This window comes from Pseudomonas sp. H1_D05, assembly GCF_054682705.1.
In genome coordinates this window covers 3,779,406-3,891,344 of record NZ_CP162825.1, presented here as the reverse complement: position 1 = coordinate 3,891,344, position 111,939 = coordinate 3,779,406, and the positions used below count along the sequence as shown (strand labels likewise).

The window sequence follows — 111,939 nt, the reverse complement described above, 5'->3', positions numbered from 1 at the left end:
CATCCGCCTGCAAAGCACGCGCACGCTCCCGTATTTCTTCGGTCGCCTGAATACGCGCCTCCTTCAAAGCGCGCTCCAGCGTCTGCGAACGGCCGCCAAAAAAGTCGCGCATACCAGCGAACATGTCACGGATCACATTGACGCCCTGCACCGATTCGGCACTGACGATATCCAGGTAGGCCGCGATCTGCCGGCCTTCAATGGCGTGAGTGGTGGAAATGATCATGGAATGTCGTCCCTACAAGGATGAATAAATTCGCGATTGTAATAGCTCAAAGCAGACTTCACGCCGCTGCCAATAAAATCCAGACACCAGAAACCACAAAACCCCTGACTTCTTTCGAAATCAGGGGTTTTGTGTTTACTGAATATGGCGGTGAAGGAGAGATTCGAAACCGCCCGATTGCGATTTTCGCGACATCGCCCCCCAGTTTATAAGGGTTTCAGGGCGATAGTTAGCGCGCAAGCGGTCCCACGGCGGTCCCATGAGTTTGTGCGGCAGTCGAATAAGCCAAGGGCCATAGAGGGATATCCCTTTTTTCGGGTGCGGCATCGGAAAAAGGTAATTTCAGTAACTTAATCAACTGACCGGCCTGAGAGCCTTGATTTAACTGGCCTGCAAGGGATCGGCCCAAGGTAATTTTTAAGTAATGTAGAGGTAAGGTAATTACCTTTTAAGGAAGTAATTTTTCCATTTATTCACTCCTTACAAATCAATCACTTACGTTCAAATTACCTTTTTCATTACTTAAAATTACTTTCTGAAGTAATCCCGCAAAGCCAATGAATACGGGGCTTTCAGCGGTATACCGATATCCGAATTACCACATTACTTTTTTCCGACTCCGCTCCTGAAAATCAGCGCCTGACGGTGCCTCATGTCTGACGAACAAACGAGCCAGGAAAATGCATCGAGGTGCCCTACCTTCGCAGGGATTTGCAGGCGTTTTGTCTCATTCATTCAGTATCACAAAGCCCACGCGTGGCTGCGCTCAGCGGATCGCAGGGCTGCGGAAAAAAAGACCCATTTAGCCCGCAGGCGAGGTGGGGGGACGACGGCGCGCGCCAGGCGCGAGCAGGCCTCGCTGGCTTCTCTTGTGGCACGCCACCCCCCGAGACCCGAGCAGCTCGTCGCCTCCCGCTCGCGTCCTCACCCTCACTCAACTACTGTACAAAAAACCAGTATCCGTACAGTGATTGAACCTCATGAACTTCGACCAGACCAAGGCGCTCAGACTTCAGCAGTGGCGCTCGACTCTTGATGACCTCGACTTCCGAATGCAGAACCCGGAAGCACACCGTGAAACGCTCCACTCAATGACTTCGACACTGGCGGCAGAAGGCCTGATCGACCAGCTCCAACAGTTTGATATGAACGAACTGGCGGATGCCGCGTACTGGCACGCTGTAGAGGAGCTTGAATGCTCCCCTGATCGATATCGCGGATCGTCAAGTTATGACGTAGTGAGGATTGCCACTGGTGAATTATTTGGAACGATCAGCCGCACGATCTTTGACGAAGCAACTCATAAATCGCGCAGTCCTATCCATGCCTATGATGGCAAGGTGTACCCGCATGCGAATGGAGCAGAGTTTGCTCTGAACATCACTGGAGAGATCGGTAGAATTACTGGCCTCACGTTGACGATGCATGATGGACTGCAGTTCAGACTGGTCGAGACGGCGCGCACCATCAATGGAGCAACCTACAAGCCACTTAGAGATCCGGAAATTTTCCGATGGATGATAGACGTCGCTCAGGTCGCCCGAGAGATTCGCAACATTCACATGTTCGAAAGGCTGCGCCCATTCATTGAGTTGGCCCGATTTTGTATCTGTCCAACTTGCCTTGATCATTTCGCGAAATGCGAAGACTGTTTAACATGTTCTGGAAAGGGCTTTGTAACAAAGCTATAGTGCATCGGGAACGACAACTACGATAGAAACAAACCACTGATCTCGCTCAGGGGTAATCAAGGTCAAACATGAAAAACTTAAGAGATTATGACCCTATCTGGATGGGTGTCTTAACAGGCTTGGCAGCTTTGGTCTTGTGGTATTTCTCTAGTCTTGCAATCGACAAAGCAATTACTCCTTCTACAGATAAAATCTGGCCATTCTTTTCTGCCGGCCTTGGCGCTTTCTCTGGATCTTACTTTGCGTATTTATTTAGAAAGCACGAGGAAGAACAAGCGAAACTAAAAAAAGAAAAATCGCTTTAGATACTTGTCTCTTCACATCATTCAGACAATACAACGCCATGCTTCAAATTAAAAACTGCTTTGACGGTTTTGATACAGACCTTGAACAAGCGTTCACAATGCAGGCGTACAAATTCCCTGACTACAAGGATGTACGAATTGATTTTGACAGCCTGAATTTTTTAATTGATTTAGGTGAAGTCAAACACCTTCTCGATCTAACTACTGAACAGGAACGATTTGAACAAGCTGTTGCCAGCATGGAGATGAGAAATAACTTTCACGCCGAACACCTCCAACCGGCGCTTGAAAAACATGATATTGACGGAAAAGTACTGACACGAGAAAACATCAAAACTCTAATCGGACCACGCCTTTTTTATACTGCAATAAACAATGCCAAACAGACCCACGAAATGGTTTGTGAAAACCTGAACTCAAATCATCAACTCCATCTAACCACTTGGAATATCGCAAAAAAAATATTCCCTGAACACGCTTTTTTATTACCATCACCAATTTCCCCACCAACAATCGACAGCAAACGAGAGGACTGAATACTTAGAATTTAAATATACCGTCAAAAAAAGCCGCCCTAGAGGCGGCTTTATCAAAGATATTATAATTGCATCAACTCAAAACAAACCGCCTAGGGCGGCAGGTTCCCAGTTCATAATCACGAGTTCCCCACTGACCTCCGCCTTGCCCTGACGCTGATTTGTGCTGCTGTACCTGATATCCACAGTCTCGAAATGGAAGCCTTCAAACACCCGCCGAATGTCCGGATGATCGTTGATGCTGACCATCACCTTCCCTTTGCAGCGCCGCATGAAGTCGGCCATGCGCTCATAATTTTCAAAGGGGAAGTCAACGCCGTAACCAGCAGTCTGCCAATAGGGCGGATCCATGTAGTGAAAGGTGTGCGGTCGATCGTAACGCTCCGCGCATTCAAGCCAGGACAGGTTTTCAACGTAGGTTCCAGACAGGCGCTGCCAGGCGGCTGACAGGTTCTCCTCGATCCGCAGCAGATTGATGGCAGGCCCAGTCGTGGCAGTCCCGAAGGTCTGCCCGCTGACTTTGCCGGCGAAGGCATGGTGCTGCAGGTAAAAGAATCTGGCTGCCCTCTGGATATCAGTGAGAGTTTCCGGCCGGGTCATCTTTTGCCATTCGAAGACTTGACGTGAACTAAGCGCCCACTTGAACTGCCGCACAAATTCCTCCAAGTGGTTCTGTACAACTCGATACAGCGTCACCAGGTCGCCGTTAATGTCGTTGAGAACCTCAACGGGCGCCGCCTGTGGTCGCATGAAGTAAAGCGCGGCACCACCAGCAAAAACCTCGACATAGCATTCGTGCGGTGGGAAAAGTGGAATGAGGCGATCAGCCAAGCGGCGCTTGCCACCCATCCATGGAATTATCGGTGTGCTCATAAGTGATCCTTGTTTCGAAAATTGGATTCGCTTAGGCTTCGCACCCCCTGCGCAGTGGGGCGAGGCCTTGGTTGGAGCACTCGGGTTGTTCGAGTGTTTCAGCGACGACCCGGTGTTGACGCACCGGGTCGTCGCCTCGTTTACTGCGCGGGGGCTTTTACGCCTCCCCGCCTACCTCGTAGGGTTTGAATCTCATAATCTCTTCACCCAGCCAATCGTTCAGCTGAGTCATTCGCGTCTGGATTGGCTCGAGCTCATTAGCCGCGTAGATCTGGGCTGCTTCCCGAATCGATCCGAATCCGCCCGCGTTCTGCGGAACAATGCCCATCAACTGCGGCGGTATCCGCAGGCTAGCCAACACGTCATCCCGCGTCTGATTCTTGATCGAGTTGAATTCATCCTTCGCCGCAACCTCGCTCACGGGGATCAGCTGAATCCCGTCCTTCTTGCCGGTCGGCGAGTAAACAAACAAATTCCGGAAATTGCCTGGCCCCTTCGATTCCTTGAGTGCTTTGCGCAACGCATCAATGTCCGCCTCGGTCTGCGCCGCGTCTGTCATGTACAAGATGAACCCGGCGTGGCTCCCGTTCTCGTAGTACTTGCGCCGGAACAACGTCGCCGACTCATTCAACAGCGCCGACTGCAACGCGCTGATCCACTCCGGCAGCCCATAAATCTCCTGATGCAGATCCGCCTCACGCAGATGAAAAATGCTGTCCGGCTCAAACGCATGCTCATCCTTCCACCCTCGCACCTGATAAAACTGCCCATCCGGCCCAGGGCGCATGTACTTAGCCAACGGCGTCTCCAGCTTGCGAACCCCGCCCAACCGCGAACGTCGCCCCTCCAGATAACCATTGCCCAGACACAGGAAGTCCAGGGCGAACTGCTCAAACGAAGCTCGCGACAGCAGCGGATGCGGGATAAACGTCTTGCTCAACAGGTTGCGTTTGAACATCAAACCCGAGTGCAGATGCACACTCGCCCCCACCGACCTGGCCAACCCATCCAGCGACAACAGCGGCTCATACCACCGCCCGTTGAACCAGCACTCCAGATAGTCGAACACCTCCCGGCCACCCAACACCGGCGCCGGCTCGCCGAAGGAAAATACCTGCGTTCCAGCGCCGACAGCGGGAGTGGTCGCGGGCAACGTCTGGTTGGCCAATTTTTCGGTCATCAGTAAATCTCCATGCGCCCGGTGTTGGCAGTGGTCTGCCCCTCAAGCGGTTCGTGGTGCAATGCGTGAAAGAGCGCCCAGGCCAGGTCGGCGTGGCCGGTGTTGTCGTTGCGGCCGGCGGTGTAGGTGTACTGGCGTCCGCCGGCGGTGACGGTTTTGCGTATCGCCATCAGCGACTGGGCCATGTCGGTCCAGCCGGCATCGAATTCGAGTCGGCCCTTGTGGATCACGTCGTAGGCCTTGAGTACCAGCCGGGTTTTGACTTCGGGCGAGTAGCTGAAGGTGGTCACAGCCGGGAAGAACTGGCGCACCAGCTGGGCCACGCCGCTGCCCAGACCGGTCACGTCGATGCCTATGTAGGTCACCCAGTAGCGGTCGCAGACGCTCTTGATGAAAGCCGCCTGTGCGGCGAAATCCATGCCCCGGAACTGGTGGCGTTCGAGGATGCGGAACTTGCCCCCCGGTACCAGTGGCGGCGCGACCACAACCATCCCGGAACAGTCGCCCGTCTCAGCCGGGTCGTAGCCAATCCATACCTGTCGATCTCCGAACGGGCGCATGGCAAAAGGTTTGTAGTCCTCGGCCCACTCGACCCAGCTGTCCACCATGCACGACTGCAACAAGGTCAGCGGGAAGATGCTCGCGCCGTCGTCGACGAACTCGCACATCAGCAGGTTGGCGAACGCCTCGGGACTGTATTCGCGGCGCAGCTCTTCGATGTCGAACAGATCGCACCCGCCCCGCTCCGCGTCCAGAATCGTGACGATCTGCCGCCACAACCGATCCTCACAGAACCGGCCCTGCTGGAGCGCGCCGTGGGACACATCAACCTTCGTATGCTGCGCGGCGGGCTTGCCCTTGTTGAAGCGCTCTCCCGTCCAGAAGGTGTAGGCCTCATGGGCCATGCTCGATGGCGTGGAAAAGTAGGTCTTGCGCCACTTTTTGTGCATCGCCATGCCCGAAGCGACCTTGTTCAGCTCTTCAAACTTGAACGTCCAGAAGAACTCGTCGAAGTAGAAATTGCCGTGATAGCCCCGGGCGGTACGCGCGTTGGTGCCGAGGAAAAACAGCTCGGCGCCGTTGGGCAGAACGATGGGATCGCCAGTCAGCTCGACGCCGATCACCTCACGGCAGAACGCCTGAATGTAGCCCCGGAACAGATAGGCTTGGTTCTTCGAGGCCGACAAGAAAATCTGGTTGCGCCCGGTGTCCAGCGCATCAATGAACGCCTCACGGGCGAAGTAGTAAGTCGCGCCAATCTGCCGGCTCTTGAGGATGACGCGGGTGCGCTGATTACCAGCGCGGTACCAGTCCTTCTGATAGTCGAAACAGCCATCGATGAAGGCCTCGCGCAGCAGCTCGATCTGGTCTTCATCAATCTCGTTTTTGACCGCCTTCTTCTTCGGCTCGGCGTTGCGCTTGGCCAGGTTCGGGTTGAGGTCGGTTTCGGTACCGCCCCCCTGAAAGCGCTGGATCCGCGCTTGGCGCTCCAACTGCCGGTGCAGCAGGTCGATCTCTTTGAAGTCGCCGCCGCTCTTGTTGTCCTTCAGGATCAGTTGCACCAACCGCGCTTCCAGTGCCCCACCGATACGCTCAACGTTATCGGCGCGGTCCCACTCGTCTCGGGCCTTCCAGCTGTGTAGCGTTTTTTCCTTTTCGCCCGTAGCCTCAGCAATCTCGCAGATGCGCCAACCCATCCAGTAGAGAAACTTGGATTGGCGGCGTGGGTCGATAGGCAACAGTTCGGTCGTAGTCATGGCCGCGATGCTGCCGCCCGCGCCCGCGACTCAATAGCGCTTCCCCTTGTAGTCCCCGCCCCTACAGTCCCGCCTCGTTGCCGCAACTCGCGCGCGTCACGACCATGCCCCTCATCGCATCGCTTTAAGCGCCCAACGCATTGAGGATTCCCGGCATGAAGAAATTTCGCAGCAACTGGTTCCGCGTCGCCGTCGAGGGCGCTACCTCAGACAAGCGCACCATCAAACGCAGCTGGCTGGAACAGGCTGCGAAGAACTTCAACCCGTCCACCTATGGCGCCCGCATTTGGCTGGAGCATTACCGCAGCGTGCTGCCCGACAGTCCGTTCAAGGCCTACGGCGACGTGCTGGCAGTGAAGACCGAAGAAGTGGACATGAACGGCCAAAAGAAACTGGCGCTGTTCGCCCAGGTTGAGCCGACGCCTGAACTGATCGCCATGAACAAGGCGAAGCAGAAGATTTACACCTCCATCGAAATTGACGACAGCTTCTCCGATACGGGTGAGGCGTACATCGTCGGCCTGGCGGTGACCGACTCGCCTGCCAGCCTGGGTACCGACGTCCTCGCGTTCTCTGCTCAAAAACCCGAAGCCAATCCGTTCAAGGATCGCCATTACTCCGCGACCTCGATGTTCACCGAGGCTGTCGAAACCGAACTGACATTCGAAGAGATCGAGGAAAAGCCGAGCATCGGCGCCCAGCTTTTCAGCAAGGTGCAAAACCTGCTCAAAGGCAAACAGACCAAGGACGACAGCGAGTTTTCCCAGATCAGTGATGCCGTCGAAGCCGTCGCCGAACACGTCAAGGACCTGCCGGACCAACTGAGCGCCGAGAAGAAATTCTCCGTAGGCCTGAGTACCCGACTGGATCAATTGAGCAAGGACTTCACCGAGTTGAAGACCAAGCTCTCCACCACCCAAGACCACAACCAAAAGACGCGCCCTCCGATTACCGGCGGCGATAACTCGGTCGTGACCGACTGCTGACAGTCAGCCCCACCAAAGCCCCGAAAAACGAAGGACGACCACCATGCGTAACGACACACGAGTTCTGTTCAACGCTTACCTGCAACAGCTTGCTCAGCTACACGGCGTGAGCGACGTCACCACCAAATTCACCGCAGCACCAAGCGTTGCCCAGACGCTGGAAACCCGCATTCAGGAATCCAGCTCGTTCCTCAGCTCGATCAACATCTATGGCGTATCTGAACAGTCCGGCGAGAAGATCGGCATCGGTATCGACGGCACCATTGCCAGCACCACCGACACCACTGTGAAGGATCGCGAACCCCGTGACCCGAGCAGTCTGGACAATCGCGGGTATACCTGCACGCAAACCAACTTCGACACCGGCCTGCGTTACCAGAAGCTGGATCAGTGGGCGAAGTTCAAAGACTTCCAGGCGCGTATCCGCGACGCGATCATCAAAGCCCAGGCACTCAACCGGATCATGATCGGCTGGAACGGCACCAGCCGTGCCGCCACTTCGAACCCGGCCACCAACCCGCTGTTGCAGGACGTCAACATCGGTTGGTTGCAAAAAATGCGCACCGAAAACGAAGCCCGCGTTATGGCCGAGGTAGCGGCTGGCAGCGGCAAGATCGAAATCGGAGCCGGTAAGGACTTCGAGAATATCGATGCGCTGGTTGTCAGCATGGTCAACGAGTTCATTGACCCGTGGTATCAGGAAGACACCGATCTGGTGGTCATCTGCGGGCGTCAGCTGTTGGCAGACAAGTACTTCCCGATCATCAACAAAACGCAGGCACCGACTGAAATGCTGGCCGCCGACATCGTGACCAGCCAGAAACGTCTGGGCAATCTGCCGGCCGTGCGCGTACCGCACTTCCCGCCTAACGGCCTGCTGGTCACTCGCCTCGATAACCTGTCGATCTACTGGCAGGAAGGTACCCGACGCCGCACCGTCGTCGACAACGCCAAACGCGACCGCATCGAGAACTTCGAATCGGTAAACGAAAGCTATGTGATCGAAGACCTTGGCTGTGCGGCCATGGCCGAAAACATCACCTTGGCTTGAGGGCGAAGACCATGACCAACCCTTGCCGTCGTCATTTTCAACGCGTCACTGCCGCCAAGGAGGCGGCAGCCGTTGAACCTACTCAAACCATGGCCGGCGCCACGGCCTACGAACATCAGCTCAACCAACTGCTGCAAGACCGCCTGCGCCTGAAACAGGTGCAATCGAACCAAGGCAAGGCCGAACTCAAACGTCAGCTCCTGCCTGAGTACATCCCATATGTGCAGGGCGTGCTGGACGCTGGCCAAGGTGCACAAGACGAAGTACTGACCACCATCATGGTCTGGCGCTTCGATGCCGGCGACTTCACCGGTGGCCTCGACATCGCCCAATACGTGCTGCAACACAAGATGGTCATGCCCGACCGCTTCGCCCGCACGCTTGGGTGCCTGGTCGCCGAAGAAGTCGCGACCGCCGCGTTCAAGGCGCAGAAGGTCGGAGAGCCGTTCGACTTGGCCATCCTGCACCGCACTGCTGAACTGACCGACACCGAAGACATGCCCGACCAGGCACGCGCCAAGCTGTTCCTCGCCATGGGCCGCGCCACGTTGGAAGGCCTCACCGACGATCAACCCGGCCAACCGGGACAAGTTCAGGCCGGCATCGATTTGTTGAAGAAAGCCATCGACCTGCACGACGCCTGCGGTGGCAAAAAGGATCTGGAGCGGGCTGAACGCCTGCTCAACAAACTCGCTGCCGCTGGCAGCTAACCGAGCGTCCCCACGCACCCCGCCGGCTCGGGGCGGATCGGCCAGGCCGCTCCTCCTGAACGTGAAGCCCCGACCACCGGCGACCTACAACAGAGCGCAGATTCATGAGCGGATTCGTAGCGGGCGGCAGTACTAGTCCGGCCTCCAGCGGCCACATCAACACCGACCCCTTCTGGCCATCGATCGACCTCGACGACGTGCGCGGTACCTTACGCATTGACTCCAGCGTCACGCCGATCCGTCTGGAAACCGCGACCATCGCCGCCGCCATCAGCGTGAACCGCGAGTTCGCCGCATGGCGCCGCGCCAAGCAGGCCGAAGGCTACGACACTCTTGCGGACGTACCGGCCGAGCAGATCGAGGACAAGTCTGAACTCGTCCACCTCTACCAACGAGCGATCTATGCCGCGACCGGCGCGGAGATCTGCGAGCGCTACCGCTCCTACGACAGCACCAACAGCGGCAACCAAAACGCCGAAGAGCTGACACCGAGCATCGACGAACTGCGCCGCGACCAGCGCTGGGCCGTACGCGACTTCCTCGGCCTCGGCCGTACCACTGTGGAGCTGATCTGATGGCCGTCAGCATCCCCGCCCAACAAAACGACACCGTCGATGCCCTGTGCTGGCGTCACTACGGCCGCACCGCCGGTGTCACCGAAGCAGTACTCGAAGCCAACCCCGGCCTTGCCGACCACGGCCCGACCTTGCCGCAAGGCCTCCTGGTGCAAATGCCAGAAGCCCAAGCCGCCGCCCCGCAACGGCAGATGGTGAACCTATGGGACTGAACCGCCCGCACCGCGCCCTTGAACCCAACCACTCTGGATCATGGAATGAAACGCATGCCTGACCGTCCCGACACCTGGGCCTGGCTCGCCGCCTGGCTCGAACAGAACTGGCCCGCCATTTACTCCGGCCTGCTGGCCGTTGTCATTGCGAGCCTTCGAGTGATCTACGGCGGCGGCACCGTGCGCCGCATGGTGATCGAGGCTCCCCTTTGCGGCGCACTCGCTTTGTCCGCCAGTCACGGGCTGTCACTGCTGGGGATTCCAGCCTCGACTGCGCCGTTCTTCGGAGGCGTCATCGGGCTGCTCGGCGTCGAGGGCACGCGCGCGGCCGCCAAGAAGATTTTCAACCGCAAGGTAGAACAGCTATGACGCCCCTTCGCCACGGTGACCGCTCGCAAGCGGTGCGCAATCTGCAAAAGAGCCTCAACCAACACGGCGCCAAACTGAACGTCGATGGTGATTACGGCGACGCCACGGAACACGCCGTGCGCGCCTATCAACTCAAGGTTGGTTTGGTGGCTGATGGCGTTGCCGGCAGCAAAACACTGAGCGCGCTCACCGGCACCGACTGCCAGCAACTGCTGAAGAACGCCGACCTGGTCAAAGCCGCCGAACGTCTCGGCGTGCCGCTGGCCAGCGTCTACGCGGTCAATGAAGTTGAGTCGAAAGGCGCCGGCTTCCTCGACAACGGCAAACCGGTGATCCTGTTCGAACGGCACATCATGTATCGCCAACTGGCGAAGGTTCGGCACGAAGGCGATGATCTCGCCGCACTCAAACACCACGCTGATCAGTTGGCCGCAACCAACCCGGCCATCGTCAATCCGAAATCCGGCGGCTATGCCGGAGGCAGCGCTGAACACCAGCGCCTGGCGACCGCTCGCCTGATCGACGACACCGCCGCACTGGAATCCGCGTCATGGGGTGCGTTCCAGATCATGGGATTTCACTGGCAGCGCCTGGGGTACAACAGCGTGCAGGAATTTGTCGCCGCCATGAGCGCGGGAGAATCGCAGCAGTTCGACGCGTTCGTCCGTTTCATCGAGACCGATCCGGTGCTGCACAAGGCGCTGAAGGGCCGCAAATGGGCCGAGTTCGCCAAGCTCTACAACGGGCCGGACTATCAGCGAAACCTTTACGACATCAAACTTCAGCGCGCCTACGAACGGCACGACGACTGCGGTTGCGGGCAGGCGGTGGCGGCATGATCGACTTCGACGCGGTGCAGCGGCTGAACGTACAGGACGGTGATCTGCTGGTAGTGCCAGAGAACAGCGATCAGCAGGACATGGTGCAGTTGCGCGACGCGCTCCGCATCCAGAACCCTCAGCGCAAAGTCATCATCATTCGGGGACCGATCCAGCACATGGACATCGGCGACATGAATCAGCTTGGCTGGTACCGGGCGTGAGCATCCTGCGGCAGGCCTTGCTCGGCGTTGCATTGCTTGCAACGCTGGGGCTGCTGATCTGGAGTCAGGAGCTGCGCATCAGCGGGGCGAACAAAGACACGCAACTGGCCGAGCAAGACGCCAGCCGCGCTCAAGAACAAGCCGAACACAACCTCGCCAACGCCAACGCTTTGCGCGACACCCTGAAACAGGAACGCAACGCCCAGACCACCCTGCGTGCGCAACAGGATCAACTGCGCCAAGGCCTGGCGAAGCGCGAACTCACCATCGAGGCTCTGAAACGTGAAAACGCCGATCTACGCAATTGGGCTGCCCAGCTTTTGCCTGATGCTGCTCGCCGGCTGCGCGAGCGCCCCGCCTTCACCGGCGCCGACGCTTATCGTCAGTGGCTGTCCGGCCGTGGTGCCGTGCACGCTTCCGGCGACCAAGCCGCGCAGTAACGGTGATCAGCTCACCGACCAAGATCGCGTTGAGGCCGCGTGGGCAGACTGTGCGAGCCAGGTAGACATGGTTTACCAACACCAGCAGGCCCGACCATGAACAAGCCCGACAGCCTAAAAGCGCACCTGCTCGCCACCGTGGCCGAACTCAAGCACAACCCCGACCGACTGTTGATCTTCATCGACAACGGCAAGATCCGCTGCACCGCCGCGCAGACGCTGTCGTTCGAGTACAGCTTCGACCTGCAGGTCATCCTTACCGACTTCGCCGGCCATCCCGACAGCGTAATGCTGCCGCTGCTTGGTTGGTTGAGCGTTCACCAGTCCGAGCTGCTGGAGAATCTGAGCAAGGCCGCTGACGGCATCCAATTCGAGGCTGACATTCTCGACAACAGCAAAGTGGATATGAGCCTGACGCTGCCGCTGACGGAGCGTGTGGTTGTGGGCAAGGATGACCAAGGCAACACCACCATTCGACATCCCGGCGAGCCGCAACGGGCCGCGGATTTTCTTGATCCGAACTGGATACCTGGCGCGCAGGGTACTGGTAGTGAGTGGGTGCTGCCGAAATGACCACCCGATTGGAAACGCTGGAGGATTGGGCCGCCGGCCTACTGGGTCAACTGGAACCGGCATCGCGCAACAAATTGGCCCGCAGCATCGGCCAGGCCCTGCGTCGCAGCCAACAACTGCGAATCATCGCCCAGCGCAACCCGGACGGGAGCAAGTACGCGCCACGAAAGCAACGTAATCTGCGGGGCAAGCAAGGACGAGTGAAGCGAAAGGTGCAGATGTTTCAGAAGCTGCGCACGGCGAGCTTTTTGAAGGTCCAAGGCGATGGGAACACTATCAGCGTAGGATTCACGGGCAGAATCGCAAGAATCGCTAGGGTTCACCAATATGGATTGAAAGATCGAGCCGAACGGGGAGCGCCAGACGTAAGATATGAACAGCGGCAACTCCTAGGATTTACCGAAGCGGATCTTGATCTGATCCGCGACGGACTATTGGCACATCTGATTCATCATGAAGGTTAGAATTTTGTACCTGGAGGATGCAGCCGAAGTCGAGGAAACATACCTGTTTCTAGCCCATGACTGAAAACCTTGTTGAACGCCTCATAAAAATGCTCATCACCTTCGATAAAGCGAGTGTACTGGTGCAGTTCCGTGTATGACAAAGGGATACAGGCTACCCCTGTCGCCTTGTAAAGCTCCAACATGGGAGGAGTATACTCATCATAATCATCATCAAAAAGTTCTCTCACTACCACCAGCGCATATATTCGCTTACCCGTCAAATCCAACTCAATTTCATTTCCATCTATCAAAAACACAAACGGAACGGTCCTCTTCAAATAACCAATAGCCCCTCTTACTTGACCAAGCCCACCCTTCAGAGACTTATTGGTTGCATTTCGCTTCTTCTCAATGGTTTTATTTAACGTACTTTCAAGATTCTGATTATCTTTAGCCTGTATAAGAATCACGCTACGAGCAGTCACCACCAAGACATCGACCACTTCTTCTTTATCATTCACTCTCAGAGGGGCAAGATAGATTTCTTTAGATTTAAATGTACGCTGAAGCAAAGCGACAATTTCTTTTTCTTGAAACGGTCCCGGTTCACTACGCTCTAAAGGAGCCGAACTAAATCCCGCACTGCCATGATAGTCATGAGCATCAGGGCGCATATCGAAGTATATGATGTCATCAGGCATAAGGGATTCTGTAAATGTCACCTTGATGGCTGAGGCATCATCTGCTGGGCTGCTTAATCGAAACCACTCAGCCATACGATCAAGTATCAAGCTTTGATTCAAACCCTCAATAGAAGGAACAACAGCCCCTCTTAACATATCTTTGTGTCGCTTAGTTGAATGGAATGCGGTTCTATACGCCAGCATTTCCCTTCCAAGCTCATCGAAGAAATGAACATCAACTATTGGCGCTTGGAACAACAAAGAAAAATCCTTAGCCATCAGTTCCTTTATAAGCGCGCCACCTGACGTATAGGGGTGACGTTGATCATCAAAAAAAGCCGCTAGGAAGGCGAGCGATCGAACGCCTGGAATCTCGTATGGTATGAGATAGATAAGAAAGCCCTGTCTTACCTTTGCCGTTAAGATTGCTTCCTTAGAGGTTTTCACAATCAATTTCGGGATAGAGTCTCCCTTGATAGTTATTGGGAGCAAGCCGATAGATAATTCATGAACTTTACGCATCACGCTTGGATGCAGGATGGAAAGCATCAAATCACTCCTTGATACAACGATGTGTTCCATCACCTTAGCTTAGAAACGGGAACCTGTAGGTCGAGTCCTTACAGGGCTATATTGCTGAATTCATACGCGCGTGACGCCAACATCGGCGCCATGAACGACTTAGCCACCCTCGCCCGCCTGATCGAAAACCTCATCCGCCTCGGCACCATCGCTGCCGTCCAGATGAAGCCTCCCCGCGTGCAGGTCAAAACCGGATCACTCACCACCGGCTGGCTCCCATGGATCGCCGCGCGCGCGGGCGCCGACCGCGAATGGAACCCACCCACCGAAGGCGAGCAGGTCATCCTTTTCAGCCCATCCGGCCAACTCGGCAACGGCATCGTCCTGACCGGCCTGTTCAGCGACCACAACCCAGCCAACGGCGACCGCGAAGGCCTGCACCGCTGCACCTACCGTGACGGCACCGTCATCGAGTACGACAGCGTCGCTCACCACCTCAACGCCACACTGGCCGAAGGCGGCACCACCAACCTGATCAGCACCGGCGGCATCCACATCGTTGGCCCGATCACCCACGAAGGCGACTACACCCAAACCGGCAACCAGAACGTCACTGGTTTGGTCACCGTGTCCGATGATGTCATCGCGGCCGGCATCAGTCTGGTGAAGCACTTGCACGGCGGTGTCATGCCTGGCGGCGCGAAGACGGGGAAACCGGAATGAACCGAGAAACCGGCGCAGCCCTCGGCCTGGTCGAACACATCGCCCAGTCCATCACCGACATCCTCACCACCAGAATCGGCACCCGCGTCATGCGCCGCGAATACGGCAGCCTGCTCCCCGAGCTGGTCGATCAGCCGTTTAACGACTTCACCCGCTTGCAGGTCTACGCCGCCACCGTCATGGCGTTGATGCGCTGGGAAACACGCATCAGCCTTAGCCGTATCCAGTTCATCGGCGCAAACCTTCAGGGCCAAGCGGCGCTGGAGTTCGAAGGCACCATCGTCGACAACAATCAGCCGCTAAGCCTGAGCGTGCCTCTGCAACTGGGAGGCAGCGTATGAATACTTTCGTCGCCATCGACCTCGGCCAATTACCGGCGCCGCAGATCGTCGAACAGATCGATTACGAGCAGATCCTCGCCGAGCGCAAGGCCTACGCCGTGAGCCTTTGGCCGATCGAAGAACAACCCGAGATTGCCGCCCGGCTCAACATGGAGTCGGAGCCGCTGACCAAATTACTCGAGGAAAACGCCTACCGCGAAACCGTCTGGCGTCAGCGGGTCAACGAAGCTTCGGTTGCTAACATGCTGGCCCTGGCCAAAGGCACCGACCTCGAACAGCTCGCCGCCAACTTCAACGTGAAGCGCCTGGTCATTCAGGCTGCAAACCCAACAGCTGTGCCGCCCCTCCCCAAGCTAATGGAAAGCGACGACAGCCTTCGCGAGCGTGCGCAAATGGCATGGGAAGGCCTCAGCACCGCCGGCCCGCGCAACAGCTACATCTTCCATGCCCGGTCCGCTGACGGTCAGGTCGCCGACGCTACCGCCGAAAGCCCGGCCCCGGCCGAAGCCGTGGTCACCGTGCAATCCGTGCTGGGCGATGGCACCGCGTCGCCGGCACTGCTCGACAAGGTCAAGACGTACCTCAGCGACGACGACCGCCGCCCCGTCGCGGATCGCCTGACCGTCCAGGGTGCGGAGATCATCAATTACCAGATCAAAGCCAAGATTTACCCGCTGAGCAATGGCCCGGAAACCGAACTGGTCCTCGCAGCAGCCGAAGCCCAGTTGCTCCAGTTCGTGCATCAGCGCCGACGCCTCGCACTGGAGGTTTCCGAATCCATCGTGCACGCCGCGCTGCACGTCGAGGGCGTGCGCAAAGTCGTGCTGGAAGACTGGGAAGACATCGTCGCCACCAAGTACCAGGCGCCGTATTGCACGAGCGTGGAACTGACATTGGGGGTGGAGTAATGACCTATCAGTCACTGTTACCCGGCAACTCGACGCTACTGGAACGCCAAGCCGCGCAGGCCTTGGCAGAAATCCAGCGTGTGCCGATTCCGTTGCGCACGCTCTACAACCCTGACCAGTGCCCCCTGCCCTTACTGCCGTATCTGGCCTGGGCGTTTTCGGTCGATCACTGGGACAGCAAATGGTCAGAAGCCGCCAAGCGTGCCGCCTGCCGCGCCGCCTACTACGTCCATTCGCACAAGGGCACCATCGGCGCCCTGCGTCGTGTGGTCGAACCTCTGGGCTATCTGATCGAGGTCGCAGAATGGTGGCAGACCGTTCCACCTGGCACCCCCGGCACGTTCGCGTTGCGCATCGGCGTCCTCGACTCCGGCATCACCGAAGCGATGTACCAGGAACTTGTCTGGCTGATCGACGACGCCAAACCGCTTACCCGACATCTCACCGGCCTCGACATCGTCCTTGAAACCAAACTCGACGCCTTCGTTGGCTTCGCCGTTTACGACGGCGATGAAATCGACGTGTACCCCTGGAACACCCCGGATATCGACGTATCCGTCCAGGCTTACAGCGGCGTGAGTCTTTACACCCTCGACGAACTGGATGTGTACCCCCATGGTTGATCAGAACTCTATTTTCGGCGGCATGTTGACGACGCTGGGCGCCGCGAAGAAAACCAATTGCGACGCCCTCGGGATTCCGTGGGAGCCGCGTTACATGCTGATCGGCGATGCCAACGGCACCGACCCGGTACCCAGCCCGACGCAGACCAAGCTCATCAATCAGCGGTATCGCGCCCAACTCAATCAACTGCGCGTCTCCTCGACTGACGACAACGTCCTTATCGCAGAACTCGTCCTACCGCCCGACGTCGGTGGCTGGTGGATCCGCGAACTCGCACTTGAAGACAAGGATGGGATTTTTTCGGCCGTAGCCAATGTGGCACCCAGCTACAAACCGTTGCTCGGCCAAGGTTCTGGCCGCAATCAGGTGGTGCGGATGCACATCATCATCAGCGGCACCACAAATATTCAGTTGAAGATTGATCCGTCGGTGGTGCTCGCGACCCGGCAATACGTTGACGAATCGATCAAAAACACACTGCCGGAAGACAAGATCGCCGGCACCTTTGCACGGGTTAATGTCGACAAGCGTGGGATTGTTCTGTCAGGTGACAATCCCGATACGCTCGCAGAATTTGGCATCACTGACGTCTACACAATTACGCAAGTGGATGAATTACTCCCCCAGCAAGCGACCGAGACAAGGCAAGGGACGGCCAAACTGGCAACGCAAGGTCTGACTGACGCGGGCACCGATGACAAAACCATCGTGACCCCGAAGAAGCTGCGTTGGGGGTTTGCCAGTTTCTTTGCGAACAACGGCTATATCGTTCTCCCATCATGGTTGGGCGGGCTGATCCTCCAATGGGTTGGAACGACAAACCTTGGCTCACAGGGCGCAATCTCAACGTTTCCGCTGGCGTTCCCGACCGCGTGTTACGGCGTATGGCTGACTGGGGCGAACGGTTCGTCACCTGGCAGCATCTCGCTGGGCGCAAAAACACTCACGGGATTTGCAGCCTATTCCTCGATCCTGCCTTTCAGTTTCGGCGCGATTGCCCTTGGACGTTAAGGAGCCTCCATGAAAAGTTTTTACAGCCAGTCAACGGGATGCACCTACCTAGAGGGTTTGCATACAAACATGCCCGAGGATGCAGTACCGATTCCGGAGCAGAGAATGCTCTCCGTCATCGGCAACCCCGAACCGGGCAAGGTCCGCGTACACGATGAGTCGGGGTTACCCATCATGATTGATCCGTCTGCCGACTTGCTCGCCGACATCGAGCGCAATTGGCGTGATAGAGAGGTAGAGCGGATCTTGTGGCTTCGAGAGCGGCATCGCGATGAACAGGATCTGAGCCGACCGATGACGCTTACCTCGGATCAATTCAGCGAGTTGCTGAGCTACATCCAGACATTGCGTGATTGGCCGGCTCACCTGGACTTCCCGAATCAACAGGCTCGTCCGGTGGCACCGTCCTGGATCGCCGGACAAATTCAAGGGGCTGGCGCAAGTCTGTAAACCTCCTAGGTACAACCTCGTCCGCTCGCCCATCCGGCGCGCGCGCGGCAGCCTGTGCACTGTCATCCCATTTACTGCGCAGGCAAATCCATGGCCGATTATCTTCACGGCGTGCGGGTGCTCGAACTCAACGACGGCACCCGCCCCATTCGCACCATCCCCACCGCCGTCATCGGCATGGTCTGCACGGCCGACGATGCCGACGCTACCGTTTTCCCGCTCGATACCCCGGTACTAATTACCAACGTGCAAACCGCCGTCGGTAAAGCCGGCACCACCGGCACCCTCGCCGCCAGCCTGCAAGCCATCGCCGACCAGACCAAGCCCTACACCATCGTCGTGCGCGTCAAAGCAGGCGCCACCGAGGCGGAAACGGCCAGCGCGCTGATCGGCACCACCACCGCCGATGGCAAATACACCGGCATGAAAGCGTTGCTCGCCGCAAAGGCCAAAGTCGGCATGGTGCCGCGCATCCTCGGCGTGCCAGGTCTCGACAGCCAACCAGTAGCCACGGCGCTGGCAAGCATTGCCCAGCAGTTGCGCGCCTTCTCCTACGTCAGTGCCTGGGACTGCAAAACCAAGGAAGAAGCCGTCGCTTATCGCGAGAACTTCGGCGGCCGTGAAGTCATGGTGATCTGGCCGGATTTCCAGAACTGGGACACCGTCACCAGCGCCACGGTGAAAGCCTCGGCCGTTGCCCGTGCACTCGGCCTGCGCGCCAAGATCGATCAGGAAGTGGGCTGGCATAAAACCCTGTCCAACGTCGCGGTCAACGGTGTTACCGGGATCAGCGCCGACGTGTTCTGGGATCTGCAAAACCCGGCCACCGATGCCAATTACCTCAACGGCAACGAAGTCACCACCCTGATCAATGAGGGCGGCTTCCGCTTCTGGGGTAGCCGCACGTGCAGCGACGATCCGCTGTTTGCTTTCGAGAACTACACCCGCACCGCGCAGATCCTCGCCGACACCATGGCCGAAGCGCAGATGTGGGCCGTGGATAAGCCCATGCACCCGTCCCTGGTGCGCGACATGATCGAGAGCATCAAAGCCAAGTTCCGCGAAATGGTCGGCAGCGGCTACCTGATCGGCGGCGACTGCTGGTACCCGGAAGACATCAACGACAAGGACACGCTCAAGGCCGGCAAGCTCTACCTCGATTATGACTACACCCCCGTGCCGCCGCTGGAAGACCTGACCCTTCGCCAGCGCATCACCGACCGCTACCTGATCCAGTTCGCCAGCAAAGTGAACGCCTGAATCGGCGCTCCCCTGCGGGGGAGCCCGTACCCCGGAGACCAACGCCATGGCCATGCCTCGCAAACTCAAAAACATGAACCTGTTCAACGACGGCAACACCTACCAGGGCGTTGCCAAAAGCGTCACCCCACCGCCGCTCGGTCGCAAGATGGAGAGCTATCGCGGCGGCGGTATGAACGGGCCGGTCAAGGCCGATCTCGGTTTCTCCGATGACGGCATCCAGTTCGAATGGAAGACCGGCGGGCTGGATCTGATCGCGCTCAAGCAGTTCGGCAGCGTCAACGCGTCCGGTGTGCAACTGCGCTTCGCCGGCTCGTTCCAGCAAGACGACACCGGCGAAATCAGCGCCGTGGAAATTATCGTGCGGGGCCGTCACGAAACGATCGAGATGGGCGACGCGGCGCCAGGTGAAGACACCGAACACAGCATCACCACCACCTGCAGCTACTACAAGTTGATCGTCGACAACGAAGACATCATCGAAATCGACTTGCTCAACTTCATCGAGAAGGTCAACGGCGTGGACATGCTGGAGAAACAGCGTTCCGCCATCGGCCTTTGAACCACTCCCTAAATCCCTTACCTGGAGCACCACATGAACACCGAAGAAACCAATACCGAAGCCCTGCCGGCAGTCGATGACAATACCGTCATCCTCGATACCGCGATCCTGCGCGGCAAGAATCAAATCGACAGCCTCACCCTGCGCAAGCCGTGTTCCGGTGAGCTGCGCGGTGTGCACCTGGTGGATCTGCTGAACCTCGATGTCGCCGCCCTGCTCAAGGTACTGCCGCGCATCACCTCGCCGAGCATCACCGCCACCGAAGCCGCCGGCATGGACCCGGCCGACCTGCTCGCCTGCGGCAACAAGGTCGCGCATTTTTTGTTGCAGAAGTCGGTGAGGACGGACGCCTCCCTCGTTGCGTAGAGGACGCCATGGCCGATCTGGCCGTGGTTTTTCACTGGGCACCGGCTGATATGGATCAGCTCGGCCTGCAAGAACTGATGGACTGGCGCGAGCGCGCCGGGGTGCGGAGTTCCACCGATGGCGAATGATCTAAAACTTCAGGTACTGCTCAACGCGATTGACCGGGCGAGCGGCCCCCTGAAGGCCATCGACAAGGGCAGCATCGGCGCTGCCCGCGCACTCAAGGACGCGCGCGACCGTCTCAAGGAACTCAACGCTCAGCAGAAAGACGTCAGCGCCTGGCGCACCCAACGCGCCGCCGCTGAACAGACCGAAACCGCCCTCACCTCGGCCCGCGACAAAGTGCGCGCGCTCAGCCAGCAGTTTGCCGCCACGGGCGTTCCGACCAAGGCCTTGGCCAAGGATTTTCGCACCGCCGTGCGTGAGGCTCAGCGGCTCAAGGAACAGCACCAGCAGCAGTCCGAACAGTTGCAGACCCTGCGTTCGAAGCTGTACAGCGCAGGGATCAGCACCAAAGACCTCGGCACCCACGAACGCCAGCTGCGCGAGCAGATCGGCGCCACCAACACCACGATCAGCGAACAAGGGAAACGGCTGGTCGCGTTGAATGCCCAGCAAAAACGCATGGCCGCCGAGCGCGCCAAACTGGCGAAGACCCAAGGCCTCGCCAGCGACATGGCGGTCAACGGTGCCGCAGGGTTGGGTGTTGGCTACGCGGCCAGCCGCCCGATAGCCAAAGCCGTGGGTGCATTTGCACCGAACGAAGACTCAGCCACACAGCTGAAAGTGTCGATGATGGACAACACCGGCAAAGTCGCCGAGGACTTCCAGAAGATCACCGACCTCGCCACCAAACTCGGCGACCGCTTACCAGGCACCACCGCCGACTTTCAAGAAATGATGACCATGCTGCGGCGCCAAGGCCTCAGCGCGCAAAGCATCCTCGGCGGTACCGGCGAAGCGGCCGCCTACCTGGGCGTACAGTTGAAAATGCCGGTGGCCGAAGCCGCCGAGTTTGCCGCTAAGATGCAGGACGCCACGCGCACCACCGAGAAGGACATGATGGCGCTGATGGACACCATTCAGCGCGGGTTCTACTCCGGTGTCGATTCAACCAACATGCTGCAGGGCTTCAGCAAGATCGCCCCGGTGATGGACACCATCAAGAAATCCGGGATCGAGGCCGCGAATGAACTGGCCCCGCTGCTGATCATGATGGATCAGGCCGGTATGGAAGGCGGCGCCGCTGGTAACGCATTCCGCAAAATCTTTCAGGCCGGTCTCGACAAGGATAATGTCGGCAAAGCCAACAACATTGCCAAGGCGACTGGGAAGGACGTGTCTTTCAAGTTTACCGACGATAAAGGCAACTTCGCCGGCATTGAAAATCTCTACGCTCAGGTTGAAAAGCTGAAGGCGTTCAACGATGAAGACCGTGGGGCCATTATCAAAAAGCTGTTCGGGGACGACGCTGAGACGCTGACGACCCTTAACACAATGATGAACAAGGGGTTGACCGGGTACCACGAAGTTCAGCAAAAACTCCAGAGCCAAGCCGATCTGCGTACGCGGGTCAATGAACAGCTCAGTACATTGACCAACGTTATGGAAGCCGCCGAAGGCAGCTTCACAAACGCCATGGCCGAGTTCGGCGCCGCCGTCGCGCCGGAATTGAAAGAGCTGATCAACACCCTCGGTGAAGTCGCCAATAAAGTCGGCGCTTGGGCGCGGGAAAACCCAAAGCTCGCCGGTGGTCTGGTCAAAGTCGTGGCGCTGGTCGCGGGTCTGTCGTTCGTGTTCGGCGGCTTGGCCATCGGCATGGCCAGTCTGCTCGGCCCGTTTGCCGTGATCCGTTACGGCATGGCGATGTTCGGTATGCAGGGTGGTGGCACGTTGCGAGTCATGCAAAAGCTCGCCCCCACCATTACCGGTCTGGCCCGCAATGCCCTCCCCATGCTGGGCCAAGGCCTTCGCACGCTGGCCAGCACACTCAGCGGCGCACTGGTAACCGCCCTACGAACCGTCAGCATTGCCCTGTGGGGCCTCGCCACCAATCCGGTCGCCTTGGCCATCGCGGCCGTCGTCGCAGTTCTAGCGGGTGCGGCCTATCTGATCTACACCAACTGGGACGCGGTGAAGCTCTACTTCGGTAACGCCTGGACTGAGATCAAAGCCGGCTTCAGCGGCGGCATTGGCGGCATCCTCACCACGCTCGCCAACTTCAGCCCCATCGGCCTGATCTACCAAGCCTTTGCCGGCGTGCTGAGTTACCTGGGCGTAGATCTGCCGAGCCGCTTTACTGAGTTCGGCAACATGCTGGTCAACGGCTTGGTCAACGGATTGCTCGCAGGGTTGGGCCAGATCAAAAACGCCGTCAGCTCAGTGGCTGATTCGGCCATCAACATGTTCAAGGAAAAGCTCGGCATCCACAGCCCGTCCCGCGTGTTCACCGCGCTCGGCGGCTTTACCATGGCCGGGCTGACCCAAGGTTTGCAAGGTGGCCAGGATGGCCCGCTGGGCGCCATCACCGACATGGGCAAACAAGTCGTGTCGGCCGGGCAACGTGCGCTCGGCGCCGTGGCTGGCCCGCTCGGCGCCATCGGGCTGCCGCAGTTACCAACTGGCGCCGCCGTGTCCTCTTCAGTGTCGATCGACAATCGCGCGCCCATCAGCCCGGCGCCGGCCGCAGCCTACGACAGCCACGACACCTATGAAATCAACATCCACACCACGCCTGGCATGGACGAACGCGCCATCGCCCGCGCAGTGCGCGCCGAGCTGGCCCGCGTCTCCAGCGAAAAGAGCGCCCGCCAGCGCAGCAAACTGTCCGACCTCGGAGTAACCCGCCATGATGCTTGCCCTGGGCATGTTCGTTTTCAGCCTCTCCACCGCCGCCTACCAGGAACTGCAACGCCAGACCGAATGGCGCCACGCCAGCAGCAACCGCGTCGGAGCCGCGCCGGCCCGTCAGTTCGTCGGCCGTGGTGATGACTCCATCACCCTGCCCGGCATCATCCTGCCGGAACTTGCCGGCAGCGCCCTCAGCCTCGACGCCTTGCGCCTGATGGCCAACACCGGCAAGGCATGGCCCATGGTCGAAGGCAGCGGGAGAATATACGGGTTATGGATCATCGAAAGCCTGAGCGAAACCAAGACGATTTTCTTCCGCGACGGCACGCCGCGCCGCATCGAATTCACCCTCAGCCTCAAGCGCATCGATGATGACCGCATCGATCTGATCGGTGCCGGTACCAGCGCCGGCGTCAGCATCATGAGGGCGCTACTGTGATCGATGCCGCCCTCTCCCGCGTCACCGGCTTTCTGGACAAGACTATCGAACGTTACAAGCGCGAGGCCGCCTACCCGGTGCCAGCGTTCCGCATCAGTGTGGACGGCAATGACATCGCCCAACTGATCAGCCCGCGCCTGATGAGCCTCGACCTGACCGACAATCGCGGCATCGAGGCCGATCAACTGAGCATCACCCTAAGCGACCACGACGGGCTGCTCGCCATCCCACCCAAGGGCGCGGTGGTTCGGTTGTGGCTCGGCTGGAGTGATACCGGACTGGTCGACAAAGGCACCTACACCGTCGATGAAACCGAACACTCCGGCTCCCCCGACGTGCTGAGCATCCGCGCCCGATCCGCAGATCTGCGCAAAGGCCTGAAAACCAAACGCGAACGCAGCTGGAGCAACACCACGCTCGGAGACGTGTTGGGCGATATCGCCTTGGGCAACGGTCTGACCGCAACCATCGCCGGCGCTCTCGACGGCTTACCCATCCTGCAACTTGACCAGGCCAACGAATCCGACGCCAACCTGATCAGCCGCGTCGGTGAAGAGTTCGACGCCGTGGTCACCGTTAAAGCCGGTTGCCTGCTGTGCCTGCCCGCCGGCGGTGGAAAGACCGCCAGCGGCGCCGAGCTGCCCCACATCACGCTTACCCGCGCCGACGGCGACCAGCACCGCTACCTGCAAGCAGACCGAGATAGCTACGACGGCGTGCGCGCTTACTTCTACGATGTGAACAGCGCCAAGAAACAAGAAGCCATTGCCGGCGGCGGCGAGAACCTCAAAGATCTACGCCACACCTACAGCGACCGACAATCTGCCTTGCGCGCCGCGCGGGCCGAGTTCAACCGCCTGCAACGCGGCAGCGCCACGTTGAGCTACACCTTGGCGATGGGTCGCCCCGACCTGATTCCCGAACTGACCTACACGCTCGAAGGTGTGAAGCCGGAGATCGATGAAATCATTTGGTACGGCGGGAACGTGCAGCACACGCTCAGTGCGGACAACGGATACACCGTCAGCCTGGAGCTGGAGAGCAAGCTGCCGGAGGACACGGTTGAGGACTTGGCCGAAGAAAATAAGGGAGACTTCACTGGGATCATCGCATACTACCGCGACAAAAAAACAGGAAGGGAAAAGACTGTAACAGCGGGGAATCAGAGTAAGCCGCATCGATTGCGGTGGTTGTATGCAAGTGAAAAAACAGCCAAACGCGCCGTACAAAGAGAAAACGCGCGTCTAGCTGCTCAAAAAAATAAATAATTATTAACGTAACTATTGCGTACTCAGGACAATCTGTGGGCGAGTTCTACAATCTTACGATACCCCCTCAAAATCACTCTCTCCTCCTCATGACCCTGTGCTAAAACGCTCTCTCTCCAACCCTTCGCATTATTATACATATCGCGGTATTCGTCATGGCTAGCATGTATAAAGCGAGTATAAAAAACAGCTAGATCACCGACACTCTCGTGACCACTCGAAAATGTAAACGTTACTGGTGTCGCATGCTTATCCTCATAATCCTTTATGGCTTTCGCTGCGAGATCCGGATAGGCTAGAGACTGATACAAAGATTCATCTGTAGACTTTGAAAATATTAAGTATGCCGCCCAAAAATAATGAAACACGTGACCAGGTAAAAAGCTAGCCATACTATTTACTTGATGAGCAAACCTGAGCATCTCTCGCAGTTCGACGTTAAAATATTTCGTCAGACCAACCAATATAAGAGCATGAACAGGGTAGTTTTTTTCTTCCGTATAAACGGTATCACCTTTGGGTTCTATGGAACCGCTCGCACTATGGATGGAGCGAGACCAGCCTCCCACCTTCAACCCAATATTAATTAATGGATAATTGAAGCCAATCTGTTTTGCGATTTCAAAGGTATTGCTATTATCCAACCGAAATTCAGCATCAAAAAACCGACTCAAATATCGCTCAGAAAAAAACTTTTCCCCATAGACTGCACGAATAGAATGTGCAAGCTGCGTAGAATCGGACGCGACGATAAAGATGCAATCTTCCAATTCGAAGAAATGTTTGACTCGCTCCAACAACTCAATAGCATACGTTGGCCGACACCTATCAAGCTCATCAATGAATATGAATGCAGGCTTTTCTAGCTTATATTTCTTAGATGCATCCGTCAGCCTTTTTGAAACTGCCACCTTAAATTCATCAACATGAATTGCTGTTTTGGACTGCTCCTCTATCAAAGATTCAACCACGTCCTTAGTCGCATCAGCAGCATCATCTTTTGCATCTTCACCAAACAACTCGTCAAAATCAGCCCCGGTGAATTTTCTCACCAATCCTTTTGCTATTAAAGGCGCTGCTTTCTTTATCAGATCCGTTGAACCCTTAATAACTTTTCGCCCAGCATCTTCAACAGTGGAAGCCTTCCCGGTAGTCTGCTGTTCAATACACGTCACCAAAGCGACTAATGGCTCGGTAGAATAGTCTGTTTCCCATGCATTAAAGAAAACACATACATGCTTTTTACTTAACTCATCCTTCCAGCGCTTTAAAAAGAAAGATTTTCCAGCACCCCAAGGAGAATTAACATTTAAAACTTTTATTGTTGGATTCGCAAGAATGTATGACGTTAGAAACTTAGCGCTTTCTTCTCGCCCCATCAAATCATCATTCCACGCACTTTTTTCTTCAAGCATATAGAACTCCTTATTCCTTCGCTCAAAACACGCCATCAACTGTGGACAACTTAACTATCAGCACCGTCAAAAGCCTGAGATTTAGTTACCATAACCTCAGCGAATCTCAGAATATCTTTTTGATTTTGAATACTGAGCAATCTGAAAACACCAATCATCTTAGCTTCAAGATCAGTTAAAGCTCCTGAATCTTTTAGCTCCATGAAATCATCGAGGCAGATAAGACCATCACCTTTCACAAACATGCATCACTCCATTTCACACGTTCAGGTACCCGGCACCTGCATCGGTGCCGACCAAAGCACCCGGGGAGTGAGCGATTCTCAGCATGTTTCGGTGTGTCACCAGCCTACGAAAAGAAATCTTGTAAACAGTTTAAGACGCCGGGCACAGATCTATAGCCCGTTGCGAGATGCTGACGTAATCCATTTTCACAGACGGAACCCAGCGACTCGGTTTGGCAAGATCCCTGGCATCAGACCAACCACGTTCACTGGCGACTTTGAGCGCGCTGGCATTGAGCGCATAGAGAGTACCGTCAGATGTCTTCATCAATGCCTTGGGTGGGTTTAGCTCACACGAAAGCTCTGCGCTCTCAACAGTGAAAGGCCAGTCATCACCAAAGTCCTTGCTACTGACCATTTCTGTTCTGCTACCTGCACCGCAGCCGATCAAAGTCACAAACGTGCATATTCCGATTAGTGCCAACATCCCTTTAAGCATTTATTGCTCCTATTTTTTATTACTGAACGCGAGCATCAATCGCTTCACGGCCTCTTTGTCTTCGCTCAGAAGACCGCGAACGTTCATCACCATTTCCAACTCATCAATCGCGATGAGCTGATCCGAGACCGGGACTCGCCGGCCTGTCACAACGTAAAGCACATCGACACCAAGCTCTTCGACAGCAGCTAAGTACTTCGCATCCGGCGTACCGGTGCCTTTCTCATAATTTATTTGGGTGGTTTTACCGACACCGCCAGCAGCACCTAAATCAGTCTGGCTGAGGCCTAGACGCGACCTTTCTTCCTTCAGCCGTTCACCGATGGTCATATTTTTTGAACCTCAAGCGTTGACAGGTTCAATTTACTGAACCAATATCATCAAACCATTACGCGAAATCACACGAATTTGAACTATGCACGCCACCTACGCACCCGAGCAAGCCTGCCAGGCCGCTAGAACGCGGCTGGAACGCAAAGGCATGTCCGTAAAGGACTTTGCCCTTCAGAACGATCTGCACCCCTCAACCGTTTACGCGGTGTTGAACGGCCAGAAGAAGTGCCTGCGGGGCGAAGCCCACCGCGCCGCAGTACTCCTCGGTATCAAAGACCGCGTGATTGAAAACTAAGCCTGTTGGCTCAGGGAGGAAACCAGAAGATGAAACGCCCAGTTCTAGCCAACAGGAAAGACGTAGTCAGCGCAGTGATCGGTGCTTACCAGGGAGGCCGCATTTACGCCGCTGCCGACTTGGGAATGCCACTCAAAAAGTTCGACAACCAGGCCTATGAAAACGCAGGTAGCCGACCGCTGAGTGATGACCACATTCATCGCCTCGAACAGGTAGCAGGAACAACCTTCCTGCCGGACTACATCGCAGCCAAATACGGCGGCATGTTTGTCCCGCTGACCGCGTCGGCGGATCTGGACAACGTCGAGTTGTACAACCGGTCAGTCAAAGCCGCCGCCAAGCGCGGGATGGTTGATCAGATCATTGCCAAAGCACTCGACGACGGCGTCATTGAGTCCTGCGAAGCCCAAGCAATCATCAACGCTCTGGTGCACTACATGTCCGCCCGCTACGCCGAAGTGCTGGCCACCATTCAACTGCACGGTCGGGGGATCGCTGGGTGAGTACATACAAACTGGTTTGCCCGCACTGTCTCGGCCGCATGCGTATCCGCACCAGCGAAGGCACACACATTTTCCTGCGCGTGGCCTACCTGCAATGCACCAACGAGGCTTGCGGCTGGTCGGTACGTGCCGAGTTCGAAATGACTCACGAAATGAGTCCCAGCGGCATGGCCAACCCATCAGTGCGCTTGCCCATCGCCGACATCGCCCTGCGCCGCGCCGCGATGAAAACCGCCAACGATCAACCAGACCTGCTCGACCAAATGGAAATGGAGTGTGCGCAATGAACCACGATCAGTTGACCCACGACTACCGCAGCAGCATGCAATGTGCCGCGTTCGCTTACCTGCAACGGCACGAAGCGCAGTACCTGGTGGACTCGGACCTACTCTATGAAAACTGCGTTCGCCACTTGGCCACGTCGCTGGAGGTGCCTGTCTTCATGGCGGAGCGACTGGTGCACAACGCTTGGACTGAATTGCAGGTGATCAATCAGCGCAAGTGGATAGGCGTGGACTGGGGCAACAGTCCCAGCTGCACGGTCGTGCACCTGATCGACACCCGTGCCGATCTGCGCTACCCGGTACCGGCGAGACTGCTGCCGCAGACCCTGCTCGCCCAGCGCGATTCCGCGCACAAGCACCACCCTCTGTAACCCCTTTTTAAACACCCCGCCCTGCCCCGCTCCCCGTGGGTTTGGGTGAGCTTTGCCTGAAATCCGAGGTGGATCATGGAAATCGACATCGCCATCACCGCAAAACTGCCCCGCGCACAGGCCGAAGCCTTGCTCCGGGCACTGCGCGCCCAGTACTCGATGCAGTTCAACGAGTACTGGTATGACGATCGCTTTCGCATGATCCCCGAGGGTTTAAGGCACGGCTCGCTGCTCTCGGCCTTCCCGGTGATGGCCGCGCAAAAACGCCTGATTGGCGCCCTTAAACACAGTCTCGGCGAAGTGAAGTAAGCCCCGATGAACATGAAGCACGATCTGCGCGCCGACATCCTGCAACGCCTTGAATCCGACTACGGACTCAAGCACAAGGCCGGCAAATACATGCGCCAGGGCGAATGCCCGGCGTGCAAGAAAAAGGAGTTGTACGCCTTCCACGATGACCCATGGATGATCCGTTGCGGCCGGGGCAAGTGTGGCCAGACCTGGCACGTCAAAGAAATCTACGAAGACCTGTTCGAAGACTGGAGCAAGCGCGCTCCGGCCAGCGAGCAACACCCCAGCGCCACCGCCCGTGCCTATCTGGAATTTGCCCGTGGGTTTCGGCTCGATCTGATTCAGGGCTGGTTTACGCAGGAAACGTATTTCTCCGGCGAACTGAATGCCGGCAGCGCGACGGTGCGCTTTGCGTTGGAGAAAGGTGGCTACTGGGAACGCCTGATCGACCGGCCGCACCGTTTCGGCAAGATGAAGGCGCGCTTCAAACCCGGTGACAGCCCGCGTGGGTTTTGGTGGTGCCCGCCATGCGTTGAGCTGCTGGATGTCAAAGAAGTGTGGATTGTCGAGGGCATCTTTGACGCCATAGCCCTGGTACATAACGGCATTGCGGCGGTGTCGGCAATGTCGTCTGCCTTCTTCCCTGAAGAGTCTCTGAAAGAGCTGGCCCGGCAGCGCGGCGGTAAATTGCCCAAGCTTATTTGGGCACTGGACAACGAACCCGGCGCGCACAAATACACCAAACGTTGGGTGCGTCAGGCTCGCTCCTTGGGCTACGAGTGCGAAGCGGCGCAGATTCCGCAATCGGACAGCCGCAAGGTCGATTGGAACGACCTGCATCAGCGCTGGGCATTCATTGACGGCGAGAGCGAGCGTGCCGAGCAGATTGAAAAGGATCTGGCCACCGCTCGCTACCACGGCGCACTGCTGATCGCCGAAAGCGCGTCAGAGAAAGGCGTGCTGATGTACGAATGGCGCGAGCGCCATGAGTTTCACTTCGGCTTCGACAGCCGGCTCTACTGGTTCAAGATGGACCTGGAGAAATTCAACAAGGCCATGCAGGCGCTGGAGTCTTCCGAGCGTCACGAAGACCAGCTGCTAAACGACAAACAGCGGCGCGACAAGGCCCTGCGCCAATGCGGCGGCGTGGTGGAAATCGCCAACTGCTACCCGCAAGCGCTGTATTTCCAGCGCAACGAAGTCACCGACGAATCCTGGTACTACTTCCGCGTCGATTTCCCGCACGACAGTGGCAGCGTGAAGAACACCTTCACCGGTGGCCAGGTCGCGGCCGCCAGCGAATTCAAGAAACGCTTGCTCAGCATGGCCGCCGGCGCCGTGTTCACCGGCAGCGGGCAGCAACTCGACAAGATCATGAAGGATCAGCTGTTCGGCCTGAAGACCGTCGAGACCATCGACTTTATCGGCTACAGCAAATTGCACGGCTGCTACGTCTTTGGCGACCTCGCGGTACGCGGCGGCATCGTCAGCGTGGTGAACAAAGAGGACTTTTTCGAGTTCGGCAAGCTGCGGCTCAAGACGCTGCAGAAGTCCATCGCCATGCACATTCAGCGCGACAGCAAGCAGTACCGCACCGACTGGTTGCCGATGCTGTGGCTGTGCTTTGGCGCCAAGGGCGTCGTCGCCCTCGCGTTCTGGTTTGGCTCGTTGTTCGCGGAGCAGATCCGCGCGCAGTACAAGTCCTTCCCGTTCCTTGAGGTCACCGGTGAAGCCGGCGCCGGCAAGACCACGCTGCTGACTTTCCTGTGGAAACTGCTCGGCCGCGAGCATGAAGGTTTTGACCCGTCGAAATCGACCCGTGCCGGTCGACAGCGCGCCATGGGCCAAGTCTCCAACATGCCGGTCGTGCTGATCGAAGGCGACCGCAACGAGCCGGATAAAGCGCACGCCAAGGGCTTCGACTGGGACGAACTGAAAGACTTCTACGGCGGCGGCACGCTCGGCACCAAGGGCATGAAAACCAGCGGCAACGAGACCTACGAACCACCGTTTCGGGGCGCGATTGCGATCAGTCAGAACGCCGATGTCAGCGCGTCCGAAGCGATCCTGACCCGGATTATCAAATCCCACTTTGCGCGCCCGGAAGTCACCACCGAGAGCCGTGCCGCCGCTGACAACCTGAACCTGATCCCGGTTGAACAGTTGAGCCACTTCCTGCTGCTGGCCGTGCGTGCCGAAGCGCAAGTGATGGCCAAGTTTGCAGAACGCGTGCTGGTTCACGAACAGCAGCTGCGCAAGCTCAAAGAAATCCGCGTGGAGCGGATCATCAAGAACCACAGCCAGTTGATGGCTCTGGTCGATTGCCTGCGCCTGGTCTGCCCGCTCGATGACAACCATGTCGCCACAACGCATCAGGCGCTGATGGTCATGGCGCTGGAGCGGCAAGCCGCGATCAGTGCCGACCACCCACTGGTTGCCGAATTCTGGGAAGTCTACGAATACCTCGAAAGCCTGGGCGAAGGCCCGCAGGTCAACCACAGCACCGACCCGAAACTCATCGCCATCAACCTCAACGAGTTCGCCGAGAAGGCCAGCGAGCATCGGCAGAACCTCGCCGACCTCAAGACCTTGCGCGGGCTGCTGGTCAACAGCCGCAGCCACAAATGGTTGGAATCCAATAAGGCCGTGTACAGCGCCGTGCGCGCCTCACAAACGGCCGGCAACGCGATGTTCAACAAACCCACCACTGTGCGCTGCTGGATTTTTCAGAGCGCGTAAACCGCAACCAGCGCTGCAACGCTGGGCACATTCCAAAGGAGAGGCACCATGCAAGTTCAGATCATCACCGGCGACGCCGGCACGGGCAAGACGACGAAGCTGAGATCGATCGAGGCCCAGCAACAGGCTGAAGGCAAACAGGCCGGAATCATTCATGCGGATGCGTATTCGCATCACGGCCTGCTCGGAATCATGGAAGTCAGGCTAGAGCGCGGTGAGCGGACGCTGCTTGTCGATGACTGCTCGAGCAAACAGATCGATGAGGTTTTGCAGTGGCAGAGGGAGGCCGCTGGGAACGAGCAGCTGGAGGACTTGGCGATTCACCTGGTTCGCCGCGCCGGCTGAACAACGAGTTCATGCCGAAAAGAATTGGTGCCGAGGGGCTGCAACCCCTCGCCACCGACCACCCCAAAGGAGAAGCACCATGCAAGCACAAAACCCAAGCGGCAGCAGTACAGAGGCTACCACGAACGCCTTCAAAGTCGGCGATGACGTGACTTTCGTCGCTGCACGCAGCACCGGGCACAGCGTCAGTCTCAGCGTTCGCGAAGGGAAGATTGCAGAGATCGACAGCGCAACGGCGATCGTCAAGCTTCGCAATGGCCGCACCAGTGTGCAGCCGTTGAACAAGCTGACTCACCAGGGCGAGCGCAACGCCCTCACCCACGCATTGCTGGGGGACGCCTGATGCAGCCCTCAGCCAATTCTGTGGCACGCACCCGTCCGCCCATGGCGAGCCATCGGCTTGACCTTCCCAGTTGCTGCGACATTTGCGGCAAGGCCCGATCCACCCGCAAGCATCAGGCCTGTAGCCGGATCCGGCAGCAGTGCAAGGCCGCCGAGTGGGCCGAGCTGATGACGGCACGGGCGGAAGCGAAGAAGAACAAGCCACAGCGCTACGCGCGCTGATTTGAATGACGGGCGATGGGGAGCTGCAACTCCCCATCGCCCGAAGGAGAAGCACCATGCAGGCAACGGCTTTGTTGTTTTTATACCTGTGCACCGACGCATCCCGCCTCGACTGCCAGGCCATTCCTGTCCAGCAATGGGTCAGCGGGGACGCCTACGATCAATGCGCGAGAACCGCCCATACTCTGGAAAGCGCCCTGACCCCGGCCAATCGACCTCGGCATCGGTTTGTTTGCGAAACGCCGGACGCCGACAGCGCCAAGACTGAATCCGAAAATCAGCCTCACCTCACGCTTCAATCGTTTCGGCTGTGATCGGGGGACACGATGATGAGAAGAAAATCGTTTCCCTGGAATCTGGACCTCACCGGCGTCTGTGATCAATGTGGCAAATCCCGCGCCCACGGCAACCACCGTAAATGCAGCAAAGCACGGCAAGTGATTGCGTCACTGCGCAGAGCAGAGGAGGCCCGGTCCGGTATTCCTTCTCCACCTAGAAAAAGCGCCGGATTGTTCTGGTTACTTCGTCAGGACTGATCAGCAACACTCCAACCTACGGCAACACAGAAAGGCCCGATGTTGGGCCTTTCTGTGTTGCTCTGCTGATCAGTGGTTCAGTTCATCGTTTAGGGACGTGTATGGCACATGGCGTAGAGGCCCGTGGCAATTCGGTGCGGGTCTATTTTCGTTACAACGGCAAGCGGTACCGGGAGCTTTTGCCCGGTGGGAATACCGCAGCCAACCGGGAGCGGGCCGCACACCTGGTCAACATCATTGAATACGAGATCAAGGCCGGCACCTTCAATTACAGCCGGCACTTTCCTGATTCGGCCACCTTGGTCGAGAACACCTTCGGTCACTATCTCGACCTGTGGCTGAAGATCAAAAGCAACAGCGTTGCTGCGACGTCTTATCGGGGATATGCCAATAAGGCCGAGGTCCATGTGCGACCGCGCTGGGGCAAGGTGCAGATCGACCAGATCGATCATCTGGATTTGCAGGAGTGGGTGCAGGACACGCTGTCGAAACGCCTGAAGAACAAGACTATCCGGGACGTCATCAGTAACGTGCGCCAAGTCTTTCGGCTGTACCGCACTCGCAAAAAGGTGGCGCATGATCCGACCGAGGGTTTGTTTGTGCGATTACCCGACCCTGAAGCGCCGGACCCGTTCACCAGGGCGGAGATCAAGCAGATTCTTGAGACACCCACCAATCGGACGCAGGAGCTGCTGATGATTCAATTCATGATTTGGGCGGGGCCACGGGTATCGGAAACCATTGCGCTGGCCTGGGAGGACGTGGACCTGGAGCAAGGCACCGTGACCTTTCGCCGGTCCAAGGTGCGCGGCGCGTACCGCGTGACGAAAACCCGCCGATCAACGCGCCGAGTGCGCCTGCTGGCCCCGGCGTGGGACGCTCTGCGCAAGATCGATGCGTTGACCCGCAAACGCAAAGCGGAAACCGTGGAGGTGGTCGAGCGGGACAACAAGACGGTGCGAAAACACAAACTGCACTTTGTGTTCCTGAACACCAAGACTGGTCTGCCGCATGCCAATGACTTCGTGGTGCGTGATCGCTTCTTCAAGGCGCACTTACTCGCCGCCGGCGTTCGTTATCGCGGCCCCGGGCAGTGCCGGCATACCTACGCCAGTCAGTTGCTGACCACCGGGGTGGCGTCGATCGACTGGATCGCCGAACAGATGGGCCATACCAACGGCAACATGATCCGTCAGCACTACGGGACATGGATCAATGAGGATGGACCGGACGTGGTGGGGATGTTGCAAATGGCCTTGAAGCTGTCACCGGTTACAGCTCTACATTGAATCCGCTGAGGCCCACGCCTTCGGCAAAACGTCCCACGGCGGTCAAGCTGGCCCAGGTGCGCAGTGACTCACGTCGCGAGCGCACCGGCACCCAGCGTGCGCCGCTGCCGCCCAGGCGAATCGACAGGCCCCATTCTGGGCCACCGTTGATCTTGACCACCAGGCATTCGCGCACCGCGTGTTGTTCGACCAAGGCGCGCAACACGTCTTCGTGAATACCTTCGCCGATCACTGCTCGTGCTCCTGACGCCGCGCTGCGGCCGCAGCCTCGAAGGTCTTATACAAACCTTCGATACTCGCCGCGTTCAGCACCTTGACCGTCTCCAGGCCCAGCACAAAACCTTCGGCACGATCACTGGCGCGAAACAAATCGTCAGCCGTATGCGCCAGTTCAATTTGGTGCAGCAGTTTCAGGGTTTGCACCTCCACTGCGTTCGGCAGTTTCAGTGTCGCCAATGCATCCGTCATGCGTACTCCCACGTCCAGAGATCAACCAGATACAGAGGGAATGGTAGACCAGCCCTGGGGGGACCGGCTTCCACGACCACAAAAAAGGCCCCCACACCTGAGCCAGGTGTGGGGGCCGATTGAACATAGGCTGGAATTATCCGTAACGTGCCATCAATGGGGCTTAGATCATTTTTTCAAACGGCACTTTAGGCTTCGGCTCAGCCGGCTTGCCCAATACGTAGTAAGTGTGTTCAAACTCATCCTCCGGGCTAGTCTTGACGGCCACGGCCAACAATCGCCAGCCCTCCACCAGCAACTTGTTGGCTTCAGTAACGCCCTTCACTTCCTTCAATACCGCAGCTTCACTCATATGCATCGGTTTGACTCCTTGTGATGATTGCCCATGGGGGGAACAACGACCGACGCGTTCGACGGCCTTTCGTCATGTATCTAATTCAGTTGAGTCAACTTTATTTCGGTGCGCGGATAGATATTCAGATATAGCTTTCCTAGCCCTCTTCGCTTGACCTGGGTTGCGCCCAGTTAAAAGACGGCACAACAACGCAAAAATAACTCCAGTAATCCAAAACAGAAAACTGATTGCGACTAGCCACCAGGCGTAGACGGCATTGGATGACGATTCTGTTGCGGTCAACCAGATCACCGTTATCAGAAAGACTAATTGTGACACTGTCGAAAGACCGCCCCAGGCTGTGCGGACCAAACCGCAAAAATCTGACAACCGATTGGAGAGGCGATCATAACTATAATAATCGGCTGTCATTTCTATCAGTTTTGGCGTCAGTCTTTCCTCCATTAAATCTTCTTCGGCCACGCCCAGTTTAAAAGCGAAACCTTGGAGTTCCTGTTTTCCGCTTCTGTCGATTTCCCAAGAGGCGAGGAACAGTACGACCACACCAGAAGCAACAGTCGCGAGGACAGCGCCCACTATATGAACTATTGCAATGAACATCTCGGTTCTCTCTCGAGCTACTCGGTTGACAGAATTTGCTGGTAACGAGCTATTCGAACGATGACTGAATGCAGTCGTCCGTGGACTTCGCTATGCACTTATAGCTGTCAGCCATTCATGCCGCCAGAATCAGGAACGACTTCCTACAAACGCCGTAATCGAGTAATTGCATCTCCGATTGCTTTCGCATTTGTGTCCAAGGTCTCCATCGCCGTGACCGCGTTTTCTGCGACGGCCTCTGCACCATTCTCTGAAAGCCATTTCGTGACCTCCTCTACCGCCGCCGCCAGAGCATGCTGGTTGTGCAGTAGCAAGGTCAGTGCATCTGCAGTGGCAATGTCGGAGTCTGAGTTATGAGGCATGGAATTCGTCCTTGAAGTTGGATTCGCCAAAGCCTAGTTCATCACGTCGCTGGCGAAGGTCTCTTACTCATTCAAAGGCGTGCATTTTTGCGCACCGAAATAGCGCCTCAGTCCCATCTCAGTCCCATATGGCCTTTTTTCAGACGGCAAAAACCACAAACCCCCGACTTTCTCTAGGAAAATCAGGGGTTTGCGTTTACTGAATGTGGCGGTGAAGGAGAGATTCGAACTCTCGATACAGTTTCCTGTATACACACTTTCCAGGCGTGCTCCTTAAGCCACTCGGACACTTCACCGTATCTCTTCAAACATGTTCTGTCTGTCGAGGCGCGCTAATGTAGTCGAAAGCTTTTCCGATGGCAAACTTTTTTTCAGAATTTTCATGCGGTTAAGAGAAAAAGTCGTTTTGCCCGCTAGCAGGCCATGGCAAACCGGCCAATCTTCGGTGGGCGCGGCCCTTCTATATAGAAGCTGAACGCCTAGCCATGCAGGGTGGGTCGGGAAACGGTGACTGGCGGGTCAGTCATGGCGCTTTACCTGGCCTGCGGCGGTGGGTAACGTCTGCCCATCTTTCTTACAAGGAATAGCGTCATGAGTGAGTTGATTTCCTACCACCTCGAAGACGGTATCGCGACCCTGACCTTGAGCAACGGCAAGGTCAATGCCATTTCTCCGGACGTGATTGCGGCATTCAACGCGGCGCTGGATCAGGCGGTGACTGATCGTGCCATCGTGATCATCACCGGTCAGCCAGGGATTCTGTCCGGCGGCTATGACCTGAAAGTCATGACCGCCGGTCCTAAAGAAGCTGTGTCGCTGGTAACCGCGGGGTCGACCTTGGCCCGGCGCCTGCTCTCTCACCCGTTCCCGGTGATCGTCGCATGCCCAGGTCACGCGGTGGCGAAAGGCGCTTTCATTCTGTTGTCTGCTGATTACCGCATTGGTGTCGACGGCCCGTTCAGCATCGGTCTGAACGAAGTGCAGATCGGCATGACCATGCACCACGCGGGTATCGAACTGGCTCGCGATCGCCTGCGTCGCTCGGCGTTCCACCGCTCGGTGATCAACGGCGAGATGTTCGATCCAAAAAGCGCCGTGGATGCCGGTTTCCTCGACAAGGTGGTTGCCGCCGAAGAGCTGCAAGGTGCCGCCCTCGCCGCTGCGCGTCAGTTGAAGAAGATCAACATGCTCGCGCACAAGAACACCAAGTTGAAGGTGCGTAAAGCACTGCTGGAAGCTCTGGATAACGCGATCATCCAGGATCAAGAGCATCTGGGCTAAGCCCGGCTGCTGCGCAAAAGAAGCCCGACCGTCGTGTCGGGCTTTTTCTTGCACGCATGGTTTAAAAGTCCGCGACCGCTCTAGGACAGGTCTGACCCTCCATTCTGAAACATGCGCTTAAACATCGGCTATCTCCGCACTCTATAGCGGCAATTGCCGAAAACAGTGCACATCCGTACACTGCGCCACCTTTTGTCCCGGTGGGGCCTGAAAATGCTGTTCGTGTTTCGTATGTTATTGATGGGCCTGCACTTTATTCTCGCCGGCGTGCTCGGGGTGATTCTCGGGATCTGCCGCCCGTTCAATCCGGACAACAGCCGTCTGTGCGCCCGTCTCTACGCGCTGCCGGCGATGTGTATTTTGCGTTTAAGAGTGAAATCCGACGTCAGCGGTTTGCTGAACAAACCCGACAGCTGCGTGATCATCGCCAACCATCAGTCCAATTATGATCTGTTCGTGTTCGGCAACGTCGTGCCGCGCCGTACCGTGTGCATCGGCAAGAAGAGCCTCAAGTGGGTGCCACTGTTCGGGCAACTGTTCTGGCTGGCCGGCAATGTGTTGATCGACCGTGGCAATGCGCACAAGGCACGCCAGTCGATGCTGACCACCACCAATACCTTGCAGAACGAAGACACCTCGATCTGGGTGTTCCCGGAAGGCACACGCAACCTCGGCGAAGAATTGCTGCCCTTCAAGAAAGGTGCGTTCCAGATGGCAATTGCCGCTGGTGTACCGATCGTTCCGGTTTGCGTCAGCAGTTACATCAAGCACATGCGCCTGAATCGCTGGCGCAGCGGGAAAATCCTCATACGCTCGTTGCCGGCGATTCCTACAGCCGGATTGACCATGGACGACATGCCCATGCTCATCAATCAGTGTCGCGAGCAGATGCGCGAGTGCATTGAATCGATGGATCGGCAACTGCAAGCTGCCTGAAAAGACAACCCGCCCTGTGCGGGTTTTCTTTTGCCCGGTGAACTGTACAGATTTCACTGACTCTCAAGCAGCGACACGGCTAAGCTGAAGCCTTGAATTCCCTGCCACCTGCCAAGAAGAAGTGAATCACCACCATGGGTCGAGTTGTTGCTGCTGCGGTGTACAGCGCAGGCAAGAAAGTCACCAATATTACCCTCGACGAAGGCGCTGCCTGGGCTGCGAAAACCGGCCACTTCGTGTGGATCGGCCTGGAAGAGCCGGACGCTCAAGAGCTGTCCAACCTGCAACGTCAGTTCAACCTGCACGAACTGGCCATTGAAGACGCCCTGGAAAAACACAGTCGACCGAAGCTCGAAACCTTTGGCGACGCTTTGTTTATCGTCACCTACTCACCCATCCGCGAGAACGGCGTTCTGCAATTTATCGAGACGCATATCTTTGCGGGCAAGGGCTACATCATCACCGCGCGTAATGGCCACTCGGCGTCCTACGCCCATGTTCGCCAACGTTGTGAGGCGCGTCCGCTGTTGCTGGAGCACGGGGAAGATTTCGTACTTTATGCGTTGCTCGATTTTGTCATCGAGAACTATCAGCCAGTCGGCGAAGCGATCCATGCCGAGATCGATGAGCTGGAGCGCAACGTGTTGTGCAGCGCGTTGAATGAGCATGACATTCAGAAGCTGCATGGCTTGCGCCGCGATGTCGTACGCCTGCGTCGGTACGCGGCACCGATGGTGGAGATTGGCGAGGAACTGCAGAAGTTGAGTTTCCCGTTTATCGACAAGAACATGCGGCCGTACTTCCGTGATGTGCAGATTCACGTCACGCGGCAAATGGAAGACCTGACCACCTTGGCCGACATTGCCAGCCAGACCATCGAGATTGGTGTGTTGCTCGAGGCGTCACGACAAAGCGTGGTGCAACGCAAGTTTGCTGCCTGGGCGGCGATTCTGGCGTTTCCGACGGCGGTTGCGGGGATTTACGGGATGAATTTCCAGAACATGCCGGAGTTGAGCTGGCACTACGGCTATTTCGGTGTGCTGGGGTTTATTACGGTGGGGTGTGTGAGTTTGTGGGCAAGTTTCAAGAGGTCTGGGTGGTTGTAGAGCAGACAGAATTGTCTGGAACATTCGCGAGCAGGCTCACTCCCACATTGATCGGTGGCGCACCGGAAATCCAATGTGGGAGCGAGCCTGCTCGCGAAGCTTTTGTCCTTAGACAGTTTCTGGCTTATGCGCCACAAAACGCATCATCCATTCCGCGACTGTCGCACCATGGTGTTCCTGCTCGAGACTGGCCACACCTTTGCTGTAGATCTGTGAACCCAACGCTTCCTGACGCAGATCGAGCAGCGCCCGCGAGTAATCGTGAATGAACTCCGGGTGGCCCTGGAAGCACAACACCTGATCGTTGATGTGATAGGCCGCGAACGGGCAGAAATCGCTGGAAGCAATCACCGTGGCGTTTTCCGGCAGCGCTGTGACCTGGTCCTGATGGCTGATCAGCAGCGTCAGTTCCTCACGCACCGGGCTCATCCAAGGCGCCTTCGCCGCCAGTTTGTAGTTATGGGTGCCAACACCCCAACCTTGCGTGGCGCGCTCGCTCTTGCCACCGAGCAGCAGCGCCAGCAGTTGATGGCCGAAGCACACGCCGAGCAGTTTGTCGCCGCGCTCGTAACGAGTCAGCAGGTATTCCTTCAGGGTCTGGATCCACGGATCAGTACCAAACGAGTCAGCCTTGCTGCCGGTGACCAGGTATGCGTCGAAGGTTTGGTCGTCGCTTGGGTATTCGCCCTGCATCACGTTGTAGACGGTGAACTCGGCGGCAATCGGTTGCTGCGAGAACAGGCGCTGGAACATCTGCCCGTAACCCTGATATTGATCGACCAGTTCCGGACGCAGGATGTCGGTTTCCAGAATGCAGATGCGTAGCGACATAAAAAATACCTGACACGTGATGGGAATAATGAACACCCCAGAGCCTGCCTTGAAACCCCCTGGCAAGGCAAGCCCCGGAATGCTCGTTGCCCTTAGAACATTTCACCTTTTGCCGCTTTATCCAGCAGCAACGCTGGCGGCGCGAAACGCTCGCCATACTGCTCGGCCAGATACTGCGCACGGGCGACGAAATCCTTCACCCCGTATTGGTTGATGAACTGCAATGCGCCGCCAGTCCACGCTGCAAAACCGATACCGAAGATCGAGCCAACGTTGGCGTCCGCCGTCGAGGTCAGCACACCCTCCTCCACACAACGGACGGTTTCAATGGCTTGTACAAACAGCAGCCGATCACGCACGTCTTTGGGCGAAATCTGTCCGTCAGCCTTTTCGAAACGCACCTTCAACTCGGGCCACAGATGTTTCTGCCCACCAGCCGGGTAATCGTAAAAACCGCCACCGGCCGCTTTGCCCGGACGCTTGTATTCGTTAAGCAGTAAGTCAATCACGGCGAAGGCCGGGTGCTCAATCAGCGGTTTCCCTTCTGCCTGTAGGTCCTTGGCGGTTTGCTGACGGATATGGCTCATCAGGCTGAGGGAAACTTCGTCGGAAATCGCCAGAGGCCCGACCGGCATCCCGGCCTTGCGCGCTTCGGTCTCGATCATCGGCGCGCTCACGCCTTCGCCGAGCATGGCGATGCCTTCGTTGGTGAAGGTGCCGAAGACGCGTGAAGTAAAGAAGCCGCGACTGTCGTTGACGACGATCGGGGTTTTCTTGATTTGCAGCACGAAGTCGAAACCGCGCGCGAGGGTTTCATCGCTGGTCTGTGCACCTTTGATGATTTCCACCAGCGGCATTTTTTCTACCGGGCTGAAGAAATGCAGGCCGATGAATTTGCCAGGATCAGGCACAGCCTTTGCCAGCCCGGTAATAGGCAACGTCGATGTATTCGAAGCGATGACCGCTTCGGCGCCGACAACTTGCTGCGCGGCAGAGGAAACCCTGGCCTTGAGATCGCGATCCTCAAACACCGCTTCGATGATCAGATCGCAACCCGCGAGGTCGGCATCATTTTCGGACGGCTTGATCCGCGCCAACACCACATCACGCTTCAAAGCATCCATCTGCCCACGGGCGACTTTCTTGTCTAGCAACGCCGCAGAATGTGCTTTGCCTTTCTCGGCGGCAGCCAGATTGACATCCTTGAGCACCACCTCAATACCCGCCGAAGCGCTGACAAAGGCAATCCCCGCGCCCATCATCCCTGCGCCAAGCACGCCGACCTTACGCGTGACATACGGCGCAAAACCCTGCGGCCGCGAACCACCAGCATTGATCTCATTGAGTTGAAACCAGAACGTGCCGATCAGGTTTTTCGAGATCTGCCCGGTAGTCAGTTCGGTGAAGTAACGGGTTTCGATCAAGTGCGCGGTGTCGAAATCGACCTGAGCGCCCTCGACTGCCGCGCAGAGGATTTTCTCCGGCGCCGGCATTGTCCCATGGGTCTTGCTACGCAGAATCGACGGCGCAATCGCCAGCATCTGCGCCACTTTCGGATTCGACGGCGTGCCGCCCGGAATCTGATAACCCTTCACATCCCAACGTTGTACCGCCGTCGGATTGGCGACGATCCAGGCGCGCGCCTTGGCCAGCAATTCATCGCGATTCGCCGCCAGCTCATCAATCAAACCGGCCTGCAATGCCTGCTGTGGACGCACCTTCTTGCCCTCTAGCAGATAGGGCAGCGCTTTTTCGAGACCGAGCATGCGCACCATGCGTACCACTCCGCCGCCGCCCGGCAACAGGCCGAGGGTCACTTCCGGCAGACCGAGCTGTACCGACGCGTCGTCCAATGCCACCCGGTGGTGACAGGCCAGGCAGATTTCCCAGCCGCCGCCCAGCGCCGCGCCGTTGATCGCCGCGACCACCGGTTTGCCGAGGGTTTCCAGGGTGCGCAACTGCGCTTTGAGGGTCAGCACCATGTCGTAGAAGGCTTTGGCTTCGGGCTTGCCGACCTTGATCAACTCATTGAGATCACCGCCGGCAAAGAAGGTTTTCTTTGCCGACGTAATGATCACCCCGGCAATGTCGTCTTTTTCCGCCACCAGCCGGGCGACGCACGCGGCCATGGCCTCGCGGTACACAGCGTTCATGGTATTGGCGCTCTGGCCCGGCATGTCGATGGTCAGCACGACGATCGCGTCCTGGCCTTTTTCGTAACGAATGGCTTCGCTCATAACAAGGTTCCTTGAATTCGGGGCTCAGAGGCGTTCGATGATGGTGGCAATGCCCATGCCGCCGCCGACGCACAGCGTCGCCAGGCCATAGCGCAGGCGCCGCGCTTCCAGCTCATCGAGCAAGGTGCCGAGGATCGCGCAACCGGTCGCGCCCAGCGGGTGGCCCATAGCGATGGAACCGCCGTTGACGTTGACCTTGTCCGGGTCGACTGCCATGTCCTTGATGAACTTCAGCACCACCGAGGCAAACGCTTCGTTGACCTCGAACAGGTCGATGTCTTCAACGCGCAGCCCGGCCTTGGCCAGTGCCTTTCGCGTTGCCGGCGCCGGGCCGGTGAGCATGATGGTCGGATCGGTGCTGGTGACCGCCGTGGCGACAATCCGCGCCCGAGGTTGCAGGCCCAGCGCACGCCCCTTGGATTCGGAGCCGATCAGCATCAGTGCTGCACCGTCGACGATCCCGGAACTGTTACCCGGTGTGTGCACGTGATTGATCCGCTCGACATGGCTGTAGACCCGCAGCGCGGTGGCGTCAAAACCCATCTGCCCGATCATTTCGAAACTCGGCTTGAGCTTGCCCAAGCCTTCCGGGGTCGATTCGGCGCGAATGAACTCATCGTGATCGAGCAGAATGATGCCGTTCTGATCCCGCACCGACACCAACGACTTGTTAAACGAGCCATCGGCCCGCGCCCGCGCGGCCTTCTGCTGCGAGTGCAGCGCGTAGGCATCGACGTCGTGACGACTGAAGCCCTCAAGCGTAGCGATCAGGTCGGCACCGACGCCTTGCGGAGTGAAATGACTGTGCAGATTAGTCTGCGGATCGAGCGCCCGGGCGCCGCCGTCGCTGCCCATGGGCACCCGCGACATCGACTCGACACCGCCGACCACTACAAGATCTTCGAAACCCGAGCGCACTTTCATCGCGCCGAGGTTGACCGCTTCCAGACCCGAGGCGCAAAAACGATTGATCTGCACACCGGCAACGCTGACATCCCAATCGGCCACTTGCACGGCGGTTTTGGCGATGTCCGAGCCTTGATCGCCAATCGGCGTCACGCAGCCGAGCACTACGTCATCGACCTGACTGGTGTCCAGCGAGGAGCGTTCTTGCAGCGCGTTGAGCAGACCAGCGACCAGATTCACCGGTTTGACGCTGTGCAGGGCGCCATCGGCCTTGCCTTTGCCACGGGGCGTGCGTAACGCATCGAATATCAAAGCTTGGGTCATGACGTCCTCGAACCTGTGCGGGGAGTGATTGCTTGTGCCTCCACTCTTGACCCGAGCGGCCATGGATTCAATGACCACAGCGCTCAATGCGGTTGACGCACACGCTCAGACGGACGGTCATCGGCGGCTGGGTGAACCGGTTCAGGTCGGCGAGTTGTCTAGCCAGCGGGCGGCAAAGAAGCTGGCAATAAGCCTCATGCTTTTTTTATCGCATCTGGCAAGTACTCCATATGAAATGGATCTAAGCCAAGCGTGACGCGGCCCCTAATGTAGAACATGTACGTCAGGGTCGTCGGGTTTTGCCGAGGCAGACGTTCTTCAACAGGAAGTGCAGCGCTTGCCGTCATGGATATGCAGGCAGGCATCAGGAAATAACAATAAAGGCGGTCAAGCCATGTTCAAACAACCGAAAGTTCGTCAAGCAGGGCTCATTCTTTTCGCCACGACGCTGTTGTTGATTTTGCCGAATCTGACCAAGGTCATCGGCTGAGTCGAGCGCCGGGCGCTGCTCATCGCCACTGAAAATGTGACTGGCCCGCTACCCGGGCCAGCGTGGCTGTGCCAACCTTGGCGCACTCCCACGACATGGACGGCGATCATTTGAAAGCGCTCATTGTGTTCGGGGCCATGCTGCTGAGCATGCCCTTGTCTGCCGCACAGTTGGATCTGCAACTGGGCGCAAGCAGCCGCACCTGGCAGACCGAGGAATTGCTCAAGCATCCTCAAGTGCAAACCCTGACGATCAAAAACGATGTGTCCTACAAGAAGGACATGACCTATCGCGCCGTACCTGTGGCCGCATTGCTGACAGGGATCAAACCGCAGGATCACCTGCAAGCGGTGGCACTGGACGGGTTTGCCGCCGAGTTGTCAGCTGCGCCGTTGCTTAATACAACAGGTGCGCGAGCATGGCTGGCCATCGAAGATCCGGCGCAGCCGTGGCCATCGCTGTCGGAAGGCAAGCACAGCGCCGGGCCGTTTTATCTGGTCTGGACCGATCCGCAGGCCGGCAATATCAGTCCGGAGCAATGGCCGTTCGAAGTCGCGAGCATCAAGCGCATGGCGCCAGTGGCGGAGCGTTTCCCTGCCCTACTGCCGGATCCTGCGTTGAAAGCAGATGACCCGGTGAATCAAGGGTTTGCGCTGTTTCAGAAAAACTGTCTGGCGTGTCACCGGTTGAACGGTGCGGGGGATGCGCAATTCGGGCCGGACCTGAATATTCCTTACAGCCCGACCGAGTATTTCGGCGCGGATTTCCTCAAGCGCTACATTAGGGATCCGCAGAGTTTGCGTCAGTGGCCGCAGGCGAAGATGCCGGGGTTTTCGGTGGAGGTGTTACCAGAGGGGGATCTGGAAATGCTGGTGGGGTATCTCAAGCACATGGCCGGACGCAAGGTTAAGCCGTAACGCCATTTCCCTTGTGGGAGCGAGCCTGCTCGCGATAGCGGTGTATCAGTCAGCACATTTGTAACTGACAGACCGCTATCGCGAGCAGGCTCGCTCCCACAGGGGTACGGCGTTTACTGCTGTTGCACCGAGATGATCGGGGTTGGCGAGACGAACACTTTCGCATGCATCTGCTCACACCCACCGCCACGGCGCATGCCGCGTACCGGGCAGGCATCCAGATAATCCAGACCCACCGCCAGTTTCAGATGACGCTCCGGCCGTGCCAGTTCATTGGTCACATCAAAGCTGTACCAGGCGTCATCCAGCCACGCTTCAGCCCATGCATGGCTGGCTAGATGCTCGCAATCCTCGCTGTACAGATACCCCGACACATAACGCGACGGAATCCCGAGACTGCGTGCGCAAGCCAGAAACGCGTGAGCATGATCCTGGCAAACACCCGCACGCCCGGCGAAGGCCTCAGCGGCGCTGGTATCGACCTCGGTGGACCCCGGCGTGTAGGTCATGTGCTGATTCAAGCCGTGCATCAGATCGATCAGCGCCGTGCGATCACGCCGCTGCTTGCAGGATTTCTCGGCGAACGCGCGTAACGCCTCATCCGCCTCGGTCAAACGGGTAAAGCGCAGGAACGGCAGCGCCGACTGGCTCTCATGCTCGGCCTCGCGCAGTTCGTCGATATCGACCTGCCCGCGCGCACCAATGATGATCGCTTCGTGCGGTTCATCCATGGTCAGCACGTGCAGGATATTGCCGAACGGATCGAGTTGCGCACGCACCGGGCGCGGCAGATCGAGCTGCCAGCTCAACACGTGTTGACGTTCGCTATCGTGTGGGGTCAGTCGCAGGTACTGGATGCTCGCCCGCACCTGATCTTCGTAGTGATAGGTGGTCTCGTGGCTTATGGAAAGTCTCATGCAGCCTCCAGGTAGGAACTGTGAATGGCGTTGCCCAGCTGGCGCACCAGCGGGATGAATTCGGTCAGCCAGGCGTGCAGGCCTTCCTCGAGAATTTCGTTGATGCCGGTGTAGCGCAGGCGCGCGTCCATTTCTGCCGCCAGACGCTGTGCCGGTCGACCGTTGGCACCGGGCAACTGCGCAAGAATCTGATCGATCTCCTCGGTGCAGGCACGCAGTGAACGCGGTACATCGGCGCGCAACAACAGCAACTCGGCAACATGCCGGGCGCCCGGCGCATCGCGGTAGATTTCGGTGTAGGCCTCGAATGACGACAGCGCGCGCAGCAAGGCGCTCCATTGGTAGTAGGCGTGGGCCGTACCATCGCTGACTGCTTCAGCCTGATCGCCCGCCATTTCATAGCGGGCATCGAGCAATCGCAGGGTGTTGTCCGCGCGTTCGATGAACGTACCGAGGCGAATGAAACGAAACGCATCATTACGCATGATCGTGCCGTACGACGCACCACGAAACAGGTGCGAACGCTCCTTGATCCATTCGCAGAAACGGCTCATGCCATAGCGACTGAGGCCCTGTTCGGCGATGCCGCGAATTTCCAGCCACGTCGAATTGATGTTCTCCCACATGTCCGCCGTGATCCGCCCACGCACCGCATGGGCGCTGGCCCGAGCCGCGCCGAGGCAGCTGTAAATGCTCGCCGGGTTAGCCGCATCGAGGGCAAAAAAGTGCAGCAGACGCTCAGCATGCAGCGCGCCATGGCGCTCGAGGTAATCGTCGAGGGTACCGGTGATCAGCAGCGGCATGGCCAATTCGTGCAAACCGTCGCCGCGACCGTCCTGCGGCATCAGCGACAGCGAATAACTGATGTCGAGCATCCGGGCGAGGTTTTCCGCCCGCTCCAGGTAACGCGACATCCAATACAGATCCGAGGCAGTTCTACTTAACATGGCAAGATTCCTTCAATCCTCGACCACCCAGGTGTCCTTGGTTCCGCCACCCTGGGAGGAATTCACCACCAAGGAGCCTTCGCGCAGCGCCACACGGGTCAAACCGCCGGGAACCACCCGGGTTTCGCGCCCGGACAAGACAAACGGACGCAAGTCGATATGGCGCGGCGCGATGCCGTTTTCGACAAAGGTCGGACAGGTCGACAGCGACAGCGTCGGTTGCGCGATGTACGCGCGGGGTTTGGCTTTGATCCGTTCGCGGAAAGCATCGATTTCCGCTTTCGTCGATGCCGGCCCGACCAACATTCCGTAACCGCCTGAGCCTTGGGTTTCCTTGACCACCAGATCTGGAAGATTGGCCAGCACGTGAGAAAGTTCAGACGGGTTGCGGCATTGCCAGGTCGGTACGTTCTTCAAAATCGGCTCTTCGTCGAGGTAGAACCGGATCATGTCAGTAACGAACGGATACACCGATTTGTCGTCCGCTACGCCGGTGCCGATGGCGTTGGCCAGCACCACGTTGCCCGAGCGATAAGAGGACAGCAGCCCCGGCACACCGAGCATCGAGTCGGGGTTGAACGCCAGTGGATCGAGAAACGCGTCGTCGAGCCGACGGTAGATAACGTCCACCGCTTTCGGGCCGTCCGTAGTGCGCATGAAGACTTTGTCGTCGCGAACGAACAGATCCGCGCCCTCGACCAGTTCAACGCCCATTTCCCGCGCCAGGAATGCGTGCTCGAAGAACGCACTGTTGAAGCGCCCCGGCGTCAGCACCACCACGCTCGGGTCATCGATCGGACTTGAGCTTTTCAGGGTGTCGAGCAGCAGGTTCGGGTAGTGATCGATAGGGGCAATACGCTGGGCGGCGAACAGCTCCGGGAACAGGCGCATCATCATCTTGCGGTCTTCGAGCATGTAGCTGACGCCGCTCGGTGTTCGCAGGTTGTCTTCGAGCACGTAATAAGTGCCGTCGCCGTCGCGCACCAGATCGACGCCGGAGATGTGCGAATAGATATCGCGGTGCAGATCCAGGCCTTGCATCGCCAACTGATATTGCTCGTTGGCCAGCACCTGTTCGGCGGGAATGATCCCGGCCTTGATAATGCGCTGCTCGTGATAAAGGTCGGCGAGGAACATGTTCAACGCCTTGACCCGCTGGATGCAGCCGCGCTCAACGATTCGCCATTCACTGGCAGGAATGCTGCGCGGGATGGTGTCGAAAGGAATCAGGCGCTCGGTGCCCTGCTCGTCGCCATAGAGCGTGAACGTGATGCCGGCGCGATGGAACAGCAGATCGGCCTCGCGTCGCCGCTGGGCCAACAGCTCATCCGGCGTATCGGCCAGCCATCGGGCGAACTCCCGATAATGCGGGCGAACCTGGCCGCCGGCATCGTACATCTCATCAAAATAGGTGCGGATCATGCCGTACTCCTTGTCACCCGGACATACAGGCCTTCGCAAGGCCCGTGCCATCGGCATAAACGCTTTGATTTCAATCGGTTGGAAATACACGCCGCAAGCACCGCACCATTCCTGTGCGGCAAATGCCCCAACCGGATTGCCCCCGCTTCATTGCGACGCACTGCATCGCCTATCACCAGCATAGTCAGAGTTGATTTCACTGCCCGGCGCTGCCTGCGGATAATCCGCACATTCGCTGCAAATCTTCACCGGCCCCGGCGCCATGAAGCGGCCAGCTCAACTGATTGGGATCGCCTCGGCGGCCCGCCCCGCTGTAACCCTGACCGGTTTCCTCTCCTTATCGGTCTTCCCTTTTAGCCACCCTCTCCGGTGGCTTTTTTTTGCCTCGGTTTCTTGTTTCAGGGTTTTGCCACAGCGTTTTGCTTATGCCGGAAATGACAACGGCCAACCCGAAGGTCAGCCGTTGCTCAACAAATGAAACCAGAGATCAATTCAAACGGTGGCGGTTGCGCACCTCCTGTTTCACACCCCAGCCTTCGATAATGCCACCCAGAGGTTCAACCACGGCAGAGAATCCCTGCTCGAAGTCGCCGATATCGTCATATGTCGCGTACATCACTTTGCTCAATTCCAGCGCCCACGCACCGTCATCACGCAGGCTGACCTGGGCATTGATGGATTCACCGCGAAATTTGCCTGCCGCCCTGCGCGCCCGCTCCTCGTCCGGGAAAATCGCGTAGAACTCGATGGGATGGAATCGGGAAAAATCGAAACCGCCTTCTTTCATGCGGCGCAGAACATTGCTGCTGATGTCTTCTTGATAGGCTGTGCTCATGAATCGTCCCCCTCGCATAGATGGATAGACTTTCCGTATTCCCGCCCCGGGCCTTTGGCCAAAGTACGACGGCAACGTGGTTGCACGCGGGAACAAGCATGTAGCTGACAAGACCAGACCTTAGCGATCCGTTCGCTGATCTCGCTTGCAGAGTAGCCCCAAGATAGAGCTGCTGCCAAGGCCTGGTTTCAAGAGATGACAGGAACTGTCAGACGGGTGTGATGCTGCGGATTTCGATGCTGTTCTGGGTTTTCAGGTTTTTCACGCCCGCATCGGCGGTGCGCCCCTCCAGATCGTTGAGATCCAGTTCGGCGGCGACGGGCAGAAGCCGTGCCTTGATCAATCGAGCGGCCTCATCGTCGCTGGGGCATTCCGCGCGCTCGAACACCTCATCGACAATTTCACCATGATCGTCCACGAAAGTGACTTTCCACTTTTGCATCGGTGCCTCCTCGATCAAACCCGCAAATGGGCTTACACCTATCTCGACTTTAGACGCAGAGGGTTGGTTCAAAAGGATTACAGCGGGGGAAGATGAAAAAAACGACATCTATCGTGTGGAGCAAACAAATGTGGGAGCGAGCCTGCTCGCGAAAGGGCCTGTCCAGTCGACATATTCTTTGACTGACCTGACGCCTTCGCGAGCAAGCTCGCTCCCACAGGGGAGTTGCAGTGTTCTTTTAGTCGTTGCTTGGCTTGTTGATCGCCTGCAGCACGTATTGCGGCAAGGCGAACGCGCCGATATGGATTTCAGGGTTGTAGTAGCGGGTGACGATGCCGCTGCCGATGAAGCGCTGTTGCAGGGTTTCACGGCTCAGTTTGCGGTACGCCGGATTGGTCGAGCCCCAGGCGAAAGTCATCGAGCCACCGATGTAGGTAGGAACGGCCGCCTGGTAGAAGTGCCAGTCCGGGAACAGGCTGTTGAGGCGACCGGCAGTGGTTTTTACTTCGTCGATCTGCATGAACGGTGTGCCGTTCTGGGTCACGAGGATGCCGCCCTCGTTCAGGCAGCGATGGCAGGCCTGATAGAAGTTCTCCGAGAACAGCACTTCGCCCGGGCCGATCGGGTCGGTGGAATCGGAGATGATCACGTCGAATTTTTCCGTGGTGGTGGCGACGAAACGCATGCCGTCGTCAATCACCAGGTTCAGGCGTGGATCGTCGTAGGCGCCGCTGGAGTGGTTCGGCAGGAACTCTTTGCACATATCGACCACGGTGCCGTCGATCTCGACCATGGTGATGTACTCGACACCGGCGTGCTTGGTCACTTCACGGAGCATGCCGCCGTCACCGCCACCAATGATCAGCACGCGCTTGACGCTGCCGTGGGCGAGGATTGGCACGTGGGTGAGCATTTCGTGGTAGATGAATTCGTCGGCTTCGGTGGTCTGGATCACGCCGTCCAGCGCCATGACCCGGCCCATGCGCGGGTTCTGGAAAATCACCAGGTGCTGGTGTTCGGTGCGCACTTCGTGCAGCAGTTTTTCCATGCGAAAGCGCTGACCGTAGCCCTCGTAGAGGGTTTCCAGGTACTCGCTGGTTTTGGTGACGGTCATGGTCAAGTGCTCCGATGAATGCGCGGGCGCCAATCGTGGGGGCGATTGCCCGGGAAAGGCGCGCATTCTACGTTGCCGAAGATGACAGGTAGAACCTCCCTTCATCAGCAAATCGCAATCCCTTGTAGGAGTGAGCCTGCTCGCGATAGCGGTTTTTCAGTCACTGACTCATTGACTGGAGGATAGCTATCGCGAGCAGGCTCACTCCTACAGGGTATTGCGGTGTTCTCGGGATCAGCGTCAGATCCGCACGTTGCCCCGGGGTCCGGCAATCGCCCAGATGATCAGGCCCAGCACTGGCAGGAGGATGATCAGCAGCACCCAGACGATTTTCATCCCGGTGGTGGCGCCGCTTTTCAGCACATTGATGATGGCCCAGATGTCGAGGGCGAGGATGATCAGACCGATCAGACCGTTGAACGTGGAACCCATGGTGTCGCTCCAGAATAGTGGCATGCACTTTTAGGATAGACGGTCGCGCGCAGGGTTCCCTTTTAATGCTATCTCGCTCAGACGTGCACAGCGATCTTCAGCGCTTCGAGCGATGGCGCAGCGGCGATACCGACTTCGGCGCACAGCTCCAGCACCCGTGGCACGTCGTTGCCGTAGACCAGCACCACCTGCAGTTCGTCGTCGAGCAACTGGCTGAAGTTCATCAGTGTGTAACCGCCGTTTTCCTTGTTCAGGCTGCTCATCTGCACTTGGATGCGGTTAAGGGCGGTAAGTGCTTCGGTCTTGGCCAGTTGCTTGGGCTTGAGGTTGAAATCCACGCCCGGGCCGAACGAGGCAACGATCTGCGCGAACAGGTCAACGTAGGTGTCGGCCTCGAACAGCACGGTTTCCGGCAGGCTGCCGACCACGACCCATTCGCCCAACGCAATCGGGAATGTGTCGTCGTAGTTGATGTCCGGGTTGGCTGCCAGAAAGGCACCCGCATCGGCGTAAGCTTGCGCGGCTTCGTCAGCCACTTTCAGGATCTCGTCCTCGCCCATGCAGCCGGAGCTGATTTTGCTGATGAGTTCGACGAGTGCGGCTTTCATGAGGGCGGATCCTGTGGCGAAGGTGAATTTCGAGGGCGCGGAGGATAGCGCACAAAGCAAAAGATCGCAGCCTCGGCAGCGCCTACGCTCAGCGCTCATCCACGGAATGGCAGGCCAACGCGTTCAATGGAGGAGCTAGCGCAGGCTGCGATCTTTTGAGGCCCGTCAGGCCAGCAGTTTTTCCAACTGAGCGGTGGTATCAACCGCCCCCATCGTGCGGGCCGCATCCAGCGCCGTCACGCCATTGGCGTCCTTGGCTTGCGCATTGGCCCCCTTGCTGATCAGGTAATCAACGATTTCAACGCGGTTGAACATCGCCGCCATCATCAGCGCCGTACGACCATCAAACGACGAGCCTTCAATCTCTGCGCCCGCTTCGACCAGCGCCTTGACCACCGGCAGATCGCCTTTGAACGCGGCGCCGGCAATCGGGCTCTGGCCGTTGCCATTGCGCATTTCCGGGTCGGCCTTGTGTTTAAGCAACACCTGCACCGCATCCAGATGGCCGTAATAGCTGGCCAACATCAACAACGTGTCACCCTTGCTGTTCTTCAGGTTGACTGGCAAACCGGCCGTGACCAGGCGATCAAGCATCTCGGCATCACCGTCGCGCGCCTTGTTGAAAACCTGCTCGGTGAATTCGGCAGCTTCTTCAGGGGTCATCTGGCGGCTTTGGTCGGACATGGGGCAACTCCACTTTCGGTCAATCGGAAAGCCGACAGTTTCCCGAGCGAGGCGCTGGCTGTCACCCCCTTTTTCTCAAGTCGAGCCATAGCCAGATTCAATAACGATGCTTGCCCTGATGAATTTCTGCCAACACTTCATCGGTGACCCGAACGTAAGTCTGCGTGCCGGGCAGCCATGCGAAGATCGGGTCATCCCCCGTCTGGCCGGGGTCGAAGCCTTCGTTCTTGAGTCGGGTTTTCTGGTATTTGAAGGTGCCGGTGGTCTCCATCTTGACCTTCACTCGCAGGAACAATGGCACGGCATAGGCTGGCATGCGCTCCCGGGCAAAAGTCAGCAACTCGGCGAAATCCAGCGTCGCAAGGGATTCCGCTGGCGTGATCGCCGCCATACCGGCGCGGCCGTTGGTATGGCAGATCTCCACGCCATAAGCCACCGCCTCGGAAATCTGCGGGTGTTGCAGCAGAAGATTTTCGACTTCGGTGGTCGAGACGTTTTCGCCCTTCCAGCGATAGGTGTCGCCGAGGCGATCGACAAATTGAGCGTGGCCGAAGCCGATGTTGCGCAGCAGGTCGCCGGTGTTGAAAAAACGATCGCCTTTGCTAAACACGTCCTGCAACACGACCTTGGCGGTTTTCTGTGGATCGGTGTAGCCGTCCAGTGGGGCTTTTTCGTCGATCCGCGCCAACAGTAGACCCTGCTCGCCTTTGCCGACCTTGCGCATGAATCCGTCAGGACTGCGGATTGGCTCACCGCTGTGATGGTCGTAGGCGACCAATTCCCAGGCCATCAGGGAGAAACCGATGGTGTTGTCGAAATTGAGAATGTTAGTGAATCCGATGTTGCCGTCGCTCGCCGCGTACAGCTCACAGATGTGCTCGACGGCGAAACGTGTCTTGAACTCGGCCCAGGCGCCGGGGCGCAAGCCGTTGCCAATCATCTTGCGCACATCGTGACGGCTATCATCGGCGCTGGCCGGTTGATCGACCAGATAACGGCATAGCTCGCCGACGTAACCGATGGTCGTCGCGCGGTAGCGGCGCACGTCGCTCCAGAACTGACTGGCGCTGAACTTGCGGCGGATCGCGAAACCCGAAGCACCGTTCACCGCCGAACCCCAGCACACGCAAAGACCGGTGGCGTGGTACAGCGGCAAGGTGCAATAGACGACGTCGTCAGGGCTCATATTGAGAGCGATCATGCCGAAACTGGCGGAGCTGCGCATCCAGCGACCGTGCTTGAACACCCCGGCCTTGGGCAGGCCGGTGGTGCCGGAGGTATAAATGTAGAAACACGGATCGTCGAAGAAGATCTGCTGGCTGCTCGGCGGATTCTCGCTGGAGGCGTCGGCACTGGCGCTGATCAGATTGACGTACCCGTCGGGCGCGATGCCCGGATGGCTGGAGGTGTCCTGATCGGCGACAAACCAGGTGCGCGGTGCAGTGATCGCTACTTGATCGCGAATCGCCGCATACGCTGCAAGCAGTTCTTCGCCCACAATGATCGCCACCGGCGCCACCAGATTCACGCTGTGGACAAGTGTGTCACGCGTCTGCGAGGTGTTGAGCAGCGCGCTGACCGCGCCGACCTTGGCCAGCGCCAGAATGGTCACCAGCAGTTCCGGGCGGTTTTCGATGAACACTGCGACCACGTCGCCCTTGCCGATGCCCTGCCCGTTCAGATAGTGAGCGATGCGGTTGGCCCACTGGTTGACCTGCGCATAGGTCAGCCGCACATCGCCGTGCAATAACGCCGGCCCCTCGGGATTGCGCAGCGTCGCTTGCTCGAATGTCCAGCCAAGGCCACAGCTTTGGGTCGGATCCGTGACGTTGGCCACCTTCATGCCCTTGACCACCCGCGGGATGGCTTTGGCAATCATCGGCAGTTTGCGGAGCATCATGCCCCAGGTAATCGTGTCGCTTGGCGCGTGACTCATGGAAGCTCCCCGTTCAACCTTGACGTGCAGGTCGATGTTTTTATTTTTCGGGCTTTGACTTGAACCAACCGGCGCATTCGAGCACGGGTCGAGGTCGAAAATACGTCAGCGCTTCTCGGGCTGTACACGCGGTTTTTGCAATGTTTTGTATCCGCTGCTCTTTAGCGAGCGCAGGTGATCTGCGGTTCAGCGATTGGTTCCATCGAATCGATATCGATCCCGCAAAATGCAGGATGCACGATGGCCATTCATGCAGTTTGCACGACCACCTGATTTTTCATTATTTTTATATCATTGATTTATAACGATTTTTTTATTTTAAAATGCTGGCACAATCGCTGCAACCTCCTCTGCATGCTTGCCATTCAAGTGCATACGGAGCTGAAAGACATGAGCCTGATCCAAGAAAAATTTACCTCCCTGTTCTCCAACTTCGACGTCACCACTGCGCCACGTCCCGATGGCGGGATCCTGCTGACCCTGCGCAGCAGCGACGGCAAAGTGTTCAAACGCGCACTGACTTATCAACAACTGCATGCCGGCGACCAACTGTCGTGGGCGATCAGTGCAATTCGTCGTGACCTGGCAGAACAAGCCAGTGAGTTGCCGCAAATTGCCATGCTGCAGAGCCAGCAGCGTTTTGCTCTGCCGACATATCACTCGCTGTAATTTTCAAAGCGCATTAGACAAAACAGGCCGTGGAGCTTCCGCTTCACGGCCTGTTTTTTTATGCCTGACGCATACCCCTGTGGGAGCGAGCTTGCTCGCGAAAGCGGTGTGTCAGAGATAAATTTTTCGTCTGATACTCCACCTTCGCGAGCAAGCTCGCTCCCACAGGGGTTTTTTGTGTGGTCAGAAGGCTTCCGGTTCTATGCCGGTGAACGTGTCGACGGTGATGTGGCTGCCCAACTCCCCGCCTTCGCGGGCCAGGCCGCAGGTTTGCAGGCCAGCCTCTTGCGCGGCGTCGAGTTCTTCAACAACGTCCGAGAGAAACAGGATCTCCCCCGCTTCAACACCGATGGCTTGCTGGATATTGGTGTACGACCGCGCCTCGCGCTTGGGCCCTGAAGTCGTGTCGAAATAACCGCTGAACAACGGCGTCAGATCCCCCGCCTCCGAGCAGCCGAAAATCAGTTTCTGCGCCTGAATCGATCCCGACGAGTACACAAACAGTTGATAACCGGCAGCATGCCAGCGCTGCAGCGCTTCAACGGCATCCGGGTAAACATGCCCCTTCAACTGCCCGGCGTGATAACCCTGCGCCCAGACCATGCCTTGCAAGGCCTTGAGTGGAGTGGCTTTGCGATCTTCCTCAATCCAGCTCAAGAGAATCTCGACAACCCGCTCAACATCAGCCTGCGGCGCATTGCTGTCACGGCGCACAGCTTCGAGTTGTTCGGCCACATCGGCGCGTTCGGCGTTCTGCCGCACGAAATCCGGTAAATGTTTGGCCGCGTACGGAAACAGCACGTCAAACACGAAACTTACCGCGCTGGTGGTGCCTTCGATGTCAGTGACGATGGCTTTGATCGACATCGAATCAGTCCTCCAGACGCGGGAAGCGGCCGGCGATGTCTTCGCCGGTGAAATTGGCAACCCAGCCTTCCGGGTTGTTGAAAAGGCGAATCGCGACAAAGTGCGGATGCTCGCCCATGTCGAACCAGTGCTTGGTGCCGGCCGGTACCGAGATCAGGTCGTTCTTCTCACAAAGCACGGCATAAACGTAATCGTCGATGTGCAGGGTAAACAACCCACGGCCGGCGACGAAAAATCTGACTTCGTCTTCGCCATGACGATGCTCTTCGAGAAACTTGGCGCGCAGCTCGGCTTTTTGCGGGTGATCGCTGTTCAGGCTGATGACGTCGACAGTGATGTAACCGCGCTCGGTCATCAGCTTATCGATCTGCGCTTTATAAGCACTGATCACCTCTTCCTGGGTGGCGCCGGGCTGGATCTTCGCGGCGGCTTGCCAGCGGTCGAAGCACACGCCCTGCTCGGCCAGGGTCGAGGCGATGTCTTCAAAGTGGGTCAGCACCTTGTTCGGAATTTCAGGGCTTGAGACGTGATAGACGGACAGGCTGCTCATTGGGGCAATTCCTCGGTATCGGCCTTGCCGTCCGGTTCTTGCAGACCGGTCGGGCACAGCATTTCATCAGGCAAATGGGCTACTTCTGGTGAAGTCAGCCTTGGCGGTTCATGACGCTGCGGGTTTTCAACTCGCATTCAAACAGAAATTCAAAGGCCTCGATCTGCCGCAGCGCGTCGCTCATCTGCGCGCCCCAGGTGTAGAGGCCGTGGCCGCGAATCAGGTAACCGACACAATCAGGATGGGCGTCGAGCCAAGGCTGCACCTTGGCGGCGAGGCGCGCAATGTCCTGATCGTTGTCGAAAATCGGCACGCGCACCCGCGATTCATGGGTCGAGATGCCGCTGAAGGCTTTTTGCAACTCGTAGTCTTCGAACTCGATAAAGTCCTGCGGAGTCAGGCGCGACAGCACCGTGGCGTTGACCGAATGGGTGTGCAGCACTGCGCCGATCTCCGGCCGCCAGCTATACAGCTGGGTGTGCAGCAGGGTTTCGGCGGACGGCTTTTTGCCCGGCTCCAGGCTAGTGCCGGAGAGGTCGGTGGCGAGCACATCGTCCACACTCAACTGGCCCTTGTGCTTGCCCGAAACGGTCAACAGCGCTTCGCTCGGCGACAGGCGTGTCGAGTAATTGCTGCTGGTGGCCGGCGACCAGCCGCGACCATAAAGAAAGCGCCCGGCATCGACGATTTGCTGGGCGAGTTGTTCACGCGTAAGGCTCATGGCCGGTCCTCTTGCATACGTGTGGCAATGATAACGGCAGCAGCGAGCGCCGCGAGACTGGCAATACTAAAGGTCAATGTCGCGCCGAGGGCATTCCAGCTGTAGCCGGAATACAACGCGCCCATGGCGCCGCCGGTGCCGGCCAGTGCGGCGTACAACGCCTGGCCCTGCCCTTGCTGGCGCGCGCCGAAGCTACGTTGCACGAAAGCGATGGCAGCGGCGTGAAAACTGCCGAAAGTCGCCGCGTGAAGCACCTGCGCAAACAACAGCACCCACAGGAACTCGGCGAACGAACCTAGTAACAACCAGCGCAGCGCTGCCAGCAGAAAACTTGCCATCAGCACCCGGCGCAGGGAAAACCGCGCGAGAATCCGGCTCATTGCCATGAACATCAGCACTTCGGCAACGACACCCACGGCCCAGAGCATGCCGATGGTGCCACGTGTGTAACCGAGTCGTTCAAGGTGCAGGGTCAGAAAGGTGTAATACGGGCCGTGGCTCATTTGCATCAGCGCGACGCAGCCGTAAAACGCCAGCACGCCGGGATTGCGCAGTTGTGTGAGAAAGCCCTCACCGCTCGGCCGATTGCCTTGCGGCGGCTGCGCGTTCGGCACCCACAGACTGCTAAGGACGATGCCGGCCATGATCAACACCAGCGCCGCCGGGTAGATGTCGAGGCTGAGCCATTCGAACAATCGGCCGAGTGCAACCACGGTGATGATGAAACCGATCGAGCCCCATAAGCGGATTTGGCTGTAGCGCGAGGTCTGCCCCTGCAAATGCGCCAGGGTGATGACTTCGAACTGCGGCAGCACCGCGTGCCAGAAGAACGCGTGCAAGGCCATGACCATCGCCAACCAGGCGTAGGTCTTGCTGACGAAGATCAGTGAAAACGTCAGCAGCGTACACACCGCGCCGAAACGCACGATAGCCAGGCGTTTGCCGGTGTAATCACCGAGCCAGCCCCAGATGTTCGGCGCCACACAGCGCATCAGCATCGGGATCGCGACCAGCTCACCGATCCGCGCAGGACTGAAGCCGAGGTGGTCGAAGTACAGCGCCAGAAACGGCGCTGTCGACCCGAGCAAGGCGAAATAGAACAGATAGAAACTGGACAGCCGCCAGTAAGGGAGCGCCGCCACGCCGGTTATGCCGCGACGGCTTTAAGGCCTGCCATCAAAGCTGACCCAGCACCGGCGTGCTCACGCGCACATCGGCATTCTGGCCACGGTGACGCAGCAAGTGATCCATCAGCACAATGGCCATCATCGCTTCGGCAATCGGCGTGGCGCGGATGCCGACGCACGGGTCGTGACGGCCCTTGGTGATGACGTCCACAGGGTTGCCGTGGATATCGATCGAACGGCCCGGGGTGGTGATGCTCGACGTCGGCTTCAAGGCCAGATGCGCAACGATCGGCTGACCGGACGAAATACCACCGAGGATGCCGCCCGCGTTGTTGCTGAGGAAACCTTCCGGGGTCATTTCATCGCGGTGTTCGGTGCCGCGCTGGGCGACCGAGGCAAAACCGGCACCGATTTCCACGCCTTTGACTGCGTTGATGCTCATCAGCGCATGCGCCAGCTCAGCGTCGAGACGGTCGAAAATCGGCTCGCCCAGACCCGGCATCACGCCTTCGGCAACGACGGTGATCTTCGCCCCGACCGAGTCCTGATCGCGGCGCAATTGATCCATGTAGGCTTCCAGCTCCGGGACTTTGTCCGGATCGGGGCTGAAGAAAGCGTTGTCTTCCACCGAATCCCAGGTCTTGAACGGGATTTCGATCGGGCCGAGCTGGCTCATGTAGCCACGAATGACGATGCCTTGGGTGGCCAGGTATTTCTTCGCGATCGCACCGGCCGCTACGCGCATTGCGGTCTCGCGCGCCGAGCTGCGACCACCGCCACGGTAGTCGCGCTCACCGTATTTGTGGTGGTAGGTGTAGTCGGCATGGGCCGGGCGGAACAGATCCTTGATCGCCGAGTAGTCCTTGGACTTCTGGTCGGTGTTGCGGATCAGCAGGCCGATCGAGCAACCGGTGGTGCGCCCTTCGAACACGCCAGAGAGGATTTCGACTTCGTCGGCTTCCTGACGCTGGGTGGTGTGGCGGCTGGTGCCTGGCTTGCGGCGATCGAGGTCGCGCTGCAGGTCTTCGAGGGAGATCTCCAGGCCCGGCGGGCAGCCGTCGACAATGGCGACCAACGCCGGACCATGGCTTTCGCCAGCGGTGGTGACAGTGAACAACTTGCCGTAGGTATTGCCGGACATGCAGGACGCTCCGTGAAATCAAACCCAAATTCGTGATGCGCGCCAGTATACGCAGGCTAACCGAGTAGTTCATCCTCGAACCTTAGTGGTGCTGGCGAGTCCAACCGGCACCTTGGCGAATGATGGCGTGATGATGCTGCGAGTTTTGATCTTGAGTCTTACCCTCTTTACGGGCTTTGCCCAAGCGACGGTCCTACAACGCCCGGTCACTCTGGATACCGGCACCGGCGAACTTTTCGGTTCGCTGCTGCTGCCAAAGTCCGACAATCCGGTGCCGGTTGTCCTGATTATTTCTGGCTCCGGTCCTACGGATCGCGACGGAAACAACCCCGACGGCGGGCGCAACGACAGCCTCAAGCGCCTGGCGTGGGCGCTGGCAAAACACAACATTGCCAGTGTGCGTTACGACAAACGCGGTGTTGCGGCGAGTCTGGCGGCGACGCCGGATGAGCGCAATTTATCGGTGGAGGCCTATGCGGCAGACGCGGTGGCGTGGGGGCAGAAGCTCAAGGCCGATCCGCGTTTCGGCAAATTGATCCTGCTCGGCCACAGTGAAGGCGCGCTGATTGCCAGCCTCGCCGCGCCGAAAGTGGATGCCGCTGCGGTGATTTCCCTGTCCGGCAGCGCGCGCCCGGTCGATCAGGTGATCCGCGAGCAATTGGCTCGCAGCCTCCCACCTCCGTTGATGCTACGCAGCAATGAATTGCTCGACAGCCTCAAGGCCGGCCACACTGACGACAATGTGCCGCAACCGTTGCAGGTGATTTTCCGCCCGAGCGTGCAGCCGTATCTGATTTCGCTGTTCCGTCAGGATCCCGCGAAAGCCTTCGCGCAATTGAAGATGCCGGCGCTGATCGTCCAGGGCAGCAACGACATGCAGGTCGGCGTTGGCGATGCGCAGGCGCTGAAAGCCGCGAAACCCGACGCCGAACTGGCGGTGATCGACGGCATGAACCACGTCATGCGCATCGTCCATAACGATATGAAGCGGCAATTGGCTTCGTACAAGGATCCGAATTTGCCACTGGCGGCGGAACTTGGCGCGAAGATCATCGAGTTTATTGACGGACTTCGCACCCGTTAACGGTTGTTTACCCTCTAGTCCTGCAAAAAACGGCCGATAAGCCTTTGTCGCCAGCGCAACGGCTGGCGACAAGCAGGGCTTGGACAGGATCTCGCCGTTATGACTGATACCCCGACTTCACCCGACACCACCGCTGAAAAAGACGCACCGCCAGCGGTCGAGCTGCCGTGGGCGGATGTCCACGTCGAGCACCACAAGATGCTCCGCCTGGCCCCGCTGCAGACCGACCGCAACACTGGCGGCCGCCCCTTGCGCTTTGTCGAATTCGGCTATGCCGAACGCAACAGCAAAGAAAAAAGCCTGATGCGCATGACGATCAAGCTGCCCGGCCAGCGAGTGCGCAAAGAGCAGAATCAGCTGGACGTGTGGGTTGATCACACGACCAAACGTGTGCACTTCGGCCCCGACAGTGGCTTGCAGATCGAACCAATGAACCGTGGCATCGGCCGTTACATGGCCGCGCAAGGCATCAATTGGGCGAAAAAGCGCTGGCCGACCTACACCGTTGACGGCATGGACTTGAACAACAAGGACGCGCTGAACGAAGACACCCGCCTGCGTCGCGATCATTTCCTGCGGGTGCATGGTTTTGATGTGGTGTACGCCGATGCCCAGCACTTGAAGGGCAGCGTCAAGGATGTGTTGGTCGGCGATTTGCTCGGCGACTGGAACAGCGAGAAGCTGCAGATCGTCGAGATTCTTGAAGCGGCACAGATGCTTCAGCAGGCCGAACAGAATCTGGCCGAGCAGGAAGTGAAGCTGAAGAAACAGGAAGAGAAGGTCAGCAAGTTCAAGCGTGAAGACGCCGGGCTGCGTTTCACCATCACCTGTCTGGTGGCGTTTGCGGTGTTTCAGGCGGGGTTGTTGATCTGGATTGCCACGCATCGCTGATGGCTTGAGACCGCAGTGCGGCGATTCGCGAGCAGGCTCGCTCCCACAGGATTTGTGTCGTACACCGAACCTGTGGGAGCGAGCTTGCTCGCGAAGCTTTTGATCGTTCCCACGCTCCGCGTCGGAATGCAGCCCGATTAGACGCGGGAAGCGAACAGCGCCTGATGATCGCGGCACTGCTCCGCCGTCAGCATGAACACACCATGCCCGCCGCGCTCGAATTCGAGCCAGGCGAAATCAACTTCCGGGTACAACGCGTCAACGTGTACCTGGCTGTTGCCCACCTCGACAATCAACAACCCCTTCTCGGTCAGGTGATCCGCCGCTTCAGCGAGCATGCGTCGCACCAGGTTCAACCCATCATCACCGCAAGCCAGACCCAGCTCCGGTTCATGCTGATATTCGTCCGGCATGTCGGCGAAATCCTCCGCATCAACGTAAGGCGGGTTCGACACGATCAGGTCGAAACGCTGGCCCGGCAAGCCATCAAACCCATCGCCCTGCACGGTATAGACGCGCTCATCGACGCCATGGCGCTCGATGTTCTGGTTGGCCACTTCCAGCGCTTCGAACGACAGATCGGCCAGCACCACTTCGGCGTTCTGAAACTCGTAGGCGCAGGCGATACCGATGCAACCAGAACCGGTGCACAGGTCGAGAATCCGCGCAGGTTCATTGCCGATCCACGGGGCGAAACGGTTTTCGATCAGTTCGCCGATGGGCGAGCGCGGGATCAACACGCGCTCATCGACGATGAACGACATGCCGCAGAACCATGCCTCACCCAACAGGTAAGCGGTGGGAATGCGTTCTTCGATACGGCGCTTGAGCAGGCGTTGCAGGTTAACCAACTCGTCGTCTTCCAGCGCGCAATCGAGGTAGCTGTCGGCGATTTCCCACGGCAGGTGCAACGCGCCGAGTACGAGTTGCCGGGCTTCGTCCCAGGCATTGTCGGTGCCATGGCCGAAAAACAGATCCTCCCCATGGAAGCGGCTGACGGCCCAACGAATGTGGTCGCGCAGGGTACGAAGTCGGGAAGTGATCACGGGGCAGAACTCCAGAAAAAACGACTGGCGATTCTAGCAGCCAAAACGCGCGACGACGACGCAGGAAAAACATCGCACCGACGGTAGGAGTTTTCTGTTTTTTGCATCGGCTATTGAACAGAACGTGTAACTTGACAAGGCTGCAGGCCAATAACGACGGTGCCTACGATGGTAGCGATTCACAGAACCGCTCAGCCAGAGGACAATGTCGCAAAAGCCCCACCCCAAGGAGCCCCAGAATGTCCGTTCCAAAAACGATGTTTCAACTCAGCGGTCGCGGTTACGCAGCGGCCACACTGAGCCATGCCACCGTGGTCATCATCGATGCCCAGAAAGAATATCTCAGTGGCCCGCTGGCCCTGAGCGGCATGGACGCGGCCGTCGCAAACATCAAGCAAGTGGTTGCCGCAGCCCGTGCAGCCGGTCGGCCGATCGTGCACGTGCGTCACCTCGGCACCGTCGGCGGCCTGTTCGACCCGCAGGGCGAACGCGGCGAATTCATCCCCGGCCTCGAGCCACAGGGCGATGAAACCATTATCGGCAAACTGCTGCCGAGCGCGTTCCACGGCACCGAGTTGCTGGACCGTTTGCAAAACCTTGGCTCACTGGACCTGATCGTCTGCGGTTTCATGAGCCACTCCAGTGTCAGCACCACCGTACGTGCGGCGAAGAATCTGGGTTTCCGCTGCACCCTGGTCGAAGACGCCTGCGCCACCCGCGACCTGCCGTTCAAGGGCCGCGTGCTCAGCGCCGCTGTGGTACAGGAAGCCGAAATGGCGATCATGGCGGACAACTTCGCCACCCTCGCGCTGACGCAAGACCTGATCTGATCGACCCTGATGAGCGGCTCACGGCGCCGCTCATCCGCAAAATCCTCTCATTTGCCGCAAATGCCATAGCCTCAGGAACAACCCGGTCAACTCCCGGTCGAAGGGCCGATACCCATTGAGGAAGGTCGGAATGAAGTTATCCGATGGATTTGACGCACGCCGCTTGCGGCCCAAAGGCCAAAGCAACTGGCGTTTTCGATTCGGCGCGGCGATTGCCGCCATTCTGGCGACGTTCGGTGTGCTGCTGGCGATGGCCGGGGCCGCCAGCCTGCTCGGGCGCCCGCCAGCGCTCGGTGATTTGAATGCCACGCCGATGGGTTCGGCGATCATTCTGGCTGTCGGCTTGCTGTTTCTGTATTTCGGCGTGGCGCTGTGGCGTCGTTGCCGGCGTCGCGCCCGGCAATCGCGGGAACTGAACATGTCCCCGCACCTGATGAAAAAACACGACTGAATCACCGGCCTGGCTTTTTGCCGGGCCGTTTTGTTTCGACTTGGGTAAACTGGCCGCCCTTCGCGGAGGCTGACATGCAAGACGACGATTTTTCCCTGTTCAAAAGTGCGATCCAAGGCGTCAAGCCGATCAAGCACGACCGCGCCGACACCGGCAAACCCAAGGCTGACCGCGCACAGATCGCCAAGCTGCGCCAGTCCGCCACCGTGCGCACCGACACCGCTACCGTGGATGGCCTGTCCGACCAGTTCGTGATCGATGTCGGCCCGGAAGACGAGTTGATGTGGTCCCGTGACGGCGTGCAGGAAAGTCAGATGCGCAAGCTCAAGGTCGGCCAGATCCCGTTCGAAGGCAGCCTCGACCTGCACGGCATGAGCGTGGAAAAGGCCCGCGAAACCCTCTGGGCCTTTCTTGCCGAAGCGACTAAATTCGAAATCCGCTGCGTCCGCGTCACCCACGGCAAGGCTGTGCGCTTGGACGGCAAGCGGCCAATGATCAAAAGCCACGTCAACACCTGGTTGCGCCAGCATGCCCAAGTGCTGGGTTTCTGCTCGTGTCAGGCGAAACACGGCGGTGCCGGCGCGGTTTACGTGATGCTCAAACGCACCATGATGGAAGGTCGCGACGAATAATCCCGTTACACCGAACTTGCAGGGTTGTGTCCGCCACCGTACCCTTGCCCTTTGCGAAAATCCCCACAGGTAGTTTCATGTCCCTGGAACAGAATTACACCGCGATTCTCGGCCAATTGGGCGAGGACGTGTCCCGCGAGGGCCTGCTCGACACGCCAAAGCGTGCCGCCAAAGCCATGCAGTACCTCTGCCGCGGTTATGAACAGACGCTCGAAGAGGTCACCAACGGTGCCCTGTTCAGCTCCGACAACAGCGAAATGGTGCTGGTCAAGGACATCGAGTTGTACTCGTTGTGCGAACACCACCTGCTGCCGTTCATCGGCAAGGCGCATGTTGCGTACATCCCGAGCGGCAAAGTGCTGGGCCTGTCGAAGGTCGCGCGGATCGTCGACATGTACGCCCGTCGCCTGCAGATCCAGGAAAACCTCAGCCGCCAGATCGCCGATGCAGTGATGCAAGTCACCGGCGCGCTGGGCGTAGCCGTGGTGATCGAGGCCAAGCACATGTGCATGATGATGCGCGGTGTCGAGAAGCAGAATTCGTCGATGATCACTTCGGTGATGCTCGGTGAGTTCCGCGAAAACGCAGCGACCCGCAGCGAATTCCTCAGCCTCATCAAGTAATTCGTTGCCCGAAGAAAACCGGCATTCATCGCCGGTTTTTTTTCGTCCGTGAAAAATCGGGTAAGCTGCGCGCCTTTCTCAATTTGCACCGTGAGGCTTTAAACGTGTTCGTCAAAGCGCTTCGTGTCGGCCTCGGCCAACTGGTTATCTTCATCGACTTCATCACCCGCCCGGGCAAGAAACAGCGTCCTGCCGAAACTCAGGCCCAGGTCAATGCCGCCGCGCAAGGCCTGACCCTGTATCAGTTCCATGCCTGCCCGTTCTGCGTGAAAACCCGCCGCACGCTGCGTCGCCTGAATGTGCCGGTGGCGCTGAAGGATGCGAAGAACAACGAACAGGATCGTCAGACGCTGCTGGATCAGGGCGGCCGGATCAAGGTGCCTTGCCTGCGCATTGAAGAGAATGGCCAGACAACCTGGATGTATGAGTCCAAGGTGATTATTGATTATCTGGATAAGCGGTTTGCGGCGGTCTGATGATTATGTGGTGGGTTGATTGACGCTTTCGCGAGCAGGCTCGCTCCCACCCTTTGGAATGCATTTCCACTGTGGGAGCGAGCCTGCTCGCGAAGTGGCCCTCTCAGCCACCGCAAATCCCGGACAAAAATAAACCGGCCCTCGAGCCGGTTTATTTGTTTTCAGGCCGCTTTCTCTAGCAGCGCCTGGCGCACCACCGCCGCCAATCGCTTGAGCCCTTCATCCAGTCGTGCCGGATCGATGTGGCTGAAGTTCAAGCGCAAATGCCCAAGGTTGTTATCCGGATCCGGAAAGAACGGCTCCCCCGGCATAAACGCCACGTCATTGGCCAACGCCTCATTGAGCAACGTTCGCGTATCCAGCGGCTGCTTCAACGTCAGCCAGAAAAACAGCCCGCCCTGCGGCATGTTCCAGTCGGCCAGATCAGCAAAGTGCGTTTCCAGCGCCGCCTGGAAGGCATCGCGCCGTTGCCGATAGAAGCCGCGCAACTCGCTCAGATGCTGCTGATACTTGTCGCTGCCGATCCATTGCAGGGCCTGCCACTGACCGATGCGGTTGGTATGCAGATCTGCCGATTGCTTGAGTTTGAGCAGATGCGGGAACAGGTCCGGGCTGGCGATCAAGTAACCGACGCGTAAACCGGGCAACAAGGTTTTCGACACGGTGCCGGTGTAGATCCAGCTCGCCTTCTGCAGACGCCCGGCAATCGGCTTGGCGCTGCCGCCATCGAAAGTCAGCTCGCGGTAGGGTTCGTCCTCGATCAGGGTGACGCCGAATTCGTCGAGCAATGCCGCTACGGCTGCACGCTTGGCTTCGCTGTAACGCACGGCGGACGGATTCTGGAACGTCGGTATCAGGTAGATGAACGCTGGCCGGTGCTGTTCGAGACGACTGCGCAATTGCGCCAGATTCGGGCCGTCGGCTTCTTGCGGCACGGTCAGGCAATCGGCGCCGAACAGCTGGAAAATCTGCAATGCAGCGAGATAGGTCGGCGCTTCAAGCAGAATTTCCGTGCCCTTGTCGATGTACAGCTTGGCCGCCAGATCGAGGGTTTGCTGCGAGCCGCTGACCACCAGTACCTGACTTGCGGTGCACTCCAGGCCCAGCGCCCTCGCCTCCGCTGCCAAGGCTTCGCGCAATGCCGGTTCGCCTTCGCTCATGCCGTATTGGCCGAGCGACAGCGGCATGTCAGCCCACTCGACCTTCGGCAGCATCGCTTCGGCCGGCAAGCCACCAGCGAACGACATGACCTCCGGACGCTGGGCGGCGGCAAGGATTTCACGGATCAAAGAACTTTTAAGGCGCGCGACACGTTCGGAAAAAGCCATGGAAGTCACCGGTAGCGAGGCATGGGAAAAATGAGTCAAACTGGTTGACTGAAATTACGACAGCTTGAGCGAGTACGTCAATATGCTTGACCTTAAAAACCCCGCGAGCCAACAACAGGCGATGGAAGCGTTTTTCTTCGGCTATCAAGCCTTCACCGCCAAGGCTGATGAAATGCTCGAGCGCCGCGGGCTGTCGCGGGTACATCAGCGAATTGTGTTTTTCATCGCTCGATACCCGAATTTGAGCGTGAAGGAATTGCTGGGATTGCTTGGCGTGAGCAAGCAGGCCTTGAACATGCCGTTGCGGCAGTTACAGGAAATGCATCTGGTCGACAGCGTGGCGTCCGAGGCCGACAAGCGAAAGCGTCTGCTGGAATTGACGGCCGAAGGCGCGAAGTTTGAACAGGCGCTGCGGCGTGAGCAGGTGAAATTACTGGAGCGAGTGTTTGCCGAGGCTGGCGAGGCGGCGGTGAATGGCTGGTTGGCGGTGAATATGGCACTGGGGAAAAGTCAGACGGCTCTCGATTGAATGGGACTGCCTCTTCGCGGGCAAGCTCGCTCCCACAGGGGAACGCATTCCAAACGTGGGAGCGAGCCTGCTCGCAAAGGGGCCAGTGCAGGCGATATATCGCTATCGACGGAACTTTCGTAAACAAAACCAAAAACAATATTTGCTTTATTTGTACACAAAAGCATAATCCACAGCGTGCGAGTTCCTGACCGCATGGTCAACAAATTCGCGTATGCCTCAAAGGGCCGCTGCCACCCCTCATGGGTCCGGCCCTGGAAATAACAATAAAACTCTTGAGGAGTACTCGCTGTGGAAAGCCGCAAATCCGAAGCATCGACGCTGGACCTCTCGCCGCCATTACGCAGTGGCTTGCTGGAACGTCTGTTTAAACTCAGCTTGCATGGCACCACGGTGAAGACCGAGCTGATTGCCGGTCTGACAACCTTCATCACCATGGCTTACATCATCTTCGTCAACCCGAACATCATGGCCGATGCCGGGATCGATCACGGTGCAGCCTTCGTCGCCACCTGTATCGCCGCCGCGCTGGGCTGCCTGTTGATGGGGCTGTACGCCAACTGGCCAGTGGGGCTGGCACCGGGCATGGGCCTCAACGCGTTCTTCACTTACACCGTGGTCGGCACCATGGGCTACAACTGGGAAACTGCACTGGGTGCGGTGTTCGTCTCCGGTGTGCTGTTCATGATCCTGACTTTCTCGCGGATTCGCGAGTGGCTGCTGAACAGCATTCCAGTCAGCCTGCGCTTTGCGATGGGTGCCGGCGTCGGTCTGTTCCTTGGCCTGATCGGCCTGAAAACCGCGGGTATCGTCGTCGACAGCCCGGCCACACTGATCAAACTCGGCTCCCTGCGCGAACCTGGCCCACTGCTCGCGGCCATCTGCTTTCTGATGATCGCGATCCTCAGCTACCACCGAGTTTTCGGCGCAATCCTCATCAGCATCATCACCGTGACCCTGGCCGGTTGGGGCCTGGGCATCGTGCACTACGAAGGGATCATGTCGACCCCGCCAAGTCTGGCTCCGACCTTCATGGCCATGAACGTCGCCGGCGTGTTTAACGTCAGCATGATCAGCGTGGTACTGGCCTTTCTCTTTGTGCACATGTTCGACACCGCTGGCACGCTGATGGGCGTCGCCCAGCGCGCCAACCTGGTGAATGCTGACGGCCGTATCGAAAACCTCTCCCGCGCGATGAAAGCCGACAGTGCGTCCAGCGTCTTCGGCGCTGTGGTCGGTGTTCCGCCAGTCACCAGTTATGTAGAAAGTGCCGCTGGTGTAGCCGCTGGTGGTCGGACTGGTCTTACCGCAGTCACCGTAGGTGTGCTATTTATAGCGGCGATGTTCTTCGCACCGCTGGCCGGCATGATTCCCGCTTACGCCACCGCCGGTGCACTGATCTATGTGGCGATGCTGATGATGGGCGGCATGGCCCACATCGAATGGGACGAAGCCACTGACGCCATCCCGGCCATCGTCACCGCGATCATGATGCCACTGACCTTTTCGGTCGCCGACGGCATCGCGCTGGGCTTCATCACCTACGTGGCGTTGAAGGCCGGTACCGGCAAGTACAAGGAAATTTCCGTGAGCCTGTGGGTGCTCTGCGCGATCTTCATCGCCAAGTTCATCTTCTTGTAAGCGTCACGCGGTTCAAGCTTCAACACAGCCTCACCCAATCGGGTGGGGCTTTTGCACATTCTTGAGTACAACAAAAAAAGGAGGAAAGTGATGAGTCTGGAAACCTGGCTGCTGTTCAGCGGCGCTGCATTGGTGGTGATCCTGATTCCGGGGCCACTGTCGTTGTTGATGATCAGCAACAGTCTGAATTATGGGTTGCGCCGTTCTTATCCGGCATTTCTCGGTGGCGTATTCGCCTCTATCTGCCTGCTCAGTGCTTCGGCGTTGGGGCTGGGTGCCTTGTTGCTGGCATCGGAGCAACTGTTCAGCGCCCTGAAAATCGTCGGCGGACTCTATCTGTTCTATCTGGCCTGGCAGAGCTGGCAGCAATCGCGCCAGCCATCGGTCGGCGCCGTCGTGCCACAAGCTGCCGCCGTTCCACGGTTTCGCGCGTTGTTCGGGCGCGCCTTTGTACTGGGCGCCAGCAACCCGAAAGACATCCTGTTCTTCGCCGCTTTCCTACCGCAATTCCTCAGCGCCGAACAGCCCTTCCTGCCGCAGTTGCTGGTGATGATCGCCACCTGGACCCTGCTGGATCTGCTGTGCAAGCTGGCCTACGGACTCGGAGCCCACGGCGCAGCGCGTTACTTGCGCAGTGGCAAAGGACAGAGCTGGTTCAACCGGATCAGTGCCGGCTTGTTCGGAGGCGCCGGCGCAGCATCGTTGCTCAGCAGTCACTGAGACATTTGGATCACAAACTTTTTATTTATCTGTAGCCATCCCTGACTTGAAAAACTCAAGTCAGGGATGGCATTCGCAGCGACCGCTCGTGTTGCTCGCGACATCTCCCCGCCGCCACAACTGCATCCCTCAAGCGCAATACACAGCAACAACCCGTTGATGTACATCGTTCAAAAGGCGACCGTACTATCACGACTCAAATAAATAAAAACCCGCCAGAACAAGGAAGTTCACATGGCCACCCTGATACGTAAAGCGTCATTGGAAACTGCAGAAATCACCGACGCCGTCGTCATCGCCGACATGCGTTTCGAGAGCAATGAACATCATCTTTCGACCATTGACTTCAAACCCGAAACTGATGAAACAACCAGCATCAAAGTAAAAAGCAAAGTCGATCAATTGAAAATAGTCGACTCCGTATTCGGCCCGCTGCAAATCGGCAATATTTCAATAACACGAGTGTCACTTGATGCCTTGGGCGCCACGTTTGACGGCCAGCCACTGAGCGGCAAAAGCACCTTTTTCCGGGTACCCAAGCGATCTTTCATCAACGCGTTGCAGTTCAGTGCTGTCGACATTGAACACCATATGAAATCGTCAACAGGCAAGGACAGTTATTTGTTGACGACACTGCTTTTCGAAATGGCCAGCGAACGCCCACTGACGGCCCCTCATCTGATAAGAGAAAGTTCGCAAGTCTCTACAGACGAAGGTAACTACCGTAGCAAATTGGTAAAACTACTGGATTCTGCACAGAAACTGGATCTGTATCACGCAAACCTGCCCAAACATAATCCTCGCTGGGTGTCCCTGGCGAAAAGTTACGCCGCGCTCGGTTCGAGTGTCGGCATTCAAGCTTTCGGCATATTCATGGGTTTACGCGGTGTGGTGGATGCTATCAAAGCAAACAACACCACCGAAGTCGCCATCAACAGCTTGGGTATTGGTACGGAAGTGGGTTCCATTGTTGTTGACATCGCCGTCAGCAAAATTGCGTCGAATATGCTCTCGGCCGGGCAAGGCGCCCTGATGGATTTTGCCAAAACCCGGTTTGCCCTGAGGCTGGGTCGCTCCGGCGGTTTGATCGGCGGCGCACTGACATTGCCGTTCGATATCTTCACTGCTGTCAGATCGATCAATGCCGCTGAAAATGCCGTCGGAAAAGAAGCCATGGACCATTACGTGAGCGCTGGATTGAGTATTACCAGCGCGGCCATGACGGTCATCCTCGGTGCGGCAGCGTTGGCAGGCTTTTCATTTGCAGGCCCGGTCGGGCTTGCAGCTGGAGCAATCCTGGCCATCGGATCGCAAATTTATGGCGCGGTACGCGTGGTCGACGACATTGATGACTACATCGAACTGACGCTGGACGAGCGCTGGCGCACAGGCTGGTTTTCGTTCTGCATGATGGACCCTGACCAGGCCGTGCAAAATCGCTATCTGCTGGCAAAAACCAGGCTCCAACACGCGAAACAATTGAAAGAAACAGCCAGAAAACTGTTGGATGGGCAACTAAAGGACACAACTGAAGCCATCGTTAATGGCAAGTTTGAAGTCCACCTCAAACCCTCCCGAGTGCGCAAGCGTAACTGGTGGACCAAACGAGACAGTTGGGAAACGATCCAGGTTCCCGAGATCAAGGGAGGCGATGACATCATTGACGCCCGCAACGGGGTTTCCAAGGATACGCCTGGTGCAGAGTTGGGTACGGTTGGCGAAAACAAGGGCATTCTCTGGTTCATCAGCGAGGGCCAGGACTCAATCAAGGGCGTTGAAAACAAACCCAACAGCTTTCACTACCGATCGGGAAAAAAACAGCTGACCGGGGCTGAGAAAGACGACCGCTTCGTGTTCGAGGGTGCAGGGGATCTGCTTGTACAGGATGCCCAGATTTCTGAGTATTCAACATTGAAAGGCGGCGCAGGCAACGACACGCTTGTTCTGGCTAGAAGCAATTACACCCGCCGCACCGATAGAAAAGGCTATGACGTCGATCTGCTGGCCCAAACCCTGCAGGTAATCGCAACCGATACGTCTGCCGAAGAGGGTGAAAAATATACTCTCCACAGCCTTCTGGAAAGTATCGAGAATGTTGAAACGGTCAGCGGGGCCATCAGTGTTGTGACCGGTTCGGATAAACGCAACATCATTAATTCGCGCGGCCAGGACACCATCAATGCGGGGCCCGGAAATGATCAAATCCATCTGACGTATCCCGGAGCAAAAGCCTCGGGTGAGGCTGGCATTGACGAATACATCATTGACCACAAACCAGGCCGTATTGCCATCATCGAAGACGGCACAGAAGAAAGTATTGTTCTGCTCAACTGGAAATACGAACTGATCGAAAGCTGGGCAATCGAGAATGGCGCGCTGATCATCAGTTCCCGATTCGCATTTGCGGACGACCCGAAAAGTGTCGTGATCATTCAAGGCCTGTATAAGAAAGACGCAAACAACTTCGTATTGCAGAATAATAAATTCACGTTCATGACCGGCGACGGCTACTCGTTAAAACTGCCTGACGCCCCCGACCTGCCCGACAGCATCGAAAATGGCCACAACCTCGAAATCGAAGTCGTCGTTGTAAAAAAAGGAACACCCGAAAGACCCCTTATCCTCCACGCTCCCGAGTGCCTGATCGATCATCAGCGTGATGCGAGTTACTACCTGCCAAGGTCCAGGAAAAACACGACACTCCGGTTGGTGAAACGTGCTGAAGCGGTGGTTCGTCTGCATCTTGATTACGACATCAGCGAACTGACACAGGTTGAAGCGCACTTTACCTCGGGAGAGAAGAAGTCAAATGGAGAACTTTTTGCGGGATGCGACCTGATTTATCACTTCGGCCAAAACACACTGAAATTTGGCTTGTTCGCCTATGCGGAAGGTGGATTTGATCCCAGAAACATGATCAGGATCTTGCGAACCATGGCCGCACGTCCCAACTACCGGGTTGTGCTCATTTTTAAAGGTGGCGTCACGGTCAATTTGCAGCTGACACCGGAAACCGATGTTTGCCCCCTTGAAAGCCATAATCCGAATGATTTTGATACTTGGACGACGCAGCTCTCACTACCACTGCCAAGGCGCACAGATCAGACGCCTTTTGAGTTACCTGAAACCAAACCCTTCAAATTCGACAGGGCGGGATGCGGTTCGCTTTTTTCCTATCCCGAGCAAACCTCGATCCAGAATCTTGAAGGTACTGGTTCCACCTACCTGATTCATCTGGTTGCCGATATAGCGATCAGATTGTCTACCCCGGGAGCACTCGCGAACGCCCCTGCCAGACTGCCTTACTCTTCCACCTGGGACCTCGACGCGACGAAACTCGGCAAGGTCGAGATCAGGCTGGAAAATAACCAGCTGCACATCGGCACCTGCATTATTCATTTGCCCGAGTACGAAAGCGAAGACCTGATCGATCAGGTCCGTGTCATTACCGAGAAAGGGGTTGTCCATACCGTCGATCTTTCTTTCGACAGGGTTTACCTGGATGGTCTGGATGCCCGCTTCTTTGAAGACCCCGACTCGGCAAAAGACTTGCCCGAGGCCCTTGCAGCAATGGCCAATCAAGAGATCAAAGTGAGAAACATCGTGCTCGCCGACAATCGTCACGAGGCACTGAGTTACAACTTTCCCGCACACGGCTGGATCCTGCGCAGAGACAAATCTCGCGTTGAATACTCAGCACTGCAAGTGGTCAATCGGTGCAGCCATCAAGACCTCACCCTCTTTGCACAGCCGCCGTTGATGACTGTTCCCCCTGCTTGACGCGCCACACACCCGTCAAAAACCGATAACCGCGTGCGCACTCCGAAGTGCAGTAACCGAACATCTCCACGGGGATGCGGACGAGTGCGCCTGAAAAATGCGCTGAGGCACTTACGTGCCCGCGCATCATCACTCAACGAGTAACTTCACATGGCCAAACCACCCAAAAAAGTTCCTGTGACAGTGGCAGCAGATACCCCTGTTACAACCAGACCTGCACAGCCAGGCTCGGGGACTCGCGTCACTGCAAACCTGCCTGACCCGGCGCTGCCGGGCGTCGACGCGACCACGGGACCTCCCGGTATCGCCACCACTCGCCCGCCCGCCGTCATCGTCAGTGATATGCCCGATACCTACCGTGCCGCCCGCAGTGCAATCGCCTGGCCACAGGATCGATTGCACGAGCTGATACCAAGCGGAGAAAACACGGGTCTGTTCACCGGCCCGGATCAACGAACCTACGCGCAAATCGGCAACGAAGGCCGGTTTGTCGTCGAACGGGATCTGCAAGGCAACTATTACGTTCCGCTGACCTTTGCACCGGGTGTTCCCGGCCCGGTACTGACCAGGATTGAAGGCCAGGCCAGCTGGCACATCCAGCGCCCCGGCTGGCAATCAACACAGTCTCGCCCCGACACCCCTGCCACGCCACCGTCCCTCTCCTACCTTGCGCCCGATGACGCAAAAACACTGACCAGAGCAGAACTCTCAACGGGGGGACTCCGATACAACAAACTCAAACATACCTTCGTCGATACCGCAGACGGCACAGTCATGGTTCGGAAAAACCAGCAAGGTGAATATCAACTGACCTCGACTACAAACAGAGACTTGCCCGATGTATTTTTTCAACAGATTCCCGGAACGGTGCTCTGGCGCCGCAAGCATCCGCACTTGCCAACCCCCGACCATCCCGCTGCAGGCAGGTCGCGGCCAATGGCCGAAGCAGACGAACCGCAACCCGGCCCAAGCAAACGCGCGCGGGTCAACGTCCCCGAACAACCACTAGCACCAATAACCTTCGACGCCAGCGCTCCAGCCGAGCAGACACCGTTTTTCTGGCTACCCTGGGGCCATCTGAACAAACCCGCGCAGGTGGAGTCGGTGCAGCTCGGCTGGTTTCATTATCCGGTGGTGCCGAAGGGTTCCACCCCTAACCCCAAAGTCTTCTTTGTGCAACATCCTGACTTTGTGCCAACACACTTCGATGCGTTTGAACAAATGCTCCGTACGGCGCCCTCGATGCAGCCTGTTGCAACATTTCGCATCGGTAACGATCCGGGAGAAATACACCCTGGAAAACGTTTCTTCGATGAACCGATCTCGCAGTCGGTAGCCAAGACATTCCCTGATTTCTCTGATGACACGGCACGGGCCGTCGCCAGAAGGCTGTTCGAACTCGCGGACAACACACCGACGATTACCGGCACCGGGCTGGTCAACATTCAGGCAGTCCTGCATCAGTGGAAACAACGGCCATTTCCCAGCGCACCTGCGTATGCCGACCCGCTGAACATGCTGGCAGTGGCACCCGCCATCGATTTCAACGGAAAAAAACTCATCCGCATACCCTCCCAGGTCGACGGCGAACTGCAACGACTCAGCTTCGATCCCAAGCATTTTCCCGTCGAGTGGAACCACTACAAAACCTACCCGACCGATCTGAACCTCAGACGCCTGCTTGGCGCCCTGTTGGTTCGCAGCGGCTATGACATATTTCCCCTGACATACGAACACCGCATGCCAACGCTGGTATTCAGGCGCGGAACCAGTGAGCGGATTTATTTCATGAAACTGGGTGTGGTGGATCATGTCGGCCTGTCCCACACCCCGGGCAATGAACTGGCAGAACCCAGCCTGCCGGCCAGGATAGGCAACGAGGCGTTTCACGCCCTGGCCACCGCGACCATGGAAAACAAAGTGGTCTGGCTCATCGGGGGCGTATTGAAGGTTGAGTCGACTCCGGATTCGGTGTTCGTGCTCAGGGAGCGCTGAGATCCCGCTACGACTCGCACCGGCCCTGCCGGCGCGAGTCGGCATGACTTTCGAACGCCTCGAAACACCCTGCAGCACTTACCCTCATCGCCATACATATATACCGCACGCCGTGGCGAGTTTTTGCCGAACATCACGCCTTTGAAGCCAATGGGTCGGGCAAACACGATGCCGCGCAATTGCACATCGAATCCGCTTCCCGAATATCCGGCCGCATCACTGATCAGCGATTCATCGGAGCAAGTCCATGGCAAAACCACCCAGGAAAATTCCTCGCACGGCGTCACCGGAGCCGTCTGGCCGGGCAACCAATCCTTTACCTGTTCCACTGGCAGCACTTCCCGGTGAACCGGGTCATTCCACTCCCCACACCGAAGCCACTTCATCACACGCATTGCCAGAAGCGCCCGCCGACCGCCCCAGCGTCATCGTCGGTCGTCCGTTTACCCGGCATCGCCAATTGAGCGAAGCGCGAACCTCTGACTGGGTGAGGCAGCAATCCATCGAAACCGGACCGTCTGCGCTGGCCGGTGCTTCCAGCAGCGAAAGGCCAGCGCATCCGGTCTATATCGACCCCGAATCAGCAACCCGACTGAAGCTGCAACCAGGCACTGAAGAAGGGTTTCGCTACGACAAACGCAAGAAACCCTACGTCGAAATGCTCGGCGGCATAGTCATGGTGAGCAAAACTGCGGAAGGCTGGCGACAGACACATGCCGGGGAATCAACCCCGACGGGACAAAGAGTGGAACAGATTCCGGGGACAAAACTCTGGCGTGAAATCGACACGCCGCAGCAAGGCGACCCAGCCGTAATCAATCCACTGTCCACCGAAATGCCCGATGCCGTACCCGGCCCGAGCAAGCGCCAACGCCTGGACGAACAGAGCCATGTTGCGACCGGTACCAGCACGCTGGTCGAACATCTGTTAGCTCAGCCGGGCGTCGCCCTGGATCTTTCCGCCGGTCAGTGGAGAAACTGGGGGAAGTCCACAAAACCCGATTCAGGCGAGTCGATAGAGATCGACGGGCAACACTTTCGGATCGTCACGCAAGGTGTCAGTGCCGATACCGAACTGGTCTATTTGCAACACCCGGGATTTGCACCGGACCGCTATGACGCGTTCGAAAACATGCTGCGTCACGAGCCTTCGCGCCAACCGAAATGGGCACTGAAACGCGAAGGCCAATGGAAGGTTCTGGACAACGCTCCACCGTTCGAAATGTCCGCCACTCAATATGTTTCCGCCGCCTGCAACTATCTGTCCGAGCAGGCGACCAGCAACCTCGCGCGGGCGGTATTCGATCGGCTTTCACTGCCTCAGGGCATCAACGCCCATGGACTTTCGGCGATGGCGCTGACCTTCCGCCATTGGCTGGACAGGGTAAATCACGAGCCCCCGCTACACGGACTGGCGGACCCTTTGATGATGCTGCCAAAACTGCCGACATCGCCCGGCCATCTGGCAGGCGGCCGCTTGCTCACACTGCCTGCGCACAACTCAGCCGTATTACAGCGCCTGGATTTCGACCCACAACGGTTTCCTCAGGAGTGGGCCTCCTATGCAGCAGCGCCGACGCCAGGAAACCTGCGCGGATTGATGGCGACCATCCTGCAACACAACGGCTACAGCATTAATCCGACCACGCACCGACTCAGTGAAGGTGCATTGATTTTTTACCGCCCGGGCGTTGCCGCTCTATTCGTGTTGAAGCTGCCACCCATCGCTGGCAATCAGGTTACTCGCACCACACCCGCAGGTACCGAACTCATCGACCCCGCCTATCTGACGAGGCTCAGCGTGTCGCAAAAACAGATGCTGGAGAGCCAGTTGGCTCACACCGAAGTCATCCATCTGGTGGGGGGTATACAACCCATATCCGCTGATTACCCGACGCTGTTCATTGTGAGAGAGGGCTGAGCCGCTGCTGAACGCCTGAACGGTACGTCCGCAAGTCCGGACACCTGCACACCCACAATCCAAATCAAGAGATTCAGTTAATGGTCAAACCACCAAAGCGTGTGGCCGGTGTTATTGCGCCTGACACACGCCCAAATGCCGCTGGCATTGTCCCCAGAATCCCCGGCGAAACCACGCCATCCTCTGCAGACCTGCCGAGCAATTCCGGGCGTCAACAGCCAGTGCAGGTCCACGAGGCATCTGCCGTCTACCCCGTGTCGGTAGCGGCCGCTCTGCGCGCCATCAGCTGGCCTGCCGATCAAGTGCACCTGCTACAACGGCTGGATCCCGACAGCGGATTGTTCACCAGCCCGGAGGGAAAACTGTACGCCCATGTTGAAAATGCGGGGCATCTGCTGGTCGAAATCCATCACGATGGCCGCTTCCGGATTCCCTTCAACTTCACTCCGCATCTGGCGGGTCCTTTCCTGATCAAAACCGAGCGCCAGCCAGTCTGGACCTTCGAACGACCCAGTTGGCTGGCGCACAACCCAGACAATGACGGGCCAGCTGCAGCCGCTGAACGTAACCCCGGGGAACAGCCGATCTACCTCGCCCCCGATGCCGCCGCCCTGCTCTCCCCCCGCCTGCAAACACTGGACGGCGTTCGCTACGACAAGCACCGAAAAACCTATATCGATACCGCAGAAGGAACCGTCATGGTGCGTAAAAACGCCAACGGTCACTATCAGCAGACCTCCGCGACGGCGCGCGAAGTATCCGCTCTATTGTTCGAACAGATTCCCGGGACGCGACTGTGGCGCCGCAAGACCGGGCTAACCGATTTGCCTGCGCAACGCCCGCCGCAGGAAAAACGCAAAACCTCGACCGAGACGTCGGACCCCATGGCCGGCCCCAGCAAACGCCCGCATCAGGAAGAAGGGACAGACGCCACCCGGGCGCTGACCGAAAGCCTGCTCTCGGACAACCCTGACGCGATCAACTTGAGTTTCGGTTTATGGCGAAACTGGGGACACCGTGTCCGACCAGCGTTGGGTCAGCATATCGAGATCGACGGGCAGTATTACCGGGTGATGCAACAAGACCTGAATGCCAACCCGCGACTGGTTTACCTGCAGCATCCGTTGTTCTCGCCCGCCCTGTATGACGCCTTCGAATACATGCTGCGGGACAACCCGTCGCTGCAGCCCAAGTGGGCGGTTAAACAAAACCACCAATGGACGGTCCTCGACAGTGTCGTGCCCTTCGAAATGCCGATCACCCGGTACATCGCCAGAACCTTCAAGTACTTGTCGGATCAATCCGTCAATTCACTCGCCCGGGCCATGTTCAATCAGGCGAACCGATCGGAAATCATCATTGCCCCTGGTCTGGCGCTGATGAACCAGGTGTTTGGTTACTGGGCCAACAGGGATCGGCGCAGAGCACCGAATCGAGAGCTGGCCGACCCGCTCCTCATGTTGCGCCCTCTGTCCGGACCGGAACCCACCTTGGCGATTCCTGCTTCGCTGGGTGAAGGCCTGATGCGCCTGGATTTTGATCCCGGGCGCTTCTCTCGCCACTGGAACGAGTACGCCACGACGCCCACTGCGGCCAATCTGCGCAGGCTGTTCAGGCAGATTCTGGAGGATGACGGTTACGTGGTGAGCAACCCGACAAACACGCTTGCGGAAAACGAATTGTTGTTTCACCGCGAGAAAATCGATCACGTGTTCGTACTGAAACTGCCACCTCTTAACGACGGGCGCCTGCAGCGATTTCGGCCTGAGCGTTTTGAGAACAATGAAGTCGTGCTGCAAACATCCAGCAGCGAATCAAAGCCTTTGTCGACTTACCGCACAGAAAAAAAGATCAGCTACCTGCTCGGCGGCACCCAGACAGATGTTCTGGGGCAGACAACGCTGTTCATTTTCAAAGACCAATGACCGCGCAGGACAGTCAACCAAAAAACATGAACAGCTTAGAGATACTTCAAATGACCAAACCCACAAAGACTACAGTCCGCCCTGCTTCGCCCGACACCTCGGCGATCAACAGATCTGCCGCTGGCAATGGCAGCCTCAAAAACACCCAGGGTTCTGACATTTTTGCGCCAGGTACGAAACAACTGCCCGACACTTCCACTGCCGGTACGTCTGGCAGTGAAATGGCAGGCGCCCCACGCGTGGTGGTGAGTTACATAACGGATCCGCTGCTCACCGAAACCAATGCCAGACTGGCCGAGATATCCCTGCCGGTATTACAAGCCGCTCTTCTACAGCCGCACAAATCCGTCGACGGGTTATTCGTGGCCCCGGGCGGCCAGATTTACGCGCACCTGGAAGACGGCCGGCATTACCGGGTTGAACTCAACACCGCCGGTCACTACCAGATTCCCTGGCCCGCGGCTCCGGGCGTGACACCACCCATTCTGAAAAAAATCCACGGCCAGTCACGTTGGCGCATCGAGGCACAGTGGTACGCGGCTCACTCCAGACAGAGGAGTCTGTCTGCGCAGCCACGGACTGCCGAACCACTACAAGCGATCATCCTCGTCGACCCGCACCTGGCGACCCTTCTGCCTGCCGCGCGGGAGTCCCTGGACGGTATTCGCAAAGGGCCGCGTGGGAAAACCTATGTCGATATCGCCGAAGGAACCGTTCTGGTTCGCAGGAACGAACAAGGCGAATACAAACTGGCTTCAGCAACAACGATCAATGTGCCGGATATAGCGTTCGAGCAGATTCCCGGGCAATTCGTCTGGCGCCGTAAATTGCAGACGACAACAGATACACAACAAGCTCCACAAGCAGGCAGTTCCCGTGCCCTGCCCCGGTCGGAAAAGCCCGGCCCGAGCCCAAGTAAACGCCCTCGACTGCCAGAAGACAGTGATCCTCTCAATCCCTTCGTACTCATGGGCATCAGTGAATTATGGAAAGGCTGGGGAACCACGACGAAACCGTCAGCCGGCGACTCCATCGAAATCGGCGGCAAGCACTTTGCGATACTTGACCAGCCGAGCCACGCCATTGACGCCTTTGCCTTCATCAAGCCGCCACAGTTTTCTGCTACTCGTTTCGATGCTTTCGAACAGTTGCTGCTGAGCAATCCTGAGTTGCAACCCAGGGCGGCGGTGAAGTGGGAGGGCAATACGGGGCATGGCAGTCAGGCATGGAGAATCGTGGAGAGTCGGCCATTTGAGAAAAGCCTGACTCAATATGTCAGCGATCAGTTCCCCTATCTTTCCGATCACTCTGCAAGTAAAGCCGCACGGGAGATGTTCAATCGAGCCAATCACTCCGAGAAAATGACAGGGTCCGGGATCAGTGCATTGTTCGAGACGTTCAAGTACTGGGAAAATCGCTCTATTTTCACGGGCGATAACAGAGTCGCTCGTCAAGACTTGAGCGACCCGCTGATGCTCCTCACGCCGCTTGCGACTGACGTAAATGGCTACATGCGTATGCCGCTACCTTCCGCTGAAGGTCTGCGAAGAATCGACTTCAACCCGAAACTGTTCTCCGGCTCGCAACACCAAAGGGGTCGCCGAACAACGCGAACACTGTTCAAAGATCTTCTTAGCGCACACGGCTACTCCATTGCCCATGATTTCGGCGCCAACCAGGGGAATGCCTTATTGATCAAGCGAACGGGGGTTGATCCTGTTTTCATCCTGTTCATGGACAGGATTCAAAACAACACTGTTTTTCTCGCTGATCCAGTTGCCTGGCTGAAGAAAAGAGTCTTTGTCGACAACATGGACGTACAGGTCAAAGACGAGCTGATGGTGCATTTGCACACCAACAGAATCGTTTTTTTGCTGGGCACCAACGAGCCTCTCCCCACTCACGAACATAACCTTATTGTCACCCGACACAGCTGATGAGCTCCGGAGTTCTCTGCAGCACAGGCGGGCAGATTACTCAGGCATAAAAAAGCCCGCAGTGTGAGCGGGCGAAAGACCAAAGAAGCTATATGCGCAGTCGCTTCCCGGTGGGGGGCAGCTGCTTGGGGGTCAGCTGCCCCGGTACGTGGAATAGCTGTAAGGCGAAATCAGCAATGGCACGTGGTAGTGATCCTGTTCGGCAGAGATGCCGAAGCGCAGTACAACCACGTCCAGAAATGCCGGCTCCGGCAACTGAACGCCGCGGGCGCGGTAGTAATCGCCAGCGTGGAACTGAACCTGATAAACCCCGGTACGATAATCATCGCCTTGCAGCAGCGGCGCATCGACCCGGCCATCGCTGTTGGTTATCGCACTGGCGACCAATTCCAGGTGCGAACCTTCAACGCGGTACAGCTCGACCTTGATCGAACTGCCCGGGCAACCGTGTGCAGCGTCCAAAACGTGTGTTGTCAAACGTCCCATTGATTCTGCGCGCCTGCCTGCGTGGAAGCAGTCAGACCTCGCGCCTCCCGAAGTCAGATAAAAAGGAGACCGCACCGATTCGGAGCACGAAAAGCTGCGGCGAGCGACTGATTAAGACACTTTTCAAAAAAATTGTACACAATAAAAACGACATTTTTCACACCACCCCCGCCAATCGGGGGTTTCCCCGCGTTCTGCCAGCAACACGCCTATACATTGCACCTCCTATCCATTAACTGACTGGTCAGGCAGGTTTCTTGCAGGCTCACGCCAATACCAGGAAAAGATGACAGTCGGCGAAAAATGCGAAAATTCAGGCTTACAAATTGCGAATAAAGTTGTATACAATCAGCCCATCGCTGTGACGCCAGCCTGCCAGGCCGCCACACCCATCTGTCAACGAATAAGAAGGAAGACTGCAGTGAGCGCTGACTACCCACGCGACCTGATCGGTTACGGCAGTAACCCTCCTCACCCACACTGGCCGGGCAATGCCCGCATCGCTCTGTCGTTCGTACTCAATTACGAAGAAGGCGGCGAGCGCAATATCCTGCACGGCGACAAAGAATCCGAAGCCTTCCTCTCCGAAATGGTTGCCGCTCAGCCGCTGCAAGGCGCGCGTAACATGAGCATGGAATCGCTTTACGAGTATGGCAGCCGCGCCGGCGTCTGGCGGATTCTGAAACTGTTCAAGGAATTCGACATTCCGTTGACCATCTTCGCCGTGGCCATGGCCGCTCAGCGCCACCCGGATGTGATCCGTGCAATGGTCGAGGCCGGCCACGAGATCTGCAGCCACGGCTACCGCTGGATCGACTATCAGTACATGGACGAAGCGCAGGAACGCGAGCACATGCTCGAAGCGATCCGCGTCCTCACCGAAATCACCGGCGAGCGCCCACTGGGCTGGTACACCGGCCGCACTGGCCCGAACACCCGTCGCCTGGTCATGGAAGAAGGTGGTTTCCTCTACGACTGCGACACTTACGACGATGACCTGCCCTACTGGGAACCGAACAACCCGACCGGCAAGCCGCATCTGGTGATCCCGTACACCCTCGACACCAACGACATGCGCTTCACCCAGGTGCAAGGTTTCAACAAGGGTGACGACTTCTTCGAATACCTCAAAGACGCGTTCGACGTGCTTTACGCCGAAGGTGCCGAAGCGCCGAAGATGCTCTCGATCGGTCTGCACTGCCGCCTGATCGGCCGTCCGGGTCGCCTCGCTTCGCTCAAACGCTTTATCGAATACGCCAAAAGTCATGAACAGGTGTGGTTCAGCCGTCGCGTCGACATCGCGCGTCACTGGCACGAAACCCACCCGTACCAAGAGGCCGCGAAATGAGCCGCTTTCAAACCCTGCAACCGTCGACCCTGAGCCGCGACGCTTTCGTCAACGCCTTCGCCGACATCTACGAACATTCGCCATGGGTGGCCGAGAAGGCCTACGACCTGGGTGCGGACGCTTCGATCGACGAGATCGAAACCCTGCACCAGCGCATGAGCGACATCCTGTTGAGCGCCGATCACGCCAGCCAGCTTGCGCTGATCAACGCTCACCCGGACCTGGCCGGCAAAGCGGCCGTCCAGGGCCAACTGACCGAAGCCAGCACCAATGAACAGGCTGGCGCCGGTATTCACCAATGCACGGCCGAAGAGTTCCAGCGCTTCACCGAGCTGAACGACGCCTACAAAGCCAAGTTCAAGTTTCCCTTCATCATGGCGGTAAAAGGCAGCAACCGGCATCAGATCCTCGCGGCGTTCGAAACGCGCATTCACAACTCGCAAGACACCGAGTTCAAATGCGCGCTGGCGGAGATCAACAAGATCGCCCTGTTCCGTTTACTGACTCTTTAGCAAGCCTGACCCGAGTACATCAAACGCGGAGAGTACCCAGGGTCCTGCAAGCATCCCCAGCCACTTTTTTAAAGGCAGACAAGAAGAATGAAAGCTTACGCCGTACCTTTCGAAAAATTCGTCAACCTGGCCGATGCCCGTCTGGGCACCAAAATCATTTCGGTCACCGATGACTGGTTCGCAGACGCCAATCGTCTGTTCCAACCGACCCCGGCCGTATGGAAGGAGGGCGTGTTCGATGACAACGGCAAGTGGATGGACGGCTGGGAATCACGCCGCAAGCGCTTCGAAGGCTTCGACAGCGCCGTAATCCGTCTGGGCGTACCGGGCTCGATCAAAGGCGTGGACATCGATACTTCATTCTTCACCGGCAACTTCCCGCCATCGGCCTCTCTGGAAGCGTGCTTCCTGGCGTCGGGCGAGCCTGATGAAAACACCCAGTGGACTGAAGTGCTGTCGGCCGTCGAGCTGCAGGGCAACAGCCACCACTACCACGAAATCAGCAACGACCAAGCGTTCAGCCACCTGCGCTTCAACATCTACCCGGACGGCGGTGTCGCCCGTCTGCGCGTGTACGGCATTCCGTTCCGCGACTGGTCCGCTGTGGGTGACAACGAGCAAGTCGATCTGGCAGCAGCCCTGAATGGTGGCCGCGCCCTCGCCTGCTCCGACGAACACTTCGGCCGCATGAGCAACATCCTCAACCCGGGCCGTGGCATCAACATGGGCGACGGCTGGGAAACTGCACGTCGTCGCACGCCAGGCAATGACTGGGTCATCGTCGCGCTGGGTCACCCGGGCGAGATCGAGAAGATCGTCGTCGACACCCTGCACTTCAAAGGCAACTACCCGGACACTTGCTCGATCCAGGGTGCGTTCGTCAAAGGTGGTACTGACAGCCAGATCGAAACCCAGTCGCTGTTCTGGCGTGAACTGCTGCCAAGCCAGAAGCTGGAAATGCACGCCGAACACACCTTCGTCGAGCAGATCAAGGCGCTGGGCCCGATCACCCACATTCGCCTGAACGTGTTCCCGGATGGTGGTGTGAGTCGCCTGCGCGTTTTGGGCAAGGTCGCTAAATAAGGTTGAACCCATTCGCGAGCAAGCTCGCTCCCACAAGGGATTGCATTCCACAGGTGGGAGCGAACCTGCTCGCGAAGGCGTCAGAACAGTCAACACAGAATTCGGATAAGAAGAACAGCATGCGCACACTAACGATTGAACCGCTGAGCAAAGAAGCCTTCGCCCCTTTCGGTGACGTGATCGAAACCGACGGCAGCGATCACTTCATGATCAACAACGGTTCGACCATGCGCTTCCATAAACTGGCGACGGTCGAAACCGCTCAGCCTGAGGACAACGCGATCATCAGCATCTTCCGCGCCGACGCGCAGGACATGCCGCTGACCGTTTGCATGCTGGAACGCCATCCGCTGGGCAGCCAGGCTTTCATTCCGCTGCTCGGCAATCCCTTTCTGATCGTGGTCGCGCCAGTTGGCGATGAACCTGTATCAGGCTTGGTCCGCGCCTTCGTCACCAACGGCAGGCAGGGCATTAATTACCATCGCGGCGTTTGGCACCATCCGGTGCTGACGATCGAAAAGCGGGATGACTTCCTGGTGGTTGATCGCAGTGGCACAGGCAATAACTGCGATGAGCATTTTTTCAAAGAGGATGAGCGTTTGATCCTCGCCCCCCACCAATAAGAGAAGGTCTGATCACTCGACAACAAGAGTGACAGGCGAGAGGTAAAGACTGTGGAAGCACATCTGTTGGAATGGCTGAACCTGAGCGTGCGCTGGGTTCACATGATTACTGGCGTGGCCTGGATCGGCGCGTCGTTCTACTTCGTCTGGCTGGAGAACAACCTCAACCGCGTCAACCCGAAAACCGGCCTGGCCGGTGACCTGTGGGCGATCCACGGTGGCGGTATCTATCACCTCGAAAAATACAAACTGGCCCCACCGGCGATGCCGGAGAACCTGCACTGGTTCAAATGGGAAGCCTACTTCACCTGGATGTCGGGTATCGCGCTGCTGTGCGTGGTGTTCTACTCCAATCCAACGCTCTACCTGCTGGCTCCGGGCAGCACCCTGAGCGGCCCTGAAGGCGTGGCCATCGGTATCGGCTCGCTGTTCCTCGGCTGGTTCATCTACTCCTTCCTGTGCGACTCGGCACTGGGCAAACGCCCTGCTCTGCTTGGCTTCATTCTGTTCGTGCTGATCATTGGCGCAGCGTATGGCTTCAGCAAAGTGTTCAGCGGTCGTGGTGCGTACCTGCACGTCGGCGCGATCATCGGCACCATCATGGTCGGTAACGTGTTCCGCATCATCATGCCGGCACAGCGTGCACTGGTTGCCGCAATTGCCGAGAACCGCACGCCGGATCCGGCGCTGCCAGCCAAAGGTTTGCTGCGTTCGCGTCACAACAACTACTTCACCCTGCCGGTGCTGTTCATCATGATCAGCAACCACTTCCCGAGCACTTATGGCAGCCAGTACAACTGGTTGATCCTGGCCGGGATCGCGGTGTTGGCGGTGTTGGTGCGTCACTACTTCAACACCCGTCACGACAGCCACAAGTTTGCCTGGACTCTGCCGGTTGCAGCGGTGGGCATGATCACCCTGGCCTACGTCACCGGCCCAACGCCGATGTCGACCGCACCGGAAGTGGCCAAGGCACCAGCCAAAATCGAGTACCAACCGCTGCCGGAAACGGCATTGGGCGGTGGCGCGAAACCGGCTGAAGCGGCGGCACCTGCTGCACCCGCAGCCCCTGCAGCAGCACCGGCGCAAGCCTCCAACGCAGGTCCGGCCTTCGACAAAGTGCACAACGTGATTCAGGAACGTTGCGCGGTTTGCCACTCGGCCAAACCGACCAGCCCGTTGTTCAGTGCGGCGCCTGCCGGTGTGATGTTCGACACCCCAGAGCAAATTCGCCAGAACGCGGCGCGCATCCAGGCGCAAGCCATCACCACGCAGATCATGCCGCTGGGCAACATCACGCAGATGACCCAGCAAGAACGTGACCTGATCGGTGCATGGATCGCCCAGGGAGCACAGACCAACTAAGCAACAAAGCTTCGCGAGCAAGCTCGCTCCCACAGAGATCGCGCATTTCCTGTGGGAGCGAGCCTGCTCGCGAATCGCCTTAACGCGGTTTTACCTGATGCAAAGAAACAGCTGTGAGCAACCCGGCAGCTGTTCAATCACAAGAATAAAAAGATCCGAGGTGTTGCATGTCCGAGCTGTCCAAAGCGCGCATCCCCGACGCACCCGCCATTCAGCGATTGCCCCTTTTGCAACTGATCCTGGTCGGTTTGCAACATGTTCTGCTGATGTACGGCGGTGCCATCGCGGTGCCGCTGATCATTGGACAGGCCGCTGGCCTGAGTCGTGAAGAAATTGCCTTCCTGATCAACGCCGACCTGCTGGTCGCCGGTATCGCCACCATCGTGCAATCCATGGGCATAGGCCCGATGGGCATTCGCATGCCGGTGATGATGGGCGCCAGTTTTGCTGCAGTCGGCAGCATGGTCGCCATGGCCGGCATGCCCGGTATCGGCCTGCAAGGCATCTTCGGTGCGACGATCGCTGCCGGTTTCTTCGGCATGCTCATCGCGCCGTTCATGTCCAAGGTCGTGCGCTTTTTCCCGCCGCTGGTGACCGGCACGGTCATCACCTCGATCGGTTTGTCGCTGTTCCCCGTGGCCGTAAACTGGGCCGGCGGCGGCGCCGCTGCTGCGCAATTCGGCTCACCGATTTATCTGGCCATCGCCGCTCTGGTGTTGGGCACCATTCTGTTGATCCACCGCTTTATGCGCGGTTTCTGGGTCAACATCTCAGTCCTGATCGGCATGTGCTTTGGCTATTTGTTGTGCGGCGCAATTGGCATGGTCGACCTGAGCGGCATGGCCAGCGCGCCATGGGTTCAGTTCGTCACTCCGCTGCATTTCGGCATGCCGAAATTCGAACTGGCACCGATTCTGTCGATGTGCCTGGTAGTGGTGATCATCTTTGTTGAATCCACCGGGATGTTCCTCGCGCTGGGCAAGATCACCGGCCAGGAAGTCTGCCCGCGCATGCTGCGTCGCGGCTTGCTGTGTGATGCCGGCGCCTCGTTTGTCGCTGGTTTCTTCAACACCTTCACCCACTCCTCGTTCGCGCAGAACATCGGCCTGGTGCAGATGACCGGCGTGCGCTGCCGCTCGGTAACCATCGTTGCCGGTGGCTTGCTGATCGTGTTGAGCCTGCTGCCGAAAGCAGCGTTTCTGGTGGCGTCGATTCCGCCGGCGGTACTCGGCGGCGCAGCGATTGCGATGTTCGGCATGGTCGCCGCGACCGGGATCAAGATTCTCCAGGAAGCCGACATCGGTGACCGGCGCAACCAGTTGCTGGTCGCGGTGAGCATTGGCATGGGCCTGATCCCGGTGGTGCGTCCGGAGTTTTTTGCGCATTTGCCGATGTGGATGAGCCCGATTACCCACAGCGGCATCGCCATGGCAACGCTCAGTGCGCTGACGCTGAACCTGCTGTTCAACATTCTCGGCGGCAAAGAGCGCGCGGCGATCAATGACTGCCACGCGCATTAACAGCATTACTGATTATCCCTGTGGGAGCGAGCTTGCTCGCGAAGAGGCCATGTCAGTCAACATCACTGTTGAATGACACACCGCTTTCGTCGGAACGCCGCCCGGAGCAAGCTCGCTCCCACAGGGACTGTGCAACACCCTGCCTCAAACAATAAAAACAAGAGGGAGCAACAGATGATTCGCACGCAAACCAACGTTCTGTTGAGTGGCGGCCTGCTGGCCGCGAGTCAGGCCATGGCCGGCGATTTACTGCTGTGGCAGACCAACAGCCTGAGCTATCTGTACGGCAAGAATTTCGCAATCAACCCATCGATCCAGCAGACGCTGACCTTCGAGCACGCCGACAAATGGAAGTACGGCGACAACTTCCTGTTCGTCGACAAAATCTTCTACAACGGCAAGGAAGACGCGAACAAAGGCCCGCACGCGTTCTACGGTGAATTCACCCCGCGCTTCTCGTTCGGCAAGATCTTCGACCAGAAGCTCGAGTTCGGCCCGATCAAAGACGTCCTGCTGGCCATGACCTACGAATATGGCGAAGGCGACAGCGAGGCCTACCTGATCGGCCCAGGTTTCGACCTCAAGGTGCCCGGTTTCAACTACGTCACCCTGAACATCTTTCGCCGCCAGACCGAAGGCCCGCGTCCCGGCGATGGCGTCTGGCAGATCACCCCCGGCTGGTCCTACAGCTTTCCCCTGGGCAATTCCGATGTGCTGATCGACGGCTACCTCGATTGGGTAGTCGACAACGATGAGAACTCACGCGGCACCTACCACGCCAACCTGCACATCAATCCGCAGATCAAATATGACCTGGGCAAAGCTTTGGGCTGGAGCCAGAAGCAACTGTATGTCGGCACCGAATACAGCTATTGGAAAAATAAATACGGCGTCGAAAACACGCACAACTTCGACACCAATCAGAACACCGCCAGCCTGCTGGTAAAGGTGCATTTCTAAGATGGCCCGCAACCGTGCCCCATACCTGTCGTCGGTGCTCTGTTGCGGGGCACTTGAGAGCTGGCCGAGGAGTCAGTATTCTCCGCGGCCTCCTGAATTCGGTCTAAAAAAAAGCCCGGATTTAATTCCTGACCGAAAAGCCAACATATCCCGGCCCCGGTCAGTACCGAGGCGTCCCGAAAACACACTCAATCGACTGTTTTTCAGCAGCCGAGCGGGTGTTTTTTTGCTTTTCGAAAGCCTTGGCTCAGCTCTTGCTAACAGCAACGAAGCTGACCGATCGGATGAGTTTTTGCAGCAACGAAAAAAGGCGCCACACCAGAGCGCCGATCTAAAAAAAAATAACGTGGAACACCTACTTTGGGAGCAACCGAATGAAACGTATGTGCACCAGCCTGATGCTCGCGGGATCGATGTTGGCCGGCGGCCGGGCCATGGCCGAAGGCCTGCTGCAGTGGCAGAACAACAGCCTGACCTACCTCTATGGCAAGGACTTCCAGGTCAACCCGCGCATCCAGCAGACCGTCACCTTCGAGCACGCCGATGCGTGGAAGTACGGGGACAACTTCCTGTTCGTCGACAAGATCTTCTACAACGGCAAGCCTGACAGCGGCGTCGGCAACAACACGTATTACGGCGAGTTCAGCCCGCGCCTGTCGCTGGGCAAGATCCTCGACCAGAAGATCGAATTCGGCCCGATCAAAGACGTGCTGCTGGCGATGACCTACGAGTTCGGTGAAGGTGATGTCGAGTCTTACCTGATCGGCCCTGGTTTCGACCTGGCCATCCCGGGCTTCGACTACTTCCAGTTGAACTTCTATCAGCGCCACACCGAAGGCCCACGTGCGGGCGACAACGTCTGGCAGATCACCCCGGTGTGGTCGTACACCATTCCGGTTGGCAACTCGAACATCCTGATCGACGGTTTCATGGACTGGGTCAGCGACAACGACGTCAACAAAAAGGGCGAGTACCACGCCAACCTGCACTTCAACCCACAGATCAAATACGACCTGGGCAAAGCGCTGCGTCTCGGCGAGAAGCAGTTGTACGTCGGTGTGGAATACGACTACTGGAAAGACAAGTACGGCATCGACGACACCGGTGCGTTCAAGACCAATCAGAGCAACACCAGCTTCCTGGTGAAGTACCACTTCTGATCCGGCGGCGTCCGCAAGGACGCCTTCGCGAGCAAGCTCGCTCCCACAGTGGTTCAATGTTGAATGCGAATTCCGCATACGACGCCGAACCCTGTGGGAGCGAGCTTGCTCGCGAATGGGTTCAAACAAGATTCGAGGCGGACGCCACCGTTTCGGATATCCCGAGAAACCGGCACAGCTCCTCGCGCTTGGCCAACGCATCCCGCCGCCCCAGATCAATCAACTCGCTGCAATACCCCGCCTCGAACAACAGATAACTCAACACCCCTGCCCCACTCGTCTTGGTCGCGCCCGGTCCGCGCAAGAACAAGCGCAACGCCGCCGGCAATTCCTGGCGATGCCGTGCCGCGATTTCATCGATCGGCTGGCTCGGCGAGATCACCAGCACCTCCACCGGCGCCACACCCAACTCACGGGTCGGCGTGCCGGCGGGCATCAAATGGCTGAACTGGTTGAGACGCTGAAGTAACTCGATGTCGCTCTCCAGGCTGTCAATGAACGTGCTGTTGAGCATGTGCCCGCCAATCTGCGCCAGCGTCGGCTGTTGCCCGGTGTAGGCGCGTTCCAGCGGCTGCTGCGGATCAAAGCCGCGCGGGTTGCCACTGACACCCACCACCAGCACTCGGCTCGCGCCCAGGTGCAGTGCCGGGCTGATCGGTGCGGATTGCCGCACCGCGCCGTCGCCAAAATATTCATCGCCGAGTTTGACCGGCGCGAACAGCAACGGGATCGCCGAACTGGCGAGCAGGTGCTCCACCGTCAGTTCCGTCGGCACGCCAATGCGCCGATGGCGCAGCCATGAATCGATCTTGCCGCCGCCCTGATAGAACGTCACCGCTTGCCCGGATTCGTAGCCGAACGCCGTCACCGCCACCGCATGCAATTGCTTGCGCGCGATCGATTCGGCGATACCGGGCATGTGCAGTTTTTCATTTAGCAGAGCGCGCAGCGGCGAACTGTTGAGTAGCGCCACCGGCAGTTGCCGACCGAGGCCGAGCAGGCTGTGGCTGACAAAACGGCTGGCCTGACGGATAACCCCGGGCCAGTCACTGCGCAGCACGCGATCGCTGCGAAAGCCCTGCCAGAACAAGGTCAGGCGTTCGATGGCGGCGCGAAAGTCGCTAGCGCCACTGGCGAGGCTGACGGCGTTGATCGCCCCGGCCGAGGTGCCGACGATCACCGGAAACGGATTGTCCGCACCCAGCGGCAGCAATTCGGCAATCGCCGCCAACACGCCCACCTGATACGCCGCCCGAGCCCCGCCGCCGGAAAGAATCAAACCTGTGACCGGTTCAGCTGGGCTCATCGCAACACTCCATGGTGCTTGAAAGGATGGGGGAATCAACCGCGTTTGGCGTACAGCTTCGGCTCGCCCGGTGGCCGGCTCTTGAAGCGTCGATGCGCCCACAGGTACTGCTCGGGGCAGGCACGCAACGCACTCTCGACCCACTGATTGATGCGGATGCAGTCGGCTTCTTCGGTTTCGCCGGGGAAATCTTCCAGCGGCGGATGAATCACCAACCGATAACCGCTGCCGTCGGCCAGACGCTCCTGGGTGAACGGCACCACCAGCGCCTTGCCCAGACGCGCAAATTTCGTCGTCGCTGTCACAGTCGCCGCCTGAATGCCGAACAGCGGCACGAAAATGCTCTGCTTGGCGCCATAGTCCTGATCCGGCGCATACCAGATCGCGCGACCGGAACGCAGCAGCTTGAGCATGCCGCGCACGTCGTCACGCTCCACGGCCAGCGAGTCGAGATTGTGCCGCTCGCGACCGCGACGCTGGACGAAGTCGAACAGCGGGTTTTTGTGTTCGCGGTACATGCCATCAATCGTGTGCTGCTGACCGAGCAAGGCCGCGCCGATTTCCAGCGTGGTGAAATGCGCGGCCATCAGAATCACGCCTTTGCCTTCGCGCTGGGCCTTTTGCAAATGCTCCAGGCCTTCAACGTGGGCCAGCTTGGCCAGACGCTCGCGCGACCACCACCAGCTCATGGCCATTTCAAAAAAGGCGATACCGGTGGAGGCGAAATTTTCCTTGAGCAGGCGTTTGCGCTCAGCGGCGGATTTTTCCGGGAAGCACAGTTCAAGATTGCGCTTGGCGATGCGCCGCCGGTCGCCGGCCACGCGATACATCAACGCACCCAAAACACGACCGATGGTCAGCAAGACCGGATACGGCAACTGGACGATCAGCCACAAAAGCCCCAGACCGCACCAGAGCGGCCAGAAGCGTGGCGATAAAAAGGCTGTTCGAAAACGCGGGCGATCCATTAAAGCTTCCGTAAATGCAGTGGCCGCGCATTCTACATCGTTCGACCCGGCTTGCGGCCTGCGGGCGTTCTCGTTATAAGTCTCGGCACTTTTAGTGACAAGCCGTTGTATGCCGACATGAGCCAAACCGAACCGTTAGACCAAGATCCCGTATTCCAGCTCAAGGGCAGCATGCTGGCCATTACTGTGCTGGAACTGGCCCGTAACGACCTCGAAAGCCTCGATCGGCAATTGGCCGCCAAAGTTGCCCAGGCGCCGAACTTCTTCAGCAACGCGCCGCTGGTTCTGGCGCTGGACAAACTGCCGCCAAGCGAAGGCGCCGTCGATCTGCCAGGCCTGATGCGCGTCTGCCGTCAACATGGCCTGCGCACCCTGGCGATTCGCGCCAGCCGTATCGAAGACATCGCCGCCGCCATCGCTATCGACATTCCGGTGCTGCCGCCGTCGGGCGCCCGTGAACGACCGCTGGAAACACCCGAAGCCGAGGTCAAAAAGAAGCCGGAAAAACCGCCGGAGCCAACGGTCAAACCGACCCGCGTGATCACCACGCCAGTACGTGGTGGCCAACAGATATATGCCCAGGGTGGCGATTTGGTCGTGGTGTCCTCGGTCAGTCCGGGGGCGGAACTTCTCGCCGATGGCAACATCCATGTATACGGCCCGATGCGTGGTCGGGCGCTGGCCGGCGTGAAGGGTGACACCAAGGCACGGATTTTCTGTCAGCAATTGAGCGCTGAACTGATCTCCATCGCCGGTCATTACAAGGTTTCCGAAGATTTGCGCCGCGACCCTATGTGGGGCTCGGGCGTACAGGTCAGCCTGTCGGGCGACGTGTTGAACATCATTCGGCTTTAACGGATACTGCCGCATTTTCCAAGCATCTCTAAAACGTAGCGAAAACGGCTCAAACGAAGTAGGAAAAAGGCTCAATGCCGAATTCCAGCCAAGGCTGTCCGACTGCAGTAGTTTTCAAGAGATGTTTTTCAGGGGCTAAAAAGTCCTTCTTCCTTAGGGGTGAAACACCTTGGCCAAGATTCTCGTGGTTACATCCGGCAAGGGTGGTGTGGGTAAGACCACCACCAGCGCCGCTATCGGTACCGGCCTCGCTCTGCGCGGCCACAAAACAGTGATCGTCGACTTCGACGTGGGCTTGCGTAACCTTGACCTGATCATGGGTTGCGAGCGCCGCGTGGTGTATGACTTCGTCAACGTGGTCAACGGCGAAGCCAACCTGCAACAAGCGCTGATCAAAGACAAGCGCCTGGAAAACCTCTACGTACTGGCCGCCAGTCAGACCCGCGACAAAGACGCGCTGACTGTCGAAGGCGTGGAAAAAGTCCTGATGGAGCTCAAGGAACAATTCGAGTTCGTCGTCTGCGACTCCCCGGCGGGCATCGAGAAAGGTGCTCACCTGGCCATGTACTTCGCTGATGAAGCGATCGTCGTGACCAACCCGGAAGTGTCCTCGGTACGAGATTCGGACCGCATGCTGGGCCTGCTGGCCAGCAAATCGCGCCGCGCCGAACGTGGCGAAGACCCGATCAAGGAACACTTGCTGATCACTCGCTACCATCCAGAGCGTGTTGAAAAGGGCGAAATGCTGGGCGTTGAAGACGTCAAGGAAATCCTCTCGGTAACCCTGCTCGGCGTGATCCCGGAATCCCAGGCGGTGCTCAAGGCATCCAACCAGGGCGTCCCGGTGATTCTCGACGACCAGAGCGATGCCGGTCAGGCCTACAGCGATACCGTCGACCGTTTGCTGGGCAAAGAAAAAGCCCACCGTTTCCTCGATGTCGAGAAGAAGGGATTCTTCGAGCGCCTGTTTGGAGGTAGGTAATGAACCTTTTTGACTTCTTTCGTGCCAACAAAAAGCCAAGTACCGCCTCGGTAGCGAAAGAGCGTCTACAGATCATCGTGGCGCATGAGCGCGGCCAGCGCAGCACGCCGGATTACTTGCCAGCCTTGCAGAAGGAACTGGTCGACGTGATCCGCAAGTACGTCAACATCGGCAACGACGACGTACATGTTGCACTGGAAAGCCAGGGCAGTTGCTCGATTCTGGAACTCAACATCACCCTGCCTGATCGCTGAGTCGATCCGGCAGGTACGACGGCGGTTCAGGGCCATCCCCATGCGGGATGGCCCTGAACCGCCGTTGGCATTTGTTACGAGGCTGTTTTAATGCCGCTGTCCAACATCCGCATCATCCATCAGGACGCCGCCGTACTGGTGGTCGACAAACCGACGTTGCTGCTCTCGGTGCCCGGTCGCGCCGACGACAACAAGGATTGCCTGATTACCCGCCTGCAGGAAAACGGCTACCCCGAAGCGCGCATCGTCCATCGCCTGGACTGGGAAACCTCCGGCATCATTTTGCTGGCGCGTGATGCCGATACGCATCGCGAACTGTCACGGCAGTTTCATGACCGCGAAACTGAAAAGGCCTACACCGCACTGGCCTGGGGTCAGCCGGAACTGGACAGTGGCAGCATCGATTTGCCCTTGCGTTACGACCCCCCGACCAAACCGCGCCATGTCGTCGACCACGAATTCGGCAAGCATGCGCTGACCTTCTGGCGTGTGCTGGAGCGTTGCGGCGACTGGTGCCGCGTTGAGCTGACACCGATCACCGGCCGCTCGCATCAGTTGCGCGTGCACATGCTGTCGATCGGGCATCCGCTGCTCGGTGATGGCCTCTACGCCCACGAGCAGGCGCTGGCGGCATGGCCACGCCTGTGCCTGCACGCGAGCATGCTCAGCTTCACCCATCCGCAAACCGGCGAACGCCTGCGTTTCGAGTGCCCTGCGCCGTTCTGACAAGCACCACCGAACCCATGTGGGAGCGAGCAGGCTCGCTCCCACATGGGTTCGGTGCAGATTCAATTCCCCGGCCGATGCGTTAAACTCCCGCCCACTGCTGTCTGGAGTTTCTTATGCGCGAAGAGTTGAACCAAGGCCTGATCGACTTTCTCAAGGCCTCCCCTACCCCGTTCCACGCCACCGCCAGTCTGGTGCAGCGTCTGGAGGCTGCCGGTTTCGTGCGCCTCGACGAGCGCGAGCCCTGGACCACCGAGCCGAACGGCCGCTATTACGTCACCCGTAACGACTCCTCGATCGTCGCGATCAAAATGGGCCGCACCTCGCCACTGCACGGCGGTATCCGCTTGGTTGGCGCGCACACCGACAGCCCGTGCCTGCGGGTCAAGCCGCAACCGGAACTGCAGCGTCAGGGCTTCTGGCAACTGGGTGTTGAAGTCTACGGCGGTGCCCTCCTGGCGCCGTGGTTCGACCGTGATCTATCGCTGGCCGGCCGCGTGACCTTCCGCCGCGACGGCAAAGTCGAAAGCCAGTTGATCGACTTCAAGGCGCCAATCGCGATCATTCCCAACCTGGCCATTCACCTCAACCGTGAAGCCAATCAGGGCTGGGCGATCAACGCGCAGACCGAACTGCCACCGATCCTCGCGCAATTCGCCGGTGACGAGCGCGTCGACTTCCGCGCCGTGCTCACCGATCAACTGGCCCGCGAACATGGCTTGAACGCCGACGTCGTGCTCGATTACGAGTTGAGTTTCTACGACACGCAAAGCGCTGCAGTGATCGGCCTCAACGGCGACTTCATAGCCGGCGCGCGCCTCGACAACCTGCTGTCGTGCTACGCCGGCCTGCAAGCCTTGCTGACCGCCGAAACCGACGAAACCTGCGTGCTGGTGTGCAACGACCACGAAGAAGTCGGTTCCTGCTCGGCCTGCGGCGCCGATGGCCCGATGCTCGAACAAACCCTGCGTCGTCTGCTGCCGGAAGGTGACGAGTTCGTCCGCACCATCCAGAAGTCCCTGCTGGTCTCGGCCGACAACGCCCACGGCGTGCACCCCAACTACGCGGAAAAGCACGATGCCAACCACGGCCCGAAACTCAACGCCGGCCCGGTGATCAAGGTCAACAGCAACCAGCGCTACGCCACCAACAGCGAAACCGCCGGGTTCTTCCGCCATCTGTGCATGGCCGAAGAAGTGCCGGTACAGAGCTTCGTGGTGCGCAGCGACATGGGTTGCGGCTCGACCATCGGCCCGATCACCGCCAGCCACCTCGGCGTGCGCACTGTCGACATCGGCCTGCCGACCTTCGCCATGCACTCGATCCGCGAACTGTGCGGCAGCCATGACCTGGCACATCTGGTCAAAGTACTCAGCGCGTTCTACGCCTGCCGCGAATTGCCCTAAAAGCTTCGCGAGCAGGTCGAATCGTCGCACCGTCGCTCCCACAGTTTGAAATGCATTCCAATGTGGGAGCGAGCCTGCTCGCGAAAGCGTCAGTTCAGGCAGCACAAATTTCATCTTGAAACCGGCTCAACTCTGATACACATCAGAACAGCTCAAGCAAAACCGACCTAGACTTACATCATTCATTTCGACAAGGCAGTCTCCATGATCTCGATGTCTTCGTTCCACGCCATGCTCATTCCCATCCTGTGCGGAATGATCCTGCTGGCGATCGGTTTCAACTTCCGTGACAAGAACGCCGGGGTATTTGCCATGTGGGTCGGCATGCTGACGATCCTCGCCACGGTGGTCTACAAGATCCTCGCCAAACTCAACGAATAAATCCGCGCCCGGCTCGCATTGAATGGGTGGGCCTCGTACACTCCAGCGAATCCGCCCCTTGCGAGGTTGACCGCCTAGTGTTCGCTCGTCTTTTTGCTTTGCCCAGTCTGTTCCTTGTCTGCCTGATGACACTGCTGCCGATGGCGCCCGCCCACGCGGTCGGCTTGCCCGGTCTGCTCAACACCAACAAGGCCCAGCCAGAAGCCCAGGAACCGCTCGGCCAGTCCCTCGACGAAGTCATCAAGTCGCTGGAAAACGACAAGCAACGCGCGCAACTGCTGACCGACCTGAAAAAGCTGCGCGACGCCACCAAAAAGGCCCAGGCCAGCCCCGAAGAAGGCGTACTCGGCCTGATCGGCGGGACCCTCGCCAACTTCGAAAAGCAATTCACCGGTGCCGACAGCCCGCTCAACCGCTGGGGCAACGAGTTCGACCTGGCCAAGGACGAACTGAGCGCGATGCTGCTACCGGCCAACGAGTGGCTGCCGATCATTTTCGGTTTCGCCATGATCCTGATGGTCTGGAGCCTGCTCGCCGCCGCGCTGATCTGGCTCAGTCACCGGGTACGCATGCGCTTCGGCCTCACCGAAGAACTGCCGCAACACCCCAAAGCCCTCGACATGCTGCGCTTTGCATTACGCAAGCTCGGGCCATGGCTGATCGCGTTGGTAATGACCGTCTACATGAGCTACGCGCTACCGTCGTCGCTAGGCAAAAGCCTGGCGATGGTGCTGGCCTATGCGCTGGTGGTCGGCACCTGTTTCTCGGCGATCTGCGTGATCGCGTTTTCCCTGCTCGACGGCCCGCACCGCCATCGTGCGCTGTACATCCTGCGTCATCAGGCGTTCCGGCCGCTATGGCTGATCGGCAGCTTCGCCGCGTTCGGTGAAGCGTTGAACGATCCGCGCCTGATCGAAAGCCTCGGCGTGCATCTGGCCCACACGGCCGCGACCATCGCCAATGTCCTCGCGGCAATCTCCACCGGCCTGTTTATCCTGCGTTTCCGCCGGCCGATCGCGCACTTGATTCGCAACCAGCCGCTGTCACGACGCCTGACCCGCCGCGCCCTCAGCGATACCATCGAAATCCTCGGTACCTTCTGGTACGTGCCGGCGCTGGTGCTGGTCGGCATCTCGCTGTTCGCCACGTTCGTCTCCGCCGGCGACACCAGCACCGCACTGCGTCAGTCGCTGATCTGCACCGTGCTGCTGGTGTTGTGCATGGTGATCAACGGCCTCGTGCGCCGCCACTCACTGAAACCGCAACGCGGGCCGAAACGTCACGCGCTGTATTCCGAGCGTCTGAAAAACTTCTTTTATACCCTCGCGCACCTGCTGGTCTGGCTGGTCTTTATCGAACTCGGCCTGCGCGTCTGGGGCCAGTCGCTGATCGGTTTTGCCGAAGGCGAAGGCCATGACATCAGCGTCAAACTGTTCAGCCTGATTGGCACACTGGTTTTCTCCTGGCTGATCTGGATCCTCGCCGACACCGCCGTGCACCACGCCCTCACCCGCTCGCGCAAAGGCCTGGCCAATGCCCGCGCGCAAACGATGATGCCGCTGATCCGCAACGTGCTGTTCGTGGCGATTTTCATCATTGCGTTGATCGTCGCGCTGGCCAACATGGGCATGAACGTCACGCCACTGCTGGCCGGTGCCGGTGTGATCGGTCTGGCCATCGGTTTCGGTGCGCAGTCGCTGGTCGCGGACCTGATCACCGGTCTGTTCATCATCATCGAAGACTCGCTGGCCATCGATGACTACGTCGACGTCGGCGGCCACCTCGGCACTGTCGAAGGCCTGACCATCCGCACCGTGCGCCTGCGCGATATCGACGGCATCGTCCACACCATCCCGTTCAGCGAAATCAAAAGCATCAAGAACTACTCGCGGGAGTTCGGTTACGCGATCTTCCGTGTCGCGGTGCCGTACAACATGGAAATCGACGACGCGATCAAACTGATGCGAGAAGTCGGCCAGAAGATGCGCACCGACCCGCTGCAACGGCGCAACATCTGGTCGCCGCTGGAGATTCAGGGCGTCGAAAGTTTCGAATCCGGCAGCGCGATTCTGCGCGCGCGGTTCAAGACCGCGCCGATCAAACAATGGGAAGTGTCTCGAGCCTTCAACCTGTCGCTCAAACGCCATCTCGACGAAGCCGGACTCGATCTGGCGACGCCGCGCATGAGCGTGCAAGTGATCACTGCCGGTGGCGGCCAGCCGAAGGAATAGCACTCAGGCACGCGGTTGCAGTCACAGGCAGGGAAGCCCGACAACAATAAGCAAGGAGAACCCGATGCAACTGACGCGCATTGCCCAAGCCGTTCTACTCAGCCTGTTCGCCAGCAACGCTGGCGCCGCGACGCTGGAAAGCACCCGCACAACGATCGCCGAACAAGCGCAAAAGCTCGAGCCCGAACTGCTGGAAACCCGCCGCGACATCCACGCCCACCCGGAACTCGGCAACACGGAAAAACGCACCGCCGAGCTGGTCGCCAATCAACTCAAAGCCCTGGGCCCGGACGTCAAAACCGGCGTCGCCCGCACCGGTGTAGTCGCCGTCCTCAAAGGCGCCCTGCCCGGCCCGACCGTGGCTCTGCGCGCCGACATGGACGCGCTGCCGGTCAAGGAAGTCGCCGACCTGCCGTTCGCCTCAAAAGCCAAAGGCACCTACCTCGACAAAGAAGTCGACGTCATGCATGCCTGCGGCCACGATGCGCACACCGCCATCCTGCTGAGCACGGCGAAAATTCTCACGGGCATGCGCGACACCCTGCCCGGCACCGTGGTGTTCTACTTCCAGCCCGCCGAAGAAGGCCCAAGCGACTTCATCCCCGACGGCAAGAACACCTGGGGCGCGAAAATGATGATCGAGGAAGGCGTGATGAAATCACCGAAACCCGACGCCGTTTTCGGCCTGCACGTCTGGGCCGGTGTCCCCGCCGGCCAGATCGCCTACCGCCCCGGCGCGACCCTCGCCAGCTCCGACGACCTGCGCATCAAAATCCTCGGCAAACAGACCCACGCCGGCCGCCCATGGGACGGCATCGACCCGATCACCGTCGGCGCGCAAACCATCGTCGGCCTGCAAACCGTGGTCAGCCGCCGCACCGATATCTCGTCTTATCCGTCAGTGGTCAGCATCGGCACCATCAACGGCGGGACGCGCTACAACATCATTCCCGAATCCGTCGACATGACCGGCACGATCCGCTCCTACGACTACGACATCCGCCAGAAACTGCATGCCGACGTCCGCCAGACCGTGGAAAAAATCGCCGAAAGCGGCGGCGCCAAAGCCGACGTCACCATCATCGAAAAATACGACCCGACCATCAACAACCCGGCACTGACGGAAAAAATGCTGCCGACGTTGAAGTGGGCGGCCAAGGATGATGTGGTGAATGCACCGCTGGTGGGTGGCGCGGAAGACTTCTCGTTCTTTGCCAAGGAAGTGCCGGGACTTTTTGTGTTTCTCGGCGTGACGCCAAGAGACCAGGACATGAGCAAGGCAGCGCCGAATCACAATCCGGGGTTCTTTGTCGATGAGTCGGCGCTGGTGGTAGGCGTGAGAACATTGGCCTCGTTGGCGACGGATTATCTGTATGCCAATGCGGGGGCAGGCAAATAGGGATGAGGTGATTGTGGGGGCGCCTTCGCGAGCAAGCTCGCTCCCACATTTGGGCCGTGTACAGCCTGTCATCGCTGGCAGATCGAACCGTCGCACCGCAGCGCCCACAGTTTTAATTTGCGAACACCCATGCGGCAAAGCCGCCCCACTCAACACAATGAGCGCAAGCTCGAGTACCGCTTTTGATCTTGATCCACGGGCGACGTCGGAAGGCTGAGTGGAGGGATTGATCCGGGCGTGGGAGCGCAGCGACCGTTTGGCGCAGCCAAACACAGCGAGAGGAGGTGCAGCGAAGCAAACCGTAGACGCTGCGCCCGGATCGATCCCGCAGCGAAGGAACCCCGAGCCCCAGCGAGCGGGCCGCACGCAGGAGCAAGCGTTTTTTTGCTTACTTTTTTTAGGCGTTTGTAAAAAAAGTGAGTCGCCGTAAGGGCGAAACCCTAAGCCGCCGTTACCGCAGCAACGGATATGCCCCCAAAACGATCAAACAACATCAACCCCAACGTGAATCGCATCATGCCGCCAAAACTCCAGATCACAATCAATCAACCGCTCATGCTGATCATAATTGACCCGAGCAATCCGCAACCCGGGGCTCCCCACCGACACCCTTAAAGCCGCCGCCGCATCCACAGACAATGACGTAGGCACAATCTCGAAGCGCACCCGCCCATAGTGCAAATCGTAATGCCGCGCATACAACTCGGTGATCGACTGATTCAAATCAAACTCAAGAATCCCCGGAAAAAACTGCGGATTCAAATAATGCTCCACATACAACACCAACCGCCCATCAATGCGCCGCGACCGGCAAATCTGAATCACGCTCGACAACGCCGGCAACTGCAACCACGCACACACCGCCGCCGAAGCCGGCTGCAAACGCGCCGAAATCACCTCGGTCGACGGCACCCGCCCTTGCGCACTGACCATCGCGTGAAAGTGACTGCGCTGCATCAGGTTATAGGCCAGACGCGGCGGCGAGACGAACCAGCCACGGCGCTCCTCACGATAAATCTGTCCCTGCGCCTCCAGTTGCAGCAACGCCTCTCGCACAGTAATCCGCGTCGTACCGAACAACTCACTGAGTTTGCGCTCGGCCGGCAACTTGCTGCCCGCCGCCAGCAACCCGTGATCGAGCTGCTCTTGCAGCACCTGGCCAATCGCTGTCACCGCTTTTGTTGCCTCATCGCGCATCAACGTTACCTATCTGGACTAGACCAGCACTGTTTCGGGGCAAAACTGCACGGCGATCAAGCCGTTTCCTGATGTTGCAAGCCTAGGCAGTGCAGATGACCAAGAGATGACAAAACTACCGAACGGTCGTCTTCACGACTTGCAATACATCGGCCAAGTCCCTTGCTCTGCGGGCCTTTGGGCATGGTCTACGCTTATCTGGCGGCCGCCAATACCAGGCAAATAAAAGGCCTGACACAAGGCCGCCGACATCAAAGTGTCATCCAGCCCCCTTAAATTGGCTCAGGTATTGCTGACCTAGACCAACACACACCGCAATCGCAGCGTTGAACACGACCAAGGAGCTTCGGAATGAAACAGCTTTTCCTGGCAACACTGTTAGGCTCGACCATTGCAATGTGCACCTCCGCCATGGCGGCCGGCACCGATCTGAAAACCCTCGAAGCCGCTGCGAAAGCGGAAGGCGCCGTCAACAGCGTCGGCATGCCCGATGACTGGGCCAACTGGAAAGGCACCTGGGAAGACCTGGCCAAGACCTACGGCCTGAAGCACATCGACACCGACATGAGCTCGGCCCAGGAAATCGCCAAGTTTGCCGCCGAAAAAGACAACGCCACTGCTGACATCGGCGACGTCGGTGCGGCCTTCGGCCCGATCGCGGTCAAGCAAGGCGTGGTGCAACCGTACAAGCCAAGCACCTGGGATCAAGTCCCGGACTGGGCCAAGGACAAGGACGGCAACTGGGCGCTGGCCTACACCGGCACCATCGCCTTCATCGTCAACAAAAAGCTGCTGCACGGCTCCGAAGTGCCAACCAAATGGGCTGACCTCAAGGGCGGCAAATACAAGGTGTCCATCGGTGACGTGAGCACCGCCGCCCAAGCCGCCAACGGCGTTCTGGCTGCGGCACTGGCCAACGGTGGCGACGAGAAAAACATCAAGCCTGCCCTGCTGCTGTTCGCCGACATCGCCAAACAGGGTCGCCTGTCGATGGCCAACCCGACCATCGCCACCATGGAAAAAGGCGAGATCGAAGTCGGCGTGGTCTGGGACTTCAACGGCCTCAGCTACAAAGCCAAAATGGCCAACCCGGATGACTACGTGGTGCTGATCCCGTCCGACGGTTCGGTGATTTCCGGCTACACCACGATCATCAACAAGTACGCGAAAAACCCGAACGCCGCCAAGCTGACCCGCGAATACATCTTCAGCGACGCCGGCCAGACCAACCTCGCCCGCGGCAACGCCCGTCCGATCCGCGCCGAACACCTGCAACTGCCGGAAGACGTGAAGGCCAAGCTGCTGCCGAACGAGCAGTACAAAAAGGTCACCCCGATCAAAGACGCCGATGCGTGGGAAAAGACTTCGAAAGCCCTGCCACAGGCGTGGAACGAAGAAGTCATCGTCGAGATGAAATAAGCCTGTAGATCCCTCTTCGGGATCCGCTGGAGTTCCAAATGTGGGAGCGAGCTTGCTCTCGAATGCGGTTATTCATTCAGCATTGATGTTGGCTGACATGACGCCTTCGCGAGCAAGCTCGCTCCCACAGGGGGATTGAGTTGATTTCGGAATATTTGAATTTCGCGGAGTTTTTGCCCCTATGAAGCACAACGTCATCCTTGTCGTGCTCGACGGCCTCAACTACGAGGTCGCACGTCACGCCATGGGGCATCTGCAGGCTTATGTTGGCGCAGGACGCGCCGCGCTCTATCAGTTGGAGTGCGAACTGCCGGCCCTGTCCCGACCGCTTTATGAATGCATCCTCACCGGCGTGCCGCCGATCGACAGCGGCATCGTCCACAACAACGTCTCGCGCTTGTCCAACCAGCGCAGCATTTATCACTACGCGCGCGACGCCGGTCTGAAAACCGCTGCGGCGGCGTATCACTGGGTCAGCGAGTTGTACAACCGCTCGCCCTTCGTCGCCGCCCGCGACCGCCACACCGACAATCTGTCGCTGCCGATCCAGCACGGGCATTTCTACTGGAGCGATCACTACCCGGATTCGCACCTGTTCGCCGACGCCGAAAACCTGCGCCTGCGCCACGATCCGAATTTCCTGCTGATCCACCCGATGAACATCGACGACGCCGGGCACAAGCACGGCCTCGACAGCTCGCAATACCGCAACAGCGCCCGCTCGGCCGACATCATCCTCGCCGACTACTTGCAAAGCTGGCTCGACGCGGGCTATCAGGTATTGGTGACCGCCGATCACGGCATGAACAACGATCGCTCGCACAACGGCCTGTTGCCGGAAGAACGCCAGGTGCCGCTGTTTGTCCTCGGTGACGTGTTCAGCCTCGACGCTGGCGCCGCACCCAAGCAGACCGAAATCTGCGGCACCGTCTGCGAATTGCTCGGCGTGCCCCACGACAAACCTGTGTGCCGGGGGTTGCTCAAGTGAACTCGATGACTCGCGGCAAATGGCTGGCGGCGCTGTGCCTGGTGCCCTTCGCGCTGTTCTTTATCGTCTTTGAAATCGCCCCGCTGGTCTGGGTGATGATCAACAGCTTGCAATCGGAAGAGTTCGGCTGGGGTTTGGCCAACTTCAGCAAGATCTTCAGCTCGAAGTTCTATTTGCAAGCGATCCAGTACAGCCTCGAAATCAGTTTCTGGTCGAGCGTGTTCGGTATCGTCATCGCCGTTCTCGGTGCCTACTCCCTGCGTCGGGTCGATTCGAAATTGCGCAACTTCGTGAATGCCTTCGCCAACATGACCAGCAACTTCGCCGGTGTGCCTTTGGCGTTCGCGTTCATCATCCTGCTCGGTTTCAACGGCAGCATCACCATCATGTTGAAGCAGTCGGGGATCATTCAGGACTTCAACCTGTACTCGAAAACCGGCCTGATCATCCTCTATACCTACTTCCAGATTCCCCTCGGCGTGCTGCTGCTCTACCCAGCCTTTGACGCCTTGCGTGAAGACTGGCGCGAGTCCGCTGCGCTGCTTGGCGCCAACGGCTGGCAGTTCTGGCGGCACATCGGTTTGCCCGTGCTGACCCCGGCGTTGCTCGGTACGTTCGTGATCCTGCTGGCTAACGCCCTAGGCGCCTACGCTACGGTGTACGCGCTGACGACGGGCAACTTCAACGTGCTGCCGATCCGTATTGCAGCGATGGTCTCCGGCGATATTTCCCTCGACCCGAATCTGGCCAGCGCTCTGGCCGTGGTGCTGGTGGCGCTGATGACCATCGTCACTGTCGTGCATCAACTGCTGTTGAAGAGGAGCTACCATGTCTCGCGCTGAATCCGGCCCGGCCGGCCTCTACCACCGCGTCGTGGTTTATCTGTTGTTCGCCATCCTCTTGCTGCCACTCGTGGGCACGCTGGTTTATTCGATCGCCAGCAGTTGGTCAGCGACCATCCTGCCCAGCGGTTTCACCTTCAAGTGGTACATCCAGTTGTGGAGCGATCCACGCTTCCTTCACGCCTTCGGTCAATCGTTGCTGGTCTGCGTCGGCGCACTGGTGCTTTCAGTGGTGCTGATCCTGCCGCTGCTGTTCGTGGTGCATTACCACTTCCCGAAACTCGATGCGCTGATGAACATCCTCATCCTGCTGCCCTTCGCGGTGCCGCCGGTGGTGTCGTCGGTGGGACTGTTGCAACTCTACGGCTCCGGGCCGATGGCCATGGTCGGCACGCCGTGGATCCTGATTGGCTGCTACTTCACCGTGGCACTGCCGTTCATGTACCGGGCGATCACCAACAACCTGCAAGCGATCAACCTGCGCGACCTGATGGACGCCGCACAACTGCTCGGCGCCAGCACCTTTCAAGCGGCGTTTCTGGTGGTACTGCCGAACCTGCGCAAAGGCCTGATGGTCGCGTTGCTGCTGTCGTTCTCGTTCCTGTTCGGTGAGTTCGTGTTTGCCAACATTCTGGTCGGCACGCGCTACGAAACCCTGCAGGTGTACCTGAACAACATGCGCAACAGCAGCGGCCACTTCACCAGTGCGCTGGTTATCTCGTATTTCTTTTTCGTGCTGGTCCTGACCTGGATCGCCAACATCTTGAACAAGGACAAAAGCGAATGAGCTATGTCAGCGTCCAACACCTGCAGAAAAACTACGCTGGCACGACCGTGTTCAGCGACATCAATTGCGAGATCAACAAGGGCGAGTTCGTCACCCTGCTCGGCCCGTCCGGTTGCGGCAAGTCCACCCTGCTACGTTGCATCGCCGGACTGACGCCAGTCGATGGCGGCAAGATCCTGCTCGATGGTGTCGATATCGTGCCGTTGAGTCCGCAGAAACGCGGGATCGGCATGGTGTTCCAGAGCTACGCGCTGTTCCCCAACATGACCGTCGAGCAGAACGTTGCCTTCGGTTTGCGCATGCAAAAGGTCAATGCCGACGACAGCCATAAACGCGTTTCCGAGGTGTTGAAACTGGTTGAACTGAACGACTTCGCCAGCCGCTATCCGCATCAACTGTCCGGTGGCCAATGCCAGCGCGTGGCCCTCGCCCGCTCGCTAGTCACACGTCCGCGTTTGTTGCTGCTGGACGAGCCGCTGTCGGCGCTCGATGCGCGGATTCGTAAACACTTGCGTGAACAGATCCGGCAGATTCAACGCGAACTCGGCCTGACGACGATTTTCGTCACCCATGATCAGGAAGAAGCGCTGACCATGTCTGACCGGATTTTCCTGATGAATCAGGGAAAAATCGTCCAGAGCGGCGATGCCGAAACCCTCTACACCGCACCGGTCGATGTGTTCGCCGCCGGCTTCATCGGCAACTACAACCTGCTTGATGCCGACGACGCATCAAAGCTGTTGCAGCGCCCGATCAACCACCGCATCGCCATTCGCCCGGAAGCCATCGAACTGAGCCTTGACGGCGAACTCGACGCGCAGATCCGCAGCCACAGCCTGCTTGGCAACGTGATCCGCTATCGCATCGAAGCCCGCGGCGTGGAACTGGTGGTGGATGTGCTCAACCGCTCGGCCGCCGATCTGCATCCCGACGGTCAGCGTCTGGCACTTTCCATCGATCCAACGGCCCTGTGTGAGGTAGCCTGATGACTTTGCTGACGTTGAAGAGAGAACTGCACTGATGGCCCTGGCAATTTTTGATCTGGACGAAACGTTGATCCACGGCGACTGCGCCACCCTCTGGAGCGAGCAGATGGGGCGCCTGGGCTGGGTCGATCCCGAGTCGTTCATGCGCAAGAACAACGAGCTGATGGACGCCTACAGCCATGGCAAATTGCGCATGGAAGAGTACATGGAGTTCAGCCTCGAACCGCTGATCGGCCGTACGCCAGAAGAAGTCGATCATCTGGTCGGGCCGTGGGTGGAAGACTTTATCGAACCGATCATCTTCAGCGACGCGACCAAGACCATCGCCGCCCACCGTAAGGCAGGCGACCGGATTCTGGTGATCTCGGCGTCGGGCACGCATCTGGTCAAACCGATTGCCGATCGACTGGGCATCGATGAAATTCTGGGGATCGAACTGGAAGTCGCCCATGGCGTTTACAGCGGTCACACCGTTGGCACCCTGACCTACCGCGAAGGCAAGATCACCCGTTTGCTGGAATGGCTGGATGCCGAGGAAGAAAATCTGGAAGGTGCGAGTTTCTATTCCGACTCGCGCAATGATCTGCCGCTGTTGCTGAAGGTGGATTTCCCACACGTGGTCAATCCGGACCCAGTGCTGCTGGAACACGCCGAAAAGGCCAACTGGCCAATCCACCTCTGGAAATGACAAAGATTTAATCTGCAATTGCAGGCTGACATTCCGAACCCGAGTTCGACACCATGTGTCAGGTCGATGTACCTCGACAGAACAACTCAGTCAGTCCCCTCTCCCTTTGGGAGAGGGTTAGGGTGAGGGGCTTTTTGCCTTGGTCTCAGCTCAGACTTTCGTCAATCACCAACACCAGTTTGCCAGCCACCTTGTTGCTCGCCAGCTCCGTAAACGCCGCCTCGGCATCCTTCACCGCAAACGCCTTGGCCAACTGCGGACTCAACCGCCCTTCCGCAAACAACGGCCACACCTGCTGACCCAGATCACTCAACAGGTCCGCCTTGAACTGATCGTCACGACTGCGCAACGTCGAGCCCAGCAGTTGCACACGCTTGGCCAAGACCTGCGCCAGATCCAGTTTGGCCTCACGGCCGCCCATCAAACCGATCAACACCCAGCGCCCATCGAGCGCCATCAGCTTCAGGTTCAGCGCCGAATAATTACCGCCGACCGGATCGAGAATCACATTGAACGGCCCGAAATCACGCAGGCTCTCCAGATCATCGGTGCGCACCACCCCGCCCTGCGCGCCGAGTGCTTCACAGTAAGCCAGACGCTCGGCCGAACCGACGCTGACCCAGCACGGATTGCCGAACGCCTTGCACAACTGAATAGCGGCTGAACCGATTCCACTTGCGCCGGCATGCAGGAGAACTTTCTCACCCGGTTTGAGCGCCGCAAGTTGAAACACATTCAGCCAGACTGTTGCATAAACCTCAGGCAATGCGGCGGCCTCGATCAGCGAGACGCCTTCGGGAACCGGCAGCACGTGCCGCCCGTCGACGACCACCTCTTCGGCCATCCCGCCCCCGGCCAACAAGGCGCAAACCCGATCACCGACCTGCCACGCACTCCCCGCGCCGACCTCGCTGATCACCCCGGAGCACTCAAGACCGAGCACTTGGCTGGCCCCTGGTGGTGGCGGATAAAGCCCCGCTTTCTGTAATAAATCAGCGCGATTGAGGCCCGCTGCCGCCACTCGGATGCGGACTTGTCCTACATCGCACGTAGGACTCGGCTCTTCAACCCATGCCACTTGACCGTCAACGCCTTGCAATGCCTTCACAGTGCCTCCATAGTGAGTCTGGACTGAGCCCGAAGCTGTAGCGCCGGGCTTTTTGCATTATGCGACCGGCTCTCGTAGAACCGGCGACTTCAAAGACGGCCTAATATGCGTTATCAATTGTCCCCGCGTCGAATCAGCATGAAGCATTTGCTCCCCAGCACCGCCCTCGCTCTTTTCATCGGTATCGGTTTGTTGCCGGTGTCGGGCACTACATTCGCAGCCAACAGCTGGGACAAGTTGCAGCCTGATCGCGATGAAGTCATCGCCAGCCTGAACGTCGTCGAGTTGCTCAAGCGTCACCACTACAGCAAGCCGCCGCTCGACGATGCGCGCTCGGTGATCATCTACGACAGCTACCTCAAGCTGCTGGATCCGTCGCGCAGCTACTTCATGGCCAGCGACATCACCGAATTCGACAAGTGGAAGACCCAGTTCGACGACTTCCTCAAAAGCGGCGACCTCAACGCCGGGTTCACCATCTACAAGCGCTATCTGGACCGCGTCAAGGCGCGTCTGGACTTCGCCCTTGCCGAGCTGAACAAAGGCGTCGACAAGATGGACTTCACCACCAAGGAGACCTTGCTGATCGATCGCAAGGACGCACCTTGGCTCAAATCCACCGCTGAACTCGACGACCTGTGGCGCAAACGCGTCAAGGACGAAGTGCTGCGGATGAAGATCGCCGGCAAAGAGCCGAAGCAGATCCAGGAAACCCTGACCAAGCGCTACAAGAACCAGTTGGCGCGCCTGGACCAGACCCGTCCGGAAGACATCTTCCAGGCGTACATCAACACCTTCGCCATGTCGTACGATCCGCACACCAACTATCTGTCGCCGGATAACGCGGAAAACTTCGACATCAACATGAGCCTGTCCCTCGAGGGCATCGGGGCCGTGTTGCAAAGCGACAACGACCAGGTGAAAGTCGTGCGTCTGGTGCCGGCAGGCCCGGCTGACAAGACCAAACAGGTTGCCCCGGCCGACAAGATCATCGGTGTTGCCCAAGGCAACAAAGAGATGGTCGACGTGGTCGGCTGGCGTCTGGACGAAGTGGTCAAACTGATCCGTGGTCCGAAAGGCACCGTGGTGCGTCTGGAAGTGATTCCGGCGAGCAATGCGCCGAACGACCAGACCACCAAGATCGTGCCGATCACCCGGGAAGCGGTGAAGCTTGAAGACCAGGCCGTGAAGAAGTCCGTGCTCAACCTGAAACAGGACGGCAAGGACTACAAACTCGGCGTGATCGAGATTCCAGCCTTCTACCTCGACTTCAAGGCGTTCCGCGCTGGTGATCCGGACTACAAGAGCACCACTCGCGACGTCAAGAAACTGCTGACCGAACTGCAGAAAGACAAAGTCGACGGCGTGGTCATCGACCTGCGCAACAACGGCGGCGGTTCCTTGCAGGAGGCCACCGAACTGACCAGTCTGTTTATCGACAAGGGTCCGACCGTCCTCGTGCGTAATGCCGATGGCCGTGTCGACGTCCTCGAAGATGAAAACCCGGGCGCGTTCTACAAAGGCCCAATGGCGTTGCTGGTCAACCGCTTGTCCGCCTCGGCTTCGGAGATCTTCGCCGGCGCCATGCAGGACTACCACCGCGCGCTGATCATCGGTGGCCAGACCTTCGGTAAAGGCACCGTGCAGACCATTCAGCCGCTGAACCATGGCGAACTGAAGCTGACCCTGGCCAAGTTCTACCGGGTTTCCGGTCAGAGCACCCAGCACCAGGGCGTGTTGCCGGACATCGACTACCCGTCGCTGATCGACACCAAGGAAATCGGCGAGAGCGCTCTGCCGGAAGCCATGCCGTGGGACACCATCCGCGCAGCGATCAAACCGGCGGCCGATCCGTTCAAGCCGTTCCTGGCGCAGCTCAAGTCCGAACATGACACGCGCACCGCCAAGGATGCCGAGTTCGTGTTCATCCGTGACAAGCTGGCTCTGGCGCAGAAACTGATGGAAGAAAAAACCGTCAGCCTCAACGAAGCCGAGCGCCGTGCCCAGCACAACGACATCGATGCCAAGCAACTGACGATGGAAAACATCCGTCGCAAGGCCAAAGGCGAAGAGCCGCTTAAAGAGCTGAAGAAAGAAGACGAAGACGCCCTTGCGGCCGCTGACCCGGACAAGGTCAAACCGGAGGACGATGCCTACCTGAGCGAAACCGGGCGCGTGCTGCTGGATTACCTGAAGCTGAGCAATCAGGTGGCCAAGAAGTAAGGTGATGGCAATTTAGTGCTGACGATCCCCGGATCGTCATCAAACAGTCATCATTCTGTCGTGCAATAAAGGACTGGGAGCCATTCTCTTCATCGAGAACGCTCCCAGTCCTTTTTTTATCGCCAGAGATTGCCATGACCACGACCGAACAGCTGAGTGCCTTGAGCTCGATCCTGACTCAAAGCGGTTTACACAGCCTGTTCCAACCGATCATTTGTCTCTCGGAACGGCGCATTCTCGGCTACGAAGCGCTCACGCGCGGCCCTTCCAACAGCCCTCTTCACTCGCCGATCGCGCTGTTCGCCGTGGCCCGTCAGGCCGGGCGTTTGAGCGAGCTGGAAATCGCCTGCCGCCAAAGCGCTTGCCGTCGCTTCAACGAGCAACAACTGCCGGGCAAACTGTTCCTCAACGTCTCGCCGGAATCCTTGCTTGAAG

120 protein-coding genes, 1 tRNA gene and 1 pseudogene (2 of these 122 running past the window's edge) are annotated in these 111,939 nt (G+C 58.2%); 82 read left to right on the top strand and 40 right to left on the bottom strand.

Annotated features, from left to right (window positions below):
• Positions 1-226 carry the 5' portion of a YbjQ family protein gene (locus tag AB4O11_RS17705; RefSeq protein ID WP_099758444.1) on the bottom strand. 95 nt of this gene lie to the left of the window's left edge, so 226 of the gene's 321 nt are visible here — the first part of the coding sequence; it begins with the start codon at positions 224-226; its stop codon lies beyond the left edge, outside the window.
• 980 nt (positions 227-1,206) lie between these two features.
• On the opposite strand from AB4O11_RS17705, the gene AB4O11_RS17700 reads away from it, so the two are divergent.
• From AB4O11_RS17700 to AB4O11_RS17690, 3 genes are all read left to right on the top strand, one after another.
• Positions 1,207-1,917 (top strand): hypothetical protein, encoded by a 711-nt coding sequence (locus tag AB4O11_RS17700; protein WP_460127692.1) that lies wholly within the window; start codon positions 1,207-1,209, stop codon positions 1,915-1,917.
• A 68-nt stretch (positions 1,918-1,985) separates the two neighbouring features.
• Positions 1,986-2,222: a hypothetical protein gene (locus AB4O11_RS17695; RefSeq protein ID WP_460127690.1), complete on the top strand. Its 237-nt coding sequence runs from the start codon at positions 1,986-1,988 to the stop codon at positions 2,220-2,222.
• Positions 2,223-2,260: 38 nt separating this feature from the next.
• A complete protein-coding gene (locus AB4O11_RS17690) occupies positions 2,261-2,758 on the top strand; it encodes a hypothetical protein (protein ID WP_460127688.1) in 498 nt (165 codons plus the stop codon).
• A gap of 78 nt (positions 2,759-2,836) precedes the next feature.
• Here the strand turns inward: AB4O11_RS17690 and AB4O11_RS17685 are convergent, their stop codons facing one another.
• The 3 genes from AB4O11_RS17685 to AB4O11_RS17675 all read right to left on the bottom strand — a co-directional run bounded on the left by AB4O11_RS17685 (position 2,837) and on the right by AB4O11_RS17675 (position 6,568).
• Positions 2,837-3,631 carry a DNA adenine methylase gene (locus AB4O11_RS17685; RefSeq protein ID WP_460127686.1) on the bottom strand — a complete coding sequence of 265 codons (795 nt, stop codon included), beginning with the start codon at positions 3,629-3,631 and terminating at the stop codon, positions 2,837-2,839.
• 157 nt (positions 3,632-3,788) lie between these two features.
• Positions 3,789-4,811, bottom strand: coding sequence for a phage portal protein (locus AB4O11_RS17680; protein WP_460127684.1), 1,023 nt, complete (start codon positions 4,809-4,811; stop codon positions 3,789-3,791).
• Positions 4,811-6,568: a terminase ATPase subunit family protein gene (locus AB4O11_RS17675; RefSeq protein ID WP_460127682.1), complete on the bottom strand. Its 1,758-nt coding sequence runs from the start codon at positions 6,566-6,568 to the stop codon at positions 4,811-4,813. The genes AB4O11_RS17680 and AB4O11_RS17675 overlap by 1 nt, the downstream gene beginning before the upstream one ends.
• 155 nt (positions 6,569-6,723) lie before the next feature.
• Between AB4O11_RS17675 and AB4O11_RS17670 the strand changes: the two genes are divergently transcribed.
• The 12 genes and pseudogenes from AB4O11_RS17670 (at position 6,724) to AB4O11_RS17615 (ending at position 12,990) form a co-directional block, all read left to right on the top strand.
• Positions 6,724-7,554, top strand: coding sequence for a GPO family capsid scaffolding protein (locus AB4O11_RS17670; protein WP_460127680.1), 831 nt, complete (start codon positions 6,724-6,726; stop codon positions 7,552-7,554).
• A 43-nt stretch (positions 7,555-7,597) separates the two neighbouring features.
• Complete coding sequence (locus AB4O11_RS17665; RefSeq protein WP_086793274.1) at positions 7,598-8,605, top strand: phage major capsid protein, P2 family; 1,008 nt, start codon at positions 7,598-7,600, stop codon at positions 8,603-8,605.
• Between the two features lie 11 nt (positions 8,606-8,616).
• A complete protein-coding gene (locus AB4O11_RS17660; protein WP_460127678.1) occupies positions 8,617-9,315 on the top strand; it encodes a phage terminase small subunit in 699 nt (232 codons plus the stop codon).
• Positions 9,316-9,419: 104 nt separating this feature from the next.
• Positions 9,420-9,890, top strand: a complete 471-nt coding sequence (locus AB4O11_RS17655) for a head completion/stabilization protein (protein WP_460127675.1) — start codon at positions 9,420-9,422, stop codon at positions 9,888-9,890.
• Positions 9,890-10,102 (top strand): tail protein X, encoded by a 213-nt coding sequence (locus AB4O11_RS17650; RefSeq protein ID WP_460127673.1) that lies wholly within the window; start codon positions 9,890-9,892, stop codon positions 10,100-10,102. The genes AB4O11_RS17655 and AB4O11_RS17650 overlap by 1 nt, the downstream gene beginning before the upstream one ends.
• Before the next feature lie 45 nt (positions 10,103-10,147).
• The gene (locus AB4O11_RS17645) at positions 10,148-10,471 is read left to right on the top strand and encodes a phage holin, lambda family (protein WP_169843613.1); all 324 of its coding nucleotides are present in this window, start codon (positions 10,148-10,150) and stop codon (positions 10,469-10,471) included.
• Positions 10,468-11,310 (top strand): N-acetylmuramidase domain-containing protein, encoded by an 843-nt coding sequence (locus AB4O11_RS17640; RefSeq protein ID WP_460127670.1) that lies wholly within the window; start codon positions 10,468-10,470, stop codon positions 11,308-11,310. The genes AB4O11_RS17645 and AB4O11_RS17640 overlap by 4 nt, the downstream gene beginning before the upstream one ends.
• Positions 11,307-11,513 carry a hypothetical protein gene (locus AB4O11_RS17635; RefSeq protein ID WP_095189068.1) on the top strand — a complete coding sequence of 69 codons (207 nt, stop codon included), beginning with the start codon at positions 11,307-11,309 and terminating at the stop codon, positions 11,511-11,513. Before AB4O11_RS17640 ends, AB4O11_RS17635 begins: the two co-directional genes overlap by 4 nt.
• A pseudogene (locus AB4O11_RS17630) lies at positions 11,510-11,875 on the top strand (Rz-like lysis system protein LysB); the annotation flags it as partial. The gene AB4O11_RS17635 and the pseudogene AB4O11_RS17630, both read left to right, overlap by 4 nt.
• Entirely contained in the window at positions 11,796-12,053 is a 258-nt protein-coding gene (gene lysC / locus AB4O11_RS17625) for an Rz1-like lysis system protein LysC (RefSeq protein WP_460127668.1), read from the top strand. The pseudogene AB4O11_RS17630 and the gene lysC, both read left to right, overlap by 80 nt.
• Entirely contained in the window at positions 12,050-12,526 is a 477-nt protein-coding gene (locus AB4O11_RS17620) for a phage tail protein (RefSeq protein ID WP_169843605.1), read from the top strand. Before lysC ends, AB4O11_RS17620 begins: the two co-directional genes overlap by 4 nt.
• Positions 12,523-12,990 carry a phage virion morphogenesis protein gene (locus tag AB4O11_RS17615; RefSeq protein WP_095124370.1) on the top strand — a complete coding sequence of 156 codons (468 nt, stop codon included), beginning with the start codon at positions 12,523-12,525 and terminating at the stop codon, positions 12,988-12,990. The genes AB4O11_RS17620 and AB4O11_RS17615 overlap by 4 nt, the downstream gene beginning before the upstream one ends.
• Here AB4O11_RS17615 and AB4O11_RS17610 read toward each other — a convergent pair.
• Positions 12,987-14,204: a hypothetical protein gene (locus tag AB4O11_RS17610; protein WP_460127665.1), complete on the bottom strand. Its 1,218-nt coding sequence runs from the start codon at positions 14,202-14,204 to the stop codon at positions 12,987-12,989. The two genes, AB4O11_RS17615 and AB4O11_RS17610, sit on opposite strands and share 4 nt — an antisense overlap.
• Positions 14,205-14,327: 123 nt before the next feature.
• Between AB4O11_RS17610 and AB4O11_RS17605 the strand changes: the two genes are divergently transcribed.
• The 13 genes from AB4O11_RS17605 to AB4O11_RS17545 all read left to right on the top strand — a co-directional run bounded on the left by AB4O11_RS17605 (position 14,328) and on the right by AB4O11_RS17545 (position 24,979).
• A complete protein-coding gene (locus AB4O11_RS17605; protein WP_460127662.1) occupies positions 14,328-14,900 on the top strand; it encodes a phage baseplate assembly protein V in 573 nt (190 codons plus the stop codon).
• On the top strand, positions 14,897-15,241 hold the full coding sequence (locus AB4O11_RS17600; RefSeq protein WP_071171550.1) for a GPW/gp25 family protein: 345 nt from the start codon (positions 14,897-14,899) through the stop codon (positions 15,239-15,241). Before AB4O11_RS17605 ends, AB4O11_RS17600 begins: the two co-directional genes overlap by 4 nt.
• Entirely contained in the window at positions 15,238-16,149 is a 912-nt protein-coding gene (locus AB4O11_RS17595; protein ID WP_460127660.1) for a baseplate J/gp47 family protein, read from the top strand. The genes AB4O11_RS17600 and AB4O11_RS17595 overlap by 4 nt, the downstream gene beginning before the upstream one ends.
• Positions 16,149-16,772 carry a phage tail protein I gene (locus tag AB4O11_RS17590; RefSeq protein ID WP_460127658.1) on the top strand — a complete coding sequence of 208 codons (624 nt, stop codon included), beginning with the start codon at positions 16,149-16,151 and terminating at the stop codon, positions 16,770-16,772. Before AB4O11_RS17595 ends, AB4O11_RS17590 begins: the two co-directional genes overlap by 1 nt.
• The gene (locus AB4O11_RS17585; protein ID WP_460127657.1) at positions 16,765-17,784 is read left to right on the top strand and encodes a phage tail protein; all 1,020 of its coding nucleotides are present in this window, start codon (positions 16,765-16,767) and stop codon (positions 17,782-17,784) included. Before AB4O11_RS17590 ends, AB4O11_RS17585 begins: the two co-directional genes overlap by 8 nt.
• Positions 17,785-17,793: 9 nt before the next feature.
• A complete protein-coding gene (locus AB4O11_RS17580) occupies positions 17,794-18,234 on the top strand; it encodes a tail fiber assembly protein (protein ID WP_460127654.1) in 441 nt (146 codons plus the stop codon).
• Positions 18,235-18,324: 90 nt separating this feature from the next.
• Positions 18,325-19,494 carry a phage tail sheath protein gene (locus AB4O11_RS17575; RefSeq protein WP_460127652.1) on the top strand — a complete coding sequence of 390 codons (1,170 nt, stop codon included), beginning with the start codon at positions 18,325-18,327 and terminating at the stop codon, positions 19,492-19,494.
• Positions 19,495-19,540: 46 nt separating this feature from the next.
• Positions 19,541-20,056, top strand: a complete 516-nt coding sequence (locus tag AB4O11_RS17570; RefSeq protein ID WP_095124362.1) for a phage major tail tube protein — start codon at positions 19,541-19,543, stop codon at positions 20,054-20,056.
• A 33-nt stretch (positions 20,057-20,089) separates the two neighbouring features.
• Positions 20,090-20,422, top strand: coding sequence for a phage tail assembly protein (locus AB4O11_RS17565; protein ID WP_414916937.1), 333 nt, complete (start codon positions 20,090-20,092; stop codon positions 20,420-20,422).
• A gap of 8 nt (positions 20,423-20,430) precedes the next feature.
• Complete coding sequence (locus AB4O11_RS17560; RefSeq protein WP_460127649.1) at positions 20,431-20,550, top strand: GpE family phage tail protein; 120 nt, start codon at positions 20,431-20,433, stop codon at positions 20,548-20,550.
• A complete protein-coding gene (locus AB4O11_RS17555; RefSeq protein WP_460127647.1) occupies positions 20,540-23,410 on the top strand; it encodes a phage tail tape measure protein in 2,871 nt (956 codons plus the stop codon). Before AB4O11_RS17560 ends, AB4O11_RS17555 begins: the two co-directional genes overlap by 11 nt.
• Positions 23,328-23,711 carry a phage tail protein gene (locus AB4O11_RS17550; RefSeq protein WP_460131101.1) on the top strand — a complete coding sequence of 128 codons (384 nt, stop codon included), beginning with the start codon at positions 23,328-23,330 and terminating at the stop codon, positions 23,709-23,711. The genes AB4O11_RS17555 and AB4O11_RS17550 overlap by 83 nt, the downstream gene beginning before the upstream one ends.
• Positions 23,708-24,979, top strand: a complete 1,272-nt coding sequence (locus AB4O11_RS17545; protein WP_460127645.1) for a phage late control D family protein — start codon at positions 23,708-23,710, stop codon at positions 24,977-24,979. The genes AB4O11_RS17550 and AB4O11_RS17545 overlap by 4 nt, the downstream gene beginning before the upstream one ends.
• 23 nt (positions 24,980-25,002) lie before the next feature.
• Here the strand turns inward: AB4O11_RS17545 and AB4O11_RS17540 are convergent, their stop codons facing one another.
• The 4 genes from AB4O11_RS17540 to AB4O11_RS17525 form a co-directional block, all read right to left on the bottom strand.
• Positions 25,003-26,394 (bottom strand): KAP family P-loop NTPase fold protein, encoded by a 1,392-nt coding sequence (locus AB4O11_RS17540; RefSeq protein WP_460127643.1) that lies wholly within the window; start codon positions 26,392-26,394, stop codon positions 25,003-25,005.
• Positions 26,395-26,444: 50 nt separating this feature from the next.
• Positions 26,445-26,639: a hypothetical protein gene (locus AB4O11_RS17535; protein ID WP_460127641.1), complete on the bottom strand. Its 195-nt coding sequence runs from the start codon at positions 26,637-26,639 to the stop codon at positions 26,445-26,447.
• Between the two features lie 130 nt (positions 26,640-26,769).
• The gene (locus tag AB4O11_RS17530; RefSeq protein ID WP_460127639.1) at positions 26,770-27,117 is read right to left on the bottom strand and encodes a DUF2511 domain-containing protein; all 348 of its coding nucleotides are present in this window, start codon (positions 27,115-27,117) and stop codon (positions 26,770-26,772) included.
• Positions 27,118-27,126: 9 nt separating this feature from the next.
• Positions 27,127-27,447 carry a helix-turn-helix domain-containing protein gene (locus tag AB4O11_RS17525; RefSeq protein WP_455805161.1) on the bottom strand — a complete coding sequence of 107 codons (321 nt, stop codon included), beginning with the start codon at positions 27,445-27,447 and terminating at the stop codon, positions 27,127-27,129.
• Between the two features lie 85 nt (positions 27,448-27,532).
• Here AB4O11_RS17525 and AB4O11_RS17520 point away from each other — a divergent pair, with 85 nt between their 5' ends.
• The 10 genes from AB4O11_RS17520 (at position 27,533) to AB4O11_RS17475 (ending at position 34,667) form a co-directional block, all read left to right on the top strand.
• Entirely contained in the window at positions 27,533-27,745 is a 213-nt protein-coding gene (locus AB4O11_RS17520; protein ID WP_227972709.1) for a DNA-binding protein, read from the top strand.
• Between the two features lie 29 nt (positions 27,746-27,774).
• Complete coding sequence (locus tag AB4O11_RS17515; RefSeq protein WP_150694801.1) at positions 27,775-28,248, top strand: YmfL family putative regulatory protein; 474 nt, start codon at positions 27,775-27,777, stop codon at positions 28,246-28,248.
• Positions 28,245-28,535 carry an Ogr/Delta-like zinc finger protein gene (locus AB4O11_RS17510; protein ID WP_038979812.1) on the top strand — a complete coding sequence of 97 codons (291 nt, stop codon included), beginning with the start codon at positions 28,245-28,247 and terminating at the stop codon, positions 28,533-28,535. The genes AB4O11_RS17515 and AB4O11_RS17510 overlap by 4 nt, the downstream gene beginning before the upstream one ends.
• Positions 28,532-28,903 carry a hypothetical protein gene (locus tag AB4O11_RS17505; protein WP_460127636.1) on the top strand — a complete coding sequence of 124 codons (372 nt, stop codon included), beginning with the start codon at positions 28,532-28,534 and terminating at the stop codon, positions 28,901-28,903. The genes AB4O11_RS17510 and AB4O11_RS17505 overlap by 4 nt, the downstream gene beginning before the upstream one ends.
• A 75-nt stretch (positions 28,904-28,978) precedes the next feature.
• Entirely contained in the window at positions 28,979-29,212 is a 234-nt protein-coding gene (locus AB4O11_RS17500) for a hypothetical protein (protein WP_460127634.1), read from the top strand.
• A gap of 6 nt (positions 29,213-29,218) precedes the next feature.
• Complete coding sequence (locus AB4O11_RS17495) at positions 29,219-31,933, top strand: toprim domain-containing protein (protein ID WP_460127633.1); 2,715 nt, start codon at positions 29,219-29,221, stop codon at positions 31,931-31,933.
• Between the two features lie 48 nt (positions 31,934-31,981).
• Positions 31,982-32,278 (top strand): hypothetical protein, encoded by a 297-nt coding sequence (locus AB4O11_RS17490; RefSeq protein ID WP_460127631.1) that lies wholly within the window; start codon positions 31,982-31,984, stop codon positions 32,276-32,278.
• 79 nt (positions 32,279-32,357) lie between these two features.
• Positions 32,358-32,621 (top strand): hypothetical protein, encoded by a 264-nt coding sequence (locus tag AB4O11_RS17485; RefSeq protein ID WP_460127629.1) that lies wholly within the window; start codon positions 32,358-32,360, stop codon positions 32,619-32,621.
• A 277-nt stretch (positions 32,622-32,898) separates the two neighbouring features.
• A complete protein-coding gene (locus AB4O11_RS17480) occupies positions 32,899-33,156 on the top strand; it encodes a hypothetical protein (RefSeq protein WP_460127627.1) in 258 nt (85 codons plus the stop codon).
• Between the two features lie 323 nt (positions 33,157-33,479).
• Positions 33,480-34,667, top strand: a complete 1,188-nt coding sequence (locus AB4O11_RS17475) for a tyrosine-type recombinase/integrase (RefSeq protein WP_460127625.1) — start codon at positions 33,480-33,482, stop codon at positions 34,665-34,667.
• Here AB4O11_RS17475 and AB4O11_RS17470 read toward each other — a convergent pair.
• The 6 genes from AB4O11_RS17470 to AB4O11_RS17445 form a co-directional block, all read right to left on the bottom strand.
• The gene (locus AB4O11_RS17470; protein WP_460127623.1) at positions 34,651-34,899 is read right to left on the bottom strand and encodes a hypothetical protein; all 249 of its coding nucleotides are present in this window, start codon (positions 34,897-34,899) and stop codon (positions 34,651-34,653) included. The two genes, AB4O11_RS17475 and AB4O11_RS17470, sit on opposite strands and share 17 nt — an antisense overlap.
• Positions 34,896-35,135: a hypothetical protein gene (locus AB4O11_RS17465; RefSeq protein ID WP_460127621.1), complete on the bottom strand. Its 240-nt coding sequence runs from the start codon at positions 35,133-35,135 to the stop codon at positions 34,896-34,898. Before AB4O11_RS17465 ends, AB4O11_RS17470 begins: the two co-directional genes overlap by 4 nt.
• 163 nt (positions 35,136-35,298) lie before the next feature.
• Positions 35,299-35,493, bottom strand: coding sequence for a hypothetical protein (locus tag AB4O11_RS17460; protein ID WP_460127619.1), 195 nt, complete (start codon positions 35,491-35,493; stop codon positions 35,299-35,301).
• A gap of 66 nt (positions 35,494-35,559) precedes the next feature.
• Entirely contained in the window at positions 35,560-36,090 is a 531-nt protein-coding gene (locus AB4O11_RS17455; RefSeq protein ID WP_460127617.1) for a hypothetical protein, read from the bottom strand.
• A 143-nt stretch (positions 36,091-36,233) separates the two neighbouring features.
• Positions 36,234-36,452 (bottom strand): hypothetical protein, encoded by a 219-nt coding sequence (locus AB4O11_RS17450; protein WP_460127615.1) that lies wholly within the window; start codon positions 36,450-36,452, stop codon positions 36,234-36,236.
• A gap of 206 nt (positions 36,453-36,658) precedes the next feature.
• Positions 36,659-36,748, bottom strand: a tRNA-Ser gene (locus AB4O11_RS17445).
• A gap of 295 nt (positions 36,749-37,043) precedes the next feature.
• On the opposite strand from AB4O11_RS17445, the gene AB4O11_RS17440 reads away from it, so the two are divergent.
• The 3 genes from AB4O11_RS17440 to AB4O11_RS17430 all read left to right on the top strand — a co-directional run bounded on the left by AB4O11_RS17440 (position 37,044) and on the right by AB4O11_RS17430 (position 39,775).
• Complete coding sequence (locus tag AB4O11_RS17440; protein WP_034151725.1) at positions 37,044-37,733, top strand: crotonase/enoyl-CoA hydratase family protein; 690 nt, start codon at positions 37,044-37,046, stop codon at positions 37,731-37,733.
• A gap of 213 nt (positions 37,734-37,946) precedes the next feature.
• Positions 37,947-38,669, top strand: coding sequence for a lysophospholipid acyltransferase family protein (locus AB4O11_RS17435; RefSeq protein ID WP_077571798.1), 723 nt, complete (start codon positions 37,947-37,949; stop codon positions 38,667-38,669).
• Positions 38,670-38,803: 134 nt separating this feature from the next.
• A complete protein-coding gene (locus AB4O11_RS17430) occupies positions 38,804-39,775 on the top strand; it encodes a magnesium and cobalt transport protein CorA (protein WP_093441790.1) in 972 nt (323 codons plus the stop codon).
• A 108-nt stretch (positions 39,776-39,883) separates the two neighbouring features.
• Here AB4O11_RS17430 and AB4O11_RS17425 read toward each other — a convergent pair whose 3' ends face one another.
• The 3 genes from AB4O11_RS17425 to AB4O11_RS17415 form a co-directional block, all read right to left on the bottom strand.
• Positions 39,884-40,606 (bottom strand): amidotransferase, encoded by a 723-nt coding sequence (locus AB4O11_RS17425; protein WP_093441785.1) that lies wholly within the window; start codon positions 40,604-40,606, stop codon positions 39,884-39,886.
• A gap of 92 nt (positions 40,607-40,698) precedes the next feature.
• The gene (locus AB4O11_RS17420; protein ID WP_460127613.1) at positions 40,699-42,843 is read right to left on the bottom strand and encodes a 3-hydroxyacyl-CoA dehydrogenase NAD-binding domain-containing protein; all 2,145 of its coding nucleotides are present in this window, start codon (positions 42,841-42,843) and stop codon (positions 40,699-40,701) included.
• Between the two features lie 24 nt (positions 42,844-42,867).
• On the bottom strand, positions 42,868-44,073 hold the full coding sequence (locus AB4O11_RS17415; protein WP_460127611.1) for an acetyl-CoA C-acetyltransferase: 1,206 nt from the start codon (positions 44,071-44,073) through the stop codon (positions 42,868-42,870).
• Positions 44,074-44,658: 585 nt separating this feature from the next.
• Here AB4O11_RS17415 and AB4O11_RS17410 point away from each other — a divergent pair.
• The gene (locus tag AB4O11_RS17410; protein WP_186624402.1) at positions 44,659-45,480 is read left to right on the top strand and encodes a c-type cytochrome; all 822 of its coding nucleotides are present in this window, start codon (positions 44,659-44,661) and stop codon (positions 45,478-45,480) included.
• Between the two features lie 113 nt (positions 45,481-45,593).
• Here the strand turns inward: AB4O11_RS17410 and AB4O11_RS17405 are convergent, their stop codons facing one another.
• The 10 genes from AB4O11_RS17405 to AB4O11_RS17360 all read right to left on the bottom strand — a co-directional run bounded on the left by AB4O11_RS17405 (position 45,594) and on the right by AB4O11_RS17360 (position 54,817).
• Positions 45,594-46,397 carry a transglutaminase family protein gene (locus tag AB4O11_RS17405; protein ID WP_007914065.1) on the bottom strand — a complete coding sequence of 268 codons (804 nt, stop codon included), beginning with the start codon at positions 46,395-46,397 and terminating at the stop codon, positions 45,594-45,596.
• Complete coding sequence (locus tag AB4O11_RS17400) at positions 46,394-47,344, bottom strand: alpha-E domain-containing protein (protein ID WP_016982907.1); 951 nt, start codon at positions 47,342-47,344, stop codon at positions 46,394-46,396. The genes AB4O11_RS17405 and AB4O11_RS17400 overlap by 4 nt, the downstream gene beginning before the upstream one ends.
• Positions 47,345-47,356: 12 nt before the next feature.
• Positions 47,357-48,766, bottom strand: coding sequence for a circularly permuted type 2 ATP-grasp protein (locus AB4O11_RS17395; RefSeq protein WP_460127609.1), 1,410 nt, complete (start codon positions 48,764-48,766; stop codon positions 47,357-47,359).
• Positions 48,767-49,253: 487 nt separating this feature from the next.
• Positions 49,254-49,601 (bottom strand): ribonuclease E inhibitor RraB, encoded by a 348-nt coding sequence (locus AB4O11_RS17390; RefSeq protein WP_093441760.1) that lies wholly within the window; start codon positions 49,599-49,601, stop codon positions 49,254-49,256.
• 208 nt (positions 49,602-49,809) lie between these two features.
• Positions 49,810-50,043: a hypothetical protein gene (locus AB4O11_RS17385; RefSeq protein ID WP_093441755.1), complete on the bottom strand. Its 234-nt coding sequence runs from the start codon at positions 50,041-50,043 to the stop codon at positions 49,810-49,812.
• Positions 50,044-50,281: 238 nt separating this feature from the next.
• Positions 50,282-51,157, bottom strand: coding sequence for a polyamine aminopropyltransferase (gene speE / locus AB4O11_RS17380; RefSeq protein WP_460127607.1), 876 nt, complete (start codon positions 51,155-51,157; stop codon positions 50,282-50,284).
• A gap of 240 nt (positions 51,158-51,397) precedes the next feature.
• Entirely contained in the window at positions 51,398-51,589 is a 192-nt protein-coding gene (locus AB4O11_RS17375) for a PLDc N-terminal domain-containing protein (RefSeq protein WP_007914053.1), read from the bottom strand.
• Positions 51,590-51,666: 77 nt separating this feature from the next.
• The gene (locus AB4O11_RS17370) at positions 51,667-52,197 is read right to left on the bottom strand and encodes a hypothetical protein (RefSeq protein WP_460127605.1); all 531 of its coding nucleotides are present in this window, start codon (positions 52,195-52,197) and stop codon (positions 51,667-51,669) included.
• Positions 52,198-52,362: 165 nt separating this feature from the next.
• A complete protein-coding gene (locus AB4O11_RS17365; RefSeq protein WP_095050929.1) occupies positions 52,363-52,881 on the bottom strand; it encodes an ankyrin repeat domain-containing protein in 519 nt (172 codons plus the stop codon).
• A gap of 97 nt (positions 52,882-52,978) precedes the next feature.
• On the bottom strand, positions 52,979-54,817 hold the full coding sequence (locus tag AB4O11_RS17360) for a long-chain-acyl-CoA synthetase (RefSeq protein WP_460127602.1): 1,839 nt from the start codon (positions 54,815-54,817) through the stop codon (positions 52,979-52,981).
• Positions 54,818-55,207: 390 nt separating this feature from the next.
• On the opposite strand from AB4O11_RS17360, the gene AB4O11_RS17355 reads away from it, so the two are divergent.
• On the top strand, positions 55,208-55,486 hold the full coding sequence (locus tag AB4O11_RS17355; RefSeq protein WP_008080936.1) for a DUF3509 domain-containing protein: 279 nt from the start codon (positions 55,208-55,210) through the stop codon (positions 55,484-55,486).
• A gap of 183 nt (positions 55,487-55,669) precedes the next feature.
• On the opposite strand, the gene mtnC is transcribed toward AB4O11_RS17355, so the two are convergent.
• The 5 genes from mtnC to aroC all read right to left on the bottom strand — a co-directional run bounded on the left by mtnC (position 55,670) and on the right by aroC (position 59,892).
• Entirely contained in the window at positions 55,670-56,353 is a 684-nt protein-coding gene (mtnC, locus tag AB4O11_RS17350; RefSeq protein WP_093441730.1) for an acireductone synthase, read from the bottom strand.
• Positions 56,354-56,357: 4 nt separating this feature from the next.
• Positions 56,358-56,903: a 1,2-dihydroxy-3-keto-5-methylthiopentene dioxygenase gene (locus tag AB4O11_RS17345; RefSeq protein ID WP_460127600.1), complete on the bottom strand. Its 546-nt coding sequence runs from the start codon at positions 56,901-56,903 to the stop codon at positions 56,358-56,360.
• Between the two features lie 94 nt (positions 56,904-56,997).
• The gene (locus AB4O11_RS17340; RefSeq protein WP_099758436.1) at positions 56,998-57,624 is read right to left on the bottom strand and encodes a methylthioribulose 1-phosphate dehydratase; all 627 of its coding nucleotides are present in this window, start codon (positions 57,622-57,624) and stop codon (positions 56,998-57,000) included.
• Positions 57,621-58,766 carry an MFS transporter gene (locus AB4O11_RS17335; RefSeq protein WP_093441720.1) on the bottom strand — a complete coding sequence of 382 codons (1,146 nt, stop codon included), beginning with the start codon at positions 58,764-58,766 and terminating at the stop codon, positions 57,621-57,623. Before AB4O11_RS17335 ends, AB4O11_RS17340 begins: the two co-directional genes overlap by 4 nt.
• A gap of 34 nt (positions 58,767-58,800) precedes the next feature.
• Complete coding sequence (gene aroC, locus AB4O11_RS17330; RefSeq protein ID WP_099758435.1) at positions 58,801-59,892, bottom strand: chorismate synthase; 1,092 nt, start codon at positions 59,890-59,892, stop codon at positions 58,801-58,803.
• A 130-nt stretch (positions 59,893-60,022) separates the two neighbouring features.
• Here aroC and AB4O11_RS17325 point away from each other — a divergent pair, with 130 nt between their 5' ends.
• Both AB4O11_RS17325 and AB4O11_RS17320 read left to right on the top strand, forming a co-directional pair.
• Complete coding sequence (locus AB4O11_RS17325) at positions 60,023-60,976, top strand: alpha/beta hydrolase (protein WP_460127598.1); 954 nt, start codon at positions 60,023-60,025, stop codon at positions 60,974-60,976.
• A 99-nt stretch (positions 60,977-61,075) separates the two neighbouring features.
• Positions 61,076-61,867 carry a hypothetical protein gene (locus tag AB4O11_RS17320; protein WP_093441710.1) on the top strand — a complete coding sequence of 264 codons (792 nt, stop codon included), beginning with the start codon at positions 61,076-61,078 and terminating at the stop codon, positions 61,865-61,867.
• A gap of 137 nt (positions 61,868-62,004) precedes the next feature.
• On the opposite strand, the gene prmB is transcribed toward AB4O11_RS17320, so the two are convergent.
• Positions 62,005-62,913 (bottom strand): 50S ribosomal protein L3 N(5)-glutamine methyltransferase, encoded by a 909-nt coding sequence (prmB, locus tag AB4O11_RS17315; protein ID WP_099758433.1) that lies wholly within the window; start codon positions 62,911-62,913, stop codon positions 62,005-62,007.
• Positions 62,914-63,152: 239 nt separating this feature from the next.
• Here prmB and AB4O11_RS17310 point away from each other — a divergent pair, with 239 nt between their 5' ends.
• From AB4O11_RS17310 to AB4O11_RS17290, 5 genes are all read left to right on the top strand, one after another.
• A complete protein-coding gene (locus tag AB4O11_RS17310; protein WP_007914026.1) occupies positions 63,153-63,743 on the top strand; it encodes a cysteine hydrolase family protein in 591 nt (196 codons plus the stop codon).
• A gap of 130 nt (positions 63,744-63,873) precedes the next feature.
• The gene (locus AB4O11_RS17305) at positions 63,874-64,194 is read left to right on the top strand and encodes a hypothetical protein (RefSeq protein WP_007914024.1); all 321 of its coding nucleotides are present in this window, start codon (positions 63,874-63,876) and stop codon (positions 64,192-64,194) included.
• A 74-nt stretch (positions 64,195-64,268) separates the two neighbouring features.
• On the top strand, positions 64,269-64,826 hold the full coding sequence (locus AB4O11_RS17300) for a Smr/MutS family protein (RefSeq protein WP_038366959.1): 558 nt from the start codon (positions 64,269-64,271) through the stop codon (positions 64,824-64,826).
• Between the two features lie 77 nt (positions 64,827-64,903).
• On the top strand, positions 64,904-65,449 hold the full coding sequence (gene folE / locus AB4O11_RS17295; protein WP_003442011.1) for a GTP cyclohydrolase I FolE: 546 nt from the start codon (positions 64,904-64,906) through the stop codon (positions 65,447-65,449).
• 104 nt (positions 65,450-65,553) lie between these two features.
• On the top strand, positions 65,554-65,925 hold the full coding sequence (locus AB4O11_RS17290) for a glutathione S-transferase N-terminal domain-containing protein (protein WP_093441696.1): 372 nt from the start codon (positions 65,554-65,556) through the stop codon (positions 65,923-65,925).
• Positions 65,926-66,086: 161 nt separating this feature from the next.
• Here AB4O11_RS17290 and AB4O11_RS17285 read toward each other — a convergent pair whose 3' ends face one another.
• Positions 66,087-67,253 carry an aminotransferase-like domain-containing protein gene (locus AB4O11_RS17285; RefSeq protein ID WP_116256627.1) on the bottom strand — a complete coding sequence of 389 codons (1,167 nt, stop codon included), beginning with the start codon at positions 67,251-67,253 and terminating at the stop codon, positions 66,087-66,089.
• A gap of 82 nt (positions 67,254-67,335) precedes the next feature.
• On the opposite strand from AB4O11_RS17285, the gene AB4O11_RS17280 reads away from it, so the two are divergent.
• From AB4O11_RS17280 to AB4O11_RS17245, 8 genes are all read left to right on the top strand, one after another.
• Positions 67,336-67,782: a MarR family winged helix-turn-helix transcriptional regulator gene (locus AB4O11_RS17280; RefSeq protein WP_093441687.1), complete on the top strand. Its 447-nt coding sequence runs from the start codon at positions 67,336-67,338 to the stop codon at positions 67,780-67,782.
• A gap of 291 nt (positions 67,783-68,073) precedes the next feature.
• Positions 68,074-69,423, top strand: a complete 1,350-nt coding sequence (locus tag AB4O11_RS17275) for an NCS2 family permease (protein WP_007914003.1) — start codon at positions 68,074-68,076, stop codon at positions 69,421-69,423.
• Between the two features lie 90 nt (positions 69,424-69,513).
• Positions 69,514-70,143 (top strand): LysE family translocator, encoded by a 630-nt coding sequence (locus AB4O11_RS17270; protein ID WP_038366975.1) that lies wholly within the window; start codon positions 69,514-69,516, stop codon positions 70,141-70,143.
• Between the two features lie 234 nt (positions 70,144-70,377).
• On the top strand, positions 70,378-73,923 hold the full coding sequence (locus tag AB4O11_RS17265; protein WP_460127594.1) for a calcium-binding protein: 3,546 nt from the start codon (positions 70,378-70,380) through the stop codon (positions 73,921-73,923).
• A gap of 150 nt (positions 73,924-74,073) precedes the next feature.
• Positions 74,074-75,918 carry a hypothetical protein gene (locus AB4O11_RS17260; protein WP_320337258.1) on the top strand — a complete coding sequence of 615 codons (1,845 nt, stop codon included), beginning with the start codon at positions 74,074-74,076 and terminating at the stop codon, positions 75,916-75,918.
• Between the two features lie 247 nt (positions 75,919-76,165).
• The gene (locus tag AB4O11_RS17255) at positions 76,166-77,839 is read left to right on the top strand and encodes a hypothetical protein (protein ID WP_460127592.1); all 1,674 of its coding nucleotides are present in this window, start codon (positions 76,166-76,168) and stop codon (positions 77,837-77,839) included.
• 80 nt (positions 77,840-77,919) lie between these two features.
• Positions 77,920-79,764, top strand: a complete 1,845-nt coding sequence (locus AB4O11_RS17250; protein WP_460127590.1) for a response regulator — start codon at positions 77,920-77,922, stop codon at positions 79,762-79,764.
• 50 nt (positions 79,765-79,814) lie between these two features.
• Entirely contained in the window at positions 79,815-81,701 is a 1,887-nt protein-coding gene (locus AB4O11_RS17245) for a hypothetical protein (protein ID WP_460127588.1), read from the top strand.
• A gap of 132 nt (positions 81,702-81,833) precedes the next feature.
• On the opposite strand, the gene uraH is transcribed toward AB4O11_RS17245, so the two are convergent.
• Complete coding sequence (gene uraH, locus AB4O11_RS17240) at positions 81,834-82,187, bottom strand: hydroxyisourate hydrolase (protein WP_003223171.1); 354 nt, start codon at positions 82,185-82,187, stop codon at positions 81,834-81,836.
• 421 nt (positions 82,188-82,608) lie between these two features.
• On the opposite strand from uraH, the gene puuE reads away from it, so the two are divergent.
• The 8 genes from puuE (at position 82,609) to AB4O11_RS17200 (ending at position 90,758) form a co-directional block, all read left to right on the top strand.
• Positions 82,609-83,535, top strand: a complete 927-nt coding sequence (gene puuE, locus AB4O11_RS17235; protein ID WP_099758426.1) for an allantoinase PuuE — start codon at positions 82,609-82,611, stop codon at positions 83,533-83,535.
• Positions 83,532-84,047: a 2-oxo-4-hydroxy-4-carboxy-5-ureidoimidazoline decarboxylase gene (gene uraD, locus AB4O11_RS17230; protein ID WP_064391195.1), complete on the top strand. Its 516-nt coding sequence runs from the start codon at positions 83,532-83,534 to the stop codon at positions 84,045-84,047. The genes puuE and uraD overlap by 4 nt, the downstream gene beginning before the upstream one ends.
• Before the next feature lie 87 nt (positions 84,048-84,134).
• Positions 84,135-85,130: an allantoicase gene (gene alc / locus AB4O11_RS17225; protein ID WP_007913974.1), complete on the top strand. Its 996-nt coding sequence runs from the start codon at positions 84,135-84,137 to the stop codon at positions 85,128-85,130.
• A gap of 119 nt (positions 85,131-85,249) precedes the next feature.
• The gene (locus AB4O11_RS17220) at positions 85,250-85,753 is read left to right on the top strand and encodes an ureidoglycolate lyase (protein WP_034151759.1); all 504 of its coding nucleotides are present in this window, start codon (positions 85,250-85,252) and stop codon (positions 85,751-85,753) included.
• Between the two features lie 51 nt (positions 85,754-85,804).
• Positions 85,805-87,118, top strand: a complete 1,314-nt coding sequence (locus AB4O11_RS17215; protein ID WP_194934498.1) for a urate hydroxylase PuuD — start codon at positions 85,805-85,807, stop codon at positions 87,116-87,118.
• Between the two features lie 167 nt (positions 87,119-87,285).
• Positions 87,286-88,638, top strand: coding sequence for a nucleobase:cation symporter-2 family protein (locus AB4O11_RS17210; RefSeq protein ID WP_099758423.1), 1,353 nt, complete (start codon positions 87,286-87,288; stop codon positions 88,636-88,638).
• A 174-nt stretch (positions 88,639-88,812) separates the two neighbouring features.
• Complete coding sequence (locus tag AB4O11_RS17205; protein ID WP_064118622.1) at positions 88,813-89,598, top strand: outer membrane protein OmpK; 786 nt, start codon at positions 88,813-88,815, stop codon at positions 89,596-89,598.
• 374 nt (positions 89,599-89,972) lie between these two features.
• Positions 89,973-90,758, top strand: coding sequence for an outer membrane protein OmpK (locus tag AB4O11_RS17200; RefSeq protein WP_460127586.1), 786 nt, complete (start codon positions 89,973-89,975; stop codon positions 90,756-90,758).
• Between the two features lie 121 nt (positions 90,759-90,879).
• Here AB4O11_RS17200 and AB4O11_RS17195 read toward each other — a convergent pair whose 3' ends face one another.
• Together AB4O11_RS17195 and AB4O11_RS17190 are read right to left on the bottom strand one after the other, a co-directional pair.
• Positions 90,880-92,064 carry a patatin-like phospholipase family protein gene (locus AB4O11_RS17195; protein ID WP_093441640.1) on the bottom strand — a complete coding sequence of 395 codons (1,185 nt, stop codon included), beginning with the start codon at positions 92,062-92,064 and terminating at the stop codon, positions 90,880-90,882.
• Positions 92,065-92,099: 35 nt separating this feature from the next.
• Positions 92,100-93,032 carry a lipid A biosynthesis lauroyl acyltransferase gene (locus AB4O11_RS17190; protein ID WP_093441635.1) on the bottom strand — a complete coding sequence of 311 codons (933 nt, stop codon included), beginning with the start codon at positions 93,030-93,032 and terminating at the stop codon, positions 92,100-92,102.
• A 117-nt stretch (positions 93,033-93,149) separates the two neighbouring features.
• Here AB4O11_RS17190 and minC point away from each other — a divergent pair, with 117 nt between their 5' ends.
• The 8 genes from minC to AB4O11_RS17150 all read left to right on the top strand — a co-directional run bounded on the left by minC (position 93,150) and on the right by AB4O11_RS17150 (position 101,266).
• Positions 93,150-93,887 (top strand): septum site-determining protein MinC, encoded by a 738-nt coding sequence (gene minC, locus AB4O11_RS17185; RefSeq protein WP_026000431.1) that lies wholly within the window; start codon positions 93,150-93,152, stop codon positions 93,885-93,887.
• A gap of 169 nt (positions 93,888-94,056) precedes the next feature.
• A complete protein-coding gene (gene minD / locus AB4O11_RS17180) occupies positions 94,057-94,869 on the top strand; it encodes a septum site-determining protein MinD (RefSeq protein ID WP_007913953.1) in 813 nt (270 codons plus the stop codon).
• On the top strand, positions 94,869-95,123 hold the full coding sequence (gene minE, locus AB4O11_RS17175; RefSeq protein WP_003223146.1) for a cell division topological specificity factor MinE: 255 nt from the start codon (positions 94,869-94,871) through the stop codon (positions 95,121-95,123). The genes minD and minE overlap by 1 nt, the downstream gene beginning before the upstream one ends.
• A 90-nt stretch (positions 95,124-95,213) precedes the next feature.
• Complete coding sequence (locus AB4O11_RS17170; RefSeq protein WP_007960625.1) at positions 95,214-95,849, top strand: RluA family pseudouridine synthase; 636 nt, start codon at positions 95,214-95,216, stop codon at positions 95,847-95,849.
• A gap of 116 nt (positions 95,850-95,965) precedes the next feature.
• On the top strand, positions 95,966-97,255 hold the full coding sequence (locus AB4O11_RS17165) for a M18 family aminopeptidase (RefSeq protein WP_007919200.1): 1,290 nt from the start codon (positions 95,966-95,968) through the stop codon (positions 97,253-97,255).
• 204 nt (positions 97,256-97,459) lie between these two features.
• Positions 97,460-97,636, top strand: coding sequence for a hypothetical protein (locus AB4O11_RS17160; RefSeq protein ID WP_016982863.1), 177 nt, complete (start codon positions 97,460-97,462; stop codon positions 97,634-97,636).
• A gap of 77 nt (positions 97,637-97,713) precedes the next feature.
• Positions 97,714-99,867, top strand: a complete 2,154-nt coding sequence (locus tag AB4O11_RS17155) for a mechanosensitive ion channel family protein (protein WP_093441630.1) — start codon at positions 97,714-97,716, stop codon at positions 99,865-99,867.
• A 64-nt stretch (positions 99,868-99,931) separates the two neighbouring features.
• Complete coding sequence (locus AB4O11_RS17150; protein WP_460127583.1) at positions 99,932-101,266, top strand: amidohydrolase; 1,335 nt, start codon at positions 99,932-99,934, stop codon at positions 101,264-101,266.
• Positions 101,267-101,749: 483 nt separating this feature from the next.
• Here the strand turns inward: AB4O11_RS17150 and AB4O11_RS17145 are convergent, their stop codons facing one another.
• Complete coding sequence (locus AB4O11_RS17145; protein WP_064121017.1) at positions 101,750-102,463, bottom strand: UTRA domain-containing protein; 714 nt, start codon at positions 102,461-102,463, stop codon at positions 101,750-101,752.
• 351 nt (positions 102,464-102,814) lie between these two features.
• Between AB4O11_RS17145 and AB4O11_RS17140 the strand changes: the two genes are divergently transcribed.
• From AB4O11_RS17140 to AB4O11_RS17115, 6 genes are all read left to right on the top strand, one after another.
• On the top strand, positions 102,815-103,882 hold the full coding sequence (locus AB4O11_RS17140; RefSeq protein WP_093441622.1) for an ABC transporter substrate-binding protein: 1,068 nt from the start codon (positions 102,815-102,817) through the stop codon (positions 103,880-103,882).
• A gap of 181 nt (positions 103,883-104,063) precedes the next feature.
• Positions 104,064-104,870: an alkaline phosphatase family protein gene (locus tag AB4O11_RS17135; protein ID WP_460127581.1), complete on the top strand. Its 807-nt coding sequence runs from the start codon at positions 104,064-104,066 to the stop codon at positions 104,868-104,870.
• A 5-nt stretch (positions 104,871-104,875) separates the two neighbouring features.
• Positions 104,876-105,712 (top strand): ABC transporter permease, encoded by an 837-nt coding sequence (locus AB4O11_RS17130; protein ID WP_178087434.1) that lies wholly within the window; start codon positions 104,876-104,878, stop codon positions 105,710-105,712.
• On the top strand, positions 105,699-106,499 hold the full coding sequence (locus AB4O11_RS17125; RefSeq protein WP_007916333.1) for an ABC transporter permease: 801 nt from the start codon (positions 105,699-105,701) through the stop codon (positions 106,497-106,499). Before AB4O11_RS17130 ends, AB4O11_RS17125 begins: the two co-directional genes overlap by 14 nt.
• The gene (locus tag AB4O11_RS17120; protein WP_099758418.1) at positions 106,496-107,485 is read left to right on the top strand and encodes an ABC transporter ATP-binding protein; all 990 of its coding nucleotides are present in this window, start codon (positions 106,496-106,498) and stop codon (positions 107,483-107,485) included. Before AB4O11_RS17125 ends, AB4O11_RS17120 begins: the two co-directional genes overlap by 4 nt.
• A gap of 34 nt (positions 107,486-107,519) precedes the next feature.
• Complete coding sequence (locus AB4O11_RS17115; RefSeq protein ID WP_099758417.1) at positions 107,520-108,173, top strand: HAD family hydrolase; 654 nt, start codon at positions 107,520-107,522, stop codon at positions 108,171-108,173.
• Positions 108,174-108,318: 145 nt separating this feature from the next.
• Here the strand turns inward: AB4O11_RS17115 and AB4O11_RS17110 are convergent, their stop codons facing one another.
• On the bottom strand, positions 108,319-109,281 hold the full coding sequence (locus tag AB4O11_RS17110) for a zinc-binding dehydrogenase (protein WP_093441598.1): 963 nt from the start codon (positions 109,279-109,281) through the stop codon (positions 108,319-108,321).
• A 138-nt stretch (positions 109,282-109,419) separates the two neighbouring features.
• On the opposite strand from AB4O11_RS17110, the gene AB4O11_RS17105 reads away from it, so the two are divergent.
• Positions 109,420-111,504 carry a carboxy terminal-processing peptidase gene (locus AB4O11_RS17105; protein ID WP_257357807.1) on the top strand — a complete coding sequence of 695 codons (2,085 nt, stop codon included), beginning with the start codon at positions 109,420-109,422 and terminating at the stop codon, positions 111,502-111,504.
• A 134-nt stretch (positions 111,505-111,638) separates the two neighbouring features.
• Positions 111,639-111,939, top strand: partial view of a bifunctional diguanylate cyclase/phosphodiesterase gene (locus AB4O11_RS17100; RefSeq protein WP_460127579.1) — the start only. The gene runs 1,490 nt beyond the window's last position; 301 of the gene's 1,791 nt are visible here — the first part of the coding sequence; the start codon lies at positions 111,639-111,641; the stop codon falls past the right edge of the window.

Bases quoted from the DNA above. Each gene is read 5' to 3' on its own strand.
- AB4O11_RS17700 (WP_460127692.1), top strand. From the start codon at position 1,207: ATGAACTTCGACCAGACCAAGGCGCTCAGACTTCAGCAGTGGCGCTCG.
- AB4O11_RS17695 (WP_460127690.1), top strand. From the start codon at position 1,986: ATGAAAAACTTAAGAGATTATGACCCTATCTGGATGGGTGTCTTAACA.
- AB4O11_RS17690 (WP_460127688.1), top strand. From the start codon at position 2,261: ATGCTTCAAATTAAAAACTGCTTTGACGGTTTTGATACAGACCTTGAA.
- AB4O11_RS17685 (WP_460127686.1), bottom strand. From the start codon at position 3,631: ATGAGCACACCGATAATTCCATGGATGGGTGGCAAGCGCCGCTTGGCT.
- AB4O11_RS17680 (WP_460127684.1), bottom strand. From the start codon at position 4,811: ATGACCGAAAAATTGGCCAACCAGACGTTGCCCGCGACCACTCCCGCT.
- AB4O11_RS17675 (WP_460127682.1), bottom strand. From the start codon at position 6,568: ATGACTACGACCGAACTGTTGCCTATCGACCCACGCCGCCAATCCAAG.
- AB4O11_RS17670 (WP_460127680.1), top strand. From the start codon at position 6,724: ATGAAGAAATTTCGCAGCAACTGGTTCCGCGTCGCCGTCGAGGGCGCT.
- AB4O11_RS17665 (WP_086793274.1), top strand. From the start codon at position 7,598: ATGCGTAACGACACACGAGTTCTGTTCAACGCTTACCTGCAACAGCTT.
- AB4O11_RS17660 (WP_460127678.1), top strand. From the start codon at position 8,617: ATGACCAACCCTTGCCGTCGTCATTTTCAACGCGTCACTGCCGCCAAG.
- AB4O11_RS17655 (WP_460127675.1), top strand. From the start codon at position 9,420: ATGAGCGGATTCGTAGCGGGCGGCAGTACTAGTCCGGCCTCCAGCGGC.
- AB4O11_RS17650 (WP_460127673.1), top strand. From the start codon at position 9,890: ATGGCCGTCAGCATCCCCGCCCAACAAAACGACACCGTCGATGCCCTG.
- AB4O11_RS17645 (WP_169843613.1), top strand. From the start codon at position 10,148: ATGAAACGCATGCCTGACCGTCCCGACACCTGGGCCTGGCTCGCCGCC.
- AB4O11_RS17640 (WP_460127670.1), top strand. From the start codon at position 10,468: ATGACGCCCCTTCGCCACGGTGACCGCTCGCAAGCGGTGCGCAATCTG.
- AB4O11_RS17635 (WP_095189068.1), top strand. From the start codon at position 11,307: ATGATCGACTTCGACGCGGTGCAGCGGCTGAACGTACAGGACGGTGAT.
- AB4O11_RS17620 (WP_169843605.1), top strand. From the start codon at position 12,050: ATGAACAAGCCCGACAGCCTAAAAGCGCACCTGCTCGCCACCGTGGCC.
- AB4O11_RS17615 (WP_095124370.1), top strand. From the start codon at position 12,523: ATGACCACCCGATTGGAAACGCTGGAGGATTGGGCCGCCGGCCTACTG.
- AB4O11_RS17610 (WP_460127665.1), bottom strand. From the start codon at position 14,204: ATGCTTTCCATCCTGCATCCAAGCGTGATGCGTAAAGTTCATGAATTA.
- AB4O11_RS17605 (WP_460127662.1), top strand. From the start codon at position 14,328: ATGAACGACTTAGCCACCCTCGCCCGCCTGATCGAAAACCTCATCCGC.
- AB4O11_RS17600 (WP_071171550.1), top strand. From the start codon at position 14,897: ATGAACCGAGAAACCGGCGCAGCCCTCGGCCTGGTCGAACACATCGCC.
- AB4O11_RS17595 (WP_460127660.1), top strand. From the start codon at position 15,238: ATGAATACTTTCGTCGCCATCGACCTCGGCCAATTACCGGCGCCGCAG.
- AB4O11_RS17590 (WP_460127658.1), top strand. From the start codon at position 16,149: ATGACCTATCAGTCACTGTTACCCGGCAACTCGACGCTACTGGAACGC.
- AB4O11_RS17585 (WP_460127657.1), top strand. From the start codon at position 16,765: ATGGTTGATCAGAACTCTATTTTCGGCGGCATGTTGACGACGCTGGGC.
- AB4O11_RS17580 (WP_460127654.1), top strand. From the start codon at position 17,794: ATGAAAAGTTTTTACAGCCAGTCAACGGGATGCACCTACCTAGAGGGT.
- AB4O11_RS17575 (WP_460127652.1), top strand. From the start codon at position 18,325: ATGGCCGATTATCTTCACGGCGTGCGGGTGCTCGAACTCAACGACGGC.
- AB4O11_RS17570 (WP_095124362.1), top strand. From the start codon at position 19,541: ATGGCCATGCCTCGCAAACTCAAAAACATGAACCTGTTCAACGACGGC.
- AB4O11_RS17565 (WP_414916937.1), top strand. From the start codon at position 20,090: ATGAACACCGAAGAAACCAATACCGAAGCCCTGCCGGCAGTCGATGAC.
- AB4O11_RS17560 (WP_460127649.1), top strand. From the start codon at position 20,431: ATGGCCGATCTGGCCGTGGTTTTTCACTGGGCACCGGCTGATATGGAT.
- AB4O11_RS17555 (WP_460127647.1), top strand. From the start codon at position 20,540: ATGGCGAATGATCTAAAACTTCAGGTACTGCTCAACGCGATTGACCGG.
- AB4O11_RS17540 (WP_460127643.1), bottom strand. From the start codon at position 26,394: ATGCTTGAAGAAAAAAGTGCGTGGAATGATGATTTGATGGGGCGAGAA.
- AB4O11_RS17535 (WP_460127641.1), bottom strand. From the start codon at position 26,639: ATGTTTGTGAAAGGTGATGGTCTTATCTGCCTCGATGATTTCATGGAG.
- AB4O11_RS17530 (WP_460127639.1), bottom strand. From the start codon at position 27,117: ATGCTTAAAGGGATGTTGGCACTAATCGGAATATGCACGTTTGTGACT.
- AB4O11_RS17525 (WP_455805161.1), bottom strand. From the start codon at position 27,447: ATGACCATCGGTGAACGGCTGAAGGAAGAAAGGTCGCGTCTAGGCCTC.
- AB4O11_RS17520 (WP_227972709.1), top strand. From the start codon at position 27,533: ATGCACGCCACCTACGCACCCGAGCAAGCCTGCCAGGCCGCTAGAACG.
- AB4O11_RS17515 (WP_150694801.1), top strand. From the start codon at position 27,775: ATGAAACGCCCAGTTCTAGCCAACAGGAAAGACGTAGTCAGCGCAGTG.
- AB4O11_RS17505 (WP_460127636.1), top strand. From the start codon at position 28,532: ATGAACCACGATCAGTTGACCCACGACTACCGCAGCAGCATGCAATGT.
- AB4O11_RS17500 (WP_460127634.1), top strand. From the start codon at position 28,979: ATGGAAATCGACATCGCCATCACCGCAAAACTGCCCCGCGCACAGGCC.
- AB4O11_RS17495 (WP_460127633.1), top strand. From the start codon at position 29,219: ATGAACATGAAGCACGATCTGCGCGCCGACATCCTGCAACGCCTTGAA.
- AB4O11_RS17490 (WP_460127631.1), top strand. From the start codon at position 31,982: ATGCAAGTTCAGATCATCACCGGCGACGCCGGCACGGGCAAGACGACG.
- AB4O11_RS17485 (WP_460127629.1), top strand. From the start codon at position 32,358: ATGCAAGCACAAAACCCAAGCGGCAGCAGTACAGAGGCTACCACGAAC.
- AB4O11_RS17480 (WP_460127627.1), top strand. From the start codon at position 32,899: ATGCAGGCAACGGCTTTGTTGTTTTTATACCTGTGCACCGACGCATCC.
- AB4O11_RS17475 (WP_460127625.1), top strand. From the start codon at position 33,480: ATGGCACATGGCGTAGAGGCCCGTGGCAATTCGGTGCGGGTCTATTTT.
- AB4O11_RS17465 (WP_460127621.1), bottom strand. From the start codon at position 35,135: ATGACGGATGCATTGGCGACACTGAAACTGCCGAACGCAGTGGAGGTG.
- AB4O11_RS17460 (WP_460127619.1), bottom strand. From the start codon at position 35,493: ATGCATATGAGTGAAGCTGCGGTATTGAAGGAAGTGAAGGGCGTTACT.
- AB4O11_RS17455 (WP_460127617.1), bottom strand. From the start codon at position 36,090: ATGTTCATTGCAATAGTTCATATAGTGGGCGCTGTCCTCGCGACTGTT.
- AB4O11_RS17450 (WP_460127615.1), bottom strand. From the start codon at position 36,452: ATGCCTCATAACTCAGACTCCGACATTGCCACTGCAGATGCACTGACC.
- AB4O11_RS17440 (WP_034151725.1), top strand. From the start codon at position 37,044: ATGAGTGAGTTGATTTCCTACCACCTCGAAGACGGTATCGCGACCCTG.
- AB4O11_RS17435 (WP_077571798.1), top strand. From the start codon at position 37,947: ATGCTGTTCGTGTTTCGTATGTTATTGATGGGCCTGCACTTTATTCTC.
- AB4O11_RS17430 (WP_093441790.1), top strand. From the start codon at position 38,804: ATGGGTCGAGTTGTTGCTGCTGCGGTGTACAGCGCAGGCAAGAAAGTC.
- AB4O11_RS17425 (WP_093441785.1), bottom strand. From the start codon at position 40,606: ATGTCGCTACGCATCTGCATTCTGGAAACCGACATCCTGCGTCCGGAA.
- AB4O11_RS17420 (WP_460127613.1), bottom strand. From the start codon at position 42,843: ATGAGCGAAGCCATTCGTTACGAAAAAGGCCAGGACGCGATCGTCGTG.
- AB4O11_RS17415 (WP_460127611.1), bottom strand. From the start codon at position 44,073: ATGACCCAAGCTTTGATATTCGATGCGTTACGCACGCCCCGTGGCAAA.
- AB4O11_RS17410 (WP_186624402.1), top strand. From the start codon at position 44,659: ATGGACGGCGATCATTTGAAAGCGCTCATTGTGTTCGGGGCCATGCTG.
- AB4O11_RS17405 (WP_007914065.1), bottom strand. From the start codon at position 46,397: ATGAGACTTTCCATAAGCCACGAGACCACCTATCACTACGAAGATCAG.
- AB4O11_RS17400 (WP_016982907.1), bottom strand. From the start codon at position 47,344: ATGTTAAGTAGAACTGCCTCGGATCTGTATTGGATGTCGCGTTACCTG.
- AB4O11_RS17395 (WP_460127609.1), bottom strand. From the start codon at position 48,766: ATGATCCGCACCTATTTTGATGAGATGTACGATGCCGGCGGCCAGGTT.
- AB4O11_RS17390 (WP_093441760.1), bottom strand. From the start codon at position 49,601: ATGAGCACAGCCTATCAAGAAGACATCAGCAGCAATGTTCTGCGCCGC.
- AB4O11_RS17385 (WP_093441755.1), bottom strand. From the start codon at position 50,043: ATGCAAAAGTGGAAAGTCACTTTCGTGGACGATCATGGTGAAATTGTC.
- speE (WP_460127607.1), bottom strand. From the start codon at position 51,157: ATGACCGTCACCAAAACCAGCGAGTACCTGGAAACCCTCTACGAGGGC.
- AB4O11_RS17375 (WP_007914053.1), bottom strand. From the start codon at position 51,589: ATGGGTTCCACGTTCAACGGTCTGATCGGTCTGATCATCCTCGCCCTC.
- AB4O11_RS17370 (WP_460127605.1), bottom strand. From the start codon at position 52,197: ATGAAAGCCGCACTCGTCGAACTCATCAGCAAAATCAGCTCCGGCTGC.
- AB4O11_RS17365 (WP_095050929.1), bottom strand. From the start codon at position 52,881: ATGTCCGACCAAAGCCGCCAGATGACCCCTGAAGAAGCTGCCGAATTC.
- AB4O11_RS17360 (WP_460127602.1), bottom strand. From the start codon at position 54,817: ATGAGTCACGCGCCAAGCGACACGATTACCTGGGGCATGATGCTCCGC.
- AB4O11_RS17355 (WP_008080936.1), top strand. From the start codon at position 55,208: ATGAGCCTGATCCAAGAAAAATTTACCTCCCTGTTCTCCAACTTCGAC.
- mtnC (WP_093441730.1), bottom strand. From the start codon at position 56,353: ATGTCGATCAAAGCCATCGTCACTGACATCGAAGGCACCACCAGCGCG.
- AB4O11_RS17345 (WP_460127600.1), bottom strand. From the start codon at position 56,903: ATGAGCAGCCTGTCCGTCTATCACGTCTCAAGCCCTGAAATTCCGAAC.
- AB4O11_RS17340 (WP_099758436.1), bottom strand. From the start codon at position 57,624: ATGAGCCTTACGCGTGAACAACTCGCCCAGCAAATCGTCGATGCCGGG.
- aroC (WP_099758435.1), bottom strand. From the start codon at position 59,892: ATGTCCGGCAATACCTACGGCAAGTTGTTCACTGTCACCACCGCTGGC.
- AB4O11_RS17325 (WP_460127598.1), top strand. From the start codon at position 60,023: ATGATGCTGCGAGTTTTGATCTTGAGTCTTACCCTCTTTACGGGCTTT.
- AB4O11_RS17320 (WP_093441710.1), top strand. From the start codon at position 61,076: ATGACTGATACCCCGACTTCACCCGACACCACCGCTGAAAAAGACGCA.
- AB4O11_RS17310 (WP_007914026.1), top strand. From the start codon at position 63,153: ATGTCCGTTCCAAAAACGATGTTTCAACTCAGCGGTCGCGGTTACGCA.
- AB4O11_RS17305 (WP_007914024.1), top strand. From the start codon at position 63,874: ATGAAGTTATCCGATGGATTTGACGCACGCCGCTTGCGGCCCAAAGGC.
- AB4O11_RS17300 (WP_038366959.1), top strand. From the start codon at position 64,269: ATGCAAGACGACGATTTTTCCCTGTTCAAAAGTGCGATCCAAGGCGTC.
- folE (WP_003442011.1), top strand. From the start codon at position 64,904: ATGTCCCTGGAACAGAATTACACCGCGATTCTCGGCCAATTGGGCGAG.
- AB4O11_RS17285 (WP_116256627.1), bottom strand. From the start codon at position 67,253: ATGGCTTTTTCCGAACGTGTCGCGCGCCTTAAAAGTTCTTTGATCCGT.
- AB4O11_RS17280 (WP_093441687.1), top strand. From the start codon at position 67,336: ATGCTTGACCTTAAAAACCCCGCGAGCCAACAACAGGCGATGGAAGCG.
- AB4O11_RS17270 (WP_038366975.1), top strand. From the start codon at position 69,514: ATGAGTCTGGAAACCTGGCTGCTGTTCAGCGGCGCTGCATTGGTGGTG.
- AB4O11_RS17265 (WP_460127594.1), top strand. From the start codon at position 70,378: ATGGCCACCCTGATACGTAAAGCGTCATTGGAAACTGCAGAAATCACC.
- AB4O11_RS17260 (WP_320337258.1), top strand. From the start codon at position 74,074: ATGGCCAAACCACCCAAAAAAGTTCCTGTGACAGTGGCAGCAGATACC.
- AB4O11_RS17255 (WP_460127592.1), top strand. From the start codon at position 76,166: ATGGCAAAACCACCCAGGAAAATTCCTCGCACGGCGTCACCGGAGCCG.
- AB4O11_RS17250 (WP_460127590.1), top strand. From the start codon at position 77,920: ATGGTCAAACCACCAAAGCGTGTGGCCGGTGTTATTGCGCCTGACACA.
- AB4O11_RS17245 (WP_460127588.1), top strand. From the start codon at position 79,815: ATGACCAAACCCACAAAGACTACAGTCCGCCCTGCTTCGCCCGACACC.
- uraH (WP_003223171.1), bottom strand. From the start codon at position 82,187: ATGGGACGTTTGACAACACACGTTTTGGACGCTGCACACGGTTGCCCG.
- uraD (WP_064391195.1), top strand. From the start codon at position 83,532: ATGAGCCGCTTTCAAACCCTGCAACCGTCGACCCTGAGCCGCGACGCT.
- alc (WP_007913974.1), top strand. From the start codon at position 84,135: ATGAAAGCTTACGCCGTACCTTTCGAAAAATTCGTCAACCTGGCCGAT.
- AB4O11_RS17220 (WP_034151759.1), top strand. From the start codon at position 85,250: ATGCGCACACTAACGATTGAACCGCTGAGCAAAGAAGCCTTCGCCCCT.
- AB4O11_RS17210 (WP_099758423.1), top strand. From the start codon at position 87,286: ATGTCCGAGCTGTCCAAAGCGCGCATCCCCGACGCACCCGCCATTCAG.
- AB4O11_RS17205 (WP_064118622.1), top strand. From the start codon at position 88,813: ATGATTCGCACGCAAACCAACGTTCTGTTGAGTGGCGGCCTGCTGGCC.
- AB4O11_RS17200 (WP_460127586.1), top strand. From the start codon at position 89,973: ATGAAACGTATGTGCACCAGCCTGATGCTCGCGGGATCGATGTTGGCC.
- AB4O11_RS17195 (WP_093441640.1), bottom strand. From the start codon at position 92,064: ATGAGCCCAGCTGAACCGGTCACAGGTTTGATTCTTTCCGGCGGCGGG.
- AB4O11_RS17190 (WP_093441635.1), bottom strand. From the start codon at position 93,032: ATGGATCGCCCGCGTTTTCGAACAGCCTTTTTATCGCCACGCTTCTGG.
- minC (WP_026000431.1), top strand. From the start codon at position 93,150: ATGAGCCAAACCGAACCGTTAGACCAAGATCCCGTATTCCAGCTCAAG.
- minE (WP_003223146.1), top strand. From the start codon at position 94,869: ATGAACCTTTTTGACTTCTTTCGTGCCAACAAAAAGCCAAGTACCGCC.
- AB4O11_RS17170 (WP_007960625.1), top strand. From the start codon at position 95,214: ATGCCGCTGTCCAACATCCGCATCATCCATCAGGACGCCGCCGTACTG.
- AB4O11_RS17165 (WP_007919200.1), top strand. From the start codon at position 95,966: ATGCGCGAAGAGTTGAACCAAGGCCTGATCGACTTTCTCAAGGCCTCC.
- AB4O11_RS17160 (WP_016982863.1), top strand. From the start codon at position 97,460: ATGATCTCGATGTCTTCGTTCCACGCCATGCTCATTCCCATCCTGTGC.
- AB4O11_RS17150 (WP_460127583.1), top strand. From the start codon at position 99,932: ATGCAACTGACGCGCATTGCCCAAGCCGTTCTACTCAGCCTGTTCGCC.
- AB4O11_RS17145 (WP_064121017.1), bottom strand. From the start codon at position 102,463: ATGCGCGATGAGGCAACAAAAGCGGTGACAGCGATTGGCCAGGTGCTG.
- AB4O11_RS17140 (WP_093441622.1), top strand. From the start codon at position 102,815: ATGAAACAGCTTTTCCTGGCAACACTGTTAGGCTCGACCATTGCAATG.
- AB4O11_RS17135 (WP_460127581.1), top strand. From the start codon at position 104,064: ATGAAGCACAACGTCATCCTTGTCGTGCTCGACGGCCTCAACTACGAG.
- AB4O11_RS17130 (WP_178087434.1), top strand. From the start codon at position 104,876: ATGACTCGCGGCAAATGGCTGGCGGCGCTGTGCCTGGTGCCCTTCGCG.
- AB4O11_RS17125 (WP_007916333.1), top strand. From the start codon at position 105,699: ATGTCTCGCGCTGAATCCGGCCCGGCCGGCCTCTACCACCGCGTCGTG.
- AB4O11_RS17120 (WP_099758418.1), top strand. From the start codon at position 106,496: ATGAGCTATGTCAGCGTCCAACACCTGCAGAAAAACTACGCTGGCACG.
- AB4O11_RS17115 (WP_099758417.1), top strand. From the start codon at position 107,520: ATGGCCCTGGCAATTTTTGATCTGGACGAAACGTTGATCCACGGCGAC.
- AB4O11_RS17105 (WP_257357807.1), top strand. From the start codon at position 109,420: ATGAAGCATTTGCTCCCCAGCACCGCCCTCGCTCTTTTCATCGGTATC.